Below are 115,103 nucleotides of genomic sequence, written 5' to 3' on the forward strand. Positions count from 1 at the left end.
GTCGCGCTGGCACGCGATGCAAAAATGCTCCCGGCATTTTTGTCCGGGTTCGGGCACCATCTTTAAAGAACCCGCCTCTGGCGGGTTTTTGCGTTTATGGGGCGAACCCGTCATCGAAGGTTCGACAGACTCCCGCCATTCCCGAACATTCCGAATTTCGCCTCTCCCGCGCCCATTCCACTTCTCAACCCTGTAGCAACACAAACAGATTTCATGGCGAAATCAATTGGCAGGTTTGCCTCTGTGCTGCATTGCCAGACTGGCACCGCCTGATATCCTGTCCAGCCTGCAATTGACCGCGGCTAATCGTGTTTTATAGGCCACCCTTTACAGAATCAGCCTGACAGGCACAATACCCCTTTTTCCTCCTCTCACACGGTTATGTCAGAAGAAGCGCTGCGTCTGCAGATACAGAACCTCAAAAAGCACAATGCGCGTCTGAAGCGTATAGCGCATGACGCCCGCACAAAACTTAATGCGGCGCTGGATGGTACCGGGTTGTTCCTGTGGCAGCTGGATATTCCCAGCGGCAAACTGGTGATCTTCAACCGGCGCTGGGGGGCGATGCTGGGCTTCCAGCCGAAAGAGACCGACGCCAACTTTGAATCCTGGAAAGAGAGCCTGCATCCCGATGATGCCGCCGACGTTCTACAGGCATTCAACGACCACATCGCCGGGAAAGCGCCTTATTACGAGGCTCTGCACCGCATGATCGCCAAAAATGGCAGCATTACGTGGGTGCTGGATCGGGGCCGGGTCAGCGAATGGAATGCATACGGAGAGCCGGTTAAAGTGATCGGCACTCACATCGATATGACCAAAGAGAAGCAATATGAGGAGCAGCTCGCCCTGCTGGCGCTGCACGATCCCCTTACGCTGCTCAACAATCGCCATGCTCTGCAGAATTATTTCGGTGAAATGAAAGCTCAGGGACCGCTCTGCGTGGTCTTTATTGACCTGGATAACTTCAAACACGTCAACGACACCCTGGGGCACCGCAGCGGAGATGAAGTCCTCATCCAGTTAAGTCAGCGGTTTACGGAACTCTCTCCGGCAGAAGTGATCATTGGCCGACTGGGCGGCGACGAGTTTGTGTTGTTAATACCCTGGGCGCTGAACCATCCGCGGGTAAAGAAACTGGCGCACGCCTGTCTTGACGCGGTAATGGCACCTTTTGATATGGCAAACGGGCATGCCCTCATTGGGGCGTCTGTCGGTGTGTCTCAGGCGCAGGACAAAGATGACTTTGATACTGCACTGCAGCGTGCTGATGAAGCGATGTACCGTATCAAGAAAAATGGCAAGCGCGGTGTCGCTTTTGATTCCACTTTTCCCGACTCCCTCTGACTCTGCTGAACAGGGCATATGTTTTGCCTGCCATTAACGCACAATCTCCCTCATGGCTTTGCTCGATCTTACTCATAATGTTGAGTTCCCCTTTTGGCAGGCATGCAAAATTTATGCGTATCCCCGCAGAAAGGGCTTTTTAGTACTATTCCGAAAACCCGCTTTTTGCCACCAAATACCTGAATCTTGCCGCTTCGGTTATATTCAGATATCAGTGCTAAATCTGACCTCTCTTTTTAATAAAAATTTTCATCTAACCAGCATAATTGATCGTTTATTGATCGATTCAGGCTATTTTTAACTGGTGCTATCAATGCGTCACGCTTCGCTTATTTTTAACGTAAAAGCAGCGTTTCAGATTTCTAATTAGCGCTTCGCTTGGGGAATTTGATGGTTTGTTGATCATCTTCACTACCTGATATTGATGAAATTATCTCTTTGCCGCTTCGCTTATATTTTTTCAATTGGACTTTTTTTGAAAATGATCGATTAATAGGGCGCGGCGATTTTCGTTATAAATATTTTTCATGCTGCGGCTCTTTTATGAATAGAAAAGAGCGATGGTTGAAATCCGTTATCAATCCGGTTGAGGGTAGGACGGCCAATAAACCAGAACTGTGACGGGTTTTTTATTTATCTCACTTGATCGGTCCGATTTTCTGTCTACATTTATGTTGCTGAATCGGCCTGATGAAGCGTTAACTGTGCAAATTCCAATTTTTAAAATTCAAAGAGGACGCATATGACTCAATATCGCGGTGGGGCCGGGAATTTTGCGGCCGACAAAGAGCGTGCTGCTGAAGCAGGGCGCAAAGGAGGCCAGAAAAGCGGCGGTAACTTCAAAAACGATCCTGAACGTGCCATTGAAGCGGGGCGCAAGGGAGGTAAGGTTAGCCGCCGGAGCTGAACGTCTTTAACACTGCTGTAACGGCAGGGTTACTCTGTTAGCCGGGCATTTTGAATCTTTTTAGTTCCTCGTGAAGATAATTACACCCTGAATTATGTCATTGCTCCATCATTGGCAATGGCGGGAGCTGTGAATTGAACCGGAAGGGTTTTCCCTTCCGGTTTTTTATTTCCTATCGATTAAAGCTGTACCGTTAAATACAACTTTGTACAGATAAGTTTCGAGTGGTACTTTTTTATGCAGTTAATCTTAAAAAATGTATACAACGATTTATCACTTTGTACAAAATCCAGCACTGCTAGCGAAGCCGCAATCTTAAAAACAATTTTTAGCTAACGCGTTGCTGTAAAAAGGAAAGTGCATTTTACATGCCACTTTTGTCTTAAATTCATACTGATGCAGCGTGCGATATTAAGAATCTCCACTAGACTTTTCAGGTGTCAACGATATGACTGGCGCTGCGTTATTACAGACGCAGCTTTTTAATCAATGAGGCTATCTTATGACAGTGAAAACGTTAAACGACCTGTTCATCCATGACTTATCCGATGTATACAGCGCTGAGAAGCAGATAACCCGTGCATTGCCTAAAATGGCGCGTGCAGCCAGTGACGAAAATCTTATCGCTGCGTTTAATCAGCATCTGGAAGAGACCCGTGCTCAGATTGAACGACTCGACGAACTGGTGGAAGTGACACCTGAAGTCAAAATCAAACGAATGAAATGTCATGCGCTGGAAGGTCTGGTTGAAGAAGCGCAGGAAATTATCGACTCGGTCGAGAAGGGCGAGATTCGCGATCATGGACTGATCGGTGCGGCGCAGAAAGTTGAGCATTATGAGATTGCCACCTACGGTACCCTGCATGCGCTGGCGCTGAAGCTGGGTTACACCAAAGCCGCACAGCTGCTGGAAGAAACCCTGAATGAAGAGAAGCAAACGGATGAGAAGCTCACCTCGGTAGCCGACTCTATTACCGTCTCTTAAGGAGCAACACATGACTGCGATTGAACATTATCACGACTGGCTGCGCGATGCGCATGCGATGGAAAAACAAGCAGAAAGCATGCTGAGCAAGATGTCAGGTCGTCTTGAACACTATCCGGCGCTGGAACAGCGTCTGGCGCAACATCTTGAAGAGACCAAACATCAGCTGACTCTGCTGGAACAGCTGCTCGACAGCCACGGTATCGATCACTCTGTAATGAAAGATGCGATAGGCAAAATGGCAGCCACCGGCCAGGCCGTGGGCGGCATGTTTAACTCAGATGAAGTGGTGAAGGGCGCCATCAGTGGCTATGTATTCGAGAATGCCGAGATCGCCAGCTACACCAGCCTGATCGCTGCGGCTGAGCAGGTTGGTGATGCGCAGGGCGTACGCATACTGAATGAGATCCGCGATCAGGAAGTGGCGATGGCGGAGTGGCTGCTGCAGCACCTGCCTGAAGTGACACAGCAGTTCCTGCAACGTGCGTCACAACCAGGCACTGAAGCGAAGAAGTAGCGCTGAATAGCCTGCATGAAACATGAAAAAGCCGGGAAAACCCGGCTTTTTGCGTTTTAAAGGTTTACCGGCTGCGCTACTCAGTCAGCCATTAAATGCCCATACATCGTCATCAGCTTACGTGTGACGCCGTTAGTCCAGCCGAATCCATCCTGTAACGGATACTCACCACCGCCACCAGGACGGGCGCGCTCGCCGCTGATGTCATACTTCTCTACCAGCTTATGGTGCAACTGATAGAAGTTGTTGACCGTGTTGAGCCAGTTCACTGCCACTTCAGTCGCCAGCGTCTCTTCACCGTAATTATTCAGGCCAACAACCGCCATCCACTGCATCGGTGCCCAGCCGTTGGGTCGATCCCACTGCTCACCGCTTTCCACCATTGAGGTCAGCAGGCCGCCGTTGCTCAATAGCAGATGGCGCAGCGAGATCGATTGCAGGTGCGCCTGATGCGGCGTCGCAAGACCGACAAATAGCGGAACCACGGAGGCGACGGTAAAGGCACCGAAACGCTCCCGACGCCAGTCGTAGTCACGGAACACACCGGCGGTGCTGTCCCAGAGATAACGGGTAATCGCACGCTTGCGCGCTTCCGCTTTTTTCTGCCAGGCCAGCGCGGTCAGCTCTTCCCCTTTCGCGTGCGACAGGGTGGCGATCATCAGCTCCAGCTTGTACAGGAACGAGTTCAGATCGATAGGAATAAACTGCGTGGTACGGATGCTCGACAGCCGTTTCGGGTTACGCAGCCAGCGCGAGGAGTAATCCCAGCCCGATTCCGCTCCGGCACGCAGGTCACGATACACTTCGCTGGCCGGACGTTTCGATTCGCGGGCGGTTTCCACATCTTCTATCCACGACTCATCACGCGGCGTATCGCGGTCATCCCAGTAGCGGTTCAGCAGTGAGCCGTTTGGCATCCGCACCACGTGACGATAAGCCTGGTTCGGCATCAGTGAACCGGCACCGTCCATCCAGAACTGGTATTCCTTCATCAGCTGTTCCTGATAGCGCTTAGCACCGCGCACGCCATCTTCTTCGAACAGCTCAACCATCAGGGCAAACACCGGCGGCTGCGAGCGGCTGAGGTAATAGGTACGGTTTCCGTTTGGCACATGACCGTAGTTATCGATCAGCCAGGCAAAGTTATCCGCCATGTGACGCAGCAGATCGTCGCGGCCCGATTCTGCCAGGCCGAGCATGGTGAAGTAAGAGTCCCAGTAGTAGGTTTCGCCAAAACGTCCGCCCGGCACCACATAGGGTTTGGGTAATGGCAGCAGCGATGAGTGCGGCATATGCTGCTGCGGCATTTTGGTCAGAACCGGCCACAGGTCGTCGATATGCTCATTGAGCGTTTTATCCGGGTTGGAGACATAAAAGCTTTCGTTTACGCCAGGCAGATAAAAGTGATCGGCGACAAAACGCGACAGGTCAAAATCACTGCTGCGTTTCTGTCGACGATAGCGCATCAGCACATCCAGCGGATCGTACTTTGGCGAACAGTCGGGGAAGGTTTTGCTGTCCTCGAAAATCCGCGACATCTGAACATGTTCAAACAGTTCCAGATAACGATCGGCAGGGGTCAGCGCATCCGGCGCCGGCAAGCCTTCAATCAGCTCCGGCTCCGGTTCAGAATCCTGCATGCGATCCAGCTTCAGTTCATGGGGATCGTATTGATACTCAACTTCCGCCCCGGCACGAACCTCTTCAAGTGCATTTTGTTGCTGGCGATGGGTATTAATAACGGCCTCCTGAGCGGTCGTGGTTGCACAAAGGACAAATTATAGACCTCTCCTCCCCCGGAACAACAATGCAGAATATCTATGAACGTAATAAATATTGTCGATTAATCGAGGTTTTTGGATAAATTCCAGACAATTCAACCAAATATAACGCTGTTCACAAAAAACGCATTTCAGATGAATCTCTTAGCGACCTGAATAAAAAAATTTAACCTGAAGAAAACTGGCGTTTATTCACATTTTGTAAAAGAAACAGCAGCCGCAAAGAGTGCAGAAAGTGGCATACCCAACGGGAATTCGGACAGGAGAGTGAGGTGAGCGGACCCGATTGTCCGCTCATGAACGACAGAATTAACGATTTGCCAGTGCCGCGCGAATGACTGCCTGCCAGGTGGTGGTGGGGCGACCGATGAGCTGGCTTAGCTGACGGGAGTCATCGAACAAACCGCCTTTCTCTGCACCGGCATCAGAATCCGCCAGCATTTCCGCCAGACCTTCTGGCAGGCCTGCGTTTTTCAGCGCCGCCGCAAACTCACTCTGAGAGAGATTGACGTAATCAACCTTTTCACCGCTCTGCGCGGCAATCTCCGCAGCAAACTGCGCCAGCGTGTAGCTGTCATCACCTGCCAGTTCATACACTTTGCCCGCCTGATCCTCACGGGTCATTACTTCTGCCGCCGCTTCGGCGTAATCCTGACGCGCTGCCGAGGCGATACGACCTTCGCCTGCTGCGCCAATAAACGCATGATGCGCCAGCGCCGGTGGGATGCTGGCTGCGTAGTTCTCGCTGTACCAGCCGTTACGCAGCAGGGCGAACGGGATGCCAGAGGCTTTCAGCAGCGCTTCTGTTGCACGGTGTTCAACGCCAAGGCCCAGCGGCGAGGTATCCGCATGCAGCAGGCTGGTGTAAGCGATAAAGCCCACGCCCGCCGCCCGAGCAGCCTCAATGACGGCTTTATGCTGCGCTTCACGCTGGCCCACTTCACTACCGGAGATCAGTAGCAGCTTATCCACGCCTGCAAAAGCGGCCTCCAGCGTCTCTGGCTGACCATAATCGGCCTGACGGACAATGACGCCCAGCGCTGCGAGATCGGCCGCTTTGGCAGGCGTACGGACGGCGGCAACAATTTCTCCCGCCGGGACTTTTTTCAGTAATGCATCAATCACGAAACGGCCCAGCTGGCCGGTGGCACCTGTAACTGCAATCATGTTAATACTCCTGTGGCTGTTGGTGAAATTCAGACTAGTGTATAAACTAATTTTTAGTAAGTACTTACAGAATTGTTAGTTTGAGGTGGATAAGTTAAATGTCTGAAAAAATGAGTGAAAAATTTATCCGCGGTGAATTGCTCAACGTCAACTGCCCGTCACGTGACGTGCTAAAACGCGTAACCAGCCGCTGGAGCGTATTAATTCTGCTGGCCCTGCAGGACCAGACGCTGCGCTTCAGCGCGTTGCGCCGGACGGTCGGTGGCGTCAGCGAGCGGATGCTGGCGCAGAATCTGCGCTACCTGGAAGAAGATGGCTTCGTGCAGCGTATCGCCTACGATGTGGTGCCACCGCACGTGGAATATCGCTTAACCCCGCTTGGACGCGAAGTCGGTGAACAGGTTGTGGGGCTGGCTGACTGGCTGGAGCTGAACCTGAGCCGGATTCTGGCACAGCGCGAAAAATCTGCGGCAGAGTAAAATCACCCTGTATCAGCCGTCATAACGTGACGGCATGGGTATACTCGCTGCAAAATTTCTGACCCCATTTGTCTGTCATCTCACTTCCTGAAAGCGCGATAACGTAACGGCAGCGCAAATAATCCCGGCGCTCTTTTCGCACGGTTGCTGGTTATTAAATCGTTTTATGAACCTCAGGCCCGAAATAATCGACTGCCCGCAGCGCGCTGTTAATTCATACCTCCTTTTTGACTCATTTTATTAACATCTCTGATGGCGCTTAAAAGCGCCGTTCTGCGTATTTTCTGTCAGAAGTTATAGCTGCATTAGCCAGGAAAAAGCAAAAAAGCAAACAAAGCGGCAGAGGTAACTATTTACTCTTTTAACCTGTTAAAAAATAAGGGTATTTAATTTGGAGTCTCTTAAATTTGACCTTTTCTCAATCAGGGTTTATAACAAAATAGTGTCTGAAAACAGCCTGTTGAAGGCATTTTTCAGACAAGGTTCGCTTTAGCGCTATCGATTTTTAAAGTACAAATTACCGTAACATTAACGACACATAAACACGCTCTGATTAACCTTTAGGCCTTATTTTTAAATAAATAATTCCCGTCAAAAACAATGATCAGAATCAATAAAGACTGTTATAGTTTTCATTAACCCCACTGTTTCTATTTCCTCGCCGCGAATAGTTTTAAATTTGCGGCGGGAATTTCAATAAGCGCAGAGAACCAGGCGCATCAGGCTTAAGTTGTTAATTATAAGTAAATACATGGTGTTCTATGTGGCAAAGAGGTAAGCAATGTTCGGATTAGATGCCTTTCATCTGGCCAGGATTCAGTTCGCATTTACTGTTTCCTTCCATATTATCTTTCCCGCCATCACCATCGGTCTCGCCAGTTTTCTGGCCGTGCTCGAAGGTATGTGGCTCAAAACCCGCGATCACACCTATCGCGATCTCTACCACTTCTGGTCGAAAATCTTTGCCGTTAACTTCGGCATGGGTGTGGTATCAGGACTGGTCATGGCTTATCAGTTCGGGACGAACTGGAGCGGCTTCTCGGAGTTTGCTGGCAGTATCACCGGTCCGCTGCTGACCTATGAAGTACTGACGGCGTTCTTCCTGGAAGCGGGCTTCCTGGGCGTGATGCTGTTTGGCTGGAATCGCGTGGGTCCCGGGCTGCACTTCTTTGCCACCTGCATGGTCGCCCTCGGTACGCTGATTTCCACCTTCTGGATCCTGGCCTCTAACAGCTGGATGCATACGCCTCAGGGCTACATCATTCAGAATGGCATCGTGGTTCCGCAGGACTGGTTCAAAATCGTCTTTAACCCCTCATTCCCGTATCGCCTGTTCCATATGTCCGTAGCGGCGTTCCTGGCGAGTGCTTTCTTTGTGGGATCGTCGGCGGCCTGGCATCTGCTGAAGGGGAATAACAATCCCGCAATCCGCAAGATGTTCTCAATGGCGTTGTGGATGGCACTGATTGTCGCGCCGATTCAGGCGATGATTGGTGATGCTCATGGTCTGAATACGCTGGAACACCAGCCTGCCAAAATCGCGGCGATTGAAGGGCACTGGGAAAACCCACCGGGGGAAGCCACACCGCTGATCCTGTTCGGGATCCCCGACATGGAGCAGGAACGTACCAAGTATGCGCTGGAGGTGCCTTATCTTGGCAGCCTGATTCTGACGCATAGCCTGGACAAGCAGGTCCCGGCGCTGAAGTCCTTCCCGAAAGAGGACCGGCCTAATTCAACGGTCATCTTCTGGTCCTTCCGCGTGATGGTGGCGCTGGGCCTGCTGATGATTACGCTGGGCGTAGTCAGCCTGTGGCTGCGTTTTAAAGGGCGTCTCTATGAGTCGCGTCCTTTCCTGTGGTTTGCGCTATTGATGGGGCCGTCGGGTCTGATTGCGATTCTGGCAGGCTGGTTTACCACTGAAATCGGTCGTCAGCCGTGGGTGGTCTATGGCGTGCAGCGCACGATTGATGCGGTCTCGGCACATGGGGATATGCACATGAGCATCAGCCTGCTGGCCTTTATTCTGGTCTACAGCTCGGTGTTCGGCGTGGGGTATCACTACATGATGCGTCTGATTAAGCAGGGACCGGTTACCGGCGAAGGCCATATCACCGAAGAGGGTGGTCCTGGTCAGAAGAAAACCCCGGCGCGTCCGCTTTCCGCTGCCACCTTTAAGGATGGAGACCACTAAGATGATCGATTATTCCGTTATCTGGTTTGCGATTATCGTTTTCGCAACCCTGATGTATATCGTGATGGATGGCTTCGACCTGGGTATTGGTCTGCTGTTCCCGTTCAATAAAGATGCTGGCGAGCGCGACATGATGGTTAACACCGTCGCGCCGGTCTGGGACGGAAATGAAACCTGGCTGGTTCTGGGTGGTGCTGGCCTGTTCGGCGCGTTCCCGCTGGCCTATGCGGTGATTGCCGATGCGCTGTCGATTCCGCTGACCGCTATGCTGATTGGCCTGATTTTCCGTGGTGTCGCCTTTGAGTTCCGCTTCAAGGCCGTAGAAGGCCATCGGGCGTTCTGGGACAAGTCGTTTATTGCCGGTTCAGTCATCGCCACCTTCAGTCAGGGTGTGGCCGTGGGTGCGTTGCTGGATGGTATTCCTGTTGAGGGACGTCGTTTTGCCGGTTCCGCAATGGACTGGCTGGCACCGTTCCCGCTGTTCTGCGGCGTGGGTCTGGTTGTTGCCTACGCGTTGCTGGGCTGCACCTGGCTTATCATGAAGACCGAGAACGAGCTGCACCGTAAAATGTCTGCGCTGGCTACGCCGCTGGTGATTGCGCTGTTAGTGATTATCGGCATCATCAGCCTGTGGACACCGTTTGCGCATGCGGATATCGCGCATCGCTGGTTCAGCAAACCCAACCTGTTCCTGTTCCTGCCGGTTCCGGTATTGGTGCTGCTCTGTTCCTGGGGCATTGTGCGCGCCATTAAGCGCGAGGCGCACTATTCACCGTTCCTGCTGACGCTGGCGCTGATCTTCCTGGGCTTCTCCGGGCTGGGCATCAGTATCTGGCCAAACATTATTCCGCCATCAGTGACCATCTGGGCTGCCGCCTCACCGCCGCAGAGCCAGGCCTTTATGCTGGTGGGTAGCCTGCTGATTATCCCGATGATCCTGGGCTACACCTTCTGGAGCTACTACGTGTTCCGTGGAAAAATCAAAGCAGACGCAGGATATCATTGATATGAAAAGCCTCAGCAGCATGAAAGACCACAATCACAATGAAGAAACGAAAGCGCCATGGTGGAAGCGTGTGATGTGGCTGGTGTTTATCTATGCCGCCAGCGTACTTGCGCTAGGCGTTGTCGCCTCGCTGTTCCGCATGATGATGACTGCGGCCGGAATGCGCAGTCATTAGTTGTCGCAGGCTCCGTCTTAAAGCTATCCGGCGCAGTTTTTATCAATAATCAGAAGGCTGACGTAAGTCAGCCTTTTTTAGTTAGTAACCTAAGCAATTAATGCGGAAACGCCCTGAACGGGCGCGCAATGCTTACCCTTTCCTTACACCGATTTGCGATTTTTGTTATCCTTTTGTAACTGAAATCCCAGTCCTAACCCGCGTCGTAAATCGCCATCATGCTCAGTCAGGCCATTAAAAAACAGCACATCAACGATCTGGTCGAGTGGATTGAAGCCAATCTCACCGACGATCTTAATATCGATCAGATTACCCTCAAGTCAGGTTATTCCAAATGGCACATGCAGCGCATGTTTAAGGAGATGACCGGACAGACCCTGGCGGCTTACACCCGTAAACGGCGTCTGACGATGGCCGCTATGGCGCTGCGTCTGACCCGCATGACGCTGATCGATATCGCCGTACGTTTTGGTTTTGATAACCAGCAAAATTTTACCCGGGTATTCAAAGGTCACTTTTCGCTGACGCCTGGCGCGTTTCGCCGTATTCCCCATTTGCCGGTTAAAAACTTCCATGGCCGCATTCTGGTGCGATCGCTGGCAGAGCGTGCAACGCTGGTGGAGCGTGAGGAAGAGCTGCATCTGTGCGGAGAAACGCTGGAGTGGGAGTGTAAGTTTGGCGATTACATTGCCGATCGCGATCACCGGGTGGCTGAACAGGCGCGGCAACTGGTGGCGCTGGCGGGCGGCCGCGTGTCGCATGGCTGGTTAGGCTTTCAGTATGGCCCGGGCCATAGCTCTGCTGATCAGCAAAATATCAGCCTGTTTCAGGCGCTGGAGCCGCAACATGCCGGGCTGCTGGGTGACAACACCGCCAGCTGGAGCGAGGTTAGTGGACTCTATGCGTCGATCCGCTGGAGCGGCAGCCCGGAGCAGCTGACACGCTTTATCGAGGATATCTACTATCAGCATCTGCCAGCACTGGGTGTGTCACGTCGTCCGGGTAAAGATCTGCTGCGTCTCGATTTTGCGCACTGTAAGCCCGACTGGCTGAGCGGCGTTTTTTCTATTCCGGTGATGCAGGCGTAGCCAGCAGGGCAGGGGGTGTGGCTCCCGACCCTGTTAATGCATAATTCGTGCGGTAAACCGTGACAAACCGCACGATTTTATAAAATAACTCGCCGTTCTGGCGTAAAATCCTCCCCCGAAACCCTGCCATGCCTGAATCATCGTGCATCTGTGCCAGGGCTGGAATATTTACCTGCATTTCAGGCCTTTTCTGGTCAAAAAAACAAACGAAGACAACTATGCGACGCTTAATGATTTCACTGATCCTGGCATTGCCTGTCATGGCGATGGCACAACAGGCTGAACCTTTTTCACCTCCTGCCGGGCTGCATCCGCACTCTCAGGCCACCCAGCATGAAATTCTGGGTGATGGTGAGCTGCCGGAACACACCAGCAGCAATCCTTCCCTCTCAGGATTCAACGACACACTGTAAGTGGTCACGCGCTGCCAGAATGTGCGGCGCAACATCATGCCCGGCTCGTCAGGAGCCGGACAGTTTCCGCCTTCTCTGCCTGACCCGTAAACACCCCGCACCTGCTGCTTACCTCTCACTGAACGCTCTTATCAGGGCCGCTCTTCGTCTGCACTACGCACACCCGTACAGGCATAAAATATATCTTAAGCCGCTGGATCGCATTTTTCGTTCTTGTAGTGAAGATATATCATAGCTAATCTTGGCACTTCAGATGAGAATGATTGTTATTCCATTATTATCAGCATGCCTTTGAGTCACGGGCATCCATCCCGTTTCAGGAGAGAAATTTTGCCTGTATCAGCCGATCAGCGTGTACCACAGCGCGTCCGTAATGAATTGCGTTTCCGTCATATTCAGGTCGCGAGTAAAACTAACATTGCCGGTAAATTCTGGCGTATCCGGTTCAGCGGCAGCGATCTGGCCGGCTTTACGTCGCCAGGCTTTGATGACCACATTAAGGTTTTCTTCCCTTCCGCTGAAGGAGCCACACTGGCTCTGCCACAAATCACCGATGCGGGGATTGTCTGGCCCGAAGGGCTGCGTCCGCAGGCGCGTGATTACACACCGATGGAATTCGATGGTGAATCTTCACTGACCCTCGATTTCTATATTCATGAGCAGGGCGTAGCCAGTGACTGGGCAACTCAGGCGCAGCCTGGCGATCGGTTGATTGTCGGCGGCCCACGCGGTTCGCTGGTGGTGCCGACCGATTACGCATTCCAGCTCTATGTCTGTGATGAAACCGGGCTGCCGGCTTTTGCGCGCCGTCAGCGTGACGCCCGGGCGCAGGCGCTGCATCTCTATGCTTTTACCGATGAAGCGACGGGCCGCGACTATTTATCTGATACGGCTGATGTGACGACAAACTGGCTCGGCAGCGGCCAGATGCAGAAAGCGCAGCTCAGCCAGCTGATTGCCCGGCTGGATCAGATCACTATCCCGACGGAAGATTACTTTGTCTGGCTGACCGGCGAAGGTGAGTTTGTTAAAGCGCTGTGTGACTACTTTACGGTGCAGCGCGGCCTCAACAGTGACTTCGTGCGGGCGGTGGCCTACTGGCACCAGAAGTAAGCCGCTAAGGCAATTGAGTTTTGCCAGGCGGCGCACTACCATCAATCCCACTTTTTTCGCAGCAGGGCAGACCATGAAACAGCATCCGACTTCCACTTCATCTGAGGATCAGACTGCGCGCGCAGGCAGTTGCAGCGGACGGCGCAAGCGACGTGAAAAGATGCTGGAAGCGAGTGAGATTCGCCTGCTGATGCTCCATTTCCTGGCGCAGAATGCTGCGCACGGCTATGAGCTGATCAAGTCTGTTGAGGAGCTGTCAAAGGGAGAGTATTCGCCCAGTCCGGGGATCATTTACCCCAACCTGACGCTGCTGGAAGAGATGGAGGCGATTCAGGTGTTGGATGCGCAGGCAACGCGTAAAGCCTACCGCCTGACGGCAGCGGGAGAGGCGCAGCTGGCAGAGAACCGTGAAACGGTCAGCAGCCTGATTACACGTCTCTCTACGCTGGCGATTCTGGTCAATAACCGCAGCATTCCTGCTGTTGAGCAGGCGATTCATGGGCTGAAGGTCGCGCTGAACCGGCGGCTTGCGCAGGAAGATATCTCAGAAGCCGCGCTGCAGACGCTGATTAAGGCGCTGCACGACGCGGCAGAAAAAATCACCCTCAGCTAATCGCGGAGTTAGCTGACTTCAGTTTTGTGTTTGTCGATGTGGCCCAGCGTACGATCCGGGAAGCAGATGTCCCGTACACGCTGTTTCAGCGTGGTCGCATCCGGGAAGCCACCATCCCGCTTACGTTCCCACAGCAGATGCTCATCCAGCGTAATCTCAAAGATACCGCCGGTGCCCGGTTTCAGCGTCACTTCCGCCAGATCCTCAGCGAAGGTATGCAGAAGTTCCTGTGCCATCCACGCTGACCGCATCAGCCAGTTGCATTGCATACAGTAGTGAATAACAACCACAGGTTTTTGCGCCATAACTCTATTCCTTTACGTGTTGATAAATGCCAATGCATTCGGGTTAACAATTTGTGCGCTGTGGTTATTTATGAATTCATAAATCTATTTAAAAAAATGCTTAATTGCGTCTGACCAGGTGCGATCTTTACTTCATCCACATGCTGTTCTGCTTTTTTACGGCTTTTATGCAGAGCCGTTTTTGTGATGCCAGCAAGCAAGTGAGCGAATACTAACAATTAATCAGGCAATTCGCGCCTATGTCACCACGTTTTCGGAGATTGACGCAACCGCGTCAGTTTTAGCAGATGTTGCTCGCCACCCTGTTTCAGGCCGCCTGTGCATCTGTCGCAGAGAGGCCATCCGGCGGGGTGACCCGCGCTGACAACTGAAACCACAGTACCGAACAAAGATTTAAAAAATGCTGACGCACAGCTCCCATCCTCTATTGCTGAGGGATAGAGGCGACGAGTAAAGTGACCGTTATTCTGCGGGTAAATCCGACCGTTTCGCTTTAAAAACATCGCCTTGCGCGGTTTTATTCGCTGATTTTGCGCTATACCTGGAGTTCCGGACAGATTCAAGGAGACCATAATGGCAAAATCATTAGATCAGACCGCTGAGCAACTGGGGAATATTTTACTCTCTTCCGGACTTCATCTGGCGACCGCCGAATCCTGTACCGCCGGGCTGATCAGCATGACGCTGGCCGCGGTGGAAAACAGCGGAGACTTTTATACCAGCGGCTTTGTCACCTACAGCGAAAATGCCAAAATCCGTCTGCTGGGGGTGCGCCCTGACACGCTGAAACAGCATACGGCGGTGAGCGAACAGACGGCGCGGGAGATGGTGCAGGGCGCCTGCGCCCGCTCCGGCGAGCCGGTCGGATTATCCATTACCGGCTATGCCGGACCGGATGGCGGCGAAGATGGTACACCGGCGGGCACCATCTGGTTTGGCTGGGTATTGCCCGACGGCAGAGACGAAGCGGAGTGCCATCAGTTCAGCGGCGATCCGAAATCGGTGATGGAGCAGGGGACACAGTTCGTGCTGGAAGGACTTATAAAACGGCTGCAGCGAGCCGATCGTTAAAGGCGCGAAACGCGCCTTTAAACAGGCTTAGCGGCAGTCGACAATCAGACGACCCTGCACTTTACCATCCAGCAATGCCTGCGCACCTTCTCTGGCTTCACTTAGCGGGATCACCCGGCTCAGCTTACTGAGCCGTTCGCTATCCATCAGCTCACCGAGTCGTTGCCACGCCTGCTGACGAAGCGGCTTCGGACACATCACGCTATCGACACCGGCCAGCGTAACGCCACGCAAAATAAAGGGTGCGACGCTGGCTGGCAGGTCGAGTCCCTGCGCCATACCACAGGCGGCAACCGCGCCGTCGCGCTGGGTGGCGGCCAGCACATTCGCCAGGGTGTAACTGCCGACGCTGTCTATCGCGGCGGCCCAGCGCTCTTTTGCCAGTGGCTTGCCGGGTTGGGAGAGTTCTTCACGGTCAATGACCGATGCCGCGCCCAGCGTTTCGATCAGATAGGTATGGTCGCTGGTGCGCCCGCTGGAAGCGATCACCTGATAACCCAGACGCGCCAGCAGGCTGACGCTATAGCTGCCGACGCCGCCACTGGCACCGGTTACCAGTACCGGCCCCTGTTCAGGTGTGATGCCCTGTTTTTCCAGCGCCATCACGCAGAGCATTGCGGTCAGTCCCGCCGTACCGATTGCCATGGTTTGCAGCGGACTCAGCGTGGCGGGCGGGCGCACCAGCCAGTCGCCGCTGACGCTGGCTTTCTGTGCCAGGCCGCCCCACTGTTTTTCGCCCACGCCCCAGCCCGTCAGCAGCGCCACATCATCCTCTTTCCAGTCGGGATGGCGGCTGGCCGTCACCCGGCCAACAAAATCGATACCTGGCACCATCGGGAACTGGCGCACAATCGGGCCTTTGTTACAGATAGCCAGGGCATCTTTGTAGTTCAGGGATGAGTAGCTGACGTCGAGCGTGACATCGTGGTCAGGCAGTTGAGATTCGGGGAGATCTTTCAGCAGGGAACGGTAACCTTGTTCGTCATTTTCAATGACCAGTGCCTTGAACATGCAGCCTCCGGCAGAGTGGGAAAGAGAAGATCAGTTTACGCCTGGCAGATGCAATGCGGTAGGGCAATGGCCCCGTCTCCCGGCAATGAAGACGATACGAGCGGAAAAACAGGCTGACAGCGGCAGTGAGTTAAGTGCATAAATCTGCATATAATTCAGATAATTAGTCGTATTGTGAATTTTTTATGATAAATAGACTATAAAAATCATGTTGTTACATGCGAATAGGGTGACTGAATAATTAACTGGTTCGGGTTGTCCATGCCTGAAAAAGATGACATTATGACCGCCACTTTTTGACCCTGCTTCTTTGCCACAGAGGACGTCGCCATGTCCGGTTCACCGCGCATCCGCCCGGATTACCGTTCGCTTTTTCCGGCGCTCACCGGGTTTTCCTCTTTTCCAATATCTCCGTTATTCACCATGCGGTGAGGCCAGCCGGGCAGCGGCTATGGATCTGCTCTCCACGGGCTGCGTAACGCCTTCTGACTGTTAAGTATTCGCCGGGGCACTGTCCCCATAATTGTGCCTCTGGCACTTCCTCCCTGACGTTAGGGATTCTGTTATGACTCCACTGAAAATTGCTGCCAGCGCCGCTGTGGCGCCCAGTCTGACCCTGAACACTGCGCGAGACGTGGTGACGCTGGATAACACCGACTTCACCGATGTGGCGGCAGTTGTCGTCTCGCTGGCGGATACCCGTAGCGGCGTGCTGGCGCTGCTGCGTCATACCGGCTTTAATCTGCCGGTGTTTGTCGCTAACGCGTTTGAAGAAGAGGTGATGCACCTGCCCGGCGTCAGCGGTGAGCTGAATGGCGATCCGCAGGAGTGGATCGCGCTGGAAGCGGCTGCGCAGGCGTATGAAGCGGCGCTGCTGCCCCCTTTCTTCGAGACGCTGACCCGCTATGTCGATATGCAGAACAGCACCTTTGCCTGTCCCGGACATCAGGGCGGTGCTTTCTTTAAAAAGCATCCGGCGGGCAAACAGTTTTATGACTTCTACGGCGAGAATGTTTTCCGCTCTGATATGTGCAATGCCGACGTCAAACTGGGCGATCTGCTGATCCACGAAGGCTCGGCCAAAGATGCGCAGAAGTATGCGGCAAAGGTGTTCAACGCCGATAAAACCTACTTTGTGCTCAACGGTACCTCAAGTGCCAACAAAGTGGTGACCAATGCGCTGCTGACGCGTGGCGATCTGGTGCTGTTCGACCGCAACAATCACAAGTCGAACCATCATGGTGCGCTGATTCAGGCGGGCGCGACCCCGGTTTATCTTGAAGCGACGCGCAATCCTTTCGGCTTTATTGGCGGCATTGACGCGCACTGTTTTGATGAGGCTTATCTGCGCGAGCAGATCGCGGCCGTGGCTCCGCAGCGCGCGGCTGAAGAGCGGCCTTTCCGTCTGGCGATCATCCAGCTGGGCACCTACGACGGCACGGTCTACAACGCGCGCCAGGTAGTGGATCGCATCGGCCATCTGTGTGATTACATCCTGTTTGATTCCGCGTGGCTCGGCTATGAGCAGTTCATTCCACTGATGGAAGGCTGTTCGCCGCTGACCCTGCAACTGAATGAGAACGATCCCGGCATTTTTGTCACGCAGTCAGTGCATAAGCAGCTGGCAGGTTTTTCGCAGACTTCGCAGATCCATAAAAAAGATAATCATATTCGCGGACAGCGCCGCTTCTGCCCGCATAAGCGACTGAATAACGCTTTTATGCTGCACGCATCCACCAGTCCGTTTTATCCGCTGTTTGCCGCGCTGGATATCAACGCCAGAATGCATCAGGGCGAAGCGGGGCGTCGCATGTGGGATGAGTGCGTCACGCTGGGTATTGAGGCGCGTAAAGCGATCCTGGATCGCTGTGAGATGATCCTGCCGTTTGTGCCGGAGACGGTAGATGGTCAGCGCTGGCAGGATGCGCCCACTGAGACGATCGCCCGCGATCTGCGCTACTTCAGCTTTGAACCGCAGGCGAAGTGGCACGGTTTCGCGGGTTATGCGCGCGATCAGTATCGGGTGGATCCCTGCAAGCTGCTGCTGACCACGCCGGGGATTGATGCGGCCAGCGGTGAGTATAGTGATTTCGGGATTCCGGCGACCATTCTGGCGAACTATCTGCGCGAAAACGGCATTGTGCCGGAGAAGTGCGATCTCAACTCAATCCTGTTCCTGCTGACCCCGGCAGAGAGTCCGGAGAAGATGGCCAATCTGGTGGCGATGCTGGCGCAGTTCGAGCAGCACGTCAAAGAGGATGCGCCTCTGGCCGAAGTGCTGCCGACCATTTACCGCAAAAATGCCGAACGCTATGCCGGGTATACCCTGCGTCGCCTCTGTCAGGAGATGCACGACCTTTACGTCAGTCACAACGTCAAGGATCTGCAGCGCCTGATGTTCCGCGCCGCGGAGTTCCCGCCTGTCAGGGTGAATCCGCAGGATGCGCATCAGGCTTATATTCGCGGCGAAGTGGAGCTGGTGCCGATAGCCGAAGCGCAAGGCCGGGTTGCCGCAGAAGGTGCACTGCCTTATCCACCGGGTGTGCTGTGCGTAGTACCAGGGGAAGTCTGGGGCGGCGCGGTGCAGCGTTACTTCCTGGCGCTGGAAGAGGGGCTTAATCTGCTGCCTGGCTTCTCGCCAGAGCTGCAGGGCGTTTACACCGAAGAGGATGACCAGGGACGGAAGTATCTGGTGGCCAATATGATAGTGGGGCGCTGATCTGAGCGTAGGCAGAGGCGGGTAGCGGCCCGCCTGCCTTTTTGTTCGCTGCGCGAACGGGGCTGAGAAGGTTTCGCCTGGCGGCGGTGTACGCTTTGCAGCGAGCTGGCACTTAATGGGTTTTCGCCTGGCAGCGGGCTACGCTTTGCAGCGGGTATGCACTGAGCAGGTTTTGCCTGGCAGGCCCTGGGTTCGCTGCGCGAACGGGCTGTGAGAGGTTTTCGTTCGCTTAGCAGCGTGCTAACACTGAGCGGGTTCCGCCCGCCAGGCGATGGGGAGTTTCAGGTTGCCTGAGCAGGCGGACGCGTCAAGGGGCGGACGCCCGCCCCTTAACAATCCCGGCGTCCGGCTGCCTCCGCGCCCCGCTGTGCGGGGTGCCTTCGTCACGCCCTGCGGCCGACGGACCGTCCGGACTCGCCATCCCTGGCTCGTGCCGTCCTTTCGCCGACGTCCTGTCGGCTCATCCTGGCCTGCGGTTGTTCCTCAGCGCTTCGGACGCCTCTGGGAAACCCCCGCCTGTGATTTCTTTATGTTTTCTTTGGTGCACAGTTGCCTGGTGGTCTGAAAGCCAGTCTCAATTCCTGAAGTTCACCGCAACAATCTTAGTTACCTGAAAACGAGATAACAGCGGGTAGGGTTGAATGCCATTCTGTGTGCTGAGCCGAAAGTCAGAGGCAATCCCAAAAAAATACAGTGATAAAGTACCCGACATAACAAGATGAGATAACAGCGGGTGGGTTGAATAACATTCGGTCTGCTGAGCCAAAAGTCAGAGGCAATCCCAAAAAAACTACAGCGAAAAAGCACTCAACATAAAAGCAGAAATAACAGCGGGCGAGTTGAATGCCATTCTGTTTGCTGAGCCGAAAGTCAGAGGCAATCCCAAACTCACAGCGACAGCGAACCCAATATAAGAAGAAAAGATAACAGCGAGGGGGTGGGGAGGCCGTCAGAGCCGCTGAGCGGATGAGGGATTTCAGGACGAGCGACAGGGATGTCGCGAAGAGGCGGGTTCGCGCCATGGATGGCGCGTCCCGCCGTTCCGTGAGAAATCCTGAAGAGGCGAAGGAACCGCGAAGCGGCGGTGAAGCAGGCCGGAGCCCGGGGTCAAGGGGGCGCGGCGACTGGCGCCCCCTTGTCGGTCGCCTGCAGAGGCGAATCTGAAACTGCCCGGCTAATCAGGCGAACGAAACCTTTTCATAGCCTGTTCGCGCAGCGAACAATCCCAGCTTCAGGCGCTTCACTCCTGACCGCCTGGCGGGCGGAACCCGCTCAGTGCATACCCGCGGCTAAGCGAACGAAACCTTCTCATAGCCTGTTCGCGCAGCGAACAATCCCAGCTTCAGGCGCTGCACCTAAGCCCGTTCGCGCAGCGAACACTCCCCCGCTTAAGCGCTGAGCCAATCAGAATCCCCGATAACTCTTCTGCGCGGTACTCACCTTATAAAGATAACGACGCGACTCCGCCGACGGATGCTGGTTCGCCAGGGTCGAATAAACCTTGCTCGGTGACATGCCGTTAATCATCGAAAACGCCCGATCTTTATCGCTGGAGAAGACGCGCAGCACGCTGCCTGCGCCGCCGTTATAGGCGGTGATCACCGCATAACGACGTGACACCGGATCCTGAATGCCGCCCAGATAGCTACGCTGCAACAGCGACAGATAAGCGGTACCCGCATCAATATTGTTCTCTGGATCCAGCAGGTAGCTGCGGCTCGGCTTGCCCCATTTACCCTTCATGCGGAACACGTCAACACCGGCAGTATGCTGCACCACCTGCATCAGACCCAGCGCATCAGAATGGCTCACGGCGTAGGGGTTAAAGCTCGACTCGGTCTGCATAATCGCCAGAATCAACGAGGCATCAACACCATACTGATCGGCGGCTTTACGCACCATCGGCAGGTATTTGTGCGCACGCTTATCCAGGTGGTTCGGCACCATCGGAATCGAAATGGTGTAAATCACATGCAGACCCGAGGTGCGGCGCTGCAATTTATTCTGAATCAGATAGTCAGCAAAGGCTTCCGCGCGACCCTGCCAGCGAATCGGCTGACCGGTATTATCCAGCACCTGCCCATACAGCAGCGGCTCTTTACTGATTTCAATATCGTTGGCGTCAGAGTAGAGATCGACATTACCCGGATCTTCGCCAATCAACAGGGTGGTCACGATTGCCTGACGCAGGCTGGCCATAGGATCGGTGCCAGAAATCGTCTCGATGGTCAGCTTACCGCTTTCAAAGTTAATGTGGCTGCGGGTGTAATAGTTGTCGCTATATTTGACGTAATCTTTGGGTCCGGCGATAAGGACCTCATTGATACCCCAGATATTCTCAATATTATGAGCAAACTGCCCCATCAGAATATCAAAGGCGTTGGTATCTTTTACCCACTCCTCGTGGGACTGCTGTTTCTTTGACCCGGAACAGGAAACCAAAAGTGGTGCTATCACCAGCAGGGCGATTAATTTTTTATTCATTGAGAATGCAAGCCTGACCTGGATAACCGGCCTCAGCGATGAGGCCCGGAATGTTTACGCTTCTGGCGGTGTATAGCCTTCGATATGAACGTCTTTACCTTCGAACAGGAAATTGATCATCTCCTTCTCCAGCACTTTACGATCTTCGGGATTCATCATGTTGAGCTTCTTCTCGTTGATCAACATGGTCTGTTTCGCCATCCACTTCTGCCAGGCTTCTTTGGAAATGTCGTTGTAAATGCGCTTACCCAGATCGCCCGGGTAGAGCTGAAAATCCTGTCCTTCCGCGTCGCGCTGTAAAAAAGTACAAAAAATAGTGCGGCTCATTATTCTTCCTCATTAATCTCACAACTGTTCAAAGCCAGTTGTCGGGGATGGCGCAGCTCGTGTAACAGGCGCTCAACGGGTGCGGCTAATCCCACAGATGGTGGCAGCGCTAAGTTATACCAGAGACCGCCTGCTTCATCCATCGCCGCCCCGACAGAAGGCCACGTCAGCCACATTGGCACGATATCGAGATGGAAATGGCTGAAGGTGTGACGGAACGCAGTAAGCTGCTGCGGTTTTGCATGGATGCCGCGGGCCGCCAGCCAGTCTGTCATCGCCGCTTCCGTTGTGAACTGCGGGAAGCAGAACAGGCCGCCCCACAAGCCCACAGGCGGGCGCTGCTCCAGCCAGACATCATCACCATCCTGCATCATCAGGAACCAGCCGCTGCGCTCTGGCAGCACCTGCTTAGGCTTCTTACCGGGATAGCTCGCCCAGCTGCTGCTGGCATACGCCTCACAACCGCTGTTCAGCGGGCAGATTTCGCACTTCGGCTTCGATCGGGTACAGACGATAGCACCCAGATCCATCATCGCCTGATTAAACTGGCTGACGCCCTCGGCGGGTGTGACCTCTTCGCTGATCTGCCAGAGCCGCTTTTCGACCTCTTTCTTACCCGGCCAGCCGCTGACAGCATAGCAACGGGCCAGCACGCGCTTGACGTTGCCATCCAGAATCGGGAAATGCTGCCCCAGTGACAGCGACAGGATCGCGCCCGCCGTGGAGCGGCCTACGCCGGGCAGGGCAGAGACATCATCGAAATTACGCGGGAACTCGCCCTGATGAACCTCGACAATCTGCTTTGCGGCTTTATGCAGATTACGCGCACGGGCGTAGTAGCCGAGGCCGGTCCAGAGATGTAACACCTCATCCAGCGGAGCCGTAGCCAGATCGGTAACCGTGGGGAAGCGCGCCATAAAGCGTTCAAAATAGGGAATAACCGTGGCAACCTGGGTTTGCTGTAGCATCACTTCGGAGAGCCACACCTTGTAAGGCGTTTTCTCCAGCTGCCACGGCAGGGTTTTGCGACCAAAGCGCTGATACCAGTCCAGCACCTGTTGCGCGAACTGCGGCGCTTGCATCATAAGAAGGAAATTTTCCGTGTTTACTCTACACTCAGGCAGGAATTCCAGCACATGCGCACCTGGGTGTAAACCGGAAGATTGCAAAGGCTTGCTTCTGCTTATGAACTTTGCATAATGCCCGTTTCCCGGAACAGGCTAACCAGCAGGCTTTTACATGATTAATGACGTCATCACCCCAGAATTTGATGAGAACGGGCGGCCATTACGCCGGATCCGCAGCTTTGTGCGCCGCCAGGGCCGCTTAACCAAAGGCCAGCAGCAGGCGCTGGACACCCTGTGGCCGGTCATGGGGGTGGAATATCAGCCGGAGCCTGTCGATCTGCCCGCGCTGTTTGGCCGCGAAGCCCCGGTGACGCTGGAAATTGGCTTTGGCATGGGTGCTTCGCTGGTAACGATGGCGCAGAACACGCCGCATCAGAACTTCCTGGGTATTGAAGTGCATGCGCCGGGCGTGGGTGCCTGTCTGGCCGCCGCCAAAGAAGCCGATGTGCAGAACCTTCGGGTGATGTGCCATGACGCGGTGGAAGTGCTGGAGAAGATGATTCCGGATAACTCGCTGCGCATGGTTCAGCTCTTCTTCCCCGATCCGTGGCATAAAGCGCGTCACAATAAACGCCGTATCGTCCAGGTGCCTTTTGCCGAGCTGGTGATGCGTAAACTGAAGCTGGGCGGCGTTTTCCACATGGCGACCGACTGGGAAGCCTACGCGGAGCATATGCTGGAAGTGATGAACAGCATCGATGGTTACCGCAACCAGTCAGAACAACAGAATTATGTGCCGCGTCCTGAGACGCGTCCACTGACCAAGTTTGAGCAGCGCGGGCAGCGTTTAGGCCACGGCGTATGGGATTTAATGTTTGAGAGGGTGAAATAATGGCCACACAACGCAGCCGTCGTTTACGTAAAAAACTGCACATCGATGAGTTTCAGGAACTGGGCTTCTCGGTTGCCTGGCGCTTCCCGGAAGGCACCAGCGAAAGCGAAATTGATGAGACGCTGAACCAGTTCATCAATGAAGCGATCGACCCTAACGGCCTGGCCTTCGATGGCAGCGGTTACCTGGTGTGGGAAGGTCTGGTTTGCCTGCAGAAAACCGGCAAATGCACCGATGAGCATCGTGCTCTGGTTCGTAAATGGCTGGAAGATCGCAAGCTGCAGGACGTTCAGATGACTGAACTCTTTGACGTCTGGTGGGACTAAGTCGTCACACAGTGTCGGGCTGAGGCCCGATCAAAGGGTTTCAGACCCGATCTTAGGGAGTAGATATGATGCGTAAAGCGCTTCTTGCTGTGCTGCTGGTAGCAGCAACCCAGGCTCAGGCTGCCTATGAATGCAGCGTTAAGCCGCAGGACGATGTGGTGATTAAGCCGCAGAGCGTGCAGGTGGTCGGTGCCAACGGCAATATGGAAATCTCGCCGCAGGGCGACGTGCAGTTCAATGGACAGAAGGTCACGCTCGATACGGCCGGACGCCAGAAAGCGATCGACTATCAGAACGCGCTGCGTCGCGATCTGCCGTGGATCGACAGCGGGGCGACATCACGTCTGGAGAAAGGGCGTGCGGCACTGGATCAGGTCATCGTTGAAAAACTGGGCACCGACAGCAACGTGCGTAATCGCCTGACCACGCTGAATGGTCAGCTGAAACAGCAGATGAACCGCATCATTGAACACCGTGAAGATGGGCTGACGTTCCACCATCAGGCGATTGATCAGGTTCGCGCCGAAGGTGAAAGGCTGGTGCAGTCGACGCTGGGCGGCGTGATGCAGGATAGCCTGAACGAGATGGGCAGTAAGCAGGGCAGCGGCGGCAGTAATCCGCTGCAGGCGATTATGGGTAATCTGGGCGGGTTGCAGCAGTCGATTCAGGCTGAGTGGAGCAAGCAGGAGCAGGATTTCCAGAACTTCGGTCACGAGGTGTGTAATCGCGTTATTTCGCTGGAAGATCAGCGTAAACAGCTTACCGGCGCACTGAAAAAATAGGTCAACGCCTCAGCCTGCCGGGCTGAGGCGCTTTTGTTACTCTTCCGCTAAGAACAGCTCCAGCAGCGAATTCAGGAACAGTTTCCCTTTCTCCGTAATCTGCCACTGCTCCGCGGTTTCAGTCACGTAACCAGCGGCAATCGCGGCATCCATCTGCGGACGGATCACCTGCTCTGATAAACCGGTATAGCGGCTGAACTCGTCGCGCGGCGCGGCTTCCAGCAGGCGAAAGCGGTTCATGAAATATTCAAACGGCTTGTCGCTATCGGCAACGTCATACTGCTTTTCGCGGTAGTTCCCCTGCATAAATCCACGCGGATGACGGGTTTTCACCGTGCGGACTATGCGGCCATCCGGTTGCGTCAGCTTGCCGTGTGCGCCACACCCAATCCCCAGATAGTCGCCAAAGCGCCAGTAATTGAGGTTGTGCTCACAGCGATAACCCGGCTTCGCGTAGGCAGAGGTCTCATACTGCTGATAACCGGCAGCCTGCAGCAGCTGATCGCCCTGTTCGAAAATATCCCATAGCGCATCATCATCCGGCAGCACCGGCGGGCGTGAGCCAAAAAGGGTGTTGGGTTCAATCGTGAGCTGATACCAGGAGAGATGCGGTGGATTAAGCGCAATCGCCTGACGTAAATCATCGAGCGCCTCTTCCAGCGACTGATCGGGCAGGCCATGCATCAGGTCAAGGTTAAAACTGCGCAGCGAGAGCGACTCGGCCAGTTCAGCGGCGCGGACCGCCTCTTCCGGGCCGTGAATGCGGCCAAGGCGCTGCAGCTTTTGCGGACTGAAACTCTGTACGCCAATCGAAATACGGTTGATACCGGCGCGCTGATAGGCGCTGAACCGGTCCGCTTCCACGGTGCCCGGATTGGCTTCCATGGTCACTTCCGCATCGGGCGAGAGCGTCAGACGCTCCCGCACACCATCCATCAGCATCTGCATCGCGCTGCTGCTCAGCAGGCTGGGCGTGCCGCCACCGATGAAGATCGTGCGCACTTCCCGGCCATTGATCAGCGGTAAATCGATCTCCAGATCGCGCAGCAGGTGCTGCACGTATTCAACGTGCGGCACCTCATCTTTCAGCGCGTGGGAGTTAAAATCACAGTAGGGACATTTCTGTACGCACCACGGAATGTGGATATAGAGACTTAACGGCGGCAGATTAGGCATTACGCATCGCTTCCAGCAACAGCGTCAATGCTTTACCCCGGTGAGAAACTGCACCTTTTTCCGCTTTACTCAGTTCGGCCGCGGTTTTACCCAGCGCCGGGACAAAGAAAATCGGGTCGTAACCAAAACCACCGGCACCAGCGGCGGCGCGGGTGATCTCACCCTGCCAGCTGCCGTGGAACACCAGCGGGGTCGGATCTTCCGCATGACGCAGATAGACCAGCACGCAGTGAAATTGTGCCTGGCGCTGACCGTCCGGCACGTTTTCCAGCGCCTGCAGCAGCTTCTCCAGGTTCTGTTGATCGCTGGCCTCTTCACCGGCGTAGCGCGCCGAGTAGATGCCGGGCGCGCCGCCCAGCGCATCCACGGCCAGGCCGGAATCATCGGCAATGGCCGGTAATCCGGTGATCTGTGCCGCGTGACGCGCCTTGAGAATCGCGTTCTCAATAAAGGTCAGGCCGGTCTCTTCCGCTGATTCAACACCAAGGTCGGTCTGTGCGACGATATCCAGACCAAAGGCGGAGAGTAACTCCGCCAGTTCACGCACTTTGCCGGGATTGCCGGTTGCGAGGACAACTTTTTGCATAACAGTTCCAGTTTGATTCATTTACAGCAGATACCAGAGACCCGGGAACAGGTCCATGCCGAGAAAGTTCAGGGCATACAGCACCAGGATGACGATCATCGCTGAGAAATCGATGCCGCCCATCGCAGGCAGAATACGGCGAACAGGTGCCATCATCGGCTCGGTTAACTGCACCAGCAGATAGTCGACAGGACCCCGGCCCTGGCTGATCCAGCTCATCAGGGAGCGAATAATAATCACCCAGAAGACCAGATAGCCGGCGGATTTAACCAGCGACAGCAGGCCGACCAGCAGATTGGTTGGGTCGACCGAGAAGACGCCCACCTGAATCAGCAATAAAATCGGGTATTTCAGCGTAGTCAGCACAAATGCCAGCAGCAGCGAGGCGGTATCTATCGGTCCCAGTGCCGGCAGTATACGGCGCAGCGGCTTAACAATCGGCTGTGTCACCTTTACGACAAACTGCGCCACTGGATTGTAAAAATCGCAGCGGGACCACTGCATCCAGATGCGTAACAGCAGCACCATGACGTAGAGATCGATCAGCGTTTTTACTAAAAACGTCAGTGTTAACATGAAGTTCCTCTGTTATTGTTGTGAGTTGTGCGCATAATCTCGTGCGCCAAAAATGGCGGTGCCGATACGCACCATCGTACTGCCTGCGGCGATTGCCGCCTCCATGTCATCGCTCATTCCCAGCGAAAGCGTGTCTGCATGCGGATAGTGTTGTTGCAGCTGCCGGAAGGCTTCCGCCATCTGCTGACACACCGCCAGCTGCCGCGCGTAATCACTCTCTGCTGCCGGAATCGCCATTAATCCGCGCAGCCGCAGTTGCGGCAGGGCAGCGATCTGTTCCGCCAGCCCGGAAACGGCCTCCAGCATGATGCCAGATTTGCTGTTCTCGTCACTGATATTTACCTGAATTAACACATTCAGCGGTGGCAGCGAAGCAGGCCGCTGATCGTTGAGCCGCTGCGCGATGCGCTGACGGTCAATGGTGTGACACCAGGCGAAATGTTCCGCCACCAGACGGCTTTTATTGGACTGCAGCGGGCCGATGAAGTGCCACTCCAGCTCAGGATGTGCGGCCAGTGCCTGGACCTTTTCAACCCCTTCCTGAACGTAATTTTCACCAAAGGCAATCTGGCCAGCGGCAAAGGCTTCTTCGACCGCGCTCGCAGGTTTGGTTTTACTGACTGCAAGCAGGGTAATTTCTTCTGGTGCGCGGCCGCAACTCGCGGCAGCAGCAGCGATTCGCTGCCGCACTTGCTGTAGGTTCTGCTGGATTGAGGTCATAGTCAGGAGAAATTATGAATCTGGATGAAATGGTGGGGCTTAGTGTAAAGCATAATGCCGCCGATCTGCACCTTTGCAGCGGACATTTGCCCTACTGGCGGCGTCAGGGAAGGCTGGAGGCGATGCCGCAGCAGTGCCCGCTTTCTGGCGCATGGATGGCGCAGTTTATGGCCCGCTGGCTAAGTGACCCGCAGCGTCAGGAGCTGGAGCGCGCAGGGCAGCTCGATTTCGCCCTGAGCCTGGCCGATGGTCAGCGTCTGCGCGCGAATCTCTTTATGCAGCGCAACGGCCTGTCACTGGCACTGCGCATCATCGCCACGGCATGCCCGACGCTGGAAAGCCTGCAACTGCCCGCCATTGTCCCGACGCTGCTGGAGCAGCAGGATGGGCTGATTCTGGTGACGGGTGCGACCGGCAGCGGTAAATCAACCACGCTGGCGGCGCTGGTCGATGCGCTGAACCGCCAGCAGGCGCGGCATATCATCACGCTGGAAGATCCGATTGAATTTATCCATCACAGCCAGCGGTCGCTGATACAGCAGCGGGAAATCGGCCTGCACTGCGGTTCGTTCTCGCTGGGAGTAAAGGCAGCACTGCGTGAAGATCCCGACGTTATACTGCTGGGCGAACTGCGTGACAGCGACACTATTCGTCAGGCACTGACAGCTGCGGAGACCGGCCATCTGGTGCTGGCGACGCTACACACGCGTGGCGCAGCGCAGGCGGTGGATCGGCTGGTTGATGTCTTTCCGGCAGAGGAGAAACAGCTGGTGCGTACTCAGCTGGCGGGAAGCCTGAAAGCGGTAATTGCACAGCGGCTGGTGCCGTCAGTTGCCGGTTCGCGCATCGGACTGTTTGAGGTACTGATCGCCACACCGGGCATCACCAATCTGATCAGAGAAGGCAAGATGCACCAGATCCCTGCGCTGTTACAAACCGGCGCACAGGCCGGTATGCAGACGTTTGAGCAGAGCAGGCTGGCGCGTCAGGCTGCCGGACTGATTGAGTGAGGATGTCAGTAATGGTTTTCGAACCAGTCCTGCAAAATGATGGCAGCAGACTGTGAGTCGACCGATCCTTTATTGAGCGCGCGATAGCCGCCGCGTTCAAACAGGCCAGCACGCGCTTCTACCGTGCTGAGTCGTTCATCCTGCAGCTCCACGCGGATGCCAAAGCGCCCGTGCAGGCGGTTGGCAAATTTACGTGCGCGATCGGTCAGCGGCTGCTCGGTGCCATCCATATTCAGCGGTAATCCCACCACCACGAAATCGGGCTGCCACTCTTTCAGCAGTTTTTCAATTACCAGCCAGTCCGGGATGCCATCCTGCGCTTTCAGGGCGGTCAGCGGACGGGCGCTGCCAGTGAGTTGCTGACCTACGGCGACACCAATACTTTTGGTGCCGAAGTCGAATCCTAACAGAGTTTGAGTTGACATCAGGCGTGTCCGGCGTCGCTGGCCATGTTGTGAATATCGACGCCAATACTGCGCGCCGCTTCGCGCCAGCGCTCTGAAATCGGCGTCTGGAACAGGATGTTGCTGTTAGCGGGCGTGGTCAGCCAGGCGTTTTCCATCAGCTCATTCTCCAGCTGATCTTTTTCCCAGGCGCAGTAACCCAGCGCTACCAGCACGTTAGTGGGCTGAGACGCCGTACCGATCGACTCCAGCACGTCACGGGACGTGGTGATGATCGTGTTATCGGAAACACGAATACTGGAGGTAAAGGTGCGTTGCGCGGAGTGCAGGATAAAGCCACGATCTTCCGCCAGCGGACCGCCGGTAAACACCGGTTTATCCAGCTTGATCGCCGGATCGCGATCGTCAGCAGAGATTTTGAGCTTCTTCAGAATGCCTTCAACCGTCAGGTTTTCCATGGGTTTATTGATGATCAGTCCCATTGCACCCTCTTCGTTATGTTCGCAGAGATAGACTACGGAACGTTTGAAGAAAGGATCCTGCAATGAAGGCATGGCAATCAAAAAGTGATGTTGTAAATTCATTCTCACACGATGTACCAAAAAAATAACCGGCACGCGACGGCCGCACCGGTATTGGGTTGATCACGGAGCTTCGCCCCGGCGTCATGCTCAGCCCAGGCGCTTCTCAATGGCATCCATCAACATGCCGGTGATGGAGATCGGGAACGCAGCCTCAATTTCACGAATGCAGGTTGGGCTGGTCACGTTAACTTCAGTCAGTTTATCACCGATGATGTCCAGACCGACAAAAATCAGCCCTTTTGCTTTCAGCGTCGGACCAACACGGCGCGCGATTTCCCAGTCGCTTTCGCTCAGCGGACGCGCTTCACCGCGACCACCGGCGGCGAGGTTACCACGCGTTTCACCGCCCTGAGGGATACGCGCCAGGCAGTAAGGCACCGGCTCGCCATCGACGACCAGCACGCGTTTGTCACCCTCGGTGATCGCCGCAATATAATTCTGCGCCATGCAGAAACGGCTCTCATGCTCGGTCAGGGTTTCGGTAATCACGCCAAAGTTAGGATCATCTTTCTTCACGCGGAAAATCGACGCACCACCCATGCCATCCAGCGGCTTCATGATGATGTCGCCATGCTCCTGCCAGAAAGCGCGCAGCTGCGCTTTGCTGCGGGTCACCAGAGTGTCAGGCGTAAACTCGGCAAACCAGGCGGTGTAGAGCTTTTCGTTACAGTCACGCAGGCTCTGCGGTTTGTTCACGATCAGCGTACCCAGCTCTTCAGCGCGCTCCAGAATATAGGTCGCATAGATGAACTCGGTATCGAATGGCGGATCTTTGCGCATCAGCACCACATTCAGGTCAGCCAGCGGGATCACCTGCTCGCTGCCGAACTGATACCAGTTCTCAGGGTTCTGCTCGACGGTCAGCAGGCGGGTGCGGGCCGAGGCCACGCCACCGCGCAGTGAGAGATCGTGCATCTCCATGTAGTGAATTTCATAACCACGGCGCTGTGCTTCCAGCAGCATAGCGAAGCTGGAGTCTTTTTTAATATTGATGGACGAAATAGGGTCCATCACGATGCCAAGTTTAATCATTATTATCTCCTCGGTGAGGCGGCATTTACCGCCTCGTCTGGTTCGGTCTGCAGTGGGCCGATCGGTCAGGACATCATGCCTGCTCTCTTTCCGCTGAAAGTATCGCTTAACCCAGGTCGCCAAACCTCACCTGAAGTGCCGTAATGGCCGTCAGCGCGGTAGTTTCGGTACGCAATACCCGTGGGCCAAGCAGAATGTCAGTAAAATCGTGCTGCGCCGTCATCGCAATCTCGTCCGCAGACAAACCGCCTTCAGGGCCAATCAGCAACCTTACCCGCTCAACAGGCTGTGGCAGCGTGTTGATGCTGTGGCTGGCGCGCGGATGCAGATTAAGCTTCAGACCGCTATCCGCTTCTGCACACCAGGCTTCCAGCGTCATCGCTTCACGAATCTCCGGCACGCGATTACGGCCGCACTGCTCGCAGGCGGCAATAGCAATTTTCTGCCACTGCTGGATCTTCTTCGCCAGACGCTCAGCATCAAGCTTTACGCCACAGCGCTCGGAAAACAAGGGTGTAATGACATTCACGCCCAGTTCGATCGATTTCTGGATAGTGAATTCCATTTTTTCACCGCGCGACATCACCTGACCTAAATGCAGATGTAACGGTGACTCGCGATCGTCCGGCTGGCTCTCTGTGACCGATACTTTTACACGCTTTTTATCTACATGCGTGATCTCTGCTGCAAAAGTCAGATTAGTGCCATCAAAGAGTTCCAGACGCTGACCTGCCGTCATCCGGAGCACCCGGCCCACATGATTGGATGCATCTTCATCCAGGGTAATTTCACTGCCGATGCTTAATGGACCGGCGTGATAGATGCGAGGTATGCGCATAAGGTTCCTGAGACCGGACGCCGCGCTGCAGCGGCGTCATTGGAAAAAGAGCTAGTGTAGGGCAGGGATTTTAGCGCTGGCAAGCCTGCTGCACATAAGGATTGTGATTGCCCTGAACCTTTGCAATGCGCTGGTCGCGTTCGCACTCCCAAACTGATACGGGATAGAGCTTGTTCCAGGCGGTAAACAGCTGCGTCTGCTGGCGCGAAATACGCAGATGATACTGGTCGCGCATATAGAAATAGGTGCGGGCAATGGCACCACGCGCCCGCGCAGGTGGCTCCGCCTGTTTGAGTTTAAAGTCGATCTTCATCTCACACTGGCCGTACTGCTGCTCGCTGCCGTTCCATTGACTGTAGGCGAAGTTGCCACGGTCGCCATTCACTTCACCCACCGCAGGCTGCAGGTTGTGCAGGTCGGTTTCGATGCGACGGTAGTCGGGATCTTTGCTGCAGTTTTTACGACCGCCATCCTGCCAGCACTGGCGCTGATGACCAAACTCCCAGGCCGGCATCACATGTTCCCACTCAATGCGTGCGGCGCGATTGGCGTTTTTGCGCACCTGATAGCCACAGCTGTTGAGATCGGGAATCCCCTTTTTTCCCTGCCACTGAATCTTACAGCCACAGTAAAAAGAACCCGGTGCATCGGCGTTGATCGCCGCCGCAAAGGTTTTGGCCTGCTGAAAGTTATTTTGATGATAGTTATTCAGGTTGAGGGCGTCAGCGGCGGGCGCAAACAGCAGCGCAACCGCCAGACTTAGTATGCGAGACATATTCCAGATTTCTACTCAGTACGAAAAAGGGCGGCAGGGTAACAGAATGTGGAATAGGGCGGAATGGGGATTCTTCTCAGGACGCGACAAATTCACCCGCGGTCAGCAGGCTGCCACAGTGCACGCAGCGATATTCACTCTCTTTGCGCAGTATACGATTGTGGCGGCGCACGGTCAGCTGATGCTGCTGGCACTGACAGCGGTAAGCAAAGGTGTTGCTGCGCACGGATGCGATCTCAAACTGGTGAGTACGCCGTGCCGGAACGCCCAGCACCTGCTCCATCATCCACTTCCACTCTTTGCCGTGCGGCGCAACGCGACCAAATTGCTTCCAGACCAGCAGATGCGCCAGCTCATGCGGCACTACTTCATCGATAAATGCCTGCTGGTTTTCCAGCAGCAGCACAGGATTGATGCGAATTTCCCAGGACGCCAGCCAGGCGGTGCCCGCCGCCGTACCACGCTGCTGGTAGAGCAGCTTCGGTTCCGGATAACGGGTTTTCAGCGCCTGATTCGCACGTTCAAGCGACTGGCGCAGCGAGCGCATTACGGCCTGCTGCAGGGCAATGGGGAGACGAGGCGTTTTCATGGCGCTCAGAATAATCGCCGCCGCGCAGGAACTCAACGTCGCCAGCGACAAGTGTGGTTCTGGCTGGGGGAAAATTTCTGGTTTAAATATTGTTATGGGCTTTTTTAGAATATTCTATTAATGACATTCACCGCAGAGTGGATGGATGAAAAGCGAACGGCACAGGGCATGGATAAACCAATGAAAAATAATGATAACGTCAGGAAACAACGGATTGTGCTGGTGACGGATCTGATGGCCGGTCGTGGTGGGATGGAAAATGTGACTGGTCAGTTGATTAAGGCCCTGAATGCGGAACCCGGTACTGAAGCAGGGCTGTTTATTATCAACAGCGGAGAGGAGAGCCACTCCCGCGCCTGGACCGCCAATGCTGTTCTGGCTGAGAGCGTCTGCACGCTGCGGAATAAGAAAATAAAAAATCTTATTCATACGCTGAGAATGGCCGCCTTCTTTCGTCGTTATCAGCCCGATCATGTCCTGACCCTCAACACCATTCCCTGCCTGATGACGCGCCGGGCAATCACGCTTTCAGGACGTAAAATCGTATTGTCGAGCTGGATGCACCTGCCTCCGCGTGAACGTTATCGTCCCCATTATCTGCTGCGGGCCGATCACCATTTTGCGATCAGTAATCAGATTAAAGAGCAGCTGGTGGAACTGGGCGCACGCGCCACTGACGTTGACGTGATCTATAACCCGATCAAACGCAATGACACGGTAATCGGCAGACCCCAGGCGCTGAAGTTTCTCTATATTGGTCGCGTCCATTATCAGCGGCAGAAACAGCTTAAAGATCTGTTTGATGCCCTGCAGCAGCTGGATGCGCCCTGGACGCTGGAGATAGTGGGTGACGGGGAAGATCTGACGCAATGTCAGCACTACGTGACGCAACTCGGCATTCAGGATCGCATCACCTGGCATGGCTGGCAGGAGAATGCCTGGGAGTATGTCATCCGCCATATCAGACAGGTCACCTGCCTGGTCATGACCTCTAACTTCGAAGGCTTCCCGCTGATCCTGCTGGAGGCGATGTCACGCGGCGTCTACTGTGTTTCATCCGACTGCATCAGCGGCCCGGCGGAAATTATTCAGAACGGTATTAATGGTCAGCTCTATCCCACCCATGACAGCATGGCGCTGGCCGCGATTCTCAACGCCATGAGCGGGGATTTCTACTTCCCCGATCATCAGGCTATTAAAGCGAGCATCACCGGTTTTTATGAGGAAAATTATATGAAGCACCTGATGAGTGTGTTTAACCGCCTTACTGAGGTTAAGCATGACGAATAAAATCAGTCGCAATGGATTAACGTTAATGGTTAATTTTTCAGTTATTGCGCTCTGCCTGGCGCTGTCACTGAATATGTTTGTTACCGGCCTGCCGCAAAAAATATTTTATCTGGTCTCTTATCTCTCTATCGCGTCCGTGCTGTATGGCCTGGTGCGCAGGCGGGTGGACTTTAAAGAGAACGGTTTTTATATCGCCCTGTTTGCTGTGCTGATTATCTTTGCCTTGATTCGACTGTTCTGGGCGATTCACGTGAAGGGGATCGAAACCGCGCCCTCAGGCGATGCCATCACTAATATGGGCAACTATCTGCTGGGCGCGAAGCGGCTGTTGATGGGTGCCTTTGTGCTGCTCAGTCTGGCTGTTTATGGGGATCGTGTCTCCCTGACTACGCTACGCGTCGGAAAAGGGCTCATCCTTCTTGGCCTGCTGATTACGCTGGGCTTTGGTATCCACGAGCATTTCTACACTGAGAATATCCGCATCAAGCTCACCACCGAAGCCGCCTCCATGTCCTCCTACATGATTCTGTTTATCTATTGTGCCTGGCTGTGGCTAAGCCGCTATGAGACGCACGCTTACTGGAAGGTGGCCGATATCGCTGTGCTGGCAGTGACCTTTGCCTTGCTCTACCTGTGCGGCACCCGTGTGACTCTGATTGCGCTGATTGCCGTGGGGCTGCTGTTCCTGGTGCAGACCTACCGGCTGTCGCTGCTGACTAACTGGCGGATTAGCGCTCTGATGGTGGGCGTAATGGCGGTGCTGATTCTGATGACCAGCAACCGCTGGGTAGAGGGAGTGCAGGATATTGAGAACTTTGGTTCAAACAGTTCGACCTCGCTGGGCGCACGTGTCGCCATCTGGGGCGGGGCGGTCAACTTTATTGAGCACCATGGCGGTTTTGCGACGCCGGATGCGCGCACCACTGAGGCGCGTCAGTTCATCACTGCGCACTATCCTCTCAATGTTGAAGGCTTCACCAACGTTAAATACAACATGCACAACGAGTTCCTCGAGGTGACGTCATTGCAGGGCTGGCTGGGTACGGCGTCGCTGGCGCTGCTCTATCTGACTGTGCTGGCGGGCTGGCTGAAGAAGTGTGATCTGCGCGGCGTGGCGCTGCCGATGGTGGCGCTATTTACCACCGGACTGACCGATTCGGTGCTGCCCTATAATCAGACCGCGACCATTTTCATTATGGCGCTGGCGCTCTGCTGCATACGGCGGCCCCTGCCGGTAACGCGGGTAACCACAGCGTAGTGGGGCGTTGAACAAATAAAAACGGCTGGGTTTCCAGAGAAACCCCGCCGTTTTTTTTACCGCGTTTTTTACCGGGTAAAATTAATCGCGTGAACCGATGTCGCGCAGTTTTTTACCTGCCATCAGGTTACGTTCGATGTGTTCCAGCGAGACGTTTTTGGTCTCAGGGATCAGCATCACCGTCAGCAGAATGAAGAACAGGTTAAGCAGTGCGTAGACCCAGAAGGTGTTCGCATTGCCCAGCGTATTCAGCATCGTCAGGAAGGTCGCACCTACGATCATGTTCGCGATCCAGTTGGTGGTGGTGGAGACAGTGATACCGAAATCGCGGCCTTTCAGCGGCTGAATTTCGGAACAGAGTACCCAGATCAACGGACCGGCTGACATCGCAAAACCGATGATGAACATCAGCAGCATACCTACCGCAAAGTACTGTGCGCCCGGCGAGTGAATGCCGAAGTGCAGCATCGTACCCAGAACGCCCATACCGGCTGCCATCACCATAAAGCCCAGAATCAGGGTAGGTTTACGACCCCAGCGATCCACCAGGCCAATGGCAATAAAGGTCGCCAGTACGTTAACCAGACCCACAATCACCGTGCCCCACATCTGCTGGGTGGTGTTGGTGAAGCCCGCGATTTCAAAGATTTTTGGCGCGTAGTACATGATGACGTTCATGCCGGTAAACTGCTGCATCACCTGCAGCAGGATGCCGAGATAGACCGCACGACGGAAGTGGCTGCTGCTGGTGAACAGACCCCAGCCAGACTGTTTGATCTTCAGACTTTCACGGATCTCTTCCAGCTCACGTTTTGCCTGCTCGCTGGTGTCACGCAGACGATCCAGTACGCGTTGTGCATCGCGGAAGTTGCCTCGCGCCGCCAGCCAGCGTGGGCTGTTTGGCAGGAAGAAAACGCCGACCAGCAGCAACAGTGCCGGAATAGTGATGATGCCCAGCATCCAGCGCCAGTTGCCGGTAAAGCTGAACGCCGTATCGGACAGGTAAGCACCAAGAATACCGATGGTAATCATCAGCTGATAAAGCGAAATCATACTGCCGCGAATTTTTTCCGGAGCGATCTCAGAAAGATAAAGCGGGGCAGTATAAGAGGCGATACCGACTGCCAGACCCAGCAGAACGCGGGCGCTGATCAGCATTTCCGGGTTTGGCGACATCGCCGACCAGAGTGAACCGATAACGAACAGAATCGCACCGGCCATCAGGCTTTTTTTACGGCCCAGGCGGGATGACATCCAGCCGCTGCCGATAGCACCGACCGCCGCACCAAACATCATGGAACTGACGATCCACTCCTGCTGATGAGGGGTGACGTTAAAGTCCTTTGCGATAAACGGCAGAGCACCGGCGATAACGCCGATATCCAGACCGAACAGCAGACCCGCAAGGGCCGCCAGAAAGCAGACAAATAAGGTCATCGCCTTATTTGAAGTTCTGCTTTTGTGTGTATTGCCAGGCATTTTAGCCTCCAGGTTTATCCATCATTGTTTTTATCAATGTTAAAAAACCTTTTGCGGGAAAAAAGTGAGCTTGATCACATCAGTGTAATCGCTTACACACGCTGAAACCCTGAAATTCAGCATATTTTTCCCGGAAAGATTAATTAACCAGTGAGGTATAGCACTCATTAAGTTTCTGACAATGCTCTATTTACTGGCTATCAGACGACGCTGAAAATAACGCATTTTCAGCAGAATAACTACGTGCGTTAATTCCTAAATATCGGATAAACAAAGCATTTCAATTTGTAATCGTTAACATTTAATCGTCAGAAAAAGCGAAAAGAAGTGTAGCTGAAAACTGAAAATTTGCTGCAGAGAGAAGAAGATGTCGGGCAGATGCGTTTTTTTTGTCGTCACGCGCTCACCAGAAATTGCGCTGGGCTGTCGTTCAGAAGGGTAGCGGGAGCAAAATTGCTCCGGTTAGCAATGGGGCTGAAAAGGCAATAAAAAACCCTGCCGTAGTGGCAGGGTTTTTATCTGCAGTCGTTAACCTTACAGGCCAGCCGCTTCACGCAGCAGGGCAGCTTTGTCGGTTTTTTCCCATGGGAAATGTTCACGACCAAAGTGGCCGTAAGCTGCGGTCTCTTTATAGATTGGGTGCAGCAGATCCAGCATCTGGATCAGACCATATGGACGCAGGTCGAAGAACTCGCGCACCAGCAGCGTCAGCTGTTCGGTAGAGATTTTCTCGGTACCGAAGGTTTCCACCATGATAGAAGTGGGTTCAGCCACGCCGATAGCGTAGGAGACCTGGATTTCACAACGGTCAGCAAGGCCGGCCGCTACGATGTTTTTCGCCACGTAACGTGCCGCATAGGCTGCAGAGCGGTCAACTTTAGATGGATCTTTACCCGAGAACGCACCGCCACCGTGACGTGCCATACCGCCGTAGGTGTCTACGATGATTTTACGACCGGTCAGACCGCAATCGCCCATCGGGCCGCCGATCACAAAGCGACCGGTTGGGTTGATGTGATATTTGGTCGAGGCGCTCAGCCACTCTGCGGGCAGAACCGGCTTGATGATCTCTTCCATCACCGCTTCCTGCAGATCTTTCTGGCTGATGGATTCAGCGTGCTGGGTAGAGAGCACAACTGCATCGATGCCCACGATTTTGCCATCGTCATACTGGAAAGTGACCTGGCTCTTGGCATCCGGACGCAGCCACGGCAGGGTGCCGTTTTTACGCACTTCAGCCTGACGCTGTACCAGACGGTGCGCATAGGTCACCGGCGCAGGCATCAGCACGTCTGTTTCGTTGGTGGCATAGCCGAACATCAGGCCCTGGTCGCCCGCGCCCTGTTCCAGCGGATCGGTACGGTCAACGCCCTGATTGATATCCTGAGACTGTTTACCAATCGCGCTTAATACCGCGCAGGAGTTGGCGTCAAAGCCCATATCGGAATGGACATAGCCGATTTCACGTACGGTTTTACGGGTGATCTCTTCGATATCAACCCAGGCGCTGGTGGTGATTTCACCGCCAACCAGCACCATACCTGTTTTAACGTAGGTTTCGCAGGCCACGCGCGCTTTAGGATCCTGTTCAAGGATCGCATCCAGCACAGCATCGGAGATCTGGTCGGCGATTTTATCGGGATGTCCTTCTGATACAGACTCGGACGTAAAAAGGTGTTTAGCCATTCTGTTCTTTACCTTAAATATGGTTTGAGTACGACTGCATAGCGCCAGTGAGGTGGTCTGACCTGACGCCCCTTCAGGCAAAGCCGCGAGCAGTGAGGTTGTGTCAGCACAGCAGGCCAACACCGCCTGGATAGTAACCTGTTTAGATGGAAAACCATCTGGACGGCTATTTTAGGATAGAGGGTAAACCAATTACCAGCCCTTTTTCTGTTTCAGCCTTTAACCTGTCTCTGTTATCGGCATAATTTGCTGACGCTACACGCAATTCCCCGATAATATTTTTGCATTTTAGGGCGGTAAACTGTATAAAACGCCGCTGCTTTGATAGCAGCAGCAAGGATGACGCCACTGTTTGCGTCGCGCCTGTCAGACTCTGGTCTGGCTTTCACCCAGGTTGTTTTCCATGTGCCCCTGGCATATGCGGAGGTGATACAAGTAATGAACCACGCTTTTTCTTCTTCCGGTTCTCTGCGCTGCGGCGCTGCGCTGGCTCTCTCCTGCCTCCCATCTGTTTCTCTTTCCTGCCGACGCGATGTCCGATGCGGTAATTTTACCGACACAGGCGCAGGCTAATCTTTATCTCTGCTCGATCGGTTTTGTCTCTTCTCTGCGCTCGCGCAGCGGAACGACGCAGGTTATCCATGGTCAATACAGATCAGTTAAATGTTCTCTGTTTAAACGGAGATGGCCCGGGTGTTTTACACTTAACTCTCATGCGTGAATCGCGCTGACGGCAACGTCAGGTGAACAGGACATTGCGTTTAATGTGGCAACAGGTTTTCAGATTAGCGGCCATAAAGCCGGTTAACAGTTTCATCTTTCAACGGAAAATTGAGGTTCGCGATGTCTGACGACATGAAGAATATCAAAGGTTCGTCAGCTGGCGAACAGGGTACACTCCGCTCCATGCAGGAGGTTGCAATGAACGATCAGGATGCGAGCAAAATGTTGCGTACGTACAACATCGCCTGGTGGGGCAACAACTATTACGACGTTAACGAACTGGGCCACATCAGTGTCTGTCCCGATCCGGATCGTCCTGACGTGCGCGTCGATTTAGCTCGTCTGGTCAAAGAGCGCGAAGCGCAGGGCCAGCGTCTGCCTGCTTTATTCTGCTTCCCGCAGATCCTGCAACACCGTCTGCGTTCCATTAACGCCGCCTTTAAACGTGCGCGTGAATCTTACGGTTACAAAGGCGACTACTTCCTGGTTTACCCGATTAAAGTTAACCAGCACAAACGCGTGATTGAGTCACTGATCCACTCCGGCGAACCGCTGGGACTGGAAGCGGGCTCAAAAGCCGAGCTGATGGCGGTGCTGGCGCACGCCGGTCAGACCCGTTCGGTGATCGTCTGTAACGGCTATAAAGATCGCGAATATATTCGTCTGGCGCTGATCGGCGAGAAGATGGGCCACAAGGTCTATCTGGTGCTGGAGAAGATGACCGAAGTGCGGCTGGTGCTGGAAGAAGCAGAGCGTCTGAATGTGGTGCCGCGTCTTGGTATCCGTGCGCGTCTGGCTTCGCAGGGCTCGGGTAAATGGCAGTCGAGCGGCGGCGAAAAGTCGAAGTTTGGCCTGTCAGCCACCCAGGTGCTGAAACTGGTTGAGATCATGCGCGAAGCGGGTCGCATCGACAGCCTGCAGCTGCTGCATTTCCATCTGGGCTCGCAGATGTCCAACATCCGCGACATCGCTACCGGCGTGCGTGAGTCGGCGCGCTTCTATGTCGAACTGGCCAAGCTGGGCGTCAACATCAAATGTTTCGACGTCGGCGGCGGTCTGGGCGTCGATTACGAAGGAACGCGCTCGCAGTCTGACTGCTCGGTCAACTACGGCCTGAATGAGTACGCCAACAACGTAATCTGGGCGATTGGTGCTGCCTGTGATGAGCACGGTCTGGAGCATCCGACGGTGATCACCGAGTCGGGCCGTGCGGTAACCGCGCACCACACGGTGCTGGTCTCCAACATCATTGGTGTGGAGCGCAACGAGTTCAGCGAACCTGAAACGCCGGATGCGGATGCGCCGCGCCCGATCCTCAGCATGTGGGAAACCTGGCAGGAGATGCACGAGCCAAGTACCCGCCGTTCGCTGCGTGAATGGCTGCATGACAGCCAGATGGATCTGTTTGATATCCATACCGGCTACTCGTCAGGCACCTACGATCTCAAGCAGCGTTCCTGGGCTGAGCAGCTCTATCTGAGCATCTGCCACTATATTCAGCAGCATCTCGATCCGAGCAACCGTGCACACCGTCCAATCATCGACGAACTGCAGGAGCGGATGGCGGATAAGATCTACGTTAACTTCTCGCTGTTCCAGTCAATGCCGGATGCGTGGGGTATCGATCAGCTGTTCCCGGTACTGCCGCTGGAAGGGCTGAACAAGAAGCCGGAGCGCCGTGCCGTGCTGCTCGACATCACCTGTGACTCCGATGGCACCATCGATCACTACGTGGATGGCGACGGTATCGCGACGACCATGCCGATGCCGGAATATGACCTTGATAACCCACCCATGCTGGGCTTCTTTATGGTGGGTGCTTACCAGGAAATTCTGGGCAACATGCATAACCTGTTTGGTGACACCGAAGCGGTGGATGTCTACGCACGCGAAAATGGCGATGTGGAAGTGCAGCTCTCCGATGAAGGCGACACCGTGGCGGACATGCTGCGTTACGTGCAGCTTGATCCCAACGAGCTGATGGCGCTGTTCCGCAATCAGGTTCAGGCATCCGATCTCGACGAAGAGCTGCGCGCGCAGTTCCTGGAAGAGTTCGAGAGCGGCCTCTACGGCTATACCTATTTAGAAGATGAATAATCGATTATGGCGACCGGTAATCGCATATTGCAGTTGCCGTTAACTATGTCGATAATCTGACTCACTCAATCCCTTCCTCGTCGGGCCTAACGACGCGGAGGGGATTTTTTTCATCTCAACCTTAATGGTTTGCGGGCTGGCCCGACTTACGCACATAGAGAGAGCAATTATGTATAACACGCTTGGCAATCAGTACGACAACTCCCTGGTTTCTAACGCCTTTGGTTTCATGCGTTTTCCGCTGAATTTTCAGCCTTACGACAGCGACGCCGAGTGGGTTATCACCGGCGTGCCGTTTGATGCCGCGACCTCGGGTCGTCCGGGCAGCCGCCTGGGTCCGGGCGCGATTCGCCAGATCTCCACCAATCTGGCCTGGGAAGGCTGCCGCTGGCCGTGGGATTTCGACCTGCGTCAGCGTCTGAACGTCGTCGATTGCGGCGATCTGGTTTACGCCTTCGGTGATTCGCAGGATCTCTCCGACAAATTGCAGGCCCATGCTGAAAAACTGCTGGCCAATGGCAAGCGCATGATGACCTTTGGCGGCGACCACTACGTCACACTGCCGCTGCTGCGTGCCCATGCAAAACACTTCGGCAAAATGGCGCTGGTGCACTTTGATGCGCATACCGACACCTACTCTAACGGCCCGACCTTCGACCACGGCACCATGTTCTTTACCGCGCCGAAAGAGGGTCTGATCGATCCGCAGCACTCAGTGCAGATTGGTATCCGTACCGAATTCGACAAGAGCCTGGGCTTCAACGTGCTGGATGCGGCGCAGGTCAATGACCGCAGCGTTGACGATATCCTCGCCGAAGTGAAACGCACCGTCGGCGATCTGCCGGTCTATCTGACCTTCGATATCGACTGTCTGGATCCGGCGCATGCACCTGGCACCGGCACGCCGGTGATTGGCGGGCTGACCACCGATAAAGCGACCAAGCTGATCCGTGGCCTGCAGGGCATGAACATTGTCGGCATGGATCTGGTGGAAGTCGCACCGGGTTACGATCATGCTGATCTGACGGCACTGGCAGCGGCTACGCTGGCGCTGGATATGCTGCATGTTCAGGCTGTAAACAAAGGCTGATGCCTGCTGCCTGTCGGCTTCAGTCCGGCAGGCGCTGAACGCGGCGTCCTGTCCATCGGGCGGACGCCGCTGCTGTGATCTTCCTCTCTTTGCCATGATCCGATCGATTCCCTTCTGACCCCGACGGGTAACCGTCAGGCGCGAACCCCTATCTGCAACTAAACTTACAGCGTAAAAATGGCGTAGTGGAGATAATCATGGGCTTTCTTGATGAACTGGCTGGCGCACTGGATGGCAACCAGAGTGAGGGGCATCCGCCGGGACAGTTACAGGCTGTCTGGCATTGGGTGCAGGAGCAGGGCGGTATTGAAGTACTGCTGCAAAAATTCCAGCAGGGCGGGCTGGGTGAGGTGTTTGGTTCCTGGATCGGCACCGGCGATAACCATCCGGTTGGCCACAGTGAGATTCAGTCTGCTTTTGGTCAGGATGAACTGCAGTCACTGGCCGACAAACTCGGCACCGATGTGAAAGGGGCATCGGGTACGCTGGCTGCGCTATTGCCGCAGCTGATTGATAAAATGTCGCCGCAGGGACACATGGATGAACAGGCGCTGCATGACAATAAGCTGGATCTGGGCTCGATGGTGGATCAGATATTTAAGCGCTAGCGGACTTCGCACGGCTAAGCGCGCACGCCGGATGCATGCGCGCTCAGCGGCGGAATTACTTGCCGTCGGCAGCAATTCGCTCACGAATATGCGCTGCGCGCGCTTCAGAGGCGGGATGCGAGTCAAACATCGAACTCTGACGTCCCTGTTCCATCTTCGCCAGCTTTTCAAAGCTGGTGGCCAGGCCCATTGGATCGATATTGCGCTTCTTCATCAGGTCGTAGGAGTAGTCATCCGCCTGTGATTCCTGCGTCTGGGAGAACTGCGCATTCACCAGTTTTTCACCCATTTCACCCAGCTGCGACTGCGACAGTGAACCAATCACGCCGCCAACCGAGGCGGCTGCAGTGCGGGCCGCGGTTGTGGCATACGCCAGCTGCATCGCCTTGCGCGTATGACCTAACGCGACGTGGCCCATCTCATGACCCAGCACGCCTTCCACTTCATTGTCAGTCATCATATCCATCAGACCGCTGTAAACACGAATACAGCCATTTGCCATCGCCCAGGCGTTGACATCTTTGGTCTGATAAACCTTGTAGTTAGCCGGTACGCCGTTGATGTTATCGCCCAGCGCCGCGGCGATCTTGTTCAGACGCTGCTGATAATCACTGTTAGCAGGCGCAATCTGATTATCTTTGTCCATCTGCTCACAGGATTTATCGCTCAGCTGTTTTACCTGATCGTCGCTGAGGGTATAAGCCTGATACGCCTGCGCGCCCGACTGCATCAGCGCATTATTGTCTAAACCCTGACAGCCACTGAGCAGCGTCGTCAGTCCAAGCGCTAACACCATTTTTTTGATTTTCATGCTGTATCCCATTCATAACAAGGTAAGAAAAACAAACACCTGAAACTCAGACAGGTGAATAAACGATTTGGTTATAGCGTGCCAGTCTGCACTTTGCTAGCAGATATGGCTGGAAAAGCCATACGAAGCGGCTGCATTTAGCGTTTTACAGCATGTACTTTTGCCCCGTTTCTCATGTACATTGATGGGCAACTTTTTCCTTGTTTTGCCCGGTAACTCATTAATAACAATAAGTTAAGGTGCGAAGCATTAATCCGACCTGGAGTAGAAAATGCCCTCTCGTAAAGAGCTTGCCAACGCCATTCGTGCGTTAAGTATGGATGCAGTACAGAAAGCGAAATCGGGACATCCGGGTGCCCCAATGGGCATGGCGGACATCGCTGAAGTACTCTGGCGCGGCTACCTGAACCACAACCCAACCAACCCGCTGTGGGCGGACCGCGACCGTTTCGTGCTCTCTAACGGTCACGGCTCAATGCTGATCTATAGCCTGTTGCACCTGACCGGTTACGATCTGCCCCTGAGCGAACTGGAAAACTTCCGTCAGCTGCACTCAAAAACTCCAGGTCACCCGGAATATGGCTACACCGTGGGCGTTGAAACCACCACCGGTCCGCTGGGGCAGGGCATCGCTAACGCAGTAGGTTTTGCCATTGCTGAGCGCACGCTGGCAGCACAGTTCAACCGTCCGGGTCATGACATCGTAGACCACAACACCTATGTCTTCATGGGTGATGGCTGCATGATGGAAGGTATCTCGCACGAAGTCTGCTCACTGGCCGGTACCCTGAAGCTGGGCAAACTGGTGGCGTTTTATGATGACAACGGTATCTCTATCGATGGTCACATTGATGGCTGGTTCACCGACGACACCGCTAAGCGCTTTGAAGCTTATGGCTGGCACGTGGTGCGCGGCGTCGATGGTCACGATGCGGATGCGATTGCGAAAGCGATCGAGGAAGCGAAAAGCGTCAGCGACAAGCCTTCACTACTGATGTGCAAAACCGTTATCGGTTTTGGTTCACCGAACAAAGCTGGTACCCATGATTCACATGGCGCACCGCTGGGTGATGATGAAGTGGCACTGACCCGCAAACAGCTGGGCTGGACCCACGCGCCGTTCGTAATTCCTTCTGATATCTACGCTGAGTGGGACGCGAAAGAAGCGGGCCAGGCGAAAGAGTCTGCATGGAATGAGAAATTCGCCGCTTACGCACAGGCTCATCCTGAACTGGCTGCCGAGTTTAAACGCCGCGTCAGCAACGAACTGCCAGCTAACTGGCAGGAAGAGTCGCAGAAGTTCGTTGAGCAGCTGCAGGCGAACCCGGCGAAGATCGCCAGCCGTAAAGCCTCACAGAATGCTATCGAAGCTTTCGGTAAAATTCTGCCGGAATACCTGGGCGGCTCAGCCGATCTGGCACCCAGCAACCTGACAATCTGGTCTGGCTCTAAGCCGATCAACGAAGATGCTGCGGGTAACTACATCCACTACGGCGTGCGTGAGTTCGGTATGACCGCAATCGCCAATGGCCTGGCGCTGCACGGCGGCTTCCTGCCTTACACCGCGACCTTCCTGATGTTTGTTGAATATGCGCGTAACGCAGCGCGTATGGCGGCACTGATGAAGATCCGTCAGATCATGGTCTACACCCACGACTCTATCGGTCTGGGCGAAGATGGCCCGACGCACCAGCCGGTTGAACAGATGGCGAGCCTGCGCACCACGCCAAACATGAGCCTGTGGCGTCCATGTGACCAGGTTGAATCCGCGGTGGCGTGGAAATATGCCATTGAGCGTAAAGATGGCCCGACTGCGCTGATCTTCTCCCGTCAGAACCTGGCGCAGCAGGAGCGTGACACTGCACAGCTGGCTAACGTAGCGCGCGGCGGTTACGTGCTGAAAGATTGCGATGGCACGCCTGAGCTGATCCTGATCGCCACCGGTTCCGAAGTTGAGCTGGCTGTCGGTGCCTGGGACAAACTCACCAGCGAAGGCCGCAAAGTGCGCGTGGTCTCTATGCCATCAACGGATGCCTTCGACAAGCAGAGTGATGAGTACCGTGAATCCGTGCTGCCAAAAGCGGTCAGCGCCCGCGTCGCAATCGAAGCGGGCATCGCTGATTACTGGTTCAAATACACCGGCCTGAACGGCGCTATCGTGGGCATGACCAGCTTCGGCGAATCTGCACCTGCCGATCAGCTGTTCGAACTGTTTGGCTTTACCGTCGACAACGTCGTCGCGAAAGCGAAAGCGCTGCTGGCGTAAAACCGGTCAGGCGGGCCTGTTCCCGCCCGGCTGTAAAAACAGAGGGACGAGATTTTCGTCCCTTTTATTTTTTTATTCCTGCAGTAATAACCGCCTTTTGCCTTAATTTGTGACACAGATCCAAATTTAAGCAGCCAGATTGATCACAATCATTCCTGTTATTCCTTCCTTCTATTATTGTAGCTGAACCGTTTCAGTCGCCAGGCAAATAGCCCTGGTTTCGGACAATGCCGGGTAAGAATCTCCTGTACAAAATGCAGTGAAACGCTCAGGCTAACGGCACGTTTTTTTCAGTCTGACGTGGCAGGAGAGAAATGACGGTACGGGTAGCGATAAATGGTTTTGGCCGGATTGGACGCAACGTCCTGCGCGCGCTGTATGAAACGGGCCGACGTGCAGAGATCACCGTGGTCGCGATTAACGAGCTGGCAGAAGCCACCGGTATGGCGCATCTGCTGAAATACGATACCAGCCATGGCCGTTTTGCTTTCGATGTCCGCCAGGAGCGCGATGTAATGTGGGTGGGTGGCGATACCCTGCGCATTTTGCACCGTGCAGCCATTGCCGATCTGCCGTGGCGTGAACTCGACGTGGATGTGGTGCTGGACTGCACCGGCGTCTATGGCTCACGCGCTGATGGCGAAGCGCATCTTCAGGCTGGCGCCAAAAAAGTGCTGTTCTCTCATCCCGGCGGAAACGATCTCGACGCCACAGTGGTGTATGGCGTTAACCAGCAGTTACTCACCGCCAGTGACCGCATCGTCTCCAACGCTTCCTGTACCACTAACTGCATTATCCCGGTGATTAAACTGCTGGATGATGCGTTTGGTATCGAATCCGGCACCGTCACCACGATCCACTCGGCGATGCACGATCAGCAGGTGATCGACGCCTATCACAGCGATCTGCGCCGTACGCGTGCAGCCAGTCAGTCGATCATTCCGGTGGACACTCGCCTGGCGGCAGGCATTACCCGTATTTTTCCGAAATTCAACGATCGCTTCGAGGCGATAGCCGTTCGCGTCCCGACGATTAACGTGACGGCCATTGATCTCAGCGTTTCTGTGCATCAGGCGGTGACGGCGTGTGAAGTTAACACCCTGTTGCGAAGCGCGGCAGAAGGGACATTTCGTGGTATAGTTGACTATACGGAATTACCGTTAGTCTCAGTAGATTTTAACCATGATCCGCACAGTGCCATTGTGGACGGAACACAAACGCGGGTCAGCGGTCAACACCTTATCAAGACCCTGGTCTGGTGTGACAACGAATGGGGCTTTGCTAACCGAATGCTCGACACGACGTTAGCGATGGCCGCAAGCGGTTTCAGGTAAGACGCGGTATGCGTCTGGCAAAACTTATGAGAATCAACGAGAGGATTCACCATGTCTGTAATTAAGATGACCGATCTGGATCTGGCTGGTAAACGCGTTCTGATCCGTGCCGATCTGAACGTACCGGTTAAAGAAGGTAAAGTGACGTCTGATGCACGTATCCGTGCTTCTCTGCCAACCATTGAAGCGGCGTTGAAACAGGGCGCGAAAGTAATGGTTACCTCTCACCTGGGTCGTCCGACCGAAGGTGAATACAATGAAGAGTTCTCGCTGCTGCCGGTAGTTAACTACCTGAAAGACAAGCTTAGCGGCACCACCGTGACCCTGGCAAAAGATTACCTCGATGGCGTTGAAGTCGGCGCTGGCGAACTGGTTGTGCTGGAAAACGTTCGCTTTAACAAAGGCGAAAAGAAAGATGACGAAGCGCTGTCTAAAAAATATGCTGCTCTGTGCGACGTCTTTGTGATGGACGCCTTTGGTACTGCGCACCGCGCACAGGCTTCTACCCACGGCGTCGGCAAATTTGCCCCTATCGCCTGTGCTGGCCCGCTGCTCTCTGCAGAACTGGAAGCGCTGGGTAAAGTCATGAGCAACCCGGAGCGTCCGCTGGTGGCTGTGGTAGGGGGCTCTAAAGTCTCTACCAAATTTGATGTGCTGCAATCTCTGGTCAAAATCGCGGACACCGTGATTGTGGGCGGCGGCATTGCCAACACCTTCGTCGCTATCGACAACAACGTCGGCAAATCCCTGTATGAGCCAGATTTTGTTGAAGCGGCTAAAGGCCTGCGCGATCAGCACGGTATTCCGGTTCCAACTGACTCACGTGTCGGCACAGAATTCTCTGAAACTGCGACCGCTACCGTGAAAAAGGTTTCGGAAGTTGCGGATAACGAAGAGATTATGGACTTTGGTGATGAAACCGCACAGGCGATGGCTGCCATCCTGAAGGATGCTAAAACCATCCTGTGGAACGGCCCGGTGGGCGTGTTTGAGTTCCCTAATTTCCGTAAAGGCACCGAGATCGTGGCTAACGCCATTGCAGACAGCGATGCCTTCTCTGTTGCAGGCGGCGGCGATACCTTAGCGGCTATCGACCTGTTCGGCATCGAAGACAAAATTTCCTACATCTCTACCGGCGGCGGCGCGTTCCTTGAGTTCGTGGAAGGCAAAAAATTGCCTGCAGTTGCCATGCTGGAAGAGCGTGCGAAGCAGTAATCCTTTGGGGGCGATGCCTGGCGGCATCGCCTGAAGTCTTGCCCGTCTGGGCGTTTAAATCGACGTTCCTCAAGGGGAACAACGGTCACGAAACAGGACACAATCATGTCTAAAATTTTTGATTTCGTAAAACCCGGCGTTGTCACTGGTGATGACGTACAGAAGATCTTCAAAGTTGCGAAAGAGAACAAATTCGCACTGCCAGCCGTAAACTGCGTCGGCACTGACTCCATCAATGCGGCACTGGAAGCAGCGGCGAAAGTTAAAGCGCCAATCATCATCCAGTTCTCTAACGGCGGTGCTGCATTTATCGCGGGTAAAGGCTTCAAGACTGACAAACCACAGGGCGCGGCAATTTTCGGCGCTATCGCGGGTGCGCACCATGTTCACCTGATGGCTGAGCAGTATGGCGTGCCGGTTATCCTGCACACTGACCACTGTGCCAAGAAACTGCTGCCATGGATCGACGGTCTGCTGGACGCAGGTGAAGAGTACTTCCAGAAAAACGGTAAGCCACTCTTCTCTTCTCACATGATCGACCTGTCAGAAGAGTCACTGGAAGAGAACATCGAGATCAGCAGCAAATATCTGGCGCGCATGGCGAAACTCGACATGACGCTGGAAATCGAACTGGGCTGCACCGGTGGTGAAGAAGATGGCGTTGATAACAGCCATATGGACGCATCTGCACTCTACACCCAGCCAGAAGATGTGAACTACGCGTACGAAAAACTGAATGCTATCAGCCCGCGCTTCACCATTGCGGCATCATTCGGTAATGTACACGGCGTTTACAAGCCAGGTAACGTGAAACTGACCCCAACCATTCTGCGCGATTCGCAGAAATATGTGTGTGAAAAACATGGCCTGCCGCACAACGCGCTGGACTTCGTTTTCCACGGCGGTTCAGGTTCTTCTGCTGCAGAAATCGAAGAGTCTATCAGCTACGGCGTGATCAAGATGAACATCGATACCGATACCCAATGGGCAACCTGGGACGGCATCCTGCAGTACTACAAAAAGAACGAAGGCTATCTGCAGTCGCAGCTGGGTAACCCGGAAGGCGCTGACAAGCCAAACAAAAAATACTACGACCCACGCGTCTGGCTGCGTTCAGCCCAGGCCTCTATGGTGGTGCGTCTGGAGCAGGCTTTCAAAGAGCTTAACGCTGTCGACGTGCTGTAACTGACGAGTCGTTACCGTACAAAAAAGGCCCGAAAGGGCCTTTTTTTATGCACAATTTCTGGAAAAGCAGGGTTAAACGCCGGTCGGTTTGGCGCTTAAGGAGATAATTGATTACCCTTGATGGCAGGGTGTCGGATGTCATCTGGCAGTTTTTTCATTCCCGGTGGGAATCTAACAACAGGGCTTATTAATGGAAGAGTTACACGTCGTCGACGGCTTAAACAACGCAGGTAACTGGCTGGTTCGCAATCAGGCGCTGATCATCAGCTATGCCGTAAATATCGTTGCAGCTATTGCCATCATTATTATCGGGATGATTATCGCCCGTATCATTTCTAATGCCGTAAATCGCCTGCTGCGCGCCCGTCACATAGACGCTACCGTGGCGGACTTCCTCTCCGCATTGGTGCGCTATGGGGTTATCGCCTTCACCGTTATCGCAGCGCTGGGACGCATCGGTGTGCAGACCGCCTCGGTGATTGCCGTGCTGGGTGCTGCGGGTCTGGCTGTGGGTCTGGCACTGCAGGGATCACTCTCTAACCTTGCTGCAGGCGTTCTGCTGGTCACCTTCCGTCCGTTTCGCACCGGCGAGTTCGTCGATCTGGGCGGCGTTATGGGAACCGTGCTGCATGTGCAGATTTTCTCCACCACGCTGAGAACGGCAGACGGCAAAATCGTGGTGGTGCCAAACGGCAAGATCATCAGCGGGAACATCGTCAACTTCTCGCGTGAACCGGTTCGCCGTAATGAATTTATCATTGGCGTGGCTTACGAGGCGGATGTGGATGAAGTGATCGCCTTACTGCAACAGGTTGTAGAAGCGGATAGCCGCGTGCTGAAAGATAAAGGTATTCAGATCGGTCTTAACGAACTGGCAGCCTCCTCTATGAACTTTGTGGTGCGTTGCTGGAGCAACAGCGGCGACCTGCAGGACGTTTACTGGGATCTGCTGAAGAACTTTAAGCGTGCGCTGGATGGAAAAGGGATTGGTATTCCTTATCCGCAGATGGATGTGCATCTGCATCAGAAGCAGGCGCCTGAAGCAGAAGCAACCCAGGTTCAGCCACAGTAATCTTTCAGTGGGCGGCGTCTGTCGCCCATTCATTTTGCTAATCGCAGATTAATTCTTTCAATTTCCGCTAATCATCCTCTCTCTTTATACTTCTGCTCCTCTAACGATGTGAGGAAATAATCCTGTGTTATCTCTCTATTTTCAGGGGCTTGCCCTGGGCGCCGCGCTGATTCTGCCGCTGGGACCGCAGAACGCTTTTGTGATGAATCAGGGCGTGAAGCGTCAGTATCATCTGATGACGGCGGCCCTCTGCTCGCTGAGTGATATTCTGCTGATTTGCGGTGGGATCTTTGGCGGCAGTGCCTTGCTGAGCCAGTCTCCACTGCTGCTGATGGTGATCACCTGGGCGGGTGTAGCCTTTCTGTTGTGGTATGGCTGGGGCGCACTGCGTAGCGCTTTTCGCGGCGACGCCGATCTGGCGGACGGTGAGCCATTAAAGCAGAGCAGGGGACGCATTATCGCGACACTGCTGGCAGTGACCTGGCTCAATCCGCACGTCTATCTCGATACCTTTGTGGTGCTGGGCAGTCTTGGCGGTCAGTTGCCGACCACCACCGCGCGTCAGTGGTTTGCGCTGGGCACCATTAGTGCGTCGATCCTGTGGTTCTTTGGTCTGGCGCTGCTGGCCGCCTGGCTGTCACCACGCCTGCGCACCGCCAAAGCCCAGCGCATCATTAACCTGCTGGTAGGCGCGGTGATGTGGTTTATCGCCCTGCAACTGGCGCGCCAGGGCATTGCCGGATTTTGATCCCAACGTCGATCCGGTGCGGTTATTGCCGCGCGGAGGCCGAACTTTTGCCATAATGACCACTCAAAGCATGGCGCATACCGATGCGCTGTTGGGCTTCGCCGGTTGGAAGCCGTCATAGTACCTTTTCAAGGAGGACTTTCATGAAACTGAAAGCATTGGCTCTGGCCGCAATCATGAGCGCCGGGGCATTGCCTGGCGTACACGCTGATGAGTTACCGAACGGGCCACACGTGGTGACCTCAGGCAAGGCAACGGTCGATGCCCGTCCCGATATCGCCACGCTCTCTATCGTGGTGAACGTGTCGTCAAAAGATGCCGCAGATGCGAAAAAGCAGGCGGATAGCCGGGTTGCACAATATTTCGATTTTCTGCAGAAAAACGGCATTGAGAAGAAAGATATTGATGCGGCAAACCTGAGCACCCAGCCTGAGTACGATTACACCAAAGAGGGTAAATCCGTCCTGAAAGGCTACCGTGCGGTGCGTCAGGTGCAGGTAACCCTGCGTCAGCTGGACAAGCTGAATGATCTGCTGGACGGGGCGCTGAAGTCCGGTCTGAATGAGGTGCGTAGCGTCGAGTTAGGCGTGGCAAATCCGGAGAGTTACAAAGAGCAGGCGCGTAAAGCAGCGATTAAAAATGCGACTCAGCAGGCATCACAGCTGGCTGAAGGCTTTAACGCGAAACTGGGATCAATCTACAGCATTCGTTATCAGGTCGCTAACTATCAGCCGATGCCGATGAACCGTATGTATAAAGCGGCTGCAGCGGCAGATACCTCGGCGCAGGAGACCTACGATCAGCAGAGCATTAACTTTGACGATCAGGTTGATGTGGTGTTTGAGATCAAGCCCAATACGCCATAGTGCAAAACGGGGCTGATGCCCCGTTAAGACTGCCGATGAATCTCAGGATCTGACCGCAATGAATAAATTCAAAGCGAAGGAAACATGGTCAGAGGAGGAAAGCGTCCCGCGCCATGGACGGCGCGGGCCGAGCGGCCAGGGATTGGCTTAAGCGCCTTTCCGATCTGACCTTGTTCCCTGAGCCAATCCATCCTTACAGCCGTTCGGGGCATAATTTGTCAGCAGTAAAAACGGGGCTTTCGCCCCGTTTTTGTTTTCAGGCTGCGACGTCATCCTGACGCAGTACCCGATGTCCATGCGCAATCAGCGCATCGGTCACCCGACGCATTAACCGGCTTTCCGGCGCAAAACGATGCCAGTAGAGCATCCGGCGCTGACACAAGCCTGGCGTCAGATCTATTAACTCACCGCTCGCCAGCTCACGCTCAATCTGCAGATGCGGGATCATACAGCAGGTTGAACCCTGTCGCGCCATCTGCACAAAGGCTTCAGAGGAGTTCACGATGTGGCAGGGCACACTGCCAGGTGAAAGATCAAAGTTCTGTTGCAGGAAGGCCTGATGCATATCATCAAGATGGTCAAACGCCACCGCAGGCGCTTTCAGCAGGGCAGAGCGGGTGACGCCGTTGGGAAAGAAGCGATCGGCAAAGTCGCGCGATGCCACAAACAGGTAGTCGAGCGCACCGAGCTGATCCACCAGGCAACTAGGCAGCGGCTGCGGCTGAATACTCACCGCACCCACCACTTCACCACGACGCAGACGCTCCTGGGTGCGGGTTTCATCTTCGACCTGCAGATTCAGGCGTACGGGTGAATCTGCCAGCACATCCTTCAGCGCAGGCAGCAGCCAGGTCGCCAGACTGTCGGCATTGACCGCCAGCGACAGCAGCAGCGGCGTGGTGCCACTGTTCTCATCGCCCAGCCACTCCTCTTCCAGCAGTTCCACCTGGTGCAGCAACGCCAGCAGTTTCTGACCCTGTTCGGTCGGACGTGGTGGCACGGTTCGCACCAGCAGCGGCTGACCAAACAGATTCTCCAGCTGCTTGATACGCTGTGAAACCGCTGACTGGGTGATACATAATTTTTGAGCGGCACGCTCAAATCCGCGTTCGCGGATCACTGAATCCAGCGCCTGAAGCGTTCGATAATCCGGGCGTTTCATTATTCTTCTCTCTCCTTCAGGATGGATGTCACTATGCCACAAAAGTGTCACCTGTGATGGCTCTCTTGTTTTTTGTGGGCTGGCTTCCAAAGCGATAAATCCGCGTCGGTCAGCCGAGCATTTTCAGCAAGCCTTGTTTTATACTACGCGCACTTCGTTGTCGCACAGGTTTTAAACATACCATGACCCAGGATGAACTGAAAAAAGCCGTTGGCTGGGCTGCACTTGAGTACGTGCAGCCGGGCACCGTTGTTGGTGTGGGCACCGGATCCACCGCTGCCCACTTTATCGATGCGCTTGCCACGGTCAGGCATCAGATTGAAGGTGCCGTCTCCAGCTCGGATGCCTCAACCCAGAAGCTGAAGAGCCTGGGTATTCAGGTGTTCGACCTGAACGAGATTGACCTGCTGTCGGTGTACGTAGATGGCGCGGATGAGATCAACCCACAGATGCAGATGATCAAAGGCGGCGGCGCGGCGCTGACGCGCGAAAAGATCGTGGCCGCCGTGGCTGAAACCTTTATCTGTATCGCTGACGCTTCAAAAGAGGTCGATGTGCTGGGCCGTTTCCCGCTGCCGGTCGAGGTGATCCCGATGGCGCGCAGTTATGTGGCGCGTCAGCTGGTGAAAATGGGCGGCTTGCCTGAGTATCGTCAGAACGTGGTCACCGATAACGGCAACATTATTCTCGATGTGCATAATCTGCGCATTCTCGATCCCATTGAGCTGGAAAAAACCATCAACGCCTTGCCTGGCGTCGTTACCGTGGGCCTTTTTGCCGCGCGTGGTGCCGATATTGCACTGATTGGCGGGCCTGATGGCGTGAAAACCATCAAAAAATGATCTGTCCGGCGTCGATGCGGCGTCGGTTATTTCTGCCTGCAAATCATCTTTTCTCGCTGCGGTGAAATTTGGTGACTTATGTCACATAACCGTCATCGGCAGCGGGTTCGTTCTCTCTTCCAGTCCGACCTCCTTATTTTGTCCGGCAATGTGCTGCCGTCAGCCGCTGCCGTGCTGGCGGCCGGGCAATCGTTTGTATTGCCCGACGCGATTTTTTTGATATTTTGACAGAAGGCTGGCTTATGGTAGTCCTCATTGAATGCTGAATAGGATCGGGAAATGGCAAAGGTATCACTGGAAAAAGATAAGATTAAGTTCCTGCTGGTGGAAGGTGTCCATCAGAGCGCGCTGGAGAACCTGCGGGCTGCAGGCTATACCAACATCGAATTCCATAAGGGCGCACTGGACTCCGACGCGTTAAAAGCATCGATCCGTGATGCACACTTTATTGGTATCCGTTCCCGCTCCCAGCTCACTGAAGAGATTTTTGCGGCGGCTGAAAAGCTGGTCGCCGTTGGCTGTTTCTGTATCGGCACCAACCAGGTTGATCTGCAGGCGGCTGCCAGCCGGGGTATTCCCGTGTTCAATGCGCCGTTCTCAAATACCCGCTCGGTTGCGGAGCTGGTGATTGGTGAGATGCTGCTGATGCTGCGTGGCATCCCGGAAGCGAATGCGAAAGCACACCGTGGCATCTGGAATAAGATTGCCAAAGGCTCATTTGAAGCGCGTGGCAAAAAACTGGGTATTATCGGTTACGGCCACATCGGAATGCAGCTGGGCGTGCTGGCAGAAAGCCTGGGTATGCATGTTTTCTTCTACGACATTGAAAACAAGCTGCCGCTGGGTAATGCCACGCAGGTACGCCATCTGGCCGATCTCCTCAACATGAGCGATGTGGTCAGCCTGCACGTGCCGGAAACCGTCTCTACACAGGATATGATTGGTGCAGAGCAGCTGGCGCAGATGAAGCCTGGCGCGCTGCTGATTAACGCCTCACGCGGCACGGTGGTGGATATCCCGGCGCTGTGCGATGCGCTGGCCAGCAAGCATGTGGGTGGCGCAGCCATCGACGTCTTCCCGAGCGAGCCAGCTACCAACAGCGAGCCGTTTATCTCTCCACTGAGTGAGTTCGACAACGTGATCCTGACGCCGCACATTGGCGGCTCGACGGAAGAAGCGCAGGAGAACATCGGCATTGAAGTGGCGGGCAAGCTGGCGAAATACTCCGATAACGGCTCGACTCTCTCGGCTGTTAACTTCCCCGAAGTGTCACTGCCGATTCACGGTATCAGCGCCAGTCGTCTGCTGCATATCCATGAGAACCGCCCTGGCGTGCTGACGGCTATCAACCAGATTTTTGCCGAGCAGGGCATCAACATCGCCGCCCAGTATCTGCAAACCTCGCCGTTTATGGGCTATGTGGTGATCGACATTGATGCAGAGCCGGAAGTGGCTGAGAACGCGCTGCAACTGATGAAGGCGATTCCGGGTACCATCCGCGCCCGTCTGCTTTACTAAGCGCTACCAACCTGAACAGGCGCTTAGTCGCGTCTCTTCAGGTAGTTAATACAGGCTCTCCCGATTTGCTGTAAGACCGAGACTGCGAAGAGAACACGGTCAGATCGGAAAGATGCAAAAGCCGCCATCCATGGCATGCCCGGCCCGCGCGATTACGCACCTCATCCCTGAGGTGCGCCCGTAACCGGGCCAACGCGTTGCGTTGTTTAAAAACGCTCCCGGCGTTTTTATCCGGGCGGCGGGACGCTTTCCTCTTCTGACCATGTTCCCTGCGCGTTAAGCTATTTTATTGCTGCCAGATGCGCCCAGGTATGGGTTTTCACTTGTCTGCAAAAGCGACTCTTCTACTCCCACTGCCAGAGTTTTGATGGCGTCATTACCGCCGGCAACGGCACATCCCATTCTGCCACCGGCAGGCTATCGACCTGCTGACAATCGTGTGCCAGGCCCACCGGCAAAAAACCGTGCTGCCGCCAGTTCTGCAGGGTGCGATCATAAAAGCCGCCGCCCATCCCCAGACGCTGTCCATGCTGATCAAACGCCACCAGCGGCACCATCATCAGATCCAGTTGATCAAGGGTGATCACCTGCCGGATATCCAGCGGCGGTTCAGGAATGCGCAGCTTATTTTTGAGCAATGGGGTATCGGGCGAATAGCGCAGAAACAACAAATTACCGGGGGAGAAGGGGTGTAAAACCGGCAGACAGACCGTTTTCTTCAGATGCCAGAGGCGGGCAATCAGCGGACGGGTATTCAGTTCGCCATCCACCGACAGAAACAGGGCGATATTGCGCGCTTCAGTCACCGGGGCGTAGTTGAGCGCATGTTCAGCAAGCTGCTCAGCGGCCTGCGTTTGCTGCTCATCGGTAAGTGCCCGTCGCAGATGTCGCACATGCTGGCGAATCGCCTGACGCTGGGTCATTGAAGGTTCAGACATGGAAGGTTCAGACATGATTTCCCCGCCGGATAAGTCGCTGTTGAGCGACTATAACATGTCAGTCAGGGGAAAAAAGCAGGACTACAGGAAGAGAGATCTCCGAGATGCCGCCGTAGGCTGTAACCCTTGAACCCTTGGTTCAAGGTGAACATGCCGTCATAACCATCAGGCTTCTCGGACGAACCGAGCATGCACACAGGTTACGAGCGTCACATTCTGTTTTTTCGAAATATCGGCTCAGGGGACTGGCCCACATGCAAACATCTCAGAGAAAATTTACCTCACCGTTACTTAAGTATAGCAACCATGAAGTTTTATTCGAACTTCGCACCCTCACGCTCAGAGATGCGACCCTGCTCAACTAATGCCTGTTCAATCGTCTGCTGCAACATACGGATACGCTGTTCCATATTAGCAGCATAATCGCGCGTTTTCACTTTCTCTTGCGCCAGCTCGTGGCAGACGTTTAACGCGGCGATGAACACCAGTTGTTCTGTATTGGTGACTCTAGTGCGAACTTTTAGATCTTGCAACCGTTGATTGAGATCTTCAGCCGCGCTATTGAGCGCATCTTGCTGCTCTGGCGGACAATTTACTCTCAACGAACGACCAAAAATTTGTAAATCTACCGGTTGTGCAGACATGCCACCTTCCTGACTGATTACTTCGCTCGCAACTCCCTTAGCAGTCAATGGCTTGGGAGGCGGGCAACTATATAGACCCACGAAATAAGATACAACCCCTTTTCTGGAAACCTTGAGGCAGCTAGTGGTAGCATAACACGAACTTATTCTGCCAACGACGATGAAAACTTATGTCCTTACAGAACGCAACCCCCGATTACAACGCGCTCGCGGCGGTGCTCTCACAGCAGGGCGTTGGAATGACGCCCGCGGAAATGCATGGCCTGCTGAGCGGGATCCTCTGCGGTGGTAACCAGGACACCAGCTGGAAGACGCTGGTACACGATCTGGCTAACGAAGGCATGGCGTTTTCACACACTCTTGCCGTGCCGCTGGCGGAACTACACGAGCATACGGCGACTACGCTGGAAGATGAAGGCTTCCTGTTTCAGCTGCTGCTGCCTGCTGACGACGACATCACTGTATTTGACCGTGCCGACGCGCTGGCGGGCTGGGTTAACCATTTTCTGCTCGGCCTGGGCGTAACACAGCCTAAACTGGATAAAGTCACCGGCGAAACCGGCGAAGCAATCGATGATCTGCGCACCATCGCACAGCTCGGTTACGAAGAAGATGAAGACCAGGAGGAGCTGGAGCAGTCGCTGGAGGAGGTGATTGAGTATGTACGTGTCGCCGCGCTGCTGTGCCACGATACGTTCACCCGCCCGCAGCCAACCGCGCCAGAAGTGCAAAAACCGACGCTACACTAATTTCAGGTCAACGAGTTTAACCGGTCAGTTTACAGGGAGTGCAGAGATGATTTCACTGGAACGATTCCTGCAGCGTCGTCAGGCGCTGCTGGCGAAGATGGTGCCTGGCAGCGCAGCGTTAATCTTTGCTGCGCCAGAAGTGATGCGCAGTAATGACACCGAATATCCGTTCCGCCAGAGCAGCGACTTCTGGTATTTCACCGGTTTTAACGAGCCGCAGGCGTTGCTGGTGCTGATCAAAAGCGATGAGAATCATAACCACAGCGTGTTGTTTAATCGCGTGCGCGATCCTGCGGCGGAAACCTGGTCTGGCCGTCGTCTGGGTCAGGAGGCCGCACCCGACAAACTGGGCGTCGATCGCGCTTTACCCTGGAATGATATTGGTGACCAGCTGCACCTGCTGCTGAATGGCCTGGATGTGGTTTACCATGCGCAGGGCGAATATGCCCACGCGGACACACTGGTGTTCAGCGCGCTGGATAAGCTGCGTCGCGGCTTCCGCCAGCATCTCAGTGCGCCCGATACCCTCACTGACTGGCGTCCCTGGGTGCATGAGATGCGCCTGTTTAAAGATGCGGATGAGATTGAACTGTTACGTCGCGCCGGGAAAATCAGTGCACTGGCGCATACCCGCGCCATGCAAGCCTGTCGGCCAGGCCTGTTCGAGTATCAGCTCGAAGGGGAAATTCAGCACGAATTTAACCGTCACGGCGCGCGTTTTCCCTCCTATAACACCATTGTGGGTGCCGGAGTTAACGGCTGCATTCTGCACTACACCGAAAACGAAAGCGAAATGCGCGACGGCGATCTGGTGCTGATCGATGCAGGCTGTGAGTTCCACGGCTATGCAGGCGATATCACCCGCACCTTCCCGGTTAACGGCAAATTCAGCCCGGCGCAGCGCGCGATTTATGACATCGTGCTGGCTTGCCTCAACCGCTCGCTTGAACTGTTCCGGCCGGGCATCAGCATTCGTGAAGTGAATGATGAAGTGGTGCGTATCATGGTCACCGGGCTGGTGGAACTGGGCATCCTGGAGGGCGACGTCGATACATTGATCGCCGAGGAAGTCCATCGTCAGTTCTATATGCATGGCCTGGGCCACTGGCTGGGGCTGGATGTGCATGATGTCGGCCACTACGGCACCCCGAGCCGCGACCGCGTACTGGAACCGGGCATGGTGTTAACCGTCGAGCCGGGTCTTTATATCGCACCGGATGCCGACGTGCCCGCGCAGTATCGCGGCATTGGTATCCGAATCGAAGATGACATTGTGATCACTGAAGATGGCATTGAAAATCTCACCGACAGCGTCGTGAAAGAGGCGGATGACATTGAAGCACTGATGGCGGCGGCAAAACAGGCATGACGATTCTGATTGCCGGTGGCGGCATGACCGGGGCGACGCTGGCGCTGGCGATCTCCCATCTGACCCAGGGCACACTGCCGGTAACGCTGATTGAAAGCAGCGAGCCCGGCAGCCGGGCGCATCCCGGTTTCGACGGCCGCGCTATTGCGCTCTCTGCCGGTACCTGCCAGCAGCTTGCGGACATCAATCTGTGGCAGCACATCGCCCGTTGTGCCACGCCGATTACCGACATTCATGTCTCCGATCGCGGTCACGCCGGTTTTGTGTCGCTGGCGGCGGCTGACTACGCTATTCCGGCGCTGGGACAGGTTGTCGAGCTGTTTGACGTCGGTCAGCGTCTGTTTGCTGAGCTGAAAAAAGCACCCGGCGTAACGCTGCGCTGTCCGGCTCGTGTTACCCAGGCTAACCGCCGTGAGCAGCAGGTTGAGGTGATGCTGGACAGTGGCGAACAACTCAGCGGCAAACTGCTGGTGGCGGCGGATGGCACGCGCTCTGCGCTGGCGGCTTCGTGCGGCATTCAGTGGCAAAGAGACGACTATGAACAGCTTGCCGTGATTGCCAATGTTTCCACCGCGCTGCCCCATCAGGGCCGGGCATTTGAACGTTTTACCGAACATGGCCCGCTGGCGCTGTTGCCGATGTCCGGCAATCGCCTGTCGCTGGTCTGGTGTCATCCGGTTTCACAGCGTGAACGCATTGAGCAGTGGAGCGAGGCTGAATTCCTCAGCCAGCTGCAGCGTGCCTTTGGCTGGCGGCTGGGTAAATTCACCCATACCGGTCAGCGTGAGTATTACCCGCTGGCGCTGCACCGGGCGATGTCGCCGGTGACGCATCGCGTGGCGGTGGTGGGCAATGCGGCGCAGACGCTGCATCCGATTGCCGGGCAGGGCTTCAACCTGGGCCTGCGCGATGTGATGTCGCTGGCTGAAACGCTGGCAGCCGCCCATCGACAACAGCAGGACCCCGGCAGCTATGCGGTGCTGCATCATTACCAGCAGCGTCGTCAGCCCGACCGCGCTGCCACCATCGGTATCACCGACGGACTGGTTCGCGTCTTTGCGAATCGCTATGGCCCGCTGGTGGCAGGACGTAACCTGGGCCTGCTGGCGATGGATCATCTGCCGTGGTTAAGAAATCAACTGGCTGAGCGCACGCTTGGCTGGGTTAAGCGTTAATAAAGAGGCTCAGATGCAAACTTTTGATGTGGTGATTGCCGGTGGCGGTATGGTGGGACTGGCGGTGGCCTGCGGCTTGCAGGGCAGCGGACTGCGCATCGCCGTACTGGAAAAATCACCGGAGCCACCGCTGGCGCTGAGTGCGTCACCGTCAGTTCGCGTGTCGGCAATCAATGCCGCCAGCGAACGGCTGCTGCAGAAGCTGGATGTCTGGTCGACCATTCTCTCGCTGCGCGCCAGCGCTTATCACGGTATGGAAGTGTGGGATAAGGACAGTTTCGGCTCCATCGCCTTTGATGATGAGCAGCAGGGCCTGTCGCATCTGGGACATATCATCGAAAACCCGGTGATCCACAATGCGCTCTGGCAACGTGCCAGCGCCTGCAGCGACGTGACGATAATGGCACCTTCGCAGTTACAGCAGGTCGCGTTTGGTGACAACGAAGCCTTTGTTACTCTGCAGGATGGCAGCATGTTAAGTGCGCGATTAATGATTGCCGCTGACGGCGCTAACTCCTGGCTACGCAACAAAGCCGATATCCCGCTGACCTTCTGGGATTACGATCACCATGCGTTAGTGGCAAACGTCCGCACTGAGAAGCCGCACGACGCAGTAGCGCGCCAGGTGTTCCACGGCGACGGCATTCTGGCTTTCCTGCCGATGCAGGATCCGCATCTCAGTTCCATCGTCTGGTCGCTCTCGCCGCAGGAAGCGAGCCGTCTGGAAACCATGCCGGAAGCGCTGTTCAATCAGCAGCTCTCGGTGGCGTTTGATATGCGGCTCGGCCTGTGCCAGCTGGAAAGCGAGCGCAAATCGTTTCCGCTGGTGGCGCGCTATGCCCGCAACTTCGCGGCACACCGTCTGGCGCTGGTGGGCGATGCGGCTCACACCATTCATCCGCTGGCGGGTCAGGGCGTTAACCTTGGGTTTATGGATGCCGCCGAGCTGATCGGTGAGATTCGCCGTCTGCATCAGCAGGGCAAAGATATTGGTCAGCACCTCTATCTGCGACGCTATGAGCGCAGCCGTAAGCACAGCGCCGCAATGATGCTGGCGGGAATGCAGGGCTTCCGCGAGATGTTCGCAGGCAATAATCCGGCGAAAAAATTGCTGCGCGACGTGGGTCTGAAACTGGCTGACCGCCTGCCGGGTGTTAAACCCATGATGCTGAAGCAGGCGATGGGGCTAAATGATCTGCCCGCCTGGCTACGCTAAATTCGCCCTTCTGATAAGCCAGCTTCTGCTGGCTTTTTTTACGCCTGACACCGCTCTGCACCACAAAAAGGCAACGCTGCACCAGCACAGGTCTTCGTTTGATTTATTCTAATTTTGCGGGCGAATTCGCATTACTTTTTCTCATTCTTCTGTCCGCTGGGCGCGGGATTTTTTTAACATCCTGAATGCCATCCCGCATAAATTTGCTGCGTATATTTAAATCCCCTGCATTTATTGCGCGATTAATCACAAAATTGCAGTTTTATATCCTGTTGGCAGCCGTTCCTGGTTAGGCTGTGCCTCTGCTTTCGACCCCGGTTTGCTTATGGTTAATCGTCAGATTCGGTGGTAACGTCAGCCCTAAGAGAACGTTTGCGTCGGCACTGAATTCCGGCGCACTTTTGCACTCACTCGCTTCTGCACAGGATGGTTATGACTCAGCAAACACCTCTGTTTGAACAGCATCAGGCCTGCGGTGCCCGCATGGTGGATTTTCATGGCTGGATGATGCCGCTGCACTATGGCTCCCAGATGGATGAACATCATGTGGTGCGCACCGACGCCGGTATGTTTGATGTCTCTCACATGACCATCGTCGACCTGACAGGCCCGCGTACCCGTGAATTCCTGCGCTACCTGCTGGCAAATGATGTGGCAAAACTGACCCAGCCAGGCAAAGCGCTCTACACCGGGATGCTGAATGCCTCGGGTGGCGTCATTGACGATTTGATTGTTTACTTTATGAGCGAAGAGTTCTTCCGCCTGGTGGTGAACTCTGCCACCCGTGAAAACGATCTCGCCTGGATCACGCAACACGCGCAGGGCTATGGCATTACGCTGACGGAACGCGACGACCTGGCGCTGATTGCCGTGCAGGGTCCGCAGGCGCAGCAGAAGGCACAGACGCTGTTCAGCGAGGAGCAGCGTCAGGCTGTTGCCGGCATGAAGCCATTTTTCGGCGTGCAGTCAGGCGACCTGTTTATCGCCACCACCGGCTATACCGGCGAAGCGGGATATGAGATTGCTATGCCTGCAGAGGAGGCAGCCGATTTCTGGCAGCGTCTGCTGGCTGCTGGCGTTAAACCTGCCGGACTGGGCGCACGTGACACGCTGCGTCTGGAAGCGGGTATGAATCTGTATGGTCAGGAGATGGATGAAGGCGTTTCACCGCTGGCTGCCAACATGGGCTGGACGGTCTGCTGGGAACCTGCTGACCGCGATTTCATCGGCCGGGAAGCGCTGGAACTGCAGCGTGAACGCGGTACCGAAAAGCTGGTAGGACTCATCCTCACAGAAAAAGGGGTGCTGCGTAACGGCTTGCCGGTGCGTTTCACCGATGACCAGGGGCAGCCGCAGGAGGGGATCATCACCAGTGGCTCTTTCTCTCCGACGCTGGGTTGCAGCATCGCCCTCGCGCGCGTACCGGCCTCAGTCGGCAGCACCGCCATCGTTGAGATCCGTAACCGCCAGATGCCGGTCCAGGTTACCCGTCCCGTTTTTGTCCGCGCCGGTAAACCGGTCGCTCAGTAAATTTTATTCAGGAGAAATGGCCAATGAGCAATGTGCCGAATACGTTGAAGTACCGCGACAGCCACGAGTGGGTGCGCAAAGAAGAAGATGGCAGCTACACCGTGGGTATCACTGAACACGCGCAGGAGCTACTGGGCGACATGGTGTTTGTCGATCTGCCGGAAGTGGGCGCGACGTTTGCCGCTGGTGAAGAGTGCGCGGTCGCGGAATCCGTTAAAGCGGCTTCAGATATCTATGCGCCGATCAGCGGTGAGATTGTGGCGGTCAACGAAGCACTGACTGACTCACCGGAGCAGGTCAACAGCGAGCCTTATGAAGGCGGCTGGTTATTCAAAATCAAAGCCAGCGACGCGTCTGAAATCGACACGCTGCTGGATGCGGATGCTTACAAAGCCTCCATCGACGAGTAGTCGTCAGGCGGCCTCACACTGAGGCCGCAGATTTATGTTTGCTCTCCGGTTCCCCCAGCCCGATTCAGGATTTACTGCTAATGACTCAGACTCTCAGCCAGCTTGAACACAACGGTGCATTCATTGAGCGCCATATCGGTCCTTCACCTGAGCAGCAGGCGCAGATGCTTGACGCTATTGGTGCCCGTTCGCTGGAAGCGTTAATCAGCACGATTGTGCCGGCAGACATTCAGCTGCCTGGCCCGCCAGCGGTTGGCGAAGCCGCCACTGAACAGCAGGCTCTGGCCGAACTGAAAGCGATTGCCAGCCAGAATCTGCGTTACAAATCCTGGATCGGTATGGGATACAGCGCGGTGATCACCCCGCCGGTCATCCTGCGTAATATGCTGGAGAATCCGGGCTGGTATACCGCCTATACCCCGTATCAGCCCGAGGTCTCCCAGGGCCGTCTGGAAGCGCTGCTCAACTTCCAGCAACTGACGCTGGATCTCACCGGCATGGATATCGCGTCTGCCTCACTGCTGGACGAAGCGACCGCTGCCGCTGAAGCGATGGCGATGGCAAAACGCGTCAGTAAGCTCAAAAATGCCAATAAATTCTTCATTGCCGATGATATCCATCCGCAGACGCTGGATGTGGTCCGCACCCGTGCGGAGACGTTCGGTTTCGAACTGATTATTGATAGCGCGGACAAAGCGCCCGATCATGACGACCTCTTTGGTGTGCTGCTGCAACAGGTGGGCACCACCGGCGAAGCGCACGATTACAGCGCGCTGATTGCCGGACTGAAAGCCCGCAAAGTAGTGGTCAGCGTAGCGGCGGACTTTATGTCGCTGGTGTTACTGGAAGCGCCAGGCAAACAGGGTGCAGACATTGTCTTTGGTTCAGCTCAGCGCTTCGGCGTGCCAATGGGCTACGGCGGCCCTCACGCGGCCTTTTTCGCCAGCCGCGACGAGCATAAGCGCTCTATGCCAGGCCGTATCATTGGTGTTTCACGTGATGCGGCGGGCAACACGGCGCTGCGTATGGCGATGCAGACCCGCGAACAACATATCCGCCGTGAAAAGGCCAACTCCAACATCTGTACGTCGCAGGTGCTGCTGGCAAACATCGCCGGTCTCTATGCGGTGTTCCACGGCCCGGCGGGCCTGAAACGCATTGCCTCACGCATTCATCGCTTCACCAACATTCTGGCGGCGGGACTGCAACAGGGCGGCCTGAAGCTGCGCCATCAGCACTGGTTCGATACGCTGACGGTGGAAGTGGCGGATAAAGCCGCCGTGCTGAACCGCGCCCTGAGCTTTGGCGTTAACCTGCGTAGCGACATCCATAACGCCGTGGGCATCACGCTGGATGAAACCACCTGCCGCGAAGATATTCTGGCGCTGTTTGCCATTCTGCTGGGTGATGAACACGGTCAGGACCTGGAAAAGCTCGACAGCGAAGTGGCCAGCGAGAGCCACGCGATTCCTGCTGGCCTGCAACGCCACAGCGAGATCCTGACCCATCCGGTGTTCAACCGTCATCACAGCGAAACCGAGATGATGCGCTACATGCACAGCCTGGAGAAAAAGGATCTGGCGCTGAATCAGGCGATGATCCCGCTGGGCTCCTGCACCATGAAGCTCAATGCCGCGGCAGAGATGATCCCGATCACCTGGCCGGAATTTGCGGAGCTGCATCCATTCTGCCCGGCTGAACAGGCTTCCGGCTATCTGCAGATGATCGGCCAGCTTTCACAGTGGCTGGTGCAGCTCACCGGCTATGATGCACTCTGTATGCAGCCAAACTCCGGCGCGCAGGGTGAATATGCCGGACTGCTGGCGATTCGCCGCTATCACGAAAGCCGTGGCGAGGGCGATCGTCATCTCTGCCTGATCCCGAGCTCGGCGCACGGGACTAACCCGGCCTCAGCCCAGATGGCGGGCATGGACGTGGTGGTGGTGGCCTGCGATAAACAGGGCAACATCGACCTTGGCGACCTGCGTGAGAAAGCGGCTCAGGCGGGCGACAGGCTCTCCTGCATCATGGTGACTTACCCGTCAACTCATGGCGTTTATGAAGAGACCATCCGCGAAGTGTGCCAGATCGTGCATCAGTATGGCGGTCAGGTCTATCTGGATGGCGCGAACATGAATGCGCAGGTCGGCATCACCACGCCTGGCTATATCGGCGCGGATGTCTCGCACCTGAATCTGCATAAAACCTTCTGCATTCCGCACGGCGGCGGTGGTCCGGGTATGGGACCGATTGGCGTCAAAGCGCACCTGGCCCCGTTTGTGCCAGGACACAGCGTGGTGCAGATTGACGGTGTGCTGACGCAGCAGGGCGCCGTATCCGCAGCGCCGTTTGGCAGTGCATCCATTCTGCCAATCAGCTGGATGTACATTCGCATGATGGGCGCGGAAGGGCTGAAACAGGCCAGCTCGGTTGCGATTCTGAATGCCAACTACATTGCCCGCCGCCTGCAGTCGGCCTATCCGGTGCTCTACACTGGCCGTGACGGTCGGGTGGCGCACGAATGTATTCTCGACATCCGTCCGCTGAAAGAGCAGACCGGCATCAGTGAGCTGGATATTGCTAAGCGCCTGATCGATTATGGATTCCACGCACCAACGATGTCCTTCCCGGTGGCGGGCACCCTGATGGTGGAGCCGACTGAATCGGAGAGCAAAATCGAACTGGATCGCTTTATCGACGCGATGCTGGCGATCCGCATGGAGATTGATCGGGTGACGTCAGGTGAATGGCCGCTGGATGACAATCCACTGGTTAATGCGCCGCATACTCAGCTGGAAATCGTCAGTGAGTGGTCACATCCTTATAGCCGCGAACTGGCAGTCTTCCCGGCGGGCAGCCACAACAAATACTGGCCGACGGTAAAACGTCTGGATGATGTGTTTGGCGACCGTAATCTCTTCTGCTCCTGCGTGCCGATGAGCGACTATCAGTAATTTCCCCGCAGGCAAACGTTAATCATAAAGGGCCGATTCGTCGGCCCTTTGTACTGGAGAATCAGCATGAAACTGGCACTGGTTACGGGGGGCAGCCGCGGTATCGGGCGGGCCACAGCGCTGTTACTGGCCGCCCGGGGTTATCGGGTTGCGGTGAACTACCGTCAGCGCGAAGCGGAAGCTCAACAGGTGGTGGCGCAGATCCGGCAGCAGGGCGGTGAAGCCTTTGCTGTTCAGGCAGATATCAGTGATGAAGCCCAGGTGATGGCGATGTTTGCGCAGCTCGACCAGCAGTCCGAACCGCTGGCGTTGCTGGTGAACAACGCCGGGATTTTGTTTCAGCAGTGTCGCACCGAGCAGCTGGATGCGGCACGCCTGCATAAGGTCTTTGCCACCAACGTGATTGGGTCTTTTCTCTGCTGTCGTGAGGCGGTTAAGCGGATGGGCACACATCACGGCGGCCAGGGCGGAGCCATCGTCAACGTCTCATCAGCAGCGTCGCGTACCGGTGCGCCTGGCGAATATGTCGATTACGCCGCTTCAAAAGGGGCGATGGACACGCTGACCAGAGGATTGTCGCTGGAAGTGGCGCAGCAGGGGATTCGGGTCAACGGCGTACGTCCGGGATTTATCTATACAGAGATGCATGCCGATGGCGGAGAGCCAGGCAGAGTAGACAGGCTTGCCAGCGTGATCCCGATGGGACGCGGCGGTGAAGCAGAAGAGGTGGCGGAAGCGATCGTCTGGCTTGCCAGCGACGCGGCCTCTTACGTCACCGGCAGCATCATTGACGCTGCCGGTGGGCGTTAACTCACTTCGCCGCTGATGCGGCGTGATGACTTACAGGTTTTCGCCGTTACTGGCGATAACCTGCTGATACCAGCTGAAACTCTTTTTCTTCCCACGAGAAAAATCGCCGCTGCCATCATCATTTTTATTCACATGAATAAAACCGTAACGTTTGTCGTACTGGCCGGTGGTAAACGAGACGCAATCGAGGCAGCCCCACGGCGTATAGCCCATTAATTCAACACCATCGTACGCCACGGCTTTCTTCATCTCTTCGATATGCGCACGCAGATAGTCGATGCGGTAATCATCTTCAATCACGCCATTGGCGTTTGGCTTATCGATAGCACCAAAGCCGTTTTCAACAATAAACAGTGGCTTCTGGTAACGCTCATACAGCTCGTTCATCGCATAGCGCAGGCCAACCGGATCGATCTGCCAGCCCCAGTCGGACGCTTTCACATGCGGGTTTTTCACCACACCTTCAAAGCCGGTGATCGGATCGTCAACGCCGCTGGCATCGGTTTTCACCGCGTTGCTCATGTAGTAGCTGAAACCGACATAGTCTGCACAGCCCTGGCGCAGCGTCTCGGCATCATCCGCTTCCATCTGAATGTCGTAACCCTTGCGCGCCCACTCTTTCAGGGTGTAGGCCGGATAGTAGCCGCGCATCTGCACGTCACTGAACACATAGCGCTGATGCATCGATTCCTGCGCCAGCACCACATCGTCCGGGTGGCAGGAGAAGGGATAGACCGGCACCATGGCGATCATGCAGCCAATCTGAAAGTCAGGATTGATGTCGTGGCCGAGTTTCACCACTTTTGCACTGGCAACAAACTGGTGGTGCATCACCTGATACATCGCCTGTTCAGGTTTCTCATGTTCGGTAAAGATCACGCCTGAACAGCAGTAACCAAACAGCGGATACTGCCAGTTACGCTGGTTGTTGATCTCATTGAAGGTCATCCAGTATTTCACTTTGCTTTTATAACGGTTCAGCACCACTTCGCTGAAGCGCACAAAGAAGTCGACCACTTTGCGGTTGTGCCAGCCGCCATACTCTTTGACCAGGTGATAAGGCATTTCGAAGTGCGAAAGGGTGATGACCGGTTCAATGCCATACTTCAGCAGTTCATCAAACAGGTCGTCATAGAATTGCAGGCCCGCTTCGTTGGGCTGTTGCTCGTCACCGTTAGGGAAGATACGGGTCCAGGCAATCGAGGTGCGGAAACATTTGAAGCCCATCTCGGCAAACAGCGCGACATCCTGTTTGTAGTGGGAGTAAAACTCCACACCCTTGTGGTTCGGGTAGAAATGACCCGGCTGCACGCCGTCGGTGATCACCCGGTCAACGCCGTGTGAACCGCCGGTCATCACGTCAGCAATGCTGACGCCTTTGCCGCCCTGATCCCAGCCGCCTTCAACCTGATGCGCTGCCACCGCTCCGCCCCAAAGAAAGCCTTTTGGTAACTGCAATTCTGCACTCATGCTTCACCCCATTACGGATATTGAAATTGAGCTGAGTGTAGCAAGGCAATAATGAAAGTCACGATATAACAGCGCGGCAATAATTGCGTTTGTTACATCCAAAAAACAGGCTGTTTTATTTCCCCAGCTGGCGGCCGATTGCTTCAATAATATAGGTCACTGGCACCTGAGTCGTAATGTCGGAATTGTCCGCCATACGGATGATGGGCACATGGTAGCAGAGGTTGAAATCACCGATCTTCGCCAGCGAGCAGCTTTCCGTGTTGGTTATCGCAATGATTTTGCACTTATTCAGGCTGAACTGGCTGGCAATGCGCAGGATCTCTTCCGTTTCGCCGGAGACCGATAAAATAAGGGCAATGGCGTTTTCATAGAGATCGGGACTGACCGGATAATAGGGATCGTCAATCGCGTGGCTGAATTTACCGAGGTTAGAGAAAAAGCGTGCGCCATATTTTGCCAGGCTGCCGGAGGTGCCGACGCCAATAAAGAAGACCCGCTCAGCCTGATTAATCTTCTGCGCGGCCTCAGCGATGAGCTGTTCAAACTCCGGATTATTGATGCTCTTAAAAAAGCTCAGCATTTCACTGACGCCCGCCGTGTTGAGCATTGGCGCACTCTGCTGTTCGTTTAAACGCAGGCGGATGCGGAATTCCGACCAGCCTTCACAGCCCATCTTGCGACAGAAACGCAGCACGGTGGTGGTGGAGACACCAGCCTGCTCAGCCAGCTCGCGGATCGTCATGTAGCTGACGCCTTCGCGGTGCTTAATGATGAACTGATAGACCTGCATTTCCAGATCGTTAAGGTGGACGAGATCGCTATGCGAAAACATGAATGGCTCATTGAACAGTTGACTGGCGGCCAGTTTACCAGATTCATCACCCGGTTTAAGGGATAGTGAATTTCACCAGGATAATTTTAGCGTACAAGTGTACACTGAAAAAATTGTTGGCTACGCTGGATAACGATATCACTGCTATGGAGCTGATCAGGAATCTGTTATGACCCCCACACTCTCTCACAAACATCAACACGCTGCGGGCTATTCGTTTGTCGAGGAAATTGCCAACAGTATCAGTCACGGTCTTGGCTGCCTGTTCGGCATCGTCGGACTGATACTGATGCTCAATCAGGCAACGGAGAGGCAGGCCGACACCATCACTTTTATCAGTTACAGCCTCTATGGTGGCAGCATGATCCTGCTGTTTCTGGCCTCGACGCTCTATCACGCTATTCCGGCTGGCCCGGCCAGACCCTGGCTGAAAAAGTTCGATCATTGCGCCATCTATCTGCTGATTGCCGGCACCTATACGCCGTTTCTGCTGGTCGCGCTGAGGACGCCGCTGGCGTATGGATTAATGGCGGTGATCTGGGGGCTGGCGCTGGCCGGTATCCTGTTCAAGCTCACGATTGCGCATCGCTTTAAAGCGCTGTCGCTGGTGACCTATCTCTGTATGGGGTGGCTGTCGCTGATTGTGGTTTATCAGCTGGCGATGATCCTGCCGCCGGGCTGCATCTGGCTGCTTGCCGCAGGCGGGATTATCTATTCGCTGGGGGTGATTTTCTATGTGGCGCGCCGCATTCCGTTTAATCACGCCATCTGGCATTTGTTCGTGCTGGGCGGCAGTCTCTGTCACTTCTGCGCTATCTACTTTTATGTGCGCTGAATTGAGCCTGCTCTGAATTGTGGCACTGGCCCTTCCCTTAGCGGAAGGGCCATACGCTCAATCAGCTTTCATCCAGCGAGTAGGGCAGTGGCTGAATGGTCAGATGTCCGCCTTCATCACCTTCCACCCGCAGCACGCTGTCCGGCTCCAGATCGTTATTCATCACGACCTGAATCCAGCTAATCCCGTCATCTAACTGCACCGCAGCCAGCACGCTGCCGGTTCGACGCCAGCGTTCACCCATCTGCAACTCCAGCGGGGCATTGGCTTCGGGCAAATGACTTGCCTGACCCGCCAGCCAGTAGAGCGCGCGTTTATTGGCGCCGCGATATTTCGCCCGTGCCACCATCTCCTGACCGGCATAACACCCTTTTTTAAAGCTGATAGCATCCAGCGCCTGCAGGTTGGTGGCCTGCGGAATAAACTGCACGCTGGTGGCGGGATCGATCACCGGAATGCCCGCTTCAATATCCAGCGCCAGCCACTGCGGACTGTCATTGAACTGTGCATCGTCATTGAGCTTCTGCTTCAGCGCTTCTGCCTGGGCCAGCGAAGTGACAATCAGAAAACGTTCGGCCGGATGGGCAAACCACAGCAGCGTGGTTTCTCCCTGCTGCACCACCGGTTTTTCGCTGTCGGGCAGGCTATCAAACAGATTTTCCAGCGCGGCGCGCGCCTGGAAACCGGCCACGCCCAGCAATACTGACTCATCATCAGCCACCATCGTTACTTTCGAAAACACGGCGTATTTCTTTAACTCGGGCAGCTGGGTGTCGCGCAGCTCACGACGGATCAGATAAGCATAGCCTTCACCGCGATGGAACAGGCGCATAGTGCTCCACATTTTGCCTTTAGCATCGCAGTGTGCGGCGAGCGAATGGTGGTCGGCATCCAGCGCGGCGACATCCAGCGTTAACTGACCCTGCAGGTAAGAGGTGCTGTCGGCACCAGTAATAGAAACCAGCGCCCAGCTATCCAGTGACATCAGGGTTAACGGCAGACGAGACGACGCGGCAGGCTGGCGCGGCGGTAAAGTAAATGTGGGCATGGAGATATCCTGTATAAGAAGGTTCATCCGGAATAATATCTTCAATGTTAAAAGAGCCGACTGGCAATGCAACCTGTTTACGGAAAACGGCGCACAAAAGGCGTGATAACCCTGAAAAGATCCAGCCTGAAATGTGGCAGGTTGCACAGCATGCGACGCTGCGCCTGCGAGCCGCATTAAACCAGGTTACACTAGGCGCCACGTTGTGAATTGTGGAAATTGATGCATGGATATTAATGATAAATCACGCATTCAGTGGGCCTGCCGTCGCGGCATGCTGGAACTGGATGTGGCTATTATGCCGTTCTTCAAATTTGAGTATGAGACGCTGAGCGACACCGATAAGCAGGTCTTTGTGGATTTGCTAAAGAGTGACGATCCCGATCTGTTTAACTGGCTGATGAATCACGGTGAGCCAAAGGATCCGGAGCTTAAGCGGATGGTGAACCTGATCCAGCAGCGTAACCATGCTCGCGGCCCGGTGGCAATGTAAGCTACGCCCCTCTCGTCTGGCGTGCGGGTTAGTCTGCGCCTGGCTGATAGCAGCCGTGACTGGCGTGGTGCTGATGACGCTGCCTGCAGGCGGCTGGCTGGTTAAAGCGCCGATTATTCTGCTGTTGCTGGCTGAGGGCTGGCGCAGCGTTTGGCGATTGATTCAACGGCACGGTACGTTACAGCGGGAAAGCGTCCATTGCTGGATCTGGCAGGGAAAACGCTGGCGGCCAACTCAGCCACTTCGCTGGTTACCCGTTGGCGTGCTGCTGGTGGCGAAGAGCGAACAGGGTGCCACGCTGCGCTGGTGGCTGATGCAGGACAATATGCAGCCTGGCGAATGGCGGGCGTTACGCGCCTGCTGCTTCAGCCCGGCGCGGCATTAATGGCAGCAGTGCAGGCAAGAGCGTCTGAAGCCGTTCATCTGCCTGCACTGCGGTTCAATAATGACAGGCAAGAGCGATTAAAGCCGCTCACCTGTTCATGCCAGGGTTCGACACCGGCAGAAGGGCCGTCAGAGCAGTCCTGCGGTTTCGGTTAACACCTGTTCGCACCACTGCTCAACGCGCTCATCGGTGACCTCGAACTGATTCACATCATCAAGCGCCAGACCCACAAACTGCGAGCCATCGGCACTCAGCGGTTTCGGGCTGGTGAACTCATAGCCTTCAAGCGGCCAGTAGCCAACAAAACGTACCCCCATCGGCTGCAGCAAATCGTGCAGCATGCCGAGCGCATCTAAAAACCACTCGCCATAGCCAATCTGATCGCCCATGCCATACAGTGCGACAATCTTGTTTTGCAGATTCAGCGCGGGCAACTGCGGCCAGATCGCCTCCCAGTCCTCCTGCAACTCACCGAAATCCCAGGTCGGGATGCCCATGATCAGCAAGTCGTACTGCTCCATCAGGCGCGGGTCGTCATCTTTCACGTTATGCAGCGTCACTAACTCTTCGCCAATAAAATCGCGAATTTTCTCCGCTACGATTTCGGTGTAACAGGTACTGGAACCGTAAAAAAGACCGATTTTCATGCAGATAACACTCTGTAAATACTGACTTTGGCGCAATTGTACCAGAAGCGCTGCTGAATCAGGCATAATGAGCATGATTTTACACCAGACGGCGGAGATAACGTGCAGGACAGCGATCTGACAGAACAGTTTCTTGATGCGCTCTGGATTGAACGCAATCTGGCGCAGAACACTCTCTCCTCTTATCGCCAGGACCTCCAGACGCTGACCGGATGGCTGGCGCATCATCAGCTGACGCTGCTTAGCGTGGCGCCGCTGGATCTGCAGCAGTTTCTGGCTGAACGGCTGGAGGGAGGCTACAAGGCGACCAGCTCAGCGCGGCTGCTCAGCGCCATGCGTCGCCTGTTCCAGTATCTTTACCGCGAAAAGCTGCGCCCGGACGATCCCAGCGCGCTGCTGTCAGCCCCAAAACTGCCGCAGCGTTTACCGAAAGATCTCAGTGAGGCACAGGTCGAGCGGCTGTTGCAGGCACCGAATATCGATATCCCGCTGGAGTTGCGCGATAAAGCGATGCTGGAGCTGCTCTACGCCACGGGCCTGCGCGTCTCCGAACTGATTGGCCTGACGCTCAGCGACATCAGCCTGCGCCAGGGCGTTGTCCGGGTTATCGGTAAAGGGGATAAAGAGCGGCTGGTGCCTTTAGGTGAAGAAGCGGTTTACTGGCTGGAGCAATATATGGAACATGGTCGTCCGTGGCTGCTCAACGGTCAGACGCTGGACGTGATGTTTCCCAGTAATCGGGCGCAGCAGATGACGCGCCAGACCTTCTGGCATCGCATCAAGCATTACGCCACGCTGGCGGGGATCGACAGCGAAAAGTTATCACCGCATGTGATGCGCCATGCCTTTGCGACTCATCTGCTGAACCACGGTGCCGATCTGCGTGTCGTACAGATGCTGCTGGGACACAGCGATCTCTCCACCACCCAAATTTATACGCACGTCGCCACTGAGCGCCTGCGTCAGTTGCATCAACAACACCATCCGCGGGCCTGACCGCGGCGATAAGGACAAAAATGAACAAGCATTTTGCCATGCTGGCTCTTTTAGCCAGCGCCTTTTCCGGTCTCGCACAGGCCGATGACAGCGCCATTCAGCAATCACTTAAAAAGCTCGGTCTGAACCAGACGGAGATCAGCCCGTCACCGCTGCCGGGTTTTAAAACCGTGCTGTCAGAAAGCGGCGTGCTCTACGTGACCGACGACGGCAAACATATGATCCAGGGGCCGCTCTATGACGTCAGCGGCAAACAGCCGGTCAACGTCACCAACCAGCTGCTGGACAAAAAAGTCGAGGCGCTGGTGCCGGAGATGATCGTCTACAAAGCGCCTAAAGAGCAGCACGTGATCACGGTCTTTACCGACATCACCTGTGGCTACTGTCACAAGCTGCACGAGCAGATGGCGGACTACAATGCGCTGGGCATCACCGTGCGCTACCTGGCGTTTCCGCGTGAAGGGCTGAATGGTCAGATTGAACCAGCGATGAAAGCGATCTGGTGCAGCGCCGACCGCAATAAAGCGTTTGATGAGGCGATGAAAGGCAATGCGCCGAAGATGGCCGCACCAGACAGTTGCAAAATCGATATTGCCCAGCACTATAAGCTTGGCGTGCTGTTCGGCATTCAGGGCACGCCCGCGATGCTGACTGACAGCGGCATGATGATCCCAGGTTATCAGTCGCCGCAGGAGCTGAAGCAGGTGCTGGACAATCAGAAGCGTGGTGGTTAATCGGTGGTAAAACAGGATGTGGAACTCCGTCGCCGTGAGGTGACGGTTGATGATGCGCTTCCGGCGACGCTGCCGCCGCTGCTGAAACGACTCTATCTGCAACGCGGCGTGCGCGACGCGGCAGAGCTGGAGCGCGGGGCGAAAAACCTGCTTCCGTACCAGTCCTTAAGCGGGATTGAGAGCGCAGTGGAACTGCTGCATCAGGCGCTGCTGGATGGGCGTCGCATTATGGTGGTGGGCGACTTTGATGCCGATGGCGCGACCAGTACCGCGCTGACGGTCATGGCGCTGCGCAGCATGGGCGGCGGCAACGTGCAGTATCTGGTGCCTAACCGCTTTGAAGATGGTTATGGCCTCAGCCCTGAAGTGGTTGAGCAGGCGCGGGCGCGCGGCGCGGCGATGATCCTGACCGTCGACAACGGCATCTCCTCCCACGCCGGCGTTGAATGTGCCCATCAGCACGGGATTCCGGTGCTGATTACCGACCACCACCTGCCGGGCGAGACCTTACCGGCCGCTGAGGCGATCGTTAATCCCAATCTGCCGGACTGCAACTTTCCCTCACGTGCACTGGCGGGCGTGGGCGTTGCGTTCTATCTGATGCTGGCGCTGCGCGCCCATCTGCGTGCCCAGGGCTGGTTTGGTGCCACCCGCACTGAACCCAATCTTGCGGAGATGCTGGATCTGGTGGCGCTCGGCACGGTTGCCGACGTGGTGCCGCTCGACGTCAACAACCGCATTCTGGTGTGGCAGGGACTCAGCCGCATTCGGGCCGGAAAATGCCGGCCAGGCATCCGGGCGCTGCTGGAGATTGCTAATCGCGATGCGCGTCAGATGGCGGCCAGCGATCTCGGCTTTGCGCTGGGGCCACGGCTCAATGCCGCAGGCCGGCTCGACGATATGTCGGTGGGCGTGGCGCTGTTAATGACTGAGGATCTCAGTCAGGCACGGATGTTAGCCAGTGAGCTGGACGCGCTGAACCAGACGCGCAAAGAGATAGAGCAGGGCATGCAGAGCGAAGCGCTGGCGCTGTGTCAGGCGCTGGAGCGTGAGCAGCGCGATCTGCCGCTGGGGCTGGCCTTTTATCATCCCGAATGGCATCAGGGGGTGGTGGGGATCCTCGCCTCCCGTCTGAAAGAGCGTTTCCATCGTCCGGTGATTGCCTTTGCTCCGGCGGGCGACGGCACGCTGAAAGGCTCTGGCCGCTCAATTGCCGGTCTGCATCTGCGCGACGCGCTGGAGCGTCTGGATACGCTGAATCCCGGCCTGATGCTGAAGTTCGGCGGTCATGCCATGGCGGCAGGCTTATCACTGGAAACCGCACGCTACGAGGAGTTTCGTCAGCGCTTTGCCGATCTGGTCGGTGAGTGGCTGGATGGCGAATCTCTGCAGGGCATCATCTGGTCAGATGGCGCGTTGCAGCCGCAGGAGTTTTCGCTGCAGACCGCTGAGATGCTGCGCGAAGCGGGGCCCTGGGGCCAGGCGTTCCCGGAACCCGCCTTTGACGGCAAATTTAAGCTGCTGCAACAGCGGCTGGTGGGCGAGCGACATCTGAAAGTGATGGTCGAACCGCTGGACGGCGGTCCGCTGATCGACGGGATCGCCTTTAATGTCGATACCACCCTGTGGCCCGACAGCAGCATTCGTCAGGTCGAGCTGGCCTATAAGCTGGATATCAATGAGTATCGCGGTAACCGCTCGGTACAGCTAATCATTGACCATATCTGGCCGCTTTGATTTTTCTAAGGCGCGCGCGTCTCCGGTCACGGCAGAGGCGCGTCAGCCTGTTTTTCCCCTGCGTTAACCTGCTGTGCGAGCGGTTGTCGTCGCAGCCCGATAAGCAAATGCAACGCGTCACGCCGCCCCGGCATCAGCCCGCTGTCTCAGCGCTACAATCTGCCGCCAGTTTCGGGTAAACTTGTGCGTTAAATTTCCTGTCCCATCGAACATAAGAAAGACGCTAAAGCCATGTTTGAAATCAACCCGGTCAAAAACCGTATTCAGGACCTCAGTGAGCGCAGCGACGTTCTTCGGGGGTATCTTTGACTACGATGCCAAGAAAGAACGCCTCGAAGAAGTAAACGCCGAGCTGGAACAGCCCGATGTCTGGAACGAACCTGAGCGTGCTCAGGCGCTGGGCAAAGAGCGCTCCTCGCTGGAAGCGATCGTGCAGACGCTGGATCAGATGTCGCAGGGCCTGGAAGATGTGCAGGGTCTGCTTGAACTGGCGGTAGAAGCGGAAGACGAAGAGACTTTCGACGAAGCGGTTGCCGAGCTGGATGTCCTTGAGGGCAAGCTGGGCGAGCTGGAATTCCGCCGCATGTTCTCTGGCGAGTATGACAGCGCCGACTGCTACATCGATCTGCAGGCGGGTTCCGGCGGCACCGAAGCGCAGGACTGGGCCAGCATGCTGATGCGTATGTATCTGCGTTGGGCTGAAGCCAAAGGCTTCAAAACCGAAATTATCGAAGAGTCTGAAGGTGAAGTTGCAGGCATTAAATCTGTGACCATTCGCGTGTCAGGCGACTACGCCTTTGGCTGGTTGCGCACCGAAACGGGCGTGCATCGCCTGGTGCGTAAGAGCCCGTTTGACTCCGGCGGCCGTCGTCACACCTCCTTCAGCTCCGCCTTTATCTATCCGGAAGTGGATGACGATATTGATATCGACATCAACCCAGCCGATCTGCGCATTGACGTCTATCGTGCGTCAGGGGCGGGCGGCCAGCACGTTAACCGGACGGAATCTGCGGTACGTATTACCCATATTCCAACCGGTACCGTCACCCAGTGTCAGAATGACCGTTCTCAGCACAAGAACAAAGATCAGGCGATGAAGCAGATGAAAGCGAAGCTGTACGAGCTTGAGATGCAGAAGAAAAACGCTGAGAAACAGGCGCTGGAGGACAACAAGTCCGACATCGGCTGGGGAAGTCAGATCCGTTCTTACGTTCTCGATGATGCACGCATCAAAGATCTGCGCACCGGCGTAGAGACGCGTAACACCCAGGCGGTGCTGGACGGCGACCTGGATCGATTCATTGAAGCTAGTTTAAAAGCAGGGTTATAAGGAACCGACATGTCTGAACAACAACCGCAGAGCGCTGATGCCGCCGTTGAGTTAAATAACGAACTGAAAGCGCGTCGCGAAAAGCTGAGCGTGCTGCGTGCAAATGGCGTGGCGTTTCCTAACGATTTTCGTCGTGACAGCCTCTCAAACCAGCTGCATGAGAGCTATGGCGAGAAGAGCAACGAAGAGCTTGAAGATCTCGGCATCGAAGTCAGCGTCGCCGGACGTATGATGACCCGTCGTATTATGGGTAAAGCCTCTTTCGTGACCCTGCAGGATGTGGGTGGCCGGATTCAGCTTTACGTCTCGCGTGACGATCTGGCTGAAGGCATCTACAACGAGCAGTTCAAAAAGTGGGATCTCGGCGATATTCTGGGCGCGCGCGGCAAACTGTTCAAAACCAAAACCGGCGAACTGTCGATTCACTGTTCTGAACTGCGCCTGCTGACCAAAGCACTGCGTCCGCTGCCGGACAAGTTCCACGGCCTGGCCGATCAGGAAACGCGCTACCGTCAGCGTTACCTTGATCTCATCGCCAACGAGGAGTCGCGTAACACCTTCAGAATTCGTTCGCAGATCATGGCCGGCATTCGCCAGTTCATGGTGGGCCGCGACTTTATGGAAGTGGAAACCCCGATGATGCAGGTGATCCCTGGCGGCGCGTCTGCGCGTCCGTTCATCACCCATCACAATGCGCTGGATATCGACATGTATCTGCGTATCGCTCCAGAGCTTTATCTGAAGCGTCTGGTAGTGGGCGGATTCGATCGCGTGTTCGAGATCAACCGTAACTTCCGTAACGAAGGTATTTCGCCACGTCATAACCCAGAGTTCACCATGATGGAACTCTATATGGCTTATGCGGATTACAAAGATCTGATCGAGCTGACCGAAAGCCTGTTCCGTACGCTGGCGCAGGATGTGCTGGGCAGCACCGTGGTGCCTTACGGCGAGCAGGAGTTTGATTTCGGTAAGCCGTTTGAAAAACTGACCATGCGTGAAGCGATCAAGAAATACCGTCCGGAAACGGATCTGGCCGATCTGGAAGACTTTGATAAAGCGGTGGCGATTGCTCAATCACTGCACATCAAGGTTGAGAAAAGCTGGGGTCTGGGCCGTGTCGTAACCGAAATCTTCGAAGAGACCGCAGAAGCGCATCTGATTCAGCCGACCTTCATCACTGAATATCCGGCTGAAGTCTCTCCGCTGGCCCGTCGTAACGACGAGAACCCGGAAATCACCGATCGCTTTGAGTTCTTCATTGGCGGTCGTGAAATCGGTAACGGCTTCTCCGAGCTGAACGATGCGGAAGATCAGGCTGAGCGTTTCCTGCAGCAGGTGAATGCCAAAGATGCTGGCGACGACGAAGCGATGTTCTACGACGAAGACTATGTCACCGCACTGGAGCACGGTCTGCCGCCAACAGCCGGTCTGGGTATCGGTATTGACCGTATGGTGATGCTGTTTACCAACAGCCACACTATCCGCGATGTGATTCTGTTCCCGGCACTGCGCCCAGGCAGCAAGTAATCGTTATGAGTCGCTGTCAGGCCTGATCTTCAGGCCTGACAGCGTGATGACAAAGCCGAATCAGAGTGAATTTGGCAGCAACTGATAAACTCACGGCACAGGGAACACGGTCAGAAGAGGAAAGCGTCCCGCGCCATGGATGGCGTGGGCCGAGCGGTCATGGATGACAGTTTTTGCGTCTTTCCGATCTGACCGTGTTACCTGTGCAGGCTTGGTCTTACAGCGAACCAGGCCCGACTTTGTCACCAAGCTTAAGGCCGGAAATTCCGGCCTTTTTTACATCTGTTCGTTCAGCAGATATCAGGATTTAATCGCCTGATCCAGCCATGTCTGAAATCGCGAGTAAGGCACATAGAGCGCAACGTTCTTATAGAGTGTCTTACCGCTGACATTGTCGTTGATGTTATTGCTGTAGCCAATAATCACGCCCGCCAGCGTATCGTCAGAGGCGTTATAGACTGCGCCGCCCGACATCCCTTTAACCACCCCCGCATTCGCCGCCACCACGACGCAGTCTGATTTGTTCCAGCTGTTCGCCAGCGTGGTATTGATCAGGTTCTGCCCGCTGGAACTGACCGGCATGGCCGAAATAAAACTGTAGCCGTAGAGATTGACCTGATCGCCGATGTGGCTGTTACGAAAGTTGGGTGGCAGGTTCATTTCGCTGTTTTTGTGGTAGACCACGGCCAGATCGCATTGCGGATGCCAGGCTTTGACCCGGTAAAGCGAAAACTTTGCCACATGTGCGGCGGTCAGGCTGTACTCCGGCGTCAGTGGGATGGTGGTACCGAGCGTGCCTAAACCCAGCACGGTGGGAATGCCGGTCACGGTCATATCCACCCGTTTTTCAGCTTCTTTACTGTACTCATAATGACCCACCGAGCAACCGGTTAAGCCAAACACCATTAAGGCTATGAGTCGTTGCATTCTCTCTCCCTGCGTCAGAAGTTGATCACATCACCTGGCAATTGATTAGGGATATATCGGCAACGTTAAGGATTTATTAATTAAATACGCACTAAAAAGCGTAACGGGTTCGCGGGAAATGACAACCTGACCCTGGGTCATGTGCGCTTTAACGGGCTTAGCCAGCAGGCTGACAAAGCCATTTTTTCCGGCAAAGCGGCAGGATTATTGCGGCCCCGGCAATAATCCTTTGCTGCGCGCAGGCTATGTCGCGCATCAGCACTGTGCTGTAATGCTCACCGTGACGCAGATCAAATTTTAATAAGCGTCGAGGGGCTGCGCGTCTGTGCAGTTCACCTGCAAATGATATTGGGAGAGTGTTATGCCTGTAGCATTAATGGCGCTGGCGTTGAGTGCGTTCGCCATCGGAACCACTGAGTTTGTCATTATGGGATTGCTGCCGGAGGTGGCGCGTGACCTTCAGGTGTCGATTCCGTCGGCGGGCTGGCTGATCAGCGGCTACGCGCTGGGCGTGGCGATAGGTGCGCCGATTATGGCGCTGCTCACCGCCAGGCTGCCGCGTAAAAAAACGCTGATTCTGCTGATGGTGATATTTATTGTCGGCAACCTGCTGTGTGCGCTGGCTTACAACTATAACCTGCTGATGCTGGCACGCATCGTCACCGCGCTTTGTCACGGTGCCTTCTTCGGTATTGGCGCGGTGGTCGCCGCTAGTCTGGTACCAGCCGGTCGTCAGGCTTCCGCTGTCGCACTGATGTTCACCGGACTGACCTTAGCCAACGTGCTGGGCGTTCCGCTGGGAACCAGTTTCGGACAGATGTTTGGCTGGCGAGCCACCTTCTGGGGCGTGGCAGTGATTGGCGTGCTGGCGTTTATCGCCCTGATCGTGAGTCTGCCCAACAATAAACAGGAAAAGCCGGTTCACCTGGCGAGTGAAATTGGTGCACTGGCCAACGGGAAACTGTGGCTGTCGCTGCTGATGACGGTGTTCTTTGCCGCGGCGATGTTTGCGCTGTTCAGCTACATTGCGCCGCTGCTGCTAGAGGTGACGGGCATCAGCGATCGCGGCGTCAGCTGGACGCTGTTCCTGATTGGCGCAGGCCTGACGGTCGGTAATATTCTTGGCGGCAAACTGGCCGACTGGAAAGTCTCCTTTAGCCTGATCCTCAGCTTCTCACTGATCGCCATCTTCTCGCTGCTGTTCAGCTGGACCAGCCATGCGCTGTGGCTGGCGGAGATCACCCTGTTCCTGTGGGCGATGGCGACCTTTGCGACGGTGCCGGGTCTGCAGATCAACGTGGTACGGCACGGCAAAGAGGCGCCTAACCTGGTCTCAACCCTGAACATTTCGGCGTTTAACGTGGGCAATGCGCTGGGTGCCTGGGTCGGCGGTGCGGTGATTGGCCGTGGATATGGCCTGACGGCGGTGCCGGTTGCTGCCGCTGCGCTGGCGGCAATCGGCCTGCTGATCTGTCTGATCACCTTCCGCAAATCGGGCCGCGCAGCCGCCAGGGTTCGCGCTTAAGCCAGGCGGGCGGCGATGCGTGCCGGAAAGTCAGCCACCTGCCGTTGCAGATGGCTGACAAAGGCATCGACCAGCGCCGATGCAGGGCGGTGCTGCGGCCTCACCAGGCTGACGGTAAACGGAACCGCCACGCTGAACTTACGCATCACCACACCGCTGTCGGCGTAATCCAGCGCCGTCAGCGGATTCACAATTGAAATGCCCACGCCCGCTCTGACCATGGCGCACACCGAAGCGGCACTGTGCGTCTCCATCACCAGCCGCCGCTCGACGCCCTGCTCATGAAACAGCGCATCCAGCAACTGACGATAGCTGTCACTGCGCGACAGGCTCACATACTGTTCGCCCGCAAAATCGTGCGGCGTCAGCTCTGAACGCTGACTCAGAGGGTGATGCTGAGGCAATACGCATACTTCATCGCAGGTCAGCAGGGCGAGACGGTCAGTGCCGGCCGGAGCGTGCTGGGTTTCGGTTAAGCCGATATCGTAGCGCTGTGCTGACAGCCACTCCTCCAGCAGCGGCGACTCCTGTGGAATCACATTCAGGCTCACATCCGGGTAGCGCTGTAAAAAGGGCTGACACAGTGGTGGCAGCAGCGACTGCGAAAAAACGGGCAGGCAGGCGATCGACAGCTCACCCTGACGGAACTGGCGCAGTCCTTCAGCCGCTTCCATGATGCGATCCAGTCCGTACCAGGATCGCTGCACCTCTTCGAAAAGACGCAATCCCTGCACCGTCGGTTGCAGGCGACCACGAACCCGTCCGAACAACTCTAATCCCAGCTGCTGCTCCAGGCGTGCCAGCTCCCGGCTCACCGTCGGCTGTGAGGTGTGCAGCAGTGTCGCGGCCTGAGTCAGATTGCCGCTGGTCATCACCGCATGAAAAATCTCGATATGCCGCCAGTTAATGTTCGCCACGCACCCTTCCTATATCCATTCTGCATAGATGCTATTAAAACAGATATTTTTCGCTATGACACGATTCTGGCTTAATGCAGCTATTGCCACAGGAGAATTGCCATGCCACGTTCCTTACAGAGTACCGAAACCGCACTCAGCGCCGCTAACCTGCTGCCGCTGGCACGCCGCTACACCGGGCCATTCTGGGCTTATGATGCGCAGATTATTCAGGCGCGTATTGCCCAGCTGCAGGCATTTGATGTGGTGCGCTTTGCGCAGAAGGCCTGCTCGAATACGCATATCCTGCGCCTGATGCGCGCAGCAGGCGTGAAAGTGGACTCGGTATCGCTGGGTGAGATCGAACGTGCGCTGGCCGCGGGTTACCAGCCTGGCGGTGATGAGATCGTCTTTACCGCGGATCTGTTCGATCAGCCGACGCTGGAGCGGGTGACCGCGTTAAAGGTGCCGGTTAATGCCGGATCGATCGATATGCTGCATCAGCTCGGCGCGGTCTCACCGGGACATGCGGTGTGGCTGCGGGTCAATCCTGGTTTTGGTCACGGCCACAGTCAGAAAACCAATACCGGTGGCGAAAACAGCAAGCACGGGATCTGGCATGCCGATTTAGCCGGGGCGCTGGCGGCGATTAAACAGCACGGCTTGCAGCTGGTGGGCATTCATATGCATATCGGCTCTGGCGTCGATTATGCGCATCTGCAGCAGGTCTGTGATGCGATGGTTGAACTGGTGATGGCGTCGGGTCAGGATCTGACCGCGATCTCTGCGGGCGGCGGCCTCTCTGTGCCTTATCGCTATGGCGAAGAGGCGATCGATACCGATCACTATTTCGGCCTGTGGGATGCAGCGCGGCAGCGTATCGCTCAGCATCTGGGTCACGCGATAAAGCTGGAGATCGAACCGGGCCGTTTCCTGGTGGCCGAGGCCGGTGTGCTGGTCTCTCAGGTACGGGCGGTTAAGTCGATGGGCAGCCGTCACTTCGTGCTGGTCGATGCCGGTTTCAGTGACCTCATGCGTCCCTCCATGTATGGCAGCTATCACCATATCTCGCTGATGGCGGGCGATGAGCGGGCCATTGATGAGCAGCAGACTATCGACACCGTGGTCGCTGGCCCGCTGTGCGAATCGGGTGATGTCTTTACCCAGCTGGAGGGCGGCATGGTCGAACCACGCGCGATTCCGGCGGCAAAGGTTGGCGATTACCTGGTGTTTCACGACACCGGAGCTTACGGTGCATCCATGTCTTCTAACTACAACAGCCGTCCGCTGATCCCGGAAGTGCTGTTTGAGCAGGGCCAGCCGCGCGAGATCCGCCGCGCGCAGACTATTGAGTCGCTACTGGCACTGGAAAACAGCTAATCACCTCACCCGGGCGGCCAGCGCGCCGCCTGTCAGCCATAGATCTCTTTGCGCAGCATGACCAGCTCCTCTGCCAGCTCGCGGCACAGCATTGCATTCATCAGATGATCCTGCGCATGCACCAGAATCAGCGTGACCGGCAATTTTCCGCTTCCCTCGTCTGCACCAATCAACGCGGTCTGAATTTTATGTGCCGCTTTTGCCGCGGTATCTGAAGCTGCCAGCGCCGCGTCAGCCCCGGTCCAGTCGCGTTTGCGCGCACACTGAATCGCCATCATCGCCGACGAACGGGCTTCCCCTGCATTGATCAGCAATTCCATCATGGTCTGTTCGTAATCCATAACGCCTCCGCTATTGGTATGCCAAATTGGCCGTTTTAATCATACTGGAATGCCAATAAACGTTTCCGGGAGGTTCGTCACAGAAAAAACCGAGGAGATTCGTCATTTTGGTATGCCACTAACAGGGAAGACCACGACGATTACAGGAATACCGATCTTACATCTCTGAGGGTTGATCATGTCTCTACAGGACCGCCTTATCGATTCCCTGGGCAGCTTTGCCACCCGCTTTAACAGTTATCGCTACATCATGGCGATTAAAGCCTCGTTCATTACCCTGATGCCGGTGATCATTGTTGGCGCCTTCTCGGTATTGATCTCTAACATGGTGCTGGACAGCAAAAATGGCCTTGCCAGCTTTGCCGCCCTGGCTTTTTTAGCTGACCTCAAGCCCATCACCAGCAGTATCAATTACGCCACGCTCAGCTTTCTCAACATTGGTGCGGTGTTCCTGATTGGTATTGAGCTTGGGCGCATCAACGGTATAAAAACGCTGTTTCCCGGCCTGCTGGCGATCATCTGCTTTGTATCCGTGACGCCGACCACCTTACAGATGATGGTCGATGGGCAGATGCACCTGGTCACCGACGTGCTGGCCAAACAATTCTCCGATACCAAAAGCCTGTTTCTCGGCATGTTTATCGCCATTCTGTCGGTAGAGATCTACTGCCGCCTCGAACAGGTTGAGCGGCTGAAAATCAAAATGCCCGACACCGTGCCGCCCAACGTGGCCGCCTCTTTCTCCGCGCTCATCCCCTCAATCATCACCGTGACGCTGATAGCGACCTTTGGCTTTATCTTCCATCGCGTCACCGGCATGTACCTTTACGACGCGGTATACCAGGTGGTGCAGCAGCCGCTGGAGTCGGTGGTGCAGAGCCTGTGGGGCATTCTGATTCTGATGTTCGTCGCCCAGCTGTTCTGGGTGATTGGTATTCACGGCAACCAGATGGTGAAGCCGATCCGTGAGCCGCTGTTGCTGGGCGCGATTATGGTCAACATGACCGCTTTTGAGCAGGGAAAAGAGGCACCGAACATTATCACCATGCCGTTCTGGGATGTTTATATGAGCATCGGCGGCTCCGGCCTGACCATCGGGCTGCTCACCGCCGTGATGCTGGCAACGCGACGCAAAGAGATGCGTGAAATCGCCAAACTGTCGTTCGGGCCAGGCATTTTCAATATCAACGAGCCGGTTATATTTGGTATGCCGATTATGCTTAACCCGATACTGGCTATCCCTTTCATTATCACACCGCTAGTGACAGGTTCTATCGGTTACTTTGCTACGGTGATGGGATTTGCCGGGAAAGCCGTAGTGATGGTGCCCTGGACCACGCCTCCGATTATCAATGCCTGGCTCTCAACGGCCGGATCGATGGGTGCGGTGGTGACGCAGATCGTCTGCATTCTGGTGTCAGTACTTATCTATCTGCCATTTGTGAAAGTCGCAGCCCGCCGCGCGGATGCAGCAGAAGCAGCGGAAGCAAAGAGCCTGCAACCTGAGCTGAACCCCAACCGAACGGAGGTGTTATGAGTCGTCAGACTGTCCACATACCTGAGAATTTCATTCTGGGGGCTGCTGCCTCCGCCTGGCAGACGGAAGGCTGGAGCGGAAAAAAAGCGGGGCAGGACTCCTGGCCTGACGCCTGGTATCAGCAGGATCGTCACGTCTGGCACAACGGTTATGGCCCGGCGGTTGCCACCGACTTTATCAACAGGTTTAGTGAGGATGTGGCGCTAATGAAGGCCAGCGGGCTGACCCACTACCGCACTTCAATCAACTGGTCGCGTTTCCTGATCGATTACGAAACCGCTACGGTCGATGAGGAATACGCGGCTTACTATGACCGGCTGATTGATGAAATGCAGCGCCAGGGCATTGAACTGATGCTCTGTCTGGAGCATTACGAGCTGCCCGCTACGCTGCTGGAGCAGTATGGCGGCTGGCAGTCAAAGCATGTGGTTGAACTGTTTATCCGTTATGTCGAACAGGTGTTTAAACGCTATGCCGGTCGGGTCACGCGCTGGTTTGTGTTTAACGAGCCGATTGTGGTGCAGACCCGCGTCTATCTCGACGCGCTGCGCTGGCCTTATGAGCAGAACACCCATAAATGGATGCAGTGGAACCACCACAAGAATCTCGCGACCGCCCGGGTAGTGCAGCTGTTCCGCGCGGCAGGCTATGCTGGTCGCATTGGTACCATACTCAATCCGGAAGTCACCTATCCGCGATCATCAGCCCCGCACGACCAGAAGGCGGCGCATATTTATGACCTGTTCTACAACCGGGTGTTTCTCGATCCCGCCATTAAAGGCGAGTATCCGGCGGAGCTGCTGGCGCTGCTTGATAAGCATCAGATTGAGTGGGAAACCACCCCGGAAGAGCTGGCGATTATTGCCGCCACTACCGTCGATGAAGTCGGGCTTAATCTCTACTATCCGCATCGCGTGAAGGCACCATCCCGCGCCTGGCATCCCGAGACACCCTTTCATCCCGCCTGGTATTACGAACACTTTGAACTGCCGGGGCGACGGATGAACCCTTCGCGCGGCTGGGAAATTCAGCCTGAAATTATCTGGGATATGGCGCAGCGGATGCGCGATGAGTACGGCAATATCCCGTGGTTTGTGGCTGAAAGCGGTATGGGAATTGAGAACGAAGCGCAGTTCAAAAATGCCGACGGGGAGATTCAGGACGATTACCGCATCGCGTTTATCAGCGAGCACCTGCATCAGGCGATACGCGCCAGTCAGGCGGGTATTAACTGTCAGGGCTACATGCTGTGGGCGTTTACCGACAATGTCTCGCCCATGAATGCCTTTAAAAATCGCTATGGTCTTATCGAAATCGATTTAGATAAGCAGCGTCAGCGCCGTATGAAGAAATCTGCCCACTGGTTCCGTACGCTGCGCGACACGCAGCAATTTACCCTGTGGCTTGATGATGAGCCGAAATAACGCGAGGAAACGAGCATGAAACGAATTGTTCTGGCCTGTGCTGCGGGCATGTCGACCTCAATGGTGGTGACGCGGATGGAAAAGGAGGCTGCCGCTCGCGGACTGGCATTTCAGATCTACGCCATTCCGGAGCAAAATCTGCGTGAAGAGCTGCAAAACTACGGCAACGAGGTGGTGGTCGTGCTGCTGGGGCCACAGGTGCGCTTCAAACTGGAGGAGAACCGAAAACTCACCGACAGCTATCAGTTGCCCATCGCGGTGATCGATACGGTTGCTTACGGCACGCTGAATGGTGCAAAGGTACTCGATCAGGCGCTGGCTTTGATACACTGAGCCCCAGTTTGCGAGCCAGCCTCTCCGGTTCGCGGGCATTGTCGCGCAGGGAACCGCGGCAATGCCGTTAGCGCATTGATTGCAAAGGGTGACAGTGTGGACAAAGCCGAAGCGCCGCAAGAAAAAAAGCAGTATCAGGAAATTGGTCAGCACCTGCGTCAGCAGATCTGTGACGGGCACTATCCGGTGGGATCGCGCCTGCCGCCTGAACGTCAGCTGGCTGAAACCTGGGGCGTCAGCCGGACCATCGTGCGCGAGGCATTATTGATGCTGGAGCTGGAAGGTACGGTGGATATCCGCCAGAGCTCCGGCGTCTATGTGATGCGTATTCCTTCCGCCAGTGATGATGAAGAAGAGGCCTTCTTCCGCAGCGACGTTGGCCCGTTTGAAATGCTACAGGCACGTCAGTTGCTGGAGAGCAATATTGCAGCCTTTGCCGCAAAAATGGCGACCAAAGCGGACATTGAAAATCTGCGCCGAACGCTGGAACAGGAGCAGCGTGCTATCGCCGCCAACGACAGCAGTCAGGACAACGACAAGTTGTTTCATCTGCTGCTGGCGGGTGCCAGTCAGAATCAGATGCTGCTCGATACCGTCACCAGCATCTGGCGACATCATGACAGTAGCCCGCTCTGGCAGCAGCTGCGCCCGCAGTTTGAAACCCGCGCCTATCGCCTGAAGTGGCTTGGCGATCACCAGACTATCCTGGCCGCTCTGCGTCGGCGTGATGTGATGGGGGCCTGGCAATCTACCTGGCAGCACCTTGAGAACGTCAAGAATACGCTGCTGGAGCTTTCCGACGCTGATGCGCCTGACTTTGATGGCTACCTGTTTGATTCAGTCCCGATCTTTCAGGGGAAACTGATGTGATTGAGATTGTATCGCTCAGCGATGCCCCCCAATTTGCCGATCAGATCATCGACTGGCAGTGGCGCGCATTTGGTGAAGCCACCAGCCGGGCGTTCTTTGCCAGTGTGGTGAACAGCAGCCTTATCGGTGCTGATTTTCCGGTGACTTTCGTTGCCGTGGAGGCGGGCAGGGCAGTCGGCACGGTGGGATTCTGGCGCTGCGACCTGATCAGCCGTCAGGATCTTTTCCCCTGGCTGGCGGCGCTCTATATTGATGAGTCGGTGCGCGGCAAAGGTGTCAGTGAAGCACTGCAGCAGCATGTCATCGCCTATGCGCAGGCACAGGGCTATCCACGGCTGTGGTTATGGTCAACGTTTGGGGGCTACTACGAACGTTATGGCTGGCTGCCACAGGGCGAAGCGCTGGAGTATCCCGCTAAGCCGGTAAAACTCTATTATCGCGACCTGTAAGTGATGCCAGCCGCCACGCGGCAGCTGGCAACAGAACGCTCAGGGAGCCGGATAAGTATAACGACGGTGGATCGCCTCAATGCCTTCCAGGATCTCTGCATTTAAGGTCAGATTGAAGCTGTCGATATTGATCTGCAACTGTTCAGGCGTAGTGGCGCCCAGCAGCGTGCTGGCCACAAACGGCTGCTGACGCACATAGGCCAGGGCCATCTGCGACGGGTCGATCTGATGCTGCTGAGCCAGTGCCACATATTCGGCAATCGCCTTTTGTGACTGCTCGCCGCTGTAGCGGGTAAAGCGGCTGAACAACGTGTTGCGTGCGCCCGCAGGCTGCGCGCCATTCAGGTATTTGCCGCTCAGCGTTCCAAACGCCAGGCTGGAATACGCCAGCAGCTCTACGCCTTCATGCTGGCTGATTTCGGCCAGACCCACTTCAAAGCTGCGGTTCAGCAGGCTGTAGGGATTCTGAATGCTGATAATGCGGGGCAGTTCATGCTTCTCCGCCAGCTGCAGATAGCGCATCACGCCCCACGCGGTTTCGTTCGACACCCCGATATAGCGGATCTTACCGGCTCGCACCTGTTCGGTCAGCGCTTCCAGCGTCTCCAGCAGCGTCACCTGAGCAGTGGTTTCGCTGTACTGATAGCCGAGCTTGCCAAAATAGTTGGTCTGACGCTGTGGCCAGTGCAGCTGGTAGAGGTCAAGGTAGTCAGTATTCAGGCGTTTCAGGCTGGCATCGAGTGCTGCGCGGATGTTTTTACGGTCCAGCGCCATATCCGGGCGAATCGACGCATCATTGCCACGTGAAGGCCCGGCCACTTTACTGGCCAGAATGATTTTGTCGCGGCTGCCGCGCTGTTTAAGCCAGCTGCCAATATATTGTTCGGTCAGACCCTGGGTTTCCGGACGCGGGGGCACCGGATACATCTCGGCAGTATCAATAAAGTTGATGCCGGAACGGATAGCTAAATCCAGTTGAGCATGGGCGTCGGCTTCGCTGTTCTGTTCGCCAAACGTCATGGTGCCCAACCCCAGCTGACTCACTTCCAGCGTGCTGTGGGGAATACGATGATAGTGCATTGCCAGCTTCCTTTTCTTTATGGAATGGAATGTTGTGTCCTCAGGGACTATAGCGCGAGCAATGGCGGGGAAGGAAGGGGGAAAAGTCGGGGAAATCACCTGCCAGCCGGGAATCGGTGGCAGGTGATTAAATCGGGCACTTAACGTTCAATGATCGTAGAAACCTCATCGCTGTTAATCTGCACCATATGACCCGTCTGGTCAGTGTACTCCACCAGGCCGGTCTCTTTATCAATGCTCGGCTTGCCTTCGGTCATGATCATCCGGCCATCTTTGGTCGCCATGACATAATCAGAACTGCATCCACTTAAGAATGCGGCGGTTACCATCACCAGTGCTACTCCTGCCAACCCTTTCATCACGCCTAATCCTCACAAATGGTCAAGTGCAAACAGTGTAGTAATAAATGGTTTTGCCGGCAGGGTTAATCGTATGAATCTGAAAATAACCGGGCGAGCAGGCTCGCCCTTGACTTTATCAGGCGTGCTTTTTCTTACTGCGCATCAGGTTAAGACACTCAACCGCCATTGAGAAGAACATAGCGAAATAAATGTAACCTTTTGGTACGTGGACCGCAAAACTCTCCAGGATCAGGGTGAAACCGACCAGAATCAGGAAAGAGAGAGCCAGCATTTTCACTGACGGATGGCGGTCAACAAACTCACCGATCGCGCGCGCAGCGAACATCATCATCAGCACGGCAATAACCACCGCCGCCATCATAATGAACAGATGATCGGAGAGGCCGATGGCCGTGATCACCGAGTCGAGGCTGAAAATAATGTCGAGCATCATGATCTGTACAATCGCACCCAGGAAGGAATGGACGCGGGTGTTGTGTTCGCCTTCGCTGCCTTCGATCGTTTCATGGATCTCCATGCTCGATTTCCACAGCAGGAACAGTCCGCCAAACAGCAGAATCAGATCGCGCGCCGAGAACGCATGATCCATCAGCGTAAAGAGCGGGTTAGTCAGACGGGCTACCCACGCGATAGAAGCCAGCAGGCCAAGACGCATCAGCATCGCGCCCATCAGACCAATGCGACGTGCGCTGGCTTGCTGGTGTTTTGGCAGTTTAGCGACCACCAGCGACAGGAAAATGATGTTATCAATACCCAGCACCACCTCAAGGATGGTCAGGGTGCCCAGCGCCAGCCAGGCGTTGGGATCGGAAATCCACTCAAACATACCGACATTTAATCCTAAACGAAAAGTAAACGGCGATTATACGCATTCATTTCGCCGATCTCCCACAAAATTGCGACACATCAACGCGGGTGGCGACGTTCAGAGGAGAAAATGACGCGCCAGCAGGGGCCCGGTGAAGCTTTTCTTCAGGTAGAAACCGCGCGGCAGCGTCATGATTGGCTGGCCCTGATCGCCGATTCCTTCTGTCAGCGCTTTGCTATTGGCGGCTTTGGGCCGTATTTGCAGCCAGGCACCATGTCGCGCGGTAATCTGCTCTACGCGACCCAGCACAATCATATCCATCAGCTCTTCCCAGTCCTGCCGCAGCATCTCATCTTCTTCCGCATCGGGGCTCCATAACAGCGGCGCGCCGACACGGCGTTCCCGCAGCGGAATCTCACGTCCGCCTTCAACCGGGATCCACAATACCCGCGCCAGCTTGTGGCGCACATGGCTGGTGAGCCAGGTCACGCCGCTGTTGCCGGTCAGAGGTGCCACGCAGACAAAGGTGGTTTCCAGCGGCTTACCCTGCGCATCAATCGGGATAGTTTTCAGTTCGATACCCAGATGGGCAAAGTCCTGCTCCGCTTTGCTGCCTGCGCTGGCACCAAGATGCCACTCCAGCAGCATGCCGACCCAGCCCTTGTCGCGTTTGAGATCCGCAGGCATGGGCAGACCGGCGCGCGCGGCCAGGGTTTCCAGGGTTAAACCGGCTAAATCCTGCGCGCGTGCCAGCAGGCTGGCTTCATCTTCAGGTGGTCCTGGCTGGTAACTCATGGTGAACACTCGCAATGATTAAAATTTGTACAGTAGCGGGTGAGTCACGTTTCTCACATAAATAATCCGCGTCAGGGATCGATAATAACATGATAGATCGTGCTTTTTTTAGCGGATTGCACGCTCGCCGCCCCAGGTGCTTCAGGGTTATCCCAGCTTACCCGCAACAATGAACAGGATCTCCAGCCCGGTTATCCACAGAAAAATGGGATAACCACCGTCTGAGTGCGGTACTGGTTCCATTTACAGCCTTGACTTTTCACGATCTGGCCATAATTTCGCCGCTCTGGCCTAACCCTGAGCGATTATCTGTGGATAAAAAGCAGTGTGCTTATATTTTAAGCAATTGTCAGTTACCATGAAAATATTCACTGTTTATAAAAGATTTACCGGTAAGGTTTTTGATTTAATATCATTAAAAATCATACGGATGTGTTGTTGGTTCTTTCTGGCTCTTCAGCGTGCACGGAAAAGGTTATTCAGATAACTCCCGCGTTCTGCACAAAGCTATCCACAGAAAAGGTGAATAAGATCGATCTTTTTCTCGGTCATTGTTTATAACTTTGCCATTTTCTGTGAGTTATCCCGGCGATGATGGCTTAACCCCCCATGAATCCAGTGGTTTACCGCCTGTAAGGAGTGTGAAACAATCAGCTCATTCAAATTTTGCTTTGAGGTAGTCCGGTGATCGATGATGATGGCTACCGCCCGAATGTTGGTATCGTAATCTGTAACCGGCAGGGACAAGTGTTATGGGCCAGGCGCTTTGGACAGCACTCCTGGCAATTTCCTCAGGGAGGCATCAATCCCGGTGAAACCGCAGAACAGGCGATGTATCGCGAACTGTTCGAAGAAGTCGGATTACACCGGAAAGATGTTCGAATACTTGCTTCTACCCGTAACTGGTTACGTTACAAGTTGCCAAAACGTTTGGTGCGTTGGGACACAAAGCCGGTATGTATCGGCCAGAAACAAAAGTGGTTTCTTCTGCAGTTAATGTGTAATGACGCGGATATCAATGTGCAGCACAGCAGCACGCCCGAGTTCGATGGCTGGCGCTGGGTCAGTTTCTGGTATCCGGTGCGTCAGGTTGTCTCCTTTAAGCGCGACGTTTATCGTCGGGTGATGAAGGAATTCGCTGGCGTGGTGATGTCTATGCAGGAGAGTGCGGGGCAGCGAAATAATCCTGCCCATCGACGTAAGAGAGGATAGGCCACGCCCTTTATGCTCACTCAGTTGCGCGAAATTGTAGAAAAAGTGGCGAGTGCGCCGCGTCTCAATGAAGCACTCGACATCCTGGTTAATGAGATCTGTCTGGCGATGGATACGGAAGTCTGTTCCGTTTACCTCGCCGACCACGATCGTCACTGCTACTACCTGATGGCGACGCGCGGACTTAAAAAACCGCGTGGCCGCACCGTGACCCTGGCGTTTGACGAGGGGATCGTCGGTTTAGTGGGCCGTCTGGCCGAACCGATTAACCTTGCTGACGCCCAGAGTCATCCCAGCTTTAAATATATCCCCGCAGTGAAAGAGGAGCGCTACCGCTCCTTCCTCGGCGTGCCGATTATCAGCCGTCGCCAGTTACTGGGCGTGCTGGTGGTACAGCAGCGCGAGCACCGTCAGTTTGATGAAAGCGAAGAGTCGTTTCTGGTCACCCTTGCCACCCAGATGGCGGCATTGCTGTCGCAGTCGCAGATGGCCCAGCTGTTTGGTCAGTTCCGGCAGACGCGGGTGCGCGCGATTGCAGCTGCGCCTGGCGTGGCGGTGGCACCGGGCTGGGTAGATGAGACGCAGCCACTGCTCGATCAGGTTTCGGCTGCCTCAACGCTGGATGTTCATCGCGAACGTGAGCGTCTGTCGCTCGCCATGAGTGAAGCCACCAGTGAATTTCGTCGCTTCAGTAAACGCTTCAGCGCCAGCGCTCAGAAAGAGAGTGCGGCCATTTTCGACCTTTACTCTCACCTGTTAACCGATGCCCGACTGAAAAAAGATCTGTTCGATGAGATCGAACGCGGATCGGTCGCCGAATGGGCAGTGAAACAGGTGATCGAGAAGTTTGCTGAACAGTTTGCCAGCCTGACGGACACCTACCTGCGTGAACGCGCAGGCGATCTGCGGGTGCTGGGTCAGCGCCTGCTGTTTCACCTTGACGATACGCTGGTCGGCACCAATGCCTGGCCGGAACGCTTTGTGCTGGTGGCCGATGAGCTGACCGCCACCACCTTAGCTGAGCTGCCGCATGAGCGGCTGGCGGGCGTGGTGGTGCGTGACGGCGCAGCCAACTCCCATGCGGCGATTCTGACCCGCGCGATGGGGATCCCGACGGTCATGGGCGCTGACATCCAGCCTCATCAGCTCAACAAACGTTTGCTGATCGTCGATGGGTATCGCGGTGAGCTGTTGATCGATCCCGAGCCGGTGCTGGTGCAGGAGTACCAGCGTTTGATCAGCGAAGAGAATGCGCTGAGCAAAATGGCGGAGGGCGTGGTCGATCAGCCCGGTGAGCTGAAAAGCGGTGAGCGCGTGCAGGTGATGCTGAATGCCGGCTTAAGCCCGGAGCATGAGCAGACGCTGGGCAACTGGGTGGATGGCATCGGTCTCTACCGCACCGAAATTCCGTTTATGCTGCAGAACGGCTTCCCGTCGGAAGAGGAGCAGGTGGCACAGTATCAGGGCATGTTACAGCTGTTTCACAACAAGCCTGTGACGCTGCGTACCCTGGATGTGGGGGCAGATAAACAGCTACCCTACATGCCTATCAGTGAAGAGAATCCCTGTCTGGGCTGGCGCGGCATCCGCCTGACGCTTGACCAGCCGGAAATTTTCCTGGTGCAGGTGCGCGCGATGCTGCGTGCCAACGCCGCATCCGGCAACCTCAGTATTCTGCTGCCGATGATCAGCCATATCGATGAGATCGACGAAGCGAAAAAGCTGATCGATCGCGCAGGACGCGAAGTCGAAGAGATGCTGGGCTATACGATCCCCGCGCCGCGCATCGGCATCATGATTGAAGTGCCGTCGATGCTGTTTATGATCCCGCATCTGGCGTCGCGGGTCGATTTTGTCTCGGTTGGCACCAACGATCTGACCCAGTATCTGCTGGCGGTGGATCGCAACAACACCCGCGTGGCCAATCTCTACGACTCGCTGCATCCGGCGATGCTGCGTGCACTGAATACGATTGCGCAGGAAGCCCGTCTGGCCAATCTGGAATTGTGCCTGTGTGGTGAAATGGCCGGCGATCCAATGTGCGTGGCGCTGCTGGTCGGGCTGGGGTATCACCATCTCAGCATGAACGGCAAAAACGTACCACGGGTGAAATACCTGCTGCGCCATCTGGATCACGAAGAAGCACAGCAGCTCAGCGAGCAGGGGATGAATGCTCATACCGCCACTGAGGTTCGTCATCTGGTCTCGACCTTTATGGAGCGTCGCGGGCTGGGTGGATTAATCCGCGGCGGTCGCTAAGCGCTACTTCAGGCTATTTTATTTGCCATTCTGGCCCTGGGCAGTGCTCACACAGGCTGCTTTAGCAACCTGAACGCCCGTCAGGGCGGCCCTGAAGGGGCGAGCACAGCGAGTAATCCTCACGTACTACGTGTACGCTCCGGTTGTTGCGCGCTGTCCGTGACCAGTCTGGCTGCAACAATGTACGCCTGACGGGTCAGACTCTGGGCGTTATCCGCGTTTACATTTGCGGGACAATTCACAAAACCGGCTGTGCTATGATGCGCAGCCTTAATTTATGTGCCTGACAACGCCCCTTTTCAGGGTTGAAAAATAGACGGTGAATGATGAATAACGGCTATATTGCATTTCCGCAGTTCGATCCGGTGATCTTCTCGATTGGACCGGTTTCGCTTCACTGGTACGGTCTGATGTATCTGGTGGGCTTTGTTTTCGCCATGTGGCTGGCTGTCCGCCGCGCCAATCAGCCGGGCAGCGGCTGGAAAAAAGAGGAAGTGGAGAACCTGCTTTATGCCGGTTTCCTGGGGGTCTTCCTGGGTGGACGCATCGGCTATGTGCTGTTCTACAACTTACCGCTGTTCCTGGAAAATCCACTCTATCTGTTCAAAGTCTGGGATGGCGGCATGTCGTTCCACGGTGGCCTCATCGGGGTGATTGTCGTCATGCTGGTCTTTGCCCGCCGCACCCGACGTAATTTCTTCCAGGTGGCTGATTTCATCGCGCCGCTGATCCCGTTCGGTCTGGGTGCCGGTCGTCTCGGCAACTTCATTAACGGTGAGCTCTGGGGCCGTGTCGATCCGGGCTTCCGCTATGCCATGCTGTTCCCTGGCTCCCGCAGCGAAGATGTCGCGCTGGCCGCCACCAATCCGCAATACCAGGCGCTGCTCAACACCTACGGCGTGCTGCCGCGTCATGCTTCGCAGCTCTATGAACTGGTGCTGGAAGGGATAGTGCTGTTTATCATCCTGAATCTGTTTATTCGTAAGCCACGCCCGATGGGCAGCGTCTCTGGCCTGTTCCTGATTGGCTATGGCGCCTTCCGTATTATCGTTGAGTTCTTCCGCCAGCCGGATGCCCAGCTTGGCCTGTTTGAAGGCGGAATCAGTATGGGACAGATCCTCTCTGTGCCGATGATTATTGCCGGTATTATTATGATGATCTGGGCGTATCGTCGTCGCCCGCAGCCACAATTTCGCGAGGAAAAATGAAACAGTATCTGGATTTAATGCAACATGTGCTGCACGAAGGCACGCCAAAAGCTGACCGTACCGGCACCGGTACGCTTTCAATTTTTGGTCACCAGATGCGTTTCAATCTGCAGGATGGTTTTCCGCTGGTCACCACCAAGAAATGTCATATCCGCTCGATTATTCATGAGCTGCTGTGGTTTCTGAAAGGTGATACCAACATCGGTTATCTCAAAGATAACAACGTCTCCATCTGGGATGAGTGGGCGGATGAGAATGGCGATCTCGGCCCGGTGTATGGCAAACAGTGGCGCAGCTGGGGAACGGCCAGCGGCCAGGAGATTGACCAGCTAAGCCAGGTGATGGAGCAGCTGAAGCGCGATCCCGACTCACGCCGGATTATCGTTTCTGCCTGGAACGTCGGCGAGCTGAGCGAGATGGCGCTGGCCCCTTGCCACGCGTTCTTCCAGTTCTACGTGGCGGACGGCAAACTCTCCTGCCAGCTCTATCAGCGCTCGTGCGACATCTTCCTGGGCCTGCCGTTTAACATCGCCAGCTATGCGTTGCTGGTACATATGGTGGCGCAGCAGTGCGATCTGCAGGTGGGCGACTTTGTCTGGACCGGCGGTGATACCCACCTCTACAGTAACCATCTGGAGCAGGCGCGCCTGCAGCTGACCCGCGAACCGCGTCCGCTGCCATCACTTGTTATCAAACGCAAACCGGCGTCGCTGTTTGACTATCAGTTCGAAGATTTTGAGATTGAAGGCTACGATCCGCATCCCGCGATCAAAGCCCCTGTCGCCATCTGATTCGCGATAAAAGATAACGCCCTGGCACTTCGCCGGGGCTTTTTTTTGCCCGCAAACCGGTAAATCTGCGGCAACGCTCGCACGCTTCTGCCAATTCATGCTATTGGGGAAGATTCTCTGCGACGTGCTTTCCAGCCTGCCAAACCGCACCTTGTTTCATCTGTTCATCACCCGCACTCTGACACCATGAAAACAGCACACTTACGCGGTTTTACCCTGCCGGAACTGCTGCTGGTGATGGTGATTGCCGGCATGCTGAGCGTTGCCGCGCTGCATGGCTGGCAGCGCTGGCAACAGCGGCAGCAACTGCGCGACAGCGTCCAGCAACTGCAGGGATTCCTGCTTCGGCTGCGTGCCCAGGCCAACCGGCAAAATAGCGATCTGGTTTTATGGTCACGGCCTGGCGATCCCTGGTGCATCGGTGCCGGAAGTCCCCCCGTTGCAGGGTGTGATAGCCGAAAACGGCTGCAATTCGTGGCGCCGCACGCTGGCGTTTCGCTCTATGGCATCCGGGGTGAACCGGGCTTCTATGGCCGACGTAATGTGGCCCGGGCGGGCAGCATTGAGCTGGGTAACAGCGCCGGACGAATGCGGCTGATTATCTCGGCCAGAGCCCGTATTCGCCTCTGCATGACGGATGAGGAGACGTGTCGTTGAAAATGGCCGGATTCAGCCTGCTGGAGATGCTGATCGCCTTAGCAATCAGCGCCGTCGTGATGTTAAGTGCTGGCCGTTTTCTGCCGCTGCTGCTGGCAGAGAACGCCGGCGTGATGCAACGGGCGCAGCTGCGTCAGGAGTTACAGCAGATGATGGCGACACTGGAAAAAGCGGTGCGGCGTGCCGGTTATTGTCACGGTGAGTGTGGCAGTGGGGCGCTGCAAATCAGAGAGAACTGCCTGCTGCTGCGCTGGGATGAGAACAGCAACGGTAAATGGGAAGGGGTGAGCCATGCAGAGAGTGACTATTACGGTTATCGCCTGCGACAACAGCAGCTTGAGATGCAGCGAGGTGTTGACCAGTGTCAGTCAGCGGGCTGGGAGCGGCTCTCCGATCCCGCGTTTATGACGCTGGAGCAGTTCAGCGTCAGCCAGCAGGGCACGCAGGTCAGGATAGTGCTGCAGGCACGGGCCGGACGCTGGCTTGAAACGGTGGAGAGCTGGATTGAGGCAGAGAACCTGTGAAGCAGCGAGGCAGCAGCGCTCTGGGCATGGTGTTGATGATTATGGTCATCGGCAGCTTTACGCTGCATGCCAGCCGTAAGATGTCTGAGCAGGGAATGCGACTGCTGGCGGATGAGCAGCAGTTTATTCAGGGTTTCTGGCGGGCGCAGTCTGCGCTGCAATGGGGCTTCTCCCTGAGCTGGTCAGCCAGTGAGGCGGCCAGCTGTCAGCAGGATGATCGCCAGGGCTGGCGCAGCTGTTTACAACGAGGTGAAAAGGATGAAGGTCTGCTTAAAGGGGAGGCCAGCGGCAGTGGCATGGCAGTCTGGCAGTGGGTGCGGTTACGGGGCAATCAGATTACCGCGTTGCCGCACGGCTGGATTGACTACTGCCCGCTCACGCCGCCGGCCACCTGCCAGTAAGCGCGGTGGATTCAGCCTGCCGGAAGTGTTGTTTGCTCTGCTATTAATGGCATTAAGCAGCAGCACGCTGTTGCACTATCATCGCACACTGGCACTGGGATTCAGCCAGCAGTGGTATCAGCGTGAGGCATGGCGGGTGGCTGAGCAGCAACTGATGGGACATGAGAGTCCCGGCTGGACCTCAATACTGCAACAGCAGAGCGGTCCTTCAGGCTGCACCCTGGATCGGGCTGACGTGACGGGACCTTATCAGCGCCGTGCCACCCTGACGCGGCTGCGATGTTAACTCTCCCCGGTCGCCCTTTTGATGGGTTTCAACCGCGATACGCGGTAAAGTGACAGAGCCGCAATACCGCAGTCACGTTCTGAGTTATCACAGGAGTTTTCATGTTTCACGTTTATCACTCAAATCAGCTTGATGTGCTGAAGATTCTGGCGGCTGCGGTGATTAAACATGACCCTCTTGATGATCCTTTCGCCTCAGAAATGGTGCTGGTGCAGAGTCCGGGTATGGCGCAGTGGCTGCAGATGGAGCTGGCGCAAACCTTTGGTATTGCTGCCAATATCGAATTCCCGCTGCCTGCCAGTTTTATCTGGGAGATGTTCGTCCGCGTACTGCCCGATATCCCGGTAGAAAGTGCTTTCAGTAAGGCCAGCATGGGCTGGAAGCTGATGCACCGGCTGCCGGAGATGCTGAAGCATGAAGAGTTTACCTCTTTACGCCACTATCTCCATGACGACGGCGACAAGCGTAAACTGTTTCAGCTCAGCTCACGTGTGGCCGATCTGTTCGACCAGTATCTGGTCTATCGTGCCGACTGGCTCAACAGCTGGGAGCGCGGCGAAACCATTGAGGGGCTGGGCGAGGCGCAGCGCTGGCAGGCTGCCCTGTGGCGTGATCTGGTGAGTTATACCCAGGCCCTGCGCCAGCCTGAATGGCACCGCGCCAACCTCTATGCGCGATTTATCCAGACGCTGGATCAGGCGAAAAGCACGCCGGAAAATCTGCCCAAACGGGTCTTTATCTGTGGCATCTCTGCGCTGCCGCCGGTCTATCTGCAGGCGTTGCAGGCGCTGGGACGTCACATCGATATCCATCTGCTGTTCACCAATCCCTGCCGCGATTACTGGGGCGATATTCAGGATTATGCGTTTCTGGCGAAACTGCAAAGTCGTCAGCGCCGACGTCATGGTGCTGATGAATCACGCGGACTCTTCCGGGATGCAGAGCAGGCACCGGCGCTGTTTAACGACGCTGGTGAACAGCAACTGACCAACCCTTTGCTCGCCTCCTGGGGCAAGCTGGGGCGTGACAACCTGTTTCTGCTGAGCCAGATGGAGTCAAACGATGACATTGATGCTTTTGTCGATGTGGAGCCGGACAACCTGCTGCACTGTATGCAGCACGATCTTCTCAATCTGCAGGATAACGCCATCATCGGACTGAATGCGGCGGAACTGGCACACAGCGATCAGAAACGCTGCTTGGATCCGGAGGATCGATCAATTGCGGTGCAGGTCTGCCACAGTGCCCAGCGCGAAGTTGAAGTGTTGCAGGATCATCTGCTGGCAATGATGGAGGCCGATCCGACGCTGAAAGCACGTGACATCATCGTCATGGTGGCGGATATCGACGCCTACGCCCCTTTTATTCAGGCGGTGTTCGCCAATGCACCTGCCGATCGCTATCTGCCGTTTGCGATTTCAGATCGCCGTGCCAGTCAGGCTCATCCGGCCATTGTGGCGTTTTTGCATCTGCTGGCACTGCCGGACAGCCGTTTTGTCTCGGAGGATGTGCTGGCGCTGCTCGATGTCCCGGCGCTCGCTTCCCACTTCGCCATTGATGAAAGCGGCCTGCGTTTACTGCGGCGCTGGGTCAGCGAATCGGGGGTACGCTGGGGGCTGGATGATGCCAGCGTAGAAGCCCTGTCACTTCCGGTTACCGGCCAGCACACCTGGCGCTTTGGCCTGCAGCGTATGCTGCTGGGTTATGCGATGGAGAGCCACAACGGTGACTGGGAAGGAATTCTGCCTTATGACGAGTCGGGTGGTCTGGTGGGGGAGCTGGCGGGACATCTGGCTGAGCTGCTCTCCCGGCTTAATCACTGGCGGCAGCTGCTTGCCGAACCCCGGCCACTGGCGGCCTGGCTGCCCATGTGCCGGGAACTGCTCAATGCCTTTTTCAGCCCCGATGCAGAAACCGAGGCCGCCTTACTGCTGGTGGAAGAGCAGTGGCAGCAATTGATTGAATATGGCATGGATGCGCGGTTTGAAGAGGCGATTCCGGTGGCGCTGTTGCGCGATGATCTGCGCAGCCGGCTTGATCAACAGCGCATCAGTCAGCGTTTCCTGGCGGGGCAGATTAACTTCTGTACCCTGATGCCGATGCGCTCCATTCCTTTTCAGCTGGTCTGTTTGCTGGGCATGAACGACGGCGTCTATCCACGGACCTTAGCGCCGTTAGGTTTTGATCTGATGCAGCAGCAGTCCCGCAAAGGCGACCGCAGTCGCCGCGATGATGACCGCTATCTCTTCCTGGAGGCGATGATTTCGGCGCAGCAGCAGCTCTACATCAGTTATATCGGCCGGGCGATTCAGGATAATACGGAACGCTACCCCTCGGTGCTGGTCACAGAACTGCTGGATTACATTGGACAGAGTTTTTATCTGGAAGGTGATGGCCATCTTGAGCTGGATGAGAGTGCCGAACGGGTGCGGATGCACCTGCAGCACCTGCACAGCCGGATGCCGTTTGCCGCCGAAAACTTCCAGCCTGCTGCCAGACTGCAAAGTTTCGCCCGTGAGTGGTTGCCTGCCGCGCGGGGTGCGGGGCAGCCCCAGCCCGATTTTGTGCAGCCGCTGGAGGCGCCGTTAATTGATGCGCTCACGCTGGAGGCGTTCCTGCGCTTCTGGCGACATCCGGTCCGTGCCTGGTTCCACCAGCGGCTTGGCGTGAGTTTCTGGCTGGAGGAGAACGAACTGCCCGACAGCGAGCCGTTTGCGCTCGACAACCTTGAGCGTTATCAGATCAACGCGCAGTTGCTGAATGCGCTGGTCGAAGGCGAGGATACTCAGCGGCTCTATGCTCACCATCGTGCGGCCGGTAATCTGCCTTATGGCGCGTTCGGTGAGCTGTTCTGGCAGGCGCAGCGCGATGAGATGCAGGAAGTGGCGGCAGAAGTGGTCACCCAGCGCAGCGACGGCGAGAGCTGGGAAGTGAATCTGCAACTGGAGCAGGTCAGCTTAACCGGGTGGCTGACGCAGGTTCAGAGTGATGGATTGCTGCGCTGGCGGCCTGGCGTACTCAACATGAACGACGGACTGCTACTCTGGCTGGAACATCTGGTCTACTGCGCGCTGGGCGGCACCGGCAGCAGCCGGATGTTTGGCCGGCAGCAGAGCCGCTGGTGCTTCCTTGCCGTGCCGCAGGCAGAGGCGATTGCTGCGCTGAATGAGTATGTCACGGGGTATCTCGCGGGTATGCGTCAGCCGCTGATGCTGCTTAACAAAAGTGGCGGCGCATGGCTGACCGCCAGCTACGACAAAAAAAGTCAGCAGTTACTGACTGATGAGGCAACCCAGCTTAAGGCGCGTAATCGCCTGCTGACGGCCTGGTCAGGCAACTATCAGCTTGAGGGTGAAGGCAGCGATCCCTATCTGCAACGTCTTTGCCGGGTGCTGGATGAGCCACAACTACAGCAGATAACTGAGGCGGCACAGCGCTGGTATTTACCGGTGCTGGCTGCACATCAGGATGATGAATAGCCGATCAGAAGGCGTTTTTGCTGACTGACTCATTACACAGAAATTTTGCTCTGCTTTGAGCCGCCGCGTCCGACATTGGCGGTTTATCGGGAAACGAGAGGGGTTTACATGCGGGTACACGCACGCTGGATAGCGGCGCTAATGTTAAGCCTGGTGGCTTGCACAGCGCCGGCGCAGGCATCATCAGGCTGGCAGCCGGTTAACGACACTATTCGCAAAAGTGAACAGGATCCCCGCCACTATCAGGCTATCCGGCTTGATAATGGGATGACGGTATTACTGGTTTCCGATCCTGTGGCACCGAAATCGCTGGCGGCGCTGACGTTGCCGATAGGATCGCTGGACGATCCCGATCAGCAGGCGGGACTGGCGCACTACCTTGAGCATATGGTGCTCATGGGTTCAAAGCACTACCCGCAGCCCGACAACCTGGCCGAATTCCTGAAAAAGCATGGCGGCAGCCACAACGCCAGCACAGCCTCTTACCGCACCGCCTTTTATCTGGAAGTGGAAAATGACGCGCTGGAAACGGCGGTTGATCGCCTGGCGGATGCAGTGGCTGAGCCGCTGCTGGATCCGGTTAACGCTGACCGCGAGCGCCACGCCGTGAATGCCGAGCTGACCATGGCGCGCTCGCGCGATGGCCTGCGTATGGCCCAGGTCGGCGCGGAAACCCTGAACCCGGCGCATCCGGCGTCACGTTTCTCGGGCGGCAATCTTGAGACCCTGAAAGATAAGCCAGGCAGCAAACTGCATCAGGCGCTGCAGGACTTTTATCATACGCATTACTCCGCCAATCTGATGAAAGCGGTGATCTACAGCAACAAACCGCTGCCGGAGATGGCGTCGATTGCGGCTAAAACCTTTGGCCGGGTACAAAATCATGACGCCAGCGTGCCGGAGATTACGGTGCCGGTGGTGACCGATGCGCAGCAGGGCATCATCATCCATTACGTTCCGGCTCAGCCGCGCAAGCAGCTCAAAATTGAATTCCGCATTGCCAACAACAGCGATCGGTTCCGCAGTAAAACCGACACGCTGATCAGCTATTTAATCAGTAACCGCAGCAAAAACACGCTGACTGACTGGCTGCAAAAACAGGGACTGGCCGACGGGGTGAATGCGGGTGCTGACCCAATGACCGAGCGTAACAGCGGCGTGTTTGCGATTACCGCGTCACTGACTGATAAAGGGCTGGCGCAGCGCGACCAGGTCGTGGCGGCGATATTCAGGTACATCAATCTTCTGCGTCAGCAGGGGGATGATAAGCGCTATTTCGATGAAGTTTCGCATGTGCTGGCGCTCGACTTCCGCTATCCCTCAATTACCCGCGATATGGATTACATTGAATGGCTGGCCGACACCATGCTGCGCGTACCGGTTGAACATACGCTGGATGCACCCTATCTGGCGGATCAATACGATGCCGCCGCGATTAATGCCCGGCTGGAAGAGATGACCCCGCAGCATGCGCGTATCTGGTACATCAGCCCGCAGGAGCCGCACAACAAAAAAGCCTATTTTGTGGATGCGCCTTATCAGGTTGAGAAGATCACCCCACAAACCTTTGCAGACTGGCAGCAGCGCGCCAGCCAGATTACGCTGGCGATGCCCGTGCTAAACCCCTATATCCCGGACGACTTCACCCTGTTACCGTCAGACGGCAAGACGTATCAGCATCCGGTGAGACTGGATAACCAGGATGATATGCGTATTTACTGGATGCCCAGTCGTTATTACGCCAGCGAGCCAAAAGCGGCGATCACCCTGGCGTTACGCAATAAGCACACCATCAGTGATGCCCGTCAGCAGGTGCTGTTTGGCCTGAATGACTACCTTTCCAGCCTGGCGCTGGACGAGCTTAATTCACAGGCTTCAGTGGGCGGCATCAGCTTCTCAACGGGTGAAGATGAAGGGCTGGTATTCAGCGCCAACGGCTTCACTCAGCGTCTGCCGACCCTGCTGAAGAAACTGGTGGAAGGCTATGCCACTTTCCAGCCGACAGAACAGCAGCTGGAGCAGGCGAAATCCTGGTATCTGGAGCGGCTGGACGCGGCGGAAAAGGGCAAAGCGTTTGAACAGGCGATTCAGCCGATGCAACTGCTGTCGCAGCTGCCATATACCCAGCGCGAGGCTCGCCGCAAGCTGGTAAGCACACTCTCACTTAAGGATGTCACTGACTATCGCGATACGCTGTTCCGCGACGCGACGCCGGAGATGCTGGTAGTGGGCAACCTCAGTGCTGACAGCGTGACGCAGCTGGGGCATGAGCTCAAACAGCAGATGCAGAGTCATGCGACCCGCGACTGGCATAGTCAGTATGTCTCGATTAAAAAACCGCTGAAAGCCAACCTGCAACAAAAAGGCAGCAGCACCGACTCCGCCCTTGCCGCGCTCTATATTCCACTGGGATACAGTGAATATCAGAGCATGGCGCACAGCTCCATGCTGAGCCAGATTGTGCAGCCGTGGTTCTACAATCAGCTGCGGACCAAAGAGCAGCTCGGCTACGCGGTGTTTGCCTTCCAGATGCCTGTGGGTCGCCAGTGGGGGATCGGCTTCCTGCTGCAAAGTAACAGCAAGCAACCGGGCTGGTTGTTGCAGCGCTACCAGGCCTTCTACCCGCAGGCGGAAAAACGTCTGCGCAGTATGAGCCAGGCAGACTTTGCCCAGTATCAGCAGGCGATGATCAATGATTTGCAGCAGCGTCCTCAGACGCTCTTTGAGGAAGCGGATCGCTTTAGCCGCGACTTTGATCGGCAGAATGATCAATTTGATACCCGGCAAAAAATGACAGAGCAGGTTCAGCGGTTAACCCCGGCGAGCCTGGCAGACTTTTTCCGGCAGGCCGTGATCGAACATAAGGGCATGGTGATGACCTCGCAGATTGCAGGCACCGGCAATGGCAAAGTTGAGTTTGCCCGTCAGCCTGGCTGGAAAACCTGGAGTGAAGTGGCACAACTGCAGCAGTCGCTGCCGGTAAAGAGTGAGACCCAATGACGCAGTTACCTCCCGTATCGCTGAATCCTTTAACGCTGCCGCTCAGAGGCGAGCGGCTGATTGAGGCGTCAGCGGGCACCGGAAAAACCTTTACCATTGGTCTGCTCTATCTGCGCCTGCTGCTGGGGCTGGGCGGTGAAAACGCCTACAGCCGGCCGCTCTCTGTCGAAGAAATTTTAGTCGTGACCTTTACCGAGGCCGCGACCGCCGAATTGCGCGGGCGCATCCGCGAGAATATTCATCAGCTACGTCTGGCCTGTATCCGCGGCAAAAGCAGCAATCCGATGCACCAGTTACTGCTGGAGCAGATGCCTGATCTGGCTCAGGCCGCCGCGCAGCTGCTGGCTGCCGAGCGGCAGATGGATGAAGCCGCCATTTTTACCATTCACGGCTTCTGTCAGCGGATGCTGAATCTCAATGCCTTTGAGTCGGGCATGCTGTTCGAGCAGGAGTTGATTGAAGATGAGCAGGCGCTGCTGAAGCAGTCGGCCGCCGATTTCTGGCGTCGTCAGTGCTATCCACTGAGTCTGGATGTGGCACGGATCATCGCCGCAGAGTGGAGCGGGCCGGACAGCCTGCTGACCACGCTGCGCCCCTGGCTGCAGGGGGAGTCGCCGGGGCTGAAACGTCCGCCTGCCGCCGATGAGACGCTGGCATCACGCCACGCACGCAATCTGGCGCGCATCGAGGCCATCAAGCAGCAGTGGCAGGCGCTCAGCGCCGATGTTGAGGGCATTATCACTGCATCTGGCGTTGATAAGCGCAGCTACAGCAGTAAACATCTGCCCAACTGGGTCGCCCGCGTCACGCAGTGGGCCAGCAGCGACACGCTGGATTATCAGCTGCCCAAAGAGCTGGAGCGCTTTGGACAGCAGGTGCTGGAGGAGAAAACTAAAAAGGGTGAAGCGCCGCGTCATTCGCTTTTTGAGGCGATCGATCAGTTTCTGGCAGAACCGCTGTCGCTGCGGGATGTCATCATTGCGCAGGCGCTGACCGATGTGCGCGCCACGGTGCAGCGCGAGAAACGGTTACGTGCACTGTTAGGCTTCGACGATCTGCTCAGTAAACTGGATGAAGCGCTGCAGCAGCCAGGTGGCGTTTTGCTGGCAGAAACCATCCGGGCGCGTTACCCGGTGGCCCTGATTGATGAATTCCAGGATACCGATCCGCAGCAGTACCGCATCTTCCGCACGCTCTATATTAATCAGCCTGAACAGGCACTGTTTCTGATCGGCGATCCTAAGCAGGCGATCTATGCGTTTCGCGGTGCGGATATTTTTACCTATCTGCGGGCCAGAAACGAAGTCAGCGCTCACTACACGCTCGATACCAACTGGCGTTCATCACCTGAGATGGTCGGGAGCGTCAACCGCCTCTTTTCTCAGCTCGATTCGCCTTTTTTGTTCTCGGCGATCCCCTTTCAGCCAGTTAAGCCTGCTGCGCCCAATCAGTCGCTGAAACTGATTTTTGACGAGCAGCAGCAACCGGCGTTACGGTTCTGGCTGCAGCCTGGCGAGGGCGTGGGTAACAGCGATTACCAGCAGTTTATGGCACAGCAGTGTGCGGCCGATATCAGCCGCTGGCTGGTGGCCGGACAGCAGGGGCGCGCCCGCCTGGGCAAAGGCGAGGCGCTGCAGCCGGTGCGGGCTTCCGATATCACCGTGCTGGTGCGCAGTCGCAATGAGGCCGGTTTAATCCGCGACGCGCTGAATGCGCTGTCGATCCCTTCGGTCTATCTCTCCAGCCGGGACAGCGTCTACACCACGCCGGAAGCGCGCGAACTGCTCTGGTTACTGCAGGCGATACAGGCACCCGAGCAGGAACGTCTGCTGCGCAGCGCGCTGGCGACCTCAATCTTTGCTATTGATGCAGCAACGCTCGACGCGCTGACACAGAATGAACGCGAGTGGGATGCGCTGGTGGAGCAGTTTGCCGTCTGGCAGCAGCTGTGGCATCAGCGCGGCGTGTTACCGATGCTGCGTGACGTGATGATCAAGCGGCAGCTGGCGGAGAATATGCTGGCCTCGGAGAACGGTGAACGTCGCCTGACTGACCTGATGCATCTGGGTGAACTGCTGCAGGAGGCTTCGGTGCAGCTGGAGAGTCCGCACGCCCTGGTGCGCTTCCTGGCGCAGCAGATTGCCCGGCCAAACAGCCAGGCCTCCAGCCAGCAGTTGCGTCTGGAAAGCGACCGCCATCTGGTGCAGATCATCACCATCCATAAATCGAAAGGACTGCAATATCCGCTGGTCTGGCTGCCATTTGCTGCCGGGTTCCGCGAGGCGGCCAGCGCGCTTTATCACGATCGCGACACGTTCACGGCACTGCTGGATGTGCAGGGTGATGCACAAAGTCTGGCGCTGGCCGAAGAGGAGCGCCTGGCGGAGGATCTGCGTCTGCTCTACGTGGCGCTGACCCGTTCGGTCTATCACTGCAGCGTCGGCATTGCGCCACTGATCAAAGGCACCCGCAAAAAAGAGGGCGAAAGCGATCTGCACAAGAGCGCGCTGGGCTACCTGGTGCAGCAGGGTGAGGCGGCGGATGCGCAGCAGCTCAGTCAGCGATTGAATGCGTTAACCGGTGAAGGGATTGCGCTGGTTGAAGAGGCTCTGCTGCCGGGAGAAATGTGGCAGGATGCGCAGCAGGGCGATGAGGTTTTAAGCAGCCGCGACATTACGCGCGCGCTGGCTGACGTCTGGCGGGTAACCAGTTATTCAGGCCTGCAACAGCATCACAGCTCGCCGTTGCTGGATGCGATGCCCAATTTTGATATTGATGCAGCGGGCGAAGAAGAGAAGGGTGAAGAGGCTGCATTGACACCCCACCACTTTCCGCGCGGAGCGGCACCTGGTACGTTTTTGCACGGTCTGTTTGAGTCGATCGACTTTACCGAACCGCCGGACAGCGTCTGGCTGGAAGATCAGCTGCAGCATAATGGCTATCCGCTGAGCTGGTTGCCGGTTCTGGAACAGTGGATTGACCGGGTCTTACATACGCCGCTCAATGCTGAGGGGCTGACGCTATCGGCGATAAAAAGCAGCGAACGCCTGATCGAGATGGAGTTCTATCTGCCGATCAACAATCTGCTGACTGCGGCGGATCTTGACGCTCTGCTGCGCCGGCACGACAGCCTCTCTCAGCAGGCCGCCCCCCTGGATTTTCGTCAGGTGCGGGGCATGCTGAAGGGCTTTATCGATCTGGTCTTCCGCTGGCAGGGAAAATATTATCTGCTCGATTACAAATCGAACTGGCTGGGGGATAGCCACGCCGCTTACACGCCAGAGGCGATGGCGCAGGCGATGATCGGCCACCGCTACGATCTGCAATATCAGCTCTATACGCTGGCGCTGCATCGCTATCTGCAGCATCGTTTGCCGGACTACGACTATCAGCGTCACTTTGGTGGGGTGTTTTATCTGTTTTTGCGCGGGATGGATGGCAGCTCGCCGGACAACGGCATTTTCGCCACCCGACCTGCTGAAGCCTTTGTGGAAGAAATTGATGCACTGTTTGGTGAAACCGGGGAGATGTTATGAGTGACATGCTGAGTCTGCTGCTGCAGGCGGTAGAGAAGCGTCTCCTGCGACCGCTGGATATACAGTTTGCCCAACTGGTGGCCCCGGAATCACAGCCTGGGCTGCTGCTCGCTGCTGCCTGCGTCAGCGCTGACGCGGGTGAGGGGCACGTCTGTTTACCGCTGAGCAACCTCTGCGAAGCGAATCTGTTCGCTGGTCGCCAGCCTGCGCTGGCTCAGGCGATCTGGCACGCCGCTGGTGCGCCGGAAGACTGGACAGCACGCTTTGCTGACTGGTCGGCTGTCAGTGATGGCAGCCTGGTTACGCCGCTGGTGCTAAGCAATCAGCGTTTATATCTGCATCGGCTGTGGCAAAGCGAAGGCCGGGTCGCCGACTTCTTCGCTGCGCAGGAAGTGAAAACTGCGTTTGATATGCATGCTGCAGGCGACGTGCTGAACAGCCTGTTTGACGACCAGCCGGAGAACTGGCAGAAAATTGCGGCGGCCGTGGCGCTGACCCGCAAGACTGCGGTTATTTCCGGCGGGCCGGGTACCGGTAAAACCACCACAGTGGCGAAACTCCTCGCTGCCCTGATTCGCCTGAATCCCGGTGCACTACGGATTCAGCTGGCGGCACCGACCGGCAAAGCCGCCGCGCGACTGACCGAGTCACTGGGTAGCGCACTGCAGGAACTGGCGGTCAGCGACGAAGAACGTCGGCGTTTTCCTGCCGAAGCCACCACGCTGCATCGCCTGCTGGGCGCTCAGCCCGACACTCAGCGGCTGCGCTACCATGCCGGTAACCCATTGCATCTTGATGTGCTGGTGGTTGATGAAGCGTCGATGGTCGATCTCTCAATGATGGCAAAACTGATCGCCGCGCTGCCTGCCCATGCCCGCGTCGTGTTTCTGGGCGATCGCGATCAGCTGGCCTCGGTCGAAGCCGGTGCGGTGCTGGGCGACATCTGCCGCTGCACCGAAAGCGGCTACAGCCTGGCACGGGCTGAACAGCTCGCGCTGCTGACCGGCTGCACACTGCAGGGCAGTGACGATGTGCAGGCACCCGCAGTCCGCGACAGTATCTGTCTGCTGCAGAAGAGTTATCGTTTTGATGACTCATCAGGCATCGGCCAGCTGGCAAAAGCGATCAATCGTGGCGATGCAGAGCAGGTCAGGGCGGTGTTTGCTGCGGCTTATGAGGATATCAGTTACCAGCCGCTGAACAGCGCTGACGCTTATCAGGCGATGCTGGATGAGGTAGCCCAGGGTTATCAGCCCTTCCTGCAGTTGATCAGACAGCAGTCGTCGCCCGCAGAAGTGATTGCCGCTTTTGGCCGTTATCAGCTGCTGTGTGCATTACGTGACGGGCCATTTGGCGTGCAGGGTCTGAACCAGCGTATTGAGCAGCGACTGATGCAGCTGCAGCGCATCCGTCGTCCTGGCATGGGCAGCCGCTGGTATGAAGGGCGTCCGGTGATGATCACCCGAAATGACAGCGCGCTCGGCCTGTTTAATGGCGATATCGGCATGACGATGCGGGATGAAGAGGGCAACCTGAAGGTCTTTTTCCCGCTGCCGGATGGATCGATCAAGGCGATTCAGCCGAGCCGGTTACCCTCACATGAAACGGCCTGGGCGATGACGGTGCACAAATCACAGGGCTCGGAGTTTGATCATACCGCGCTGGTGATGCCCACGCAGTTTCTGCCGGTGCTGACCCGTGAACTGGTCTATACCGCGATTACACGTGCACGGCGGCAACTGACCATCTACAGCGAACCCGGCGTATTTCAGCGTGCCGTGCAGCTGCAAACGCAGCGACGCAGCGGTCTGGTGGAGCGACTGGGGGAATCTGGCTGAGAAGAGAGGGGACAGACCACGCGGGGGGTGCCTGTCCCTTACGGATTGAATCAGGTGAGATCGGCCATCAACACTTTTGAACGGCGCTGATAGTTATACATCTCTTTCTTACTCTCGGGCAGGGACTCAATATCTACCGGCGTAAAGCCGCGTTCCTGGAACCAGTGGATGCTGCGGGTGGTTAACACAAACAGTTTTTCCAGCCCCATCTGGCGTGCCTGAAGTGCCACGCGTTGCAGCAACATCTCACCGCGTGAAGAGCTGCGATAGTCAGGATGAACCGCCACACAGGCCATTTCGCCAATCTTCTCATCCATAAACGGATAGAGTGCTGCACAGGCGATGGTCAGATTATCGCGCTGAATGATGGTGAACTTATCAATTTCCATTTCCAGCTGCTCGCGCGAGCGACGCACCAGAATACCCTGCTGCTCCAGCGGACGGATCAGTTCGAGGATGCCGCCGATATCATTGATATTGGCGCGACGGATCTGCTCTGCCGACTCCATAACGATCTGGGTACCGATACCGTCGCGTGAGAAGAGCTCCTGCAACAGCGCGCCATCTTCCTGATAACTGATTAAATGGCTGCGGCGAACACCACTGCGGCAGGCTTTCACCGCCCCACGCAGGAAGCGAACGGTCCCGGAAAGATAATCGCCTTCCTTTTCAATCTCATCGATACGGGCCTGCGCATCATTCGGGAAGAGCTCGGAGATGATTTCACCCTCGCTGTTCAGCACGCCCTGCTCAGAGCAGAAGCCGATCATTTTCTCCGCTTTGAGTTTAATCGCCAGCTGGGTAGCCACTTCTTCCGAGGTCAGGTTAAAGCTTTCGCCGGTAACTGAAACCGCAACCGGGCCCATCAGCACAATCGCATCGTTATCCAGCTGACGATGAATGGCCTCTTCATCAATACGACGGATACGGCCGCTGTGACAGTAATCCACGCCATCATCCACGCCCAGCGGCTGTGAAATAATGAAGTTGCCGCTGACCACGTTGATATGCGCGCCCTGCAGCGGCGTGTTGTTGAGACTCATTGAGAGGCGGGCCGTGATATCTAACTGCAGTCGGCCGGCGGCCTGCTTCACTAACTCCAGCGATTGCGCGTCGGTGACCCGGGTAAACTTATGGTAAACCGGCTCCAGCTGCTGCTGAGCCAGGCTGGCATCAATCTGCGGTCGTGCGCCATACACCACGACGAGGCGAATGCCCAGGCTGTGCAGCAGGCCGATATCATTAACGATGCCAGAGAAGTTCTCATGCTCAATCGCTTCGCCACCCAGCATGATGACAAAGGTTTTACCCCGGTGGGCATTGATATAGGGAACGGTATGGCGAAAACCCTGAACCAGTTCGGTACTACGTTCCTTCACGGCCAACCCTCAGTGAATGTTTATTCGTATTTTTTGTATTTTTATGCTTTTACGCCCGGTTTTGCAAGTCTTAATCCTGACGAAAATTTACGTTTTTCTGGGTGTCAAAGCCGCTAACAGCCTGCATTATTTAGGGTTTCCGGGGTGACATCATGCTGCGGATTGGATAAAGTTTTCGCCGCCATTTTAGTAACTGGCGCTTTTTTAGACATTACACAGCAGCTGGAGCGGCATGTCAGACGTTAATTCCCATTTTTCACGCAGACGATTTTTACAGGGGACGGGCGCCTTACTGCTGTTAAGCGTCAGCCGGACAGGGTTGGCGGCGAAGAACCACATTGTGGCGGTGCGTATCTGGCCCTCATCGACCTACTCGCGGATGACGCTGGAGTCCAATGTCGCGCTGAAGTACAAGCAGTTTGCGCTGAGCAATCCCGAACGCCTGGTGATTGATATTCAGGGGCTGCATCTCAATCCGGTTCTGAAAGGGGTAGATAAGCAGGTTCGGGTCGACGATCCCTTTATTAAAAATGCCCGTGTCGGTCAGTTCGACAGCAACACGGTGCGCGTGGTACTGGAATTAAAGCGCAACGTCGCGCCGAAGATCTTTAATCTCTCGCCGGTCGCCGGGATCAATCACCGGCTGGTGGTCGATCTCTATCCGAGCCAGAACCAGGTTGAGGACGATCCTCTGCTGGCTCTGCTGAAAGATTACAACCAGGGCGATCTGGAGAAAGATGAAGGGGTGCAGGCGCCCTTACCCGGCAAAGCGGGGCGCGATCGTCCGATCATTATCATGATCGATCCCGGTCACGGTGGGGAAGATCCGGGCGCGCACGGCAAATATAAGACCCGCGAGAAAGATATTGTGCTGAAGATTGGACGGCGACTCAAAGCGCTGATCGATAAAGAGTCCAATATGAAAGCCTATATGACGCGCAATGAAGATGTCTTTATTCCGCTGCGCGTCAGGGTTGCCAAAGCCCGTAAACAGCGTGCCGACCTCTTTGTGTCGATCCATGCGGATGCCTTTACCAGCCGCGCGGCACGCGGCTCTTCAGTGTTTGCCTTATCAACCAGCGGTGCCACTTCGGCGGCGGCTCGTTTCCTGGCTCAGACTCAGAATGAATCAGACCTGATTGGCGGCGTCAGCAAAAGCGGTGACCGCTATCTCGATCACACCATGTTCGATATGGTGCAGCGTCAGACGATTCATGACAGCCTTAAATTCGGCAAAGAGGTGCTGCATCGCATGGGGCGCATCAACCATCTGCACAAACGCACCGTGGATCAGGCCGGATTTGCGGTGCTGAAAGCCCCTGATATCCCGTCAATTCTGGTCGAGACGGCGTTTATCAGTAATGTGGAGGAGGAGCGCAAGTTGCGAACCACCCGTTACCAGCATCAGGTGGCAGAGGCGATTCTGAACGGCATCAAAGCGTATGTAGAGAGTGGGGCGGCGCTGGCCCATCGGTAAAGGAGTGCGGGTAGCCGGGCTATCCGCGCGCTTTTCAGGGCAGAAAGAGGCTGAAGCGGCTTTTGGGAACGTCAGAAACAAAAAAACACCCTTTCAGGTGTTTAAATGATTGGTTGCGGGGGCCGGATTTGAACCGACGACCTTCGGGTTATGAGCCCGACGAGCTACCAGGCTGCTCCACCCCG

103 protein-coding genes and 1 other RNA gene are annotated in these 115,103 nt (G+C 55.8%); 68 read left to right on the forward strand and 36 right to left on the reverse strand.

Features of this window, described 5'->3' with window-relative positions:
* Positions 1-381: 381 nt before the first annotated feature.
* From HFD87_RS19375 to HFD87_RS19390, 4 genes are all read left to right on the forward strand, one after another.
* Positions 382-1,347 carry a sensor domain-containing diguanylate cyclase gene (locus tag HFD87_RS19375; RefSeq protein ID WP_167423819.1) on the forward strand — a complete coding sequence of 322 codons (966 nt, stop codon included), beginning with the start codon at positions 382-384 and terminating at the stop codon, positions 1,345-1,347.
* A gap of 742 nt (positions 1,348-2,089) precedes the next feature.
* On the forward strand, positions 2,090-2,254 hold the full coding sequence (locus HFD87_RS19380) for a general stress protein (protein ID WP_004571242.1): 165 nt from the start codon (positions 2,090-2,092) through the stop codon (positions 2,252-2,254).
* Between the two features lie 502 nt (positions 2,255-2,756).
* Positions 2,757-3,239 (forward strand): ferritin-like domain-containing protein, encoded by a 483-nt coding sequence (locus HFD87_RS19385; RefSeq protein WP_010248940.1) that lies wholly within the window; start codon positions 2,757-2,759, stop codon positions 3,237-3,239.
* Between the two features lie 10 nt (positions 3,240-3,249).
* Positions 3,250-3,756: a ferritin-like domain-containing protein gene (locus HFD87_RS19390; protein ID WP_010248938.1), complete on the forward strand. Its 507-nt coding sequence runs from the start codon at positions 3,250-3,252 to the stop codon at positions 3,754-3,756.
* Between the two features lie 80 nt (positions 3,757-3,836).
* Here the strand turns inward: HFD87_RS19390 and treF are convergent, their stop codons facing one another.
* Entirely contained in the window at positions 3,837-5,495 is a 1,659-nt protein-coding gene (treF, locus tag HFD87_RS19395; RefSeq protein WP_045139632.1) for an alpha,alpha-trehalase TreF, read from the reverse strand.
* Between the two features lie 351 nt (positions 5,496-5,846).
* A complete protein-coding gene (locus tag HFD87_RS19400; RefSeq protein WP_010671088.1) occupies positions 5,847-6,704 on the reverse strand; it encodes an SDR family oxidoreductase in 858 nt (285 codons plus the stop codon).
* 98 nt (positions 6,705-6,802) lie between these two features.
* On the opposite strand from HFD87_RS19400, the gene HFD87_RS19405 reads away from it, so the two are divergent.
* From HFD87_RS19405 to HFD87_RS19440, 8 genes are all read left to right on the forward strand, one after another.
* Positions 6,803-7,183 carry a helix-turn-helix domain-containing protein gene (locus HFD87_RS19405; protein ID WP_010248931.1) on the forward strand — a complete coding sequence of 127 codons (381 nt, stop codon included), beginning with the start codon at positions 6,803-6,805 and terminating at the stop codon, positions 7,181-7,183.
* A gap of 781 nt (positions 7,184-7,964) precedes the next feature.
* Entirely contained in the window at positions 7,965-9,377 is a 1,413-nt protein-coding gene (locus HFD87_RS19410; protein WP_010671087.1) for a cytochrome ubiquinol oxidase subunit I, read from the forward strand.
* A 1-nt stretch (position 9,378) separates the two neighbouring features.
* Entirely contained in the window at positions 9,379-10,383 is a 1,005-nt protein-coding gene (gene cydB / locus HFD87_RS19415; protein ID WP_010248926.1) for a cytochrome d ubiquinol oxidase subunit II, read from the forward strand.
* Position 10,384: 1 nt separating this feature from the next.
* Positions 10,385-10,558 (forward strand): DUF2474 domain-containing protein, encoded by a 174-nt coding sequence (locus HFD87_RS19420; RefSeq protein WP_010671086.1) that lies wholly within the window; start codon positions 10,385-10,387, stop codon positions 10,556-10,558.
* Positions 10,559-10,776: 218 nt separating this feature from the next.
* Positions 10,777-11,646, forward strand: coding sequence for a helix-turn-helix domain-containing protein (locus HFD87_RS19425; RefSeq protein ID WP_122889627.1), 870 nt, complete (start codon positions 10,777-10,779; stop codon positions 11,644-11,646).
* A gap of 218 nt (positions 11,647-11,864) precedes the next feature.
* On the forward strand, positions 11,865-12,059 hold the full coding sequence (locus HFD87_RS19430; protein ID WP_010671084.1) for a hypothetical protein: 195 nt from the start codon (positions 11,865-11,867) through the stop codon (positions 12,057-12,059).
* 330 nt (positions 12,060-12,389) lie between these two features.
* Entirely contained in the window at positions 12,390-13,172 is a 783-nt protein-coding gene (locus HFD87_RS19435; protein ID WP_167423820.1) for a siderophore-interacting protein, read from the forward strand.
* A gap of 73 nt (positions 13,173-13,245) precedes the next feature.
* On the forward strand, positions 13,246-13,785 hold the full coding sequence (locus HFD87_RS19440) for a PadR family transcriptional regulator (RefSeq protein ID WP_167423821.1): 540 nt from the start codon (positions 13,246-13,248) through the stop codon (positions 13,783-13,785).
* 8 nt (positions 13,786-13,793) lie between these two features.
* Here HFD87_RS19440 and HFD87_RS19445 read toward each other — a convergent pair whose 3' ends face one another.
* Positions 13,794-14,090, reverse strand: coding sequence for a SelT/SelW/SelH family protein (locus tag HFD87_RS19445; protein WP_010248912.1), 297 nt, complete (start codon positions 14,088-14,090; stop codon positions 13,794-13,796).
* Positions 14,091-14,663: 573 nt separating this feature from the next.
* On the opposite strand from HFD87_RS19445, the gene HFD87_RS19450 reads away from it, so the two are divergent.
* On the forward strand, positions 14,664-15,161 hold the full coding sequence (locus tag HFD87_RS19450; protein ID WP_010248900.1) for a CinA family protein: 498 nt from the start codon (positions 14,664-14,666) through the stop codon (positions 15,159-15,161).
* 27 nt (positions 15,162-15,188) lie between these two features.
* On the opposite strand, the gene HFD87_RS19455 is transcribed toward HFD87_RS19450, so the two are convergent.
* Positions 15,189-16,172, reverse strand: a complete 984-nt coding sequence (locus tag HFD87_RS19455) for an MDR family oxidoreductase (RefSeq protein ID WP_022623849.1) — start codon at positions 16,170-16,172, stop codon at positions 15,189-15,191.
* A gap of 565 nt (positions 16,173-16,737) precedes the next feature.
* Between HFD87_RS19455 and HFD87_RS19460 the strand changes: the two genes are divergently transcribed.
* Complete coding sequence (locus tag HFD87_RS19460; RefSeq protein WP_022623848.1) at positions 16,738-18,891, forward strand: ornithine decarboxylase; 2,154 nt, start codon at positions 16,738-16,740, stop codon at positions 18,889-18,891.
* A gap of 1,404 nt (positions 18,892-20,295) precedes the next feature.
* Here the strand turns inward: HFD87_RS19460 and mltC are convergent.
* From mltC to mutY, 3 genes are read right to left on the reverse strand one after another with little or no spacing between them, the layout of a single operon-like run.
* Positions 20,296-21,375, reverse strand: a complete 1,080-nt coding sequence (gene mltC / locus HFD87_RS19465; RefSeq protein WP_010248892.1) for a membrane-bound lytic murein transglycosylase MltC — start codon at positions 21,373-21,375, stop codon at positions 20,296-20,298.
* Positions 21,376-21,429: 54 nt separating this feature from the next.
* Positions 21,430-21,702: an oxidative damage protection protein gene (locus tag HFD87_RS19470; RefSeq protein ID WP_003853409.1), complete on the reverse strand. Its 273-nt coding sequence runs from the start codon at positions 21,700-21,702 to the stop codon at positions 21,430-21,432.
* Positions 21,702-22,787: an A/G-specific adenine glycosylase gene (gene mutY / locus HFD87_RS19475; protein ID WP_167423822.1), complete on the reverse strand. Its 1,086-nt coding sequence runs from the start codon at positions 22,785-22,787 to the stop codon at positions 21,702-21,704. The genes HFD87_RS19470 and mutY overlap by 1 nt, the downstream gene beginning before the upstream one ends.
* A gap of 154 nt (positions 22,788-22,941) precedes the next feature.
* On the opposite strand from mutY, the gene trmB reads away from it, so the two are divergent.
* The 3 genes from trmB (at position 22,942) to HFD87_RS19490 (ending at position 24,769) form a co-directional block, all read left to right on the forward strand.
* Positions 22,942-23,661, forward strand: a complete 720-nt coding sequence (gene trmB, locus HFD87_RS19480; RefSeq protein ID WP_010248887.1) for a tRNA (guanosine(46)-N7)-methyltransferase TrmB — start codon at positions 22,942-22,944, stop codon at positions 23,659-23,661.
* A complete protein-coding gene (locus HFD87_RS19485; protein ID WP_003853403.1) occupies positions 23,661-23,987 on the forward strand; it encodes a YggL family protein in 327 nt (108 codons plus the stop codon). The genes trmB and HFD87_RS19485 overlap by 1 nt, the downstream gene beginning before the upstream one ends.
* Before the next feature lie 65 nt (positions 23,988-24,052).
* Complete coding sequence (locus HFD87_RS19490) at positions 24,053-24,769, forward strand: DUF2884 domain-containing protein (protein WP_010248885.1); 717 nt, start codon at positions 24,053-24,055, stop codon at positions 24,767-24,769.
* Between the two features lie 36 nt (positions 24,770-24,805).
* Here HFD87_RS19490 and hemW read toward each other — a convergent pair whose 3' ends face one another.
* From hemW to HFD87_RS19510, 4 genes are read right to left on the reverse strand one after another with little or no spacing between them, the layout of a single operon-like run.
* Entirely contained in the window at positions 24,806-25,945 is a 1,140-nt protein-coding gene (gene hemW / locus HFD87_RS19495) for a radical SAM family heme chaperone HemW (protein WP_010248883.1), read from the reverse strand.
* Positions 25,938-26,531: an XTP/dITP diphosphatase gene (locus tag HFD87_RS19500; protein WP_010671072.1), complete on the reverse strand. Its 594-nt coding sequence runs from the start codon at positions 26,529-26,531 to the stop codon at positions 25,938-25,940. Before HFD87_RS19500 ends, hemW begins: the two co-directional genes overlap by 8 nt.
* 21 nt (positions 26,532-26,552) lie before the next feature.
* Positions 26,553-27,107, reverse strand: a complete 555-nt coding sequence (locus tag HFD87_RS19505) for a YggT family protein (protein WP_010248879.1) — start codon at positions 27,105-27,107, stop codon at positions 26,553-26,555.
* Between the two features lie 12 nt (positions 27,108-27,119).
* Positions 27,120-27,827 carry a YggS family pyridoxal phosphate-dependent enzyme gene (locus HFD87_RS19510; protein WP_010671071.1) on the reverse strand — a complete coding sequence of 236 codons (708 nt, stop codon included), beginning with the start codon at positions 27,825-27,827 and terminating at the stop codon, positions 27,120-27,122.
* A gap of 14 nt (positions 27,828-27,841) precedes the next feature.
* Between HFD87_RS19510 and HFD87_RS19515 the strand changes: the two genes are divergently transcribed.
* Entirely contained in the window at positions 27,842-28,837 is a 996-nt protein-coding gene (locus tag HFD87_RS19515) for a type IV pilus twitching motility protein PilT (protein ID WP_167423823.1), read from the forward strand.
* A gap of 5 nt (positions 28,838-28,842) precedes the next feature.
* Here the strand turns inward: HFD87_RS19515 and ruvX are convergent, their stop codons facing one another.
* The 6 genes from ruvX to HFD87_RS19545 all read right to left on the reverse strand — a co-directional run bounded on the left by ruvX (position 28,843) and on the right by HFD87_RS19545 (position 33,059).
* Positions 28,843-29,262 (reverse strand): Holliday junction resolvase RuvX, encoded by a 420-nt coding sequence (ruvX, locus tag HFD87_RS19520; RefSeq protein WP_003853387.1) that lies wholly within the window; start codon positions 29,260-29,262, stop codon positions 28,843-28,845.
* Entirely contained in the window at positions 29,262-29,825 is a 564-nt protein-coding gene (locus HFD87_RS19525; RefSeq protein WP_010248870.1) for a YqgE/AlgH family protein, read from the reverse strand. The genes ruvX and HFD87_RS19525 overlap by 1 nt, the downstream gene beginning before the upstream one ends.
* A gap of 87 nt (positions 29,826-29,912) precedes the next feature.
* Positions 29,913-30,857 carry a glutathione synthase gene (gshB, locus tag HFD87_RS19530; protein ID WP_010248868.1) on the reverse strand — a complete coding sequence of 315 codons (945 nt, stop codon included), beginning with the start codon at positions 30,855-30,857 and terminating at the stop codon, positions 29,913-29,915.
* Positions 30,858-30,963: 106 nt separating this feature from the next.
* A complete protein-coding gene (gene rsmE, locus HFD87_RS19535) occupies positions 30,964-31,695 on the reverse strand; it encodes a 16S rRNA (uracil(1498)-N(3))-methyltransferase (protein WP_010248866.1) in 732 nt (243 codons plus the stop codon).
* A gap of 70 nt (positions 31,696-31,765) precedes the next feature.
* Positions 31,766-32,470, reverse strand: a complete 705-nt coding sequence (gene endA / locus HFD87_RS19540; RefSeq protein WP_060681026.1) for a deoxyribonuclease I — start codon at positions 32,468-32,470, stop codon at positions 31,766-31,768.
* Between the two features lie 76 nt (positions 32,471-32,546).
* Entirely contained in the window at positions 32,547-33,059 is a 513-nt protein-coding gene (locus HFD87_RS19545; RefSeq protein WP_069026548.1) for a SprT family zinc-dependent metalloprotease, read from the reverse strand.
* A 141-nt stretch (positions 33,060-33,200) separates the two neighbouring features.
* Between HFD87_RS19545 and HFD87_RS19550 the strand changes: the two genes are divergently transcribed.
* Together HFD87_RS19550 and HFD87_RS19555 are read left to right on the forward strand one after the other, a co-directional pair.
* Positions 33,201-34,349, forward strand: coding sequence for a glycosyltransferase (locus HFD87_RS19550; protein WP_050499114.1), 1,149 nt, complete (start codon positions 33,201-33,203; stop codon positions 34,347-34,349).
* 25 nt (positions 34,350-34,374) lie between these two features.
* On the forward strand, positions 34,375-35,607 hold the full coding sequence (locus tag HFD87_RS19555; protein WP_167423824.1) for an O-antigen ligase: 1,233 nt from the start codon (positions 34,375-34,377) through the stop codon (positions 35,605-35,607).
* An 81-nt stretch (positions 35,608-35,688) separates the two neighbouring features.
* Here the strand turns inward: HFD87_RS19555 and HFD87_RS19560 are convergent, their stop codons facing one another.
* Both HFD87_RS19560 and metK read right to left on the reverse strand, forming a co-directional pair.
* A complete protein-coding gene (locus tag HFD87_RS19560; RefSeq protein ID WP_010248855.1) occupies positions 35,689-37,086 on the reverse strand; it encodes a sugar porter family MFS transporter in 1,398 nt (465 codons plus the stop codon).
* 534 nt (positions 37,087-37,620) lie between these two features.
* Positions 37,621-38,772: a methionine adenosyltransferase gene (gene metK / locus HFD87_RS19565; protein ID WP_010248851.1), complete on the reverse strand. Its 1,152-nt coding sequence runs from the start codon at positions 38,770-38,772 to the stop codon at positions 37,621-37,623.
* A gap of 843 nt (positions 38,773-39,615) precedes the next feature.
* Between metK and speA the strand changes: the two genes are divergently transcribed.
* The 3 genes from speA to HFD87_RS19580 all read left to right on the forward strand — a co-directional run bounded on the left by speA (position 39,616) and on the right by HFD87_RS19580 (position 43,290).
* Entirely contained in the window at positions 39,616-41,592 is a 1,977-nt protein-coding gene (gene speA, locus HFD87_RS19570; protein WP_010248849.1) for a biosynthetic arginine decarboxylase, read from the forward strand.
* A 169-nt stretch (positions 41,593-41,761) separates the two neighbouring features.
* The gene (gene speB, locus HFD87_RS19575) at positions 41,762-42,682 is read left to right on the forward strand and encodes an agmatinase (RefSeq protein WP_010248847.1); all 921 of its coding nucleotides are present in this window, start codon (positions 41,762-41,764) and stop codon (positions 42,680-42,682) included.
* 197 nt (positions 42,683-42,879) lie between these two features.
* Positions 42,880-43,290, forward strand: a complete 411-nt coding sequence (locus HFD87_RS19580) for a YidB family protein (RefSeq protein WP_010248845.1) — start codon at positions 42,880-42,882, stop codon at positions 43,288-43,290.
* Positions 43,291-43,345: 55 nt separating this feature from the next.
* Here HFD87_RS19580 and HFD87_RS19585 read toward each other — a convergent pair whose 3' ends face one another.
* Positions 43,346-44,101 (reverse strand): M48 family metallopeptidase, encoded by a 756-nt coding sequence (locus tag HFD87_RS19585; protein WP_010671064.1) that lies wholly within the window; start codon positions 44,099-44,101, stop codon positions 43,346-43,348.
* A 271-nt stretch (positions 44,102-44,372) separates the two neighbouring features.
* On the opposite strand from HFD87_RS19585, the gene tkt reads away from it, so the two are divergent.
* The 7 genes from tkt (at position 44,373) to HFD87_RS19620 (ending at position 52,787) form a co-directional block, all read left to right on the forward strand.
* Positions 44,373-46,367, forward strand: a complete 1,995-nt coding sequence (gene tkt / locus HFD87_RS19590) for a transketolase (RefSeq protein ID WP_031592557.1) — start codon at positions 44,373-44,375, stop codon at positions 46,365-46,367.
* Positions 46,368-46,681: 314 nt separating this feature from the next.
* Positions 46,682-47,701 carry an erythrose-4-phosphate dehydrogenase gene (gene epd / locus HFD87_RS19595; RefSeq protein WP_010248839.1) on the forward strand — a complete coding sequence of 340 codons (1,020 nt, stop codon included), beginning with the start codon at positions 46,682-46,684 and terminating at the stop codon, positions 47,699-47,701.
* Positions 47,702-47,752: 51 nt separating this feature from the next.
* The gene (gene pgk / locus HFD87_RS19600; protein ID WP_010248837.1) at positions 47,753-48,916 is read left to right on the forward strand and encodes a phosphoglycerate kinase; all 1,164 of its coding nucleotides are present in this window, start codon (positions 47,753-47,755) and stop codon (positions 48,914-48,916) included.
* 105 nt (positions 48,917-49,021) lie between these two features.
* Complete coding sequence (gene fbaA / locus HFD87_RS19605; RefSeq protein ID WP_010248835.1) at positions 49,022-50,101, forward strand: class II fructose-bisphosphate aldolase; 1,080 nt, start codon at positions 49,022-49,024, stop codon at positions 50,099-50,101.
* A 190-nt stretch (positions 50,102-50,291) separates the two neighbouring features.
* A complete protein-coding gene (gene mscS / locus HFD87_RS19610; RefSeq protein WP_167423825.1) occupies positions 50,292-51,173 on the forward strand; it encodes a small-conductance mechanosensitive channel MscS in 882 nt (293 codons plus the stop codon).
* Between the two features lie 124 nt (positions 51,174-51,297).
* Positions 51,298-51,921, forward strand: coding sequence for an arginine exporter ArgO (argO, locus tag HFD87_RS19615; RefSeq protein WP_010671062.1), 624 nt, complete (start codon positions 51,298-51,300; stop codon positions 51,919-51,921).
* A 143-nt stretch (positions 51,922-52,064) separates the two neighbouring features.
* Positions 52,065-52,787, forward strand: coding sequence for an oxidative stress defense protein (locus HFD87_RS19620; RefSeq protein WP_010248826.1), 723 nt, complete (start codon positions 52,065-52,067; stop codon positions 52,785-52,787).
* A 256-nt stretch (positions 52,788-53,043) separates the two neighbouring features.
* Here HFD87_RS19620 and HFD87_RS19625 read toward each other — a convergent pair whose 3' ends face one another.
* Entirely contained in the window at positions 53,044-53,949 is a 906-nt protein-coding gene (locus HFD87_RS19625; RefSeq protein ID WP_010248822.1) for a LysR family transcriptional regulator ArgP, read from the reverse strand.
* Between the two features lie 182 nt (positions 53,950-54,131).
* Here HFD87_RS19625 and rpiA point away from each other — a divergent pair, with 182 nt between their 5' ends.
* Positions 54,132-54,791 carry a ribose-5-phosphate isomerase RpiA gene (rpiA, locus tag HFD87_RS19630; protein ID WP_010248819.1) on the forward strand — a complete coding sequence of 220 codons (660 nt, stop codon included), beginning with the start codon at positions 54,132-54,134 and terminating at the stop codon, positions 54,789-54,791.
* A 279-nt stretch (positions 54,792-55,070) separates the two neighbouring features.
* Positions 55,071-56,309, forward strand: a complete 1,239-nt coding sequence (serA, locus tag HFD87_RS19635; protein ID WP_010248817.1) for a phosphoglycerate dehydrogenase — start codon at positions 55,071-55,073, stop codon at positions 56,307-56,309.
* A 344-nt stretch (positions 56,310-56,653) separates the two neighbouring features.
* On the opposite strand, the gene HFD87_RS19640 is transcribed toward serA, so the two are convergent.
* From HFD87_RS19640 to zapA, 3 genes are all read right to left on the reverse strand, one after another.
* Positions 56,654-57,247, reverse strand: a complete 594-nt coding sequence (locus tag HFD87_RS19640; RefSeq protein ID WP_010671060.1) for a 5-formyltetrahydrofolate cyclo-ligase — start codon at positions 57,245-57,247, stop codon at positions 56,654-56,656.
* A gap of 92 nt (positions 57,248-57,339) precedes the next feature.
* Positions 57,340-57,522: non-coding RNA, 6S RNA (gene ssrS, locus HFD87_RS19645), on the reverse strand.
* A 39-nt stretch (positions 57,523-57,561) separates the two neighbouring features.
* The gene (gene zapA / locus HFD87_RS19650; RefSeq protein WP_008925677.1) at positions 57,562-57,891 is read right to left on the reverse strand and encodes a cell division protein ZapA; all 330 of its coding nucleotides are present in this window, start codon (positions 57,889-57,891) and stop codon (positions 57,562-57,564) included.
* A gap of 170 nt (positions 57,892-58,061) precedes the next feature.
* On the opposite strand from zapA, the gene HFD87_RS19655 reads away from it, so the two are divergent.
* The 8 genes from HFD87_RS19655 to HFD87_RS19690 all read left to right on the forward strand — a co-directional run bounded on the left by HFD87_RS19655 (position 58,062) and on the right by HFD87_RS19690 (position 68,104).
* A complete protein-coding gene (locus HFD87_RS19655) occupies positions 58,062-58,640 on the forward strand; it encodes a YecA family protein (protein ID WP_022623836.1) in 579 nt (192 codons plus the stop codon).
* A gap of 46 nt (positions 58,641-58,686) precedes the next feature.
* Positions 58,687-60,009 carry a Xaa-Pro aminopeptidase gene (pepP, locus tag HFD87_RS19660; protein WP_132499417.1) on the forward strand — a complete coding sequence of 441 codons (1,323 nt, stop codon included), beginning with the start codon at positions 58,687-58,689 and terminating at the stop codon, positions 60,007-60,009.
* A complete protein-coding gene (ubiH, locus tag HFD87_RS19665) occupies positions 60,006-61,184 on the forward strand; it encodes a 2-octaprenyl-6-methoxyphenyl hydroxylase (RefSeq protein ID WP_167423826.1) in 1,179 nt (392 codons plus the stop codon). The genes pepP and ubiH overlap by 4 nt, the downstream gene beginning before the upstream one ends.
* A gap of 13 nt (positions 61,185-61,197) precedes the next feature.
* Positions 61,198-62,400 (forward strand): FAD-dependent 2-octaprenylphenol hydroxylase, encoded by a 1,203-nt coding sequence (ubiI, locus tag HFD87_RS19670; protein WP_010671056.1) that lies wholly within the window; start codon positions 61,198-61,200, stop codon positions 62,398-62,400.
* Positions 62,401-62,832: 432 nt separating this feature from the next.
* Positions 62,833-63,930, forward strand: coding sequence for a glycine cleavage system aminomethyltransferase GcvT (gene gcvT / locus HFD87_RS19675; protein WP_010248804.1), 1,098 nt, complete (start codon positions 62,833-62,835; stop codon positions 63,928-63,930).
* 23 nt (positions 63,931-63,953) lie between these two features.
* Positions 63,954-64,340, forward strand: a complete 387-nt coding sequence (gene gcvH / locus HFD87_RS19680; protein WP_010248802.1) for a glycine cleavage system protein GcvH — start codon at positions 63,954-63,956, stop codon at positions 64,338-64,340.
* Positions 64,341-64,420: 80 nt separating this feature from the next.
* Positions 64,421-67,294, forward strand: a complete 2,874-nt coding sequence (gcvP, locus tag HFD87_RS19685; protein WP_158149016.1) for an aminomethyl-transferring glycine dehydrogenase — start codon at positions 64,421-64,423, stop codon at positions 67,292-67,294.
* Positions 67,295-67,360: 66 nt separating this feature from the next.
* Entirely contained in the window at positions 67,361-68,104 is a 744-nt protein-coding gene (locus HFD87_RS19690; RefSeq protein WP_033785637.1) for an SDR family oxidoreductase, read from the forward strand.
* Positions 68,105-68,134: 30 nt separating this feature from the next.
* Here the strand turns inward: HFD87_RS19690 and HFD87_RS19695 are convergent, their stop codons facing one another.
* A complete protein-coding gene (locus tag HFD87_RS19695; RefSeq protein ID WP_029519408.1) occupies positions 68,135-69,574 on the reverse strand; it encodes a 6-phospho-beta-glucosidase in 1,440 nt (479 codons plus the stop codon).
* Positions 69,575-69,689: 115 nt separating this feature from the next.
* Positions 69,690-70,409, reverse strand: a complete 720-nt coding sequence (locus tag HFD87_RS19700) for a MurR/RpiR family transcriptional regulator (protein ID WP_167423827.1) — start codon at positions 70,407-70,409, stop codon at positions 69,690-69,692.
* Positions 70,410-70,578: 169 nt separating this feature from the next.
* On the opposite strand from HFD87_RS19700, the gene HFD87_RS19705 reads away from it, so the two are divergent.
* A complete protein-coding gene (locus HFD87_RS19705; RefSeq protein ID WP_132499420.1) occupies positions 70,579-71,244 on the forward strand; it encodes a hemolysin III family protein in 666 nt (221 codons plus the stop codon).
* Between the two features lie 61 nt (positions 71,245-71,305).
* Here the strand turns inward: HFD87_RS19705 and ygfZ are convergent, their stop codons facing one another.
* Entirely contained in the window at positions 71,306-72,292 is a 987-nt protein-coding gene (gene ygfZ / locus HFD87_RS19710) for a tRNA-modifying protein YgfZ (RefSeq protein ID WP_167423828.1), read from the reverse strand.
* Between the two features lie 226 nt (positions 72,293-72,518).
* Between ygfZ and sdhE the strand changes: the two genes are divergently transcribed.
* Positions 72,519-72,785: an FAD assembly factor SdhE gene (gene sdhE / locus HFD87_RS19715; protein ID WP_010248781.1), complete on the forward strand. Its 267-nt coding sequence runs from the start codon at positions 72,519-72,521 to the stop codon at positions 72,783-72,785.
* Positions 72,760-73,170 (forward strand): protein YgfX, encoded by a 411-nt coding sequence (locus tag HFD87_RS19720; RefSeq protein ID WP_010671050.1) that lies wholly within the window; start codon positions 72,760-72,762, stop codon positions 73,168-73,170. The genes sdhE and HFD87_RS19720 overlap by 26 nt, the downstream gene beginning before the upstream one ends.
* A gap of 128 nt (positions 73,171-73,298) precedes the next feature.
* On the opposite strand, the gene fldB is transcribed toward HFD87_RS19720, so the two are convergent.
* On the reverse strand, positions 73,299-73,817 hold the full coding sequence (gene fldB / locus HFD87_RS19725) for a flavodoxin FldB (RefSeq protein ID WP_010248777.1): 519 nt from the start codon (positions 73,815-73,817) through the stop codon (positions 73,299-73,301).
* 102 nt (positions 73,818-73,919) lie between these two features.
* Here fldB and xerD point away from each other — a divergent pair, with 102 nt between their 5' ends.
* The 5 genes from xerD to lysS all read left to right on the forward strand — a co-directional run bounded on the left by xerD (position 73,920) and on the right by lysS (position 80,144).
* Positions 73,920-74,813 (forward strand): site-specific tyrosine recombinase XerD, encoded by an 894-nt coding sequence (gene xerD / locus HFD87_RS19730; RefSeq protein ID WP_010248689.1) that lies wholly within the window; start codon positions 73,920-73,922, stop codon positions 74,811-74,813.
* Positions 74,814-74,833: 20 nt separating this feature from the next.
* Positions 74,834-75,547 (forward strand): bifunctional protein-disulfide isomerase/oxidoreductase DsbC, encoded by a 714-nt coding sequence (gene dsbC, locus HFD87_RS19735; protein WP_010671049.1) that lies wholly within the window; start codon positions 74,834-74,836, stop codon positions 75,545-75,547.
* A gap of 3 nt (positions 75,548-75,550) precedes the next feature.
* Entirely contained in the window at positions 75,551-77,284 is a 1,734-nt protein-coding gene (gene recJ, locus HFD87_RS19740; RefSeq protein ID WP_167423829.1) for a single-stranded-DNA-specific exonuclease RecJ, read from the forward strand.
* 231 nt (positions 77,285-77,515) lie between these two features.
* Positions 77,516-78,614 (forward strand): peptide chain release factor 2 gene (gene prfB / locus HFD87_RS19745; protein WP_099257461.1). Its coding sequence is split into 2 segments (ribosomal slippage): positions 77,516-77,590 and positions 77,592-78,614, totalling 1,098 coding nucleotides; the frame shifts between segments, so codons are not numbered across the junction.
* Positions 78,615-78,623: 9 nt separating this feature from the next.
* Positions 78,624-80,144, forward strand: a complete 1,521-nt coding sequence (gene lysS / locus HFD87_RS19750) for a lysine--tRNA ligase (protein WP_010248682.1) — start codon at positions 78,624-78,626, stop codon at positions 80,142-80,144.
* Positions 80,145-80,444: 300 nt separating this feature from the next.
* On the opposite strand, the gene HFD87_RS19755 is transcribed toward lysS, so the two are convergent.
* Positions 80,445-81,071: a serine protease gene (locus HFD87_RS19755; RefSeq protein WP_029519406.1), complete on the reverse strand. Its 627-nt coding sequence runs from the start codon at positions 81,069-81,071 to the stop codon at positions 80,445-80,447.
* Positions 81,072-81,432: 361 nt separating this feature from the next.
* Between HFD87_RS19755 and HFD87_RS19760 the strand changes: the two genes are divergently transcribed.
* Positions 81,433-82,596, forward strand: coding sequence for an MFS transporter (locus HFD87_RS19760; protein ID WP_010248677.1), 1,164 nt, complete (start codon positions 81,433-81,435; stop codon positions 82,594-82,596).
* Here HFD87_RS19760 and HFD87_RS19765 read toward each other — a convergent pair.
* The gene (locus HFD87_RS19765) at positions 82,593-83,513 is read right to left on the reverse strand and encodes a LysR family transcriptional regulator (protein WP_010248675.1); all 921 of its coding nucleotides are present in this window, start codon (positions 83,511-83,513) and stop codon (positions 82,593-82,595) included. The two genes, HFD87_RS19760 and HFD87_RS19765, sit on opposite strands and share 4 nt — an antisense overlap.
* Before the next feature lie 102 nt (positions 83,514-83,615).
* Here HFD87_RS19765 and lysA point away from each other — a divergent pair, with 102 nt between their 5' ends.
* On the forward strand, positions 83,616-84,872 hold the full coding sequence (gene lysA / locus HFD87_RS19770; RefSeq protein ID WP_061703074.1) for a diaminopimelate decarboxylase: 1,257 nt from the start codon (positions 83,616-83,618) through the stop codon (positions 84,870-84,872).
* Positions 84,873-84,904: 32 nt separating this feature from the next.
* Here lysA and HFD87_RS19775 read toward each other — a convergent pair whose 3' ends face one another.
* A complete protein-coding gene (locus HFD87_RS19775; RefSeq protein ID WP_010671044.1) occupies positions 84,905-85,213 on the reverse strand; it encodes a PTS lactose/cellobiose transporter subunit IIA in 309 nt (102 codons plus the stop codon).
* A gap of 178 nt (positions 85,214-85,391) precedes the next feature.
* Here HFD87_RS19775 and HFD87_RS19780 point away from each other — a divergent pair, with 178 nt between their 5' ends.
* From HFD87_RS19780 to HFD87_RS19800, 5 genes are all read left to right on the forward strand, one after another.
* Positions 85,392-86,750, forward strand: a complete 1,359-nt coding sequence (locus HFD87_RS19780; protein ID WP_010248669.1) for a PTS sugar transporter subunit IIC — start codon at positions 85,392-85,394, stop codon at positions 86,748-86,750.
* Positions 86,747-88,174: a glycoside hydrolase family 1 protein gene (locus HFD87_RS19785; RefSeq protein ID WP_167423830.1), complete on the forward strand. Its 1,428-nt coding sequence runs from the start codon at positions 86,747-86,749 to the stop codon at positions 88,172-88,174. Before HFD87_RS19780 ends, HFD87_RS19785 begins: the two co-directional genes overlap by 4 nt.
* 15 nt (positions 88,175-88,189) lie before the next feature.
* Positions 88,190-88,507 (forward strand): PTS sugar transporter subunit IIB, encoded by a 318-nt coding sequence (locus tag HFD87_RS19790; RefSeq protein ID WP_010248665.1) that lies wholly within the window; start codon positions 88,190-88,192, stop codon positions 88,505-88,507.
* A gap of 96 nt (positions 88,508-88,603) precedes the next feature.
* On the forward strand, positions 88,604-89,377 hold the full coding sequence (locus HFD87_RS19795) for an FCD domain-containing protein (protein WP_010248663.1): 774 nt from the start codon (positions 88,604-88,606) through the stop codon (positions 89,375-89,377).
* Positions 89,374-89,826, forward strand: a complete 453-nt coding sequence (locus tag HFD87_RS19800; RefSeq protein ID WP_022623821.1) for a GNAT family N-acetyltransferase — start codon at positions 89,374-89,376, stop codon at positions 89,824-89,826. Before HFD87_RS19795 ends, HFD87_RS19800 begins: the two co-directional genes overlap by 4 nt.
* A 39-nt stretch (positions 89,827-89,865) precedes the next feature.
* Here the strand turns inward: HFD87_RS19800 and HFD87_RS19805 are convergent, their stop codons facing one another.
* The 4 genes from HFD87_RS19805 to mutH form a co-directional block, all read right to left on the reverse strand.
* Positions 89,866-90,906, reverse strand: a complete 1,041-nt coding sequence (locus tag HFD87_RS19805; RefSeq protein ID WP_010248659.1) for an NADP(H)-dependent aldo-keto reductase — start codon at positions 90,904-90,906, stop codon at positions 89,866-89,868.
* 140 nt (positions 90,907-91,046) lie between these two features.
* Positions 91,047-91,265, reverse strand: coding sequence for a YgdI/YgdR family lipoprotein (locus HFD87_RS19810; RefSeq protein ID WP_003853956.1), 219 nt, complete (start codon positions 91,263-91,265; stop codon positions 91,047-91,049).
* 118 nt (positions 91,266-91,383) lie between these two features.
* On the reverse strand, positions 91,384-92,094 hold the full coding sequence (locus tag HFD87_RS19815) for a TerC family protein (protein WP_010248654.1): 711 nt from the start codon (positions 92,092-92,094) through the stop codon (positions 91,384-91,386).
* A gap of 99 nt (positions 92,095-92,193) precedes the next feature.
* A complete protein-coding gene (gene mutH, locus HFD87_RS19820) occupies positions 92,194-92,871 on the reverse strand; it encodes a DNA mismatch repair endonuclease MutH (protein WP_010248652.1) in 678 nt (225 codons plus the stop codon).
* A 684-nt stretch (positions 92,872-93,555) separates the two neighbouring features.
* On the opposite strand from mutH, the gene rppH reads away from it, so the two are divergent.
* The 12 genes from rppH to recD all read left to right on the forward strand — a co-directional run bounded on the left by rppH (position 93,556) and on the right by recD (position 112,062).
* On the forward strand, positions 93,556-94,083 hold the full coding sequence (gene rppH / locus HFD87_RS19825; protein WP_009087042.1) for an RNA pyrophosphohydrolase: 528 nt from the start codon (positions 93,556-93,558) through the stop codon (positions 94,081-94,083).
* A gap of 12 nt (positions 94,084-94,095) precedes the next feature.
* Entirely contained in the window at positions 94,096-96,342 is a 2,247-nt protein-coding gene (ptsP, locus tag HFD87_RS19830; RefSeq protein WP_010248647.1) for a phosphoenolpyruvate--protein phosphotransferase, read from the forward strand.
* A gap of 326 nt (positions 96,343-96,668) precedes the next feature.
* Complete coding sequence (gene lgt, locus HFD87_RS19835; protein ID WP_010248645.1) at positions 96,669-97,550, forward strand: prolipoprotein diacylglyceryl transferase; 882 nt, start codon at positions 96,669-96,671, stop codon at positions 97,548-97,550.
* Positions 97,547-98,341 carry a thymidylate synthase gene (gene thyA, locus HFD87_RS19840; protein WP_033772525.1) on the forward strand — a complete coding sequence of 265 codons (795 nt, stop codon included), beginning with the start codon at positions 97,547-97,549 and terminating at the stop codon, positions 98,339-98,341. Before lgt ends, thyA begins: the two co-directional genes overlap by 4 nt.
* 186 nt (positions 98,342-98,527) lie before the next feature.
* Positions 98,528-98,998, forward strand: a complete 471-nt coding sequence (locus tag HFD87_RS19845) for a prepilin-type N-terminal cleavage/methylation domain-containing protein (protein WP_167423831.1) — start codon at positions 98,528-98,530, stop codon at positions 98,996-98,998.
* Complete coding sequence (locus HFD87_RS19850) at positions 98,995-99,522, forward strand: prepilin peptidase-dependent protein (protein WP_181451950.1); 528 nt, start codon at positions 98,995-98,997, stop codon at positions 99,520-99,522. Before HFD87_RS19845 ends, HFD87_RS19850 begins: the two co-directional genes overlap by 4 nt.
* Entirely contained in the window at positions 99,519-99,923 is a 405-nt protein-coding gene (locus HFD87_RS19855; protein ID WP_033769930.1) for a DUF2509 family protein, read from the forward strand. The genes HFD87_RS19850 and HFD87_RS19855 overlap by 4 nt, the downstream gene beginning before the upstream one ends.
* Complete coding sequence (locus tag HFD87_RS19860; protein WP_240769934.1) at positions 99,883-100,209, forward strand: prepilin-type N-terminal cleavage/methylation domain-containing protein; 327 nt, start codon at positions 99,883-99,885, stop codon at positions 100,207-100,209. The genes HFD87_RS19855 and HFD87_RS19860 overlap by 41 nt, the downstream gene beginning before the upstream one ends.
* A gap of 101 nt (positions 100,210-100,310) precedes the next feature.
* Positions 100,311-103,688, forward strand: a complete 3,378-nt coding sequence (gene recC / locus HFD87_RS19865) for an exodeoxyribonuclease V subunit gamma (RefSeq protein ID WP_033785648.1) — start codon at positions 100,311-100,313, stop codon at positions 103,686-103,688.
* Positions 103,689-103,796: 108 nt separating this feature from the next.
* The gene (gene ptrA / locus HFD87_RS19870; protein WP_167423832.1) at positions 103,797-106,688 is read left to right on the forward strand and encodes a pitrilysin; all 2,892 of its coding nucleotides are present in this window, start codon (positions 103,797-103,799) and stop codon (positions 106,686-106,688) included.
* Complete coding sequence (gene recB, locus HFD87_RS19875; protein WP_167423833.1) at positions 106,685-110,224, forward strand: exodeoxyribonuclease V subunit beta; 3,540 nt, start codon at positions 106,685-106,687, stop codon at positions 110,222-110,224. Before ptrA ends, recB begins: the two co-directional genes overlap by 4 nt.
* Complete coding sequence (gene recD, locus HFD87_RS19880) at positions 110,221-112,062, forward strand: exodeoxyribonuclease V subunit alpha (RefSeq protein WP_010671032.1); 1,842 nt, start codon at positions 110,221-110,223, stop codon at positions 112,060-112,062. The genes recB and recD overlap by 4 nt, the downstream gene beginning before the upstream one ends.
* A 50-nt stretch (positions 112,063-112,112) precedes the next feature.
* On the opposite strand, the gene argA is transcribed toward recD, so the two are convergent.
* Positions 112,113-113,441, reverse strand: coding sequence for an amino-acid N-acetyltransferase (argA, locus tag HFD87_RS19885; RefSeq protein ID WP_010248624.1), 1,329 nt, complete (start codon positions 113,439-113,441; stop codon positions 112,113-112,115).
* Positions 113,442-113,673: 232 nt separating this feature from the next.
* On the opposite strand from argA, the gene amiC reads away from it, so the two are divergent.
* Positions 113,674-114,918, forward strand: a complete 1,245-nt coding sequence (gene amiC / locus HFD87_RS19890) for an N-acetylmuramoyl-L-alanine amidase AmiC (protein ID WP_010248623.1) — start codon at positions 113,674-113,676, stop codon at positions 114,916-114,918.
* Positions 114,919-115,103 lie beyond the last annotated feature (185 nt).

The organism is Pantoea sp. EKM21T (assembly GCF_011800405.1).
Lineage (GTDB): Bacteria > Pseudomonadota > Gammaproteobacteria > Enterobacterales > Enterobacteriaceae > Pantoea > Pantoea agglomerans.

What these genes read in the sequence shown, in the direction of transcription:
- lgt (WP_010248645.1), top strand. Translation starts at nt 96,669, where the DNA reads ATGAATAACGGCTATATTGCATTTCCGCAGTTCGATCCGGTGATCTTC.
- pepP (WP_132499417.1), top strand. Translation starts at nt 58,687, where the DNA reads ATGATTTCACTGGAACGATTCCTGCAGCGTCGTCAGGCGCTGCTGGCG.
- pgk (WP_010248837.1), top strand. Translation starts at nt 47,753, where the DNA reads ATGTCTGTAATTAAGATGACCGATCTGGATCTGGCTGGTAAACGCGTT.
- HFD87_RS19375 (WP_167423819.1), top strand. Translation starts at nt 382, where the DNA reads ATGTCAGAAGAAGCGCTGCGTCTGCAGATACAGAACCTCAAAAAGCAC.
- metK (WP_010248851.1), bottom strand. Translation starts at nt 38,772, where the DNA reads ATGGCTAAACACCTTTTTACGTCCGAGTCTGTATCAGAAGGACATCCC.
- HFD87_RS19760 (WP_010248677.1), top strand. Translation starts at nt 81,433, where the DNA reads ATGCCTGTAGCATTAATGGCGCTGGCGTTGAGTGCGTTCGCCATCGGA.
- HFD87_RS19555 (WP_167423824.1), top strand. Translation starts at nt 34,375, where the DNA reads ATGGTTAATTTTTCAGTTATTGCGCTCTGCCTGGCGCTGTCACTGAAT.
- HFD87_RS19545 (WP_069026548.1), bottom strand. Translation starts at nt 33,059, where the DNA reads ATGAAAACGCCTCGTCTCCCCATTGCCCTGCAGCAGGCCGTAATGCGC.
- HFD87_RS19505 (WP_010248879.1), bottom strand. Translation starts at nt 27,107, where the DNA reads ATGTTAACACTGACGTTTTTAGTAAAAACGCTGATCGATCTCTACGTC.
- HFD87_RS19790 (WP_010248665.1), top strand. Translation starts at nt 88,190, where the DNA reads ATGAAACGAATTGTTCTGGCCTGTGCTGCGGGCATGTCGACCTCAATG.
- trmB (WP_010248887.1), top strand. Translation starts at nt 22,942, where the DNA reads ATGATTAATGACGTCATCACCCCAGAATTTGATGAGAACGGGCGGCCA.
- recC (WP_033785648.1), top strand. Translation starts at nt 100,311, where the DNA reads ATGTTTCACGTTTATCACTCAAATCAGCTTGATGTGCTGAAGATTCTG.
- HFD87_RS19385 (WP_010248940.1), top strand. Translation starts at nt 2,757, where the DNA reads ATGACAGTGAAAACGTTAAACGACCTGTTCATCCATGACTTATCCGAT.
- HFD87_RS19510 (WP_010671071.1), bottom strand. Translation starts at nt 27,827, where the DNA reads ATGACCTCAATCCAGCAGAACCTACAGCAAGTGCGGCAGCGAATCGCT.
- HFD87_RS19720 (WP_010671050.1), top strand. Translation starts at nt 72,760, where the DNA reads ATGCTCGCGGCCCGGTGGCAATGTAAGCTACGCCCCTCTCGTCTGGCG.
- gcvT (WP_010248804.1), top strand. Translation starts at nt 62,833, where the DNA reads ATGACTCAGCAAACACCTCTGTTTGAACAGCATCAGGCCTGCGGTGCC.
- HFD87_RS19405 (WP_010248931.1), top strand. Translation starts at nt 6,803, where the DNA reads ATGTCTGAAAAAATGAGTGAAAAATTTATCCGCGGTGAATTGCTCAAC.
- HFD87_RS19490 (WP_010248885.1), top strand. Translation starts at nt 24,053, where the DNA reads ATGATGCGTAAAGCGCTTCTTGCTGTGCTGCTGGTAGCAGCAACCCAG.
- HFD87_RS19785 (WP_167423830.1), top strand. Translation starts at nt 86,747, where the DNA reads ATGAGTCGTCAGACTGTCCACATACCTGAGAATTTCATTCTGGGGGCT.
- rsmE (WP_010248866.1), bottom strand. Translation starts at nt 31,695, where the DNA reads ATGCGCATACCTCGCATCTATCACGCCGGTCCATTAAGCATCGGCAGT.
- tkt (WP_031592557.1), top strand. Translation starts at nt 44,373, where the DNA reads ATGCCCTCTCGTAAAGAGCTTGCCAACGCCATTCGTGCGTTAAGTATG.
- sdhE (WP_010248781.1), top strand. Translation starts at nt 72,519, where the DNA reads ATGGATATTAATGATAAATCACGCATTCAGTGGGCCTGCCGTCGCGGC.
- HFD87_RS19780 (WP_010248669.1), top strand. Translation starts at nt 85,392, where the DNA reads ATGTCTCTACAGGACCGCCTTATCGATTCCCTGGGCAGCTTTGCCACC.
- mscS (WP_167423825.1), top strand. Translation starts at nt 50,292, where the DNA reads ATGGAAGAGTTACACGTCGTCGACGGCTTAAACAACGCAGGTAACTGG.
- HFD87_RS19500 (WP_010671072.1), bottom strand. Translation starts at nt 26,531, where the DNA reads ATGCAAAAAGTTGTCCTCGCAACCGGCAATCCCGGCAAAGTGCGTGAA.
- rpiA (WP_010248819.1), top strand. Translation starts at nt 54,132, where the DNA reads ATGACCCAGGATGAACTGAAAAAAGCCGTTGGCTGGGCTGCACTTGAG.
- HFD87_RS19620 (WP_010248826.1), top strand. Translation starts at nt 52,065, where the DNA reads ATGAAACTGAAAGCATTGGCTCTGGCCGCAATCATGAGCGCCGGGGCA.
- cydB (WP_010248926.1), top strand. Translation starts at nt 9,379, where the DNA reads ATGATCGATTATTCCGTTATCTGGTTTGCGATTATCGTTTTCGCAACC.
- amiC (WP_010248623.1), top strand. Translation starts at nt 113,674, where the DNA reads ATGTCAGACGTTAATTCCCATTTTTCACGCAGACGATTTTTACAGGGG.
- recB (WP_167423833.1), top strand. Translation starts at nt 106,685, where the DNA reads ATGACGCAGTTACCTCCCGTATCGCTGAATCCTTTAACGCTGCCGCTC.
- recD (WP_010671032.1), top strand. Translation starts at nt 110,221, where the DNA reads ATGAGTGACATGCTGAGTCTGCTGCTGCAGGCGGTAGAGAAGCGTCTC.
- fldB (WP_010248777.1), bottom strand. Translation starts at nt 73,817, where the DNA reads ATGAAAATCGGTCTTTTTTACGGTTCCAGTACCTGTTACACCGAAATC.
- HFD87_RS19525 (WP_010248870.1), bottom strand. Translation starts at nt 29,825, where the DNA reads ATGAATTTACAACATCACTTTTTGATTGCCATGCCTTCATTGCAGGAT.
- HFD87_RS19695 (WP_029519408.1), bottom strand. Translation starts at nt 69,574, where the DNA reads ATGAGTGCAGAATTGCAGTTACCAAAAGGCTTTCTTTGGGGCGGAGCG.
- HFD87_RS19460 (WP_022623848.1), top strand. Translation starts at nt 16,738, where the DNA reads ATGACTCCACTGAAAATTGCTGCCAGCGCCGCTGTGGCGCCCAGTCTG.
- dsbC (WP_010671049.1), top strand. Translation starts at nt 74,834, where the DNA reads ATGAACAAGCATTTTGCCATGCTGGCTCTTTTAGCCAGCGCCTTTTCC.
- HFD87_RS19585 (WP_010671064.1), bottom strand. Translation starts at nt 44,101, where the DNA reads ATGAAAATCAAAAAAATGGTGTTAGCGCTTGGACTGACGACGCTGCTC.
- HFD87_RS19485 (WP_003853403.1), top strand. Translation starts at nt 23,661, where the DNA reads ATGGCCACACAACGCAGCCGTCGTTTACGTAAAAAACTGCACATCGAT.
- gshB (WP_010248868.1), bottom strand. Translation starts at nt 30,857, where the DNA reads ATGATTAAACTTGGCATCGTGATGGACCCTATTTCGTCCATCAATATT.
- HFD87_RS19410 (WP_010671087.1), top strand. Translation starts at nt 7,965, where the DNA reads ATGTTCGGATTAGATGCCTTTCATCTGGCCAGGATTCAGTTCGCATTT.
- HFD87_RS19470 (WP_003853409.1), bottom strand. Translation starts at nt 21,702, where the DNA reads ATGAGCCGCACTATTTTTTGTACTTTTTTACAGCGCGACGCGGAAGGA.
- HFD87_RS19430 (WP_010671084.1), top strand. Translation starts at nt 11,865, where the DNA reads ATGCGACGCTTAATGATTTCACTGATCCTGGCATTGCCTGTCATGGCG.
- HFD87_RS19580 (WP_010248845.1), top strand. Translation starts at nt 42,880, where the DNA reads ATGGGCTTTCTTGATGAACTGGCTGGCGCACTGGATGGCAACCAGAGT.
- HFD87_RS19810 (WP_003853956.1), bottom strand. Translation starts at nt 91,265, where the DNA reads ATGAAAGGGTTGGCAGGAGTAGCACTGGTGATGGTAACCGCCGCATTC.
- HFD87_RS19450 (WP_010248900.1), top strand. Translation starts at nt 14,664, where the DNA reads ATGGCAAAATCATTAGATCAGACCGCTGAGCAACTGGGGAATATTTTA.
- HFD87_RS19815 (WP_010248654.1), bottom strand. Translation starts at nt 92,094, where the DNA reads ATGTTTGAGTGGATTTCCGATCCCAACGCCTGGCTGGCGCTGGGCACC.
- HFD87_RS19700 (WP_167423827.1), bottom strand. Translation starts at nt 70,409, where the DNA reads ATGTTTTCGCATAGCGATCTCGTCCACCTTAACGATCTGGAAATGCAG.
- HFD87_RS19550 (WP_050499114.1), top strand. Translation starts at nt 33,201, where the DNA reads ATGGATGAAAAGCGAACGGCACAGGGCATGGATAAACCAATGAAAAAT.
- ubiI (WP_010671056.1), top strand. Translation starts at nt 61,198, where the DNA reads ATGCAAACTTTTGATGTGGTGATTGCCGGTGGCGGTATGGTGGGACTG.
- ptrA (WP_167423832.1), top strand. Translation starts at nt 103,797, where the DNA reads ATGCGGGTACACGCACGCTGGATAGCGGCGCTAATGTTAAGCCTGGTG.
- hemW (WP_010248883.1), bottom strand. Translation starts at nt 25,945, where the DNA reads ATGCCTAATCTGCCGCCGTTAAGTCTCTATATCCACATTCCGTGGTGC.
- HFD87_RS19690 (WP_033785637.1), top strand. Translation starts at nt 67,361, where the DNA reads ATGAAACTGGCACTGGTTACGGGGGGCAGCCGCGGTATCGGGCGGGCC.
- HFD87_RS19845 (WP_167423831.1), top strand. Translation starts at nt 98,528, where the DNA reads ATGAAAACAGCACACTTACGCGGTTTTACCCTGCCGGAACTGCTGCTG.
- HFD87_RS19515 (WP_167423823.1), top strand. Translation starts at nt 27,842, where the DNA reads ATGAATCTGGATGAAATGGTGGGGCTTAGTGTAAAGCATAATGCCGCC.
- HFD87_RS19560 (WP_010248855.1), bottom strand. Translation starts at nt 37,086, where the DNA reads ATGCCTGGCAATACACACAAAAGCAGAACTTCAAATAAGGCGATGACC.
- speA (WP_010248849.1), top strand. Translation starts at nt 39,616, where the DNA reads ATGTCTGACGACATGAAGAATATCAAAGGTTCGTCAGCTGGCGAACAG.
- HFD87_RS19775 (WP_010671044.1), bottom strand. Translation starts at nt 85,213, where the DNA reads ATGGATTACGAACAGACCATGATGGAATTGCTGATCAATGCAGGGGAA.
- HFD87_RS19440 (WP_167423821.1), top strand. Translation starts at nt 13,246, where the DNA reads ATGAAACAGCATCCGACTTCCACTTCATCTGAGGATCAGACTGCGCGC.
- HFD87_RS19625 (WP_010248822.1), bottom strand. Translation starts at nt 53,949, where the DNA reads ATGAAACGCCCGGATTATCGAACGCTTCAGGCGCTGGATTCAGTGATC.
- HFD87_RS19640 (WP_010671060.1), bottom strand. Translation starts at nt 57,247, where the DNA reads ATGTCTGAACCTTCAATGACCCAGCGTCAGGCGATTCGCCAGCATGTG.
- mutH (WP_010248652.1), bottom strand. Translation starts at nt 92,871, where the DNA reads ATGAGTTACCAGCCAGGACCACCTGAAGATGAAGCCAGCCTGCTGGCA.
- ruvX (WP_003853387.1), bottom strand. Translation starts at nt 29,262, where the DNA reads ATGTCAACTCAAACTCTGTTAGGATTCGACTTCGGCACCAAAAGTATT.
- fbaA (WP_010248835.1), top strand. Translation starts at nt 49,022, where the DNA reads ATGTCTAAAATTTTTGATTTCGTAAAACCCGGCGTTGTCACTGGTGAT.
- HFD87_RS19805 (WP_010248659.1), bottom strand. Translation starts at nt 90,906, where the DNA reads ATGCACTATCATCGTATTCCCCACAGCACGCTGGAAGTGAGTCAGCTG.
- HFD87_RS19380 (WP_004571242.1), top strand. Translation starts at nt 2,090, where the DNA reads ATGACTCAATATCGCGGTGGGGCCGGGAATTTTGCGGCCGACAAAGAG.
- ygfZ (WP_167423828.1), bottom strand. Translation starts at nt 72,292, where the DNA reads ATGCCCACATTTACTTTACCGCCGCGCCAGCCTGCCGCGTCGTCTCGT.
- mltC (WP_010248892.1), bottom strand. Translation starts at nt 21,375, where the DNA reads ATGAATAAAAAATTAATCGCCCTGCTGGTGATAGCACCACTTTTGGTT.
- epd (WP_010248839.1), top strand. Translation starts at nt 46,682, where the DNA reads ATGACGGTACGGGTAGCGATAAATGGTTTTGGCCGGATTGGACGCAAC.
- lysA (WP_061703074.1), top strand. Translation starts at nt 83,616, where the DNA reads ATGCCACGTTCCTTACAGAGTACCGAAACCGCACTCAGCGCCGCTAAC.
- HFD87_RS19445 (WP_010248912.1), bottom strand. Translation starts at nt 14,090, where the DNA reads ATGGCGCAAAAACCTGTGGTTGTTATTCACTACTGTATGCAATGCAAC.
- ubiH (WP_167423826.1), top strand. Translation starts at nt 60,006, where the DNA reads ATGACGATTCTGATTGCCGGTGGCGGCATGACCGGGGCGACGCTGGCG.
- HFD87_RS19705 (WP_132499420.1), top strand. Translation starts at nt 70,579, where the DNA reads ATGACCCCCACACTCTCTCACAAACATCAACACGCTGCGGGCTATTCG.
- serA (WP_010248817.1), top strand. Translation starts at nt 55,071, where the DNA reads ATGGCAAAGGTATCACTGGAAAAAGATAAGATTAAGTTCCTGCTGGTG.
- ptsP (WP_010248647.1), top strand. Translation starts at nt 94,096, where the DNA reads ATGCTCACTCAGTTGCGCGAAATTGTAGAAAAAGTGGCGAGTGCGCCG.
- HFD87_RS19420 (WP_010671086.1), top strand. Translation starts at nt 10,385, where the DNA reads ATGAAAAGCCTCAGCAGCATGAAAGACCACAATCACAATGAAGAAACG.
- HFD87_RS19755 (WP_029519406.1), bottom strand. Translation starts at nt 81,071, where the DNA reads ATGCAACGACTCATAGCCTTAATGGTGTTTGGCTTAACCGGTTGCTCG.
- lysS (WP_010248682.1), top strand. Translation starts at nt 78,624, where the DNA reads ATGTCTGAACAACAACCGCAGAGCGCTGATGCCGCCGTTGAGTTAAAT.
- HFD87_RS19655 (WP_022623836.1), top strand. Translation starts at nt 58,062, where the DNA reads ATGTCCTTACAGAACGCAACCCCCGATTACAACGCGCTCGCGGCGGTG.
- HFD87_RS19425 (WP_122889627.1), top strand. Translation starts at nt 10,777, where the DNA reads ATGCTCAGTCAGGCCATTAAAAAACAGCACATCAACGATCTGGTCGAG.
- endA (WP_060681026.1), bottom strand. Translation starts at nt 32,470, where the DNA reads ATGTCTCGCATACTAAGTCTGGCGGTTGCGCTGCTGTTTGCGCCCGCC.
- gcvP (WP_158149016.1), top strand. Translation starts at nt 64,421, where the DNA reads ATGACTCAGACTCTCAGCCAGCTTGAACACAACGGTGCATTCATTGAG.
- zapA (WP_008925677.1), bottom strand. Translation starts at nt 57,891, where the DNA reads ATGTCTGCACAACCGGTAGATTTACAAATTTTTGGTCGTTCGTTGAGA.
- thyA (WP_033772525.1), top strand. Translation starts at nt 97,547, where the DNA reads ATGAAACAGTATCTGGATTTAATGCAACATGTGCTGCACGAAGGCACG.
- HFD87_RS19390 (WP_010248938.1), top strand. Translation starts at nt 3,250, where the DNA reads ATGACTGCGATTGAACATTATCACGACTGGCTGCGCGATGCGCATGCG.
- gcvH (WP_010248802.1), top strand. Translation starts at nt 63,954, where the DNA reads ATGAGCAATGTGCCGAATACGTTGAAGTACCGCGACAGCCACGAGTGG.
- speB (WP_010248847.1), top strand. Translation starts at nt 41,762, where the DNA reads ATGTATAACACGCTTGGCAATCAGTACGACAACTCCCTGGTTTCTAAC.
- mutY (WP_167423822.1), bottom strand. Translation starts at nt 22,787, where the DNA reads ATGATGCAAGCGCCGCAGTTCGCGCAACAGGTGCTGGACTGGTATCAG.
- HFD87_RS19455 (WP_022623849.1), bottom strand. Translation starts at nt 16,172, where the DNA reads ATGTTCAAGGCACTGGTCATTGAAAATGACGAACAAGGTTACCGTTCC.
- HFD87_RS19400 (WP_010671088.1), bottom strand. Translation starts at nt 6,704, where the DNA reads ATGATTGCAGTTACAGGTGCCACCGGCCAGCTGGGCCGTTTCGTGATT.